The sequence below is a fragment of the Neobacillus niacini genome, from assembly GCF_031457145.1.
GTDB classification, from domain to species: Bacteria; Bacillota; Bacilli; order Bacillales; family Cytobacillaceae; genus Neobacillus; species Neobacillus niacini_J.
In genome coordinates, this window is sequence record NZ_JAVDVZ010000005.1 from 1 (window position 1) to 115,343 (window position 115,343).

A 115,343-nucleotide genomic window follows, 5' to 3' on the forward strand; every position below is an offset into this window, starting at 1 on the left:
GAACCCTGAAAGATGATCAGGTTGATAGGTCAGAGGTGGAAGCGTGGTAACATGTGGAGCTGACTGATACTAATCGTTCGAGGACTTAACCAATTTTTTAAAGCGAACTCGTTTTACAAACTTCTTCTGCATTATCTAGTTTTGAGGGAATGAATTTTTTTTCATAAAACCTCTTGAATTTTCTCGAAAAGACAGTATAATAGTAAATGTCGTTGAGAAAATAAGGTCTGGCAATAATGGCGAGAAGGTCACACCCGTTCCCATACCGAACACGGAAGTTAAGCTTCTCAGCGCCGATGGTAGTTGGGACTTTGTCCCTGTGAGAGTAGGACGTTGCCAGGCTGTATTATATGGAGGATTAGCTCAGCTGGGAGAGCATCTGCCTTACAAGCAGAGGGTCGGCGGTTCGATCCCGTCATCCTCCACCATAATTTTTTCACGTAGTGAAAATAATCTTAAATATGTGCCGGGGTAGCTCAATTGGTAGAGCAACTGACTTGTAATCAGTAGGTTGGGGGTTCAAGTCCTCTCGCCGGCACCATGCTTCTTACTTCGTTGATTTATATGAGCGGAAGCATGCTTGAAATCCCGAAGGGATTTTAAGCGAAATGCAAATCTTTAATTTAAGATTTAATTGTATGAGCCATTAGCTCAGTTGGTAGAGCATCTGACTTTTAATCAGAGGGTCGAAGGTTCGAATCCTTCATGGCTCACCAAAGTTTTTTGCAGTAGTAAACAAACTTTAAATTTGCGGGTGTGGCGGAATTGGCAGACGCACCAGACTTAGGATCTGGCGCCGCAAGGCGTGGGGGTTCGACTCCCTTCACCCGCACCAAAGTTTATCTTATATTAAAGTACTAAGGTTTTGCATTAGCAGAACAACTTAATTTATATGCGGAAGTAGTTCAGTGGTAGAACACCACCTTGCCAAGGTGGGGGTCGCGGGTTCGAATCCCGTCTTCCGCTCCATATGTGCCGGGGTGGCGGAACTGGCAGACGCACAGGACTTAAAATCCTGCGGTAGGTGACTACCGTACCGGTTCGATTCCGGTCCTCGGCACCAAAGTTTTTTGCTCAGTAAAATAACTGAAGTATTTGCACGATAGCGAAAATAACTTTCAATAACGTGCGCCCTTAGCTCAGCTGGATAGAGTGTTTGACTACGAATCAAAAGGTCGGGAGTTCGAATCTCTCAGGGCGCACCATTTTTACGGGAAGTAGCTCAGCTTGGTAGAGCACTTGGTTTGGGACCAAGGGGTCGCAGGTTCGAATCCTGTCTTCCCGACCATTCTTTTAGTCTAATAAATTTGGGGCCTTAGCTCAGCTGGGAGAGCGCCTGCTTTGCACGCAGGAGGTCAGCGGTTCGATCCCGCTAGGCTCCACCAAGGTTATTTCACGATAGAGAAAATAACCAAGGTTTTTTACGAAGCAAAATAGCTTTCAATTTAATTGTACATTTGGCGGTGTAGCTCAGCTGGCTAGAGCGTTCGGTTCATACCCGAAAGGTCGGGGGTTCGACTCCCTTCGCCGCTACCAAAGTTTTTTGCAAAGCAAAATAACTTAATATGAGGACCTTTAGCTCAGCTGGTTAGAGCAGACGGCTCATAACCGTCCGGTCGTAGGTTCGAGTCCTACAAGGTCCACCAGTAATTTTATGTTTTTTTTGGAGGAATACCCAAGTTCGGCTGAAGGGATCGGTCTTGAAAACCGACAGGCGGGTCAAACCGCGCGGGGGTTCGAATCCCTCTTCCTCCTCCATTTTATTACTTCAGCAAAATGAAATACTTTTAGTAAAGGTAATAATTTCTATTGTCGCGGGGTGGAGCAGTCTGGTAGCTCGTCGGGCTCATAACCCGAAGGTCGCAGGTTCAAATCCTGTCCCCGCAATTAGTTATTTTCAAGAAAAAAACTTGAAAAAACTTTGGTCTGGTAGTTCAGTTGGTTAGAATGCCTGCCTGTCACGCAGGAGGTCGCGGGTTCGAGTCCCGTCCAGACCGCCATTTTTTAAAAAATGGCCAGATTTATTAGAGTGTGGCTCAGTAGCTCAGTCGGTAGAGCAAAGGACTGAAAATCCTTGTGTCGGCGGTTCGATTCCGTCCTGAGCCACCATTTTTATTTTGATGTATATTAGAATAATGGCGATTGTGGCGAAGTGGTTAACGCACCTGATTGTGGTTCAGGCATTCGTGGGTTCGATTCCCATCAGTCGCCCCAAATAATGATTTTAATTTGCTGCGGGTGTAGTTTAGTGGTAAAACCTCAGCCTTCCAAGCTGATGTTGTGAGTTCGATTCTCATCACCCGCTCCAATTTATGGGCCTATAGCTCAGCTGGTTAGAGCGCACGCCTGATAAGCGTGAGGTCGATGGTTCGAGTCCATTTAGGCCCACCAGAATTTTTTGGTGAAACAAAATAATTATAGTTTTTTACGAAAGCAAAATAAGTTTCCATTGTTCCGCAGTAGCTCAGTGGTAGAGCTATCGGCTGTTAACCGATCGGTCGTAGGTTCGAGTCCTACCTGCGGAGCCATTTTATGGGGAAGTACTCAAGAGGCTGAAGAGGCGCCCCTGCTAAGGGTGTAGGTCGGGTAACCGGCGCGAGGGTTCAAATCCCTCCTTCTCCGCCATAAAATTTAAGGCCCCTTGGTCAAGTGGTTAAGACACCTCCCTTTCACGGAGGTAACACGGGTTCGAGTCCCGTAGGGGTCATACAAAAAGGCTGATGATATTATATCATCAGTTTTTTTGTGTTTATTTTTAGTCATTAATCAATAAAATGGAAAATACGTAATCTATTTTTAATAGCATAAACTAGAATCTAATGCATTTATATAAATTTAAGAGACGCTCATTAAAATGTTCTATGAATGGCCTATAGTGACCGAAGACTTAGGAGGAAACCGAATTTCGGTAACTATAAAGGTCTATAGTGACCGAACGGCAGAAGGAAACCGAATTTCGGTAACTATGAAAGGTCTATAGTGACTGAACGGCAGAAGGAAACCGAATTTCGGTAACTATGAAAAGTCTATAGTGACTGAACGGCAGAAGGAAACCGAATTTCGGTAACTATGAAAAGTCTATAGTGACCGAAACTGTAAAAATGTGCTTACTGGGTCATTCCAATGGTTCTGGAGTGACCAAAATGGATAAAGAAGAGGCTGCTCGGTCACTCCAATGGTTCTGGATTGACTAATGCACAAATGACCCCATTTCTTGTATAACTTCTCTAAATATATGTTGTTATATAAAAAAAACAAACATTCAAATCCTCAACAGAAGCCACTATGCCTGTCTGTACTCTAGACAGCATTATCTGACAAATATTATTATATTAATATAACTTATTTCCATCTTCCATTTAAAAGAATATATTTGATAACGCTTACAGATAAAGACTTTTTAATACTGTAATCCGTTAAAGTAACTCGAAAATCCAATAATATTATTTACCCACTAAACAAGAAAAACTTTATATATTTTTGTCTATTTTCGACGGAATAATTGTAGATTAGTGTCGTAATCACTCGAAACACCCCGGTATATGGCTATATATATCCTTTATTGTCAGAAAAGATAAAAAAGTTTTTGAGAATTATTAGTAAATAGCACTTATAATTAACCCTTGAAATACATTTTTACAAGGATGAGGTTATTAATGGCAGTGAATACTTTATATCCAACCGACTATCAGTTGCATTTATTTCATGAAGGAAACCTTTTTCAAAGTCATCAGTTATTTGGCGCACACTTATTCAAGGAATCTGAGAAAGTATATACACGATTTTGTGTGTGGGCTCCTAATGCAAAAGAGGTTCGACTAGTTGGCAATTTCAATAGCTGGAATGGTGAAGGTTACGATTTACATAGGGTAAACAATGAAGGTGTATGGATTATTGTCATGAATCAGGACCTGAATGATTGCCTCTATAAGTATGAAATAATCACATCTCAAAACGAAAGAATCTTAAAATCTGATCCATATGCCTTTTACTCTGAACTAAGACCAAATACTGCATCAGTCGTTTATTCTTTGAAAGATTACGATTGGCAGGATAACTATTGGATGCAGCGAAAAGAAAAAAGGAACTTCTTATCTGAGCCACAGGTAATCTATGAAGTTCATTTTGGATCTTGGAAAAAGCATGAAAATGGCGATTTTTTAACATATAGGGAAATGGCAGCAGAACTTATTCCTTATGTGCTTGAGCATGGTTTTACGCATATTGAAATATTACCCCTTATTGAACACCCCTTTGACGGTTCTTGGGGATACCAGGGAACTGGATACTTTTCAGCAACCTCGCGTTATGGCTCACCAAAGGACTTTATGTTCTTTGTAGATCAATGCCACCAGAATGGTATTGGCGTAATCCTTGATTGGGTGCCTGGTCACTTTTGTAAAGATTCACATGGTTTGTACCGTTTTGATGGTTCCCATATTTATTCCTATGAAACAGAGAGTGACAGGGAAAACCAAGTTTGGGGTACGGCAAACTTTGATCTTGGAAAAGGTGAAGTACAAAGCTTTCTCATCTCAAATGCATTTTTTTGGATAGATTATTTCCACATTGATGGGTTTAGGATGGACGCTGTTGCCAACATCATTTATTGGCCAAATTCATCTGAAAATCTTGAAAACCCATTTGGAATTGATTTTCTAAAAAAATTGAATATTGAAGTTCATGATTATGACCCAACCTTTGTCATGATTGGGGAGGATTCAACAGATTTTCCTAATGTAACTGCCCCTGTCCATTACGGTGGATTAGGCTTTGACTATAAATGGAATATGGGCTGGATGAATGACACTTTGGAATACATGGAAACTCCGCCATATTCACGCTCAGGTGTTCATTCTAAAGTGACTTTTTCACTTCTTTATACCTTCAGTGAAAACTTTATGCTCCCGTTTTCACATGATGAAGTCGTACATGGTAAAAAGTCATTATTAGATAAAATGCCGGGTGATTATTGGGAGAAATTCGCTCAGTTACGCCTTCTTCTAGGGTACATGTTTGCACACCCTGGGAAGAATTTATTGTTTATGGGATTTGAACTGGGACAGTTTTCAGAATGGAAATATAAAGAACAATTAGATTGGAATTTATTAGACTATGAAATGCATCAAAATGTAAATCAATATGTTAAACAATTAATAAAACTCTACAAACGATCAAAAGCGCTTTATGAGTTAGACCATATGCATGAAGGCTTTGAATGGATTGACTGTAATAACTCCAGCCAATCAATCTTTTCCTTTATCAGGAAAGGTAAAACTGAAAATGATTTTTTATTGGTCATTTGCAATTTTACAGGTGTTCATTATCCAGAATATAAAATTGGTGTACCAGTTCAAGTCGAGTTTCGTGAGATTTTAAATAGTGATCATACGGATTTTGGCGGCGCTGGATTTATTAATAAAAAAACATTTATGGCTTTAGAAGAGCCATTCCATGGAAAACCATATTCCGTTAATGTGACGATACCGCCTTTTGGCTTTCAGATCATACGACCAGTGAAAAAACGAAAGGAGAGAAAAGGTAATGGTAAAGAAGAAGTGCGTAGCCATGCTATTGGCAGGAGGGAAAGGAAGCAGACTTAACTCGCTAACGAAAGATTTGGCAAAGCCTGCTGTCCCTTTTGGTGGAAAGTACAGAATCATTGATTTTACATTAAGCAATTGTGCCAATTCAGGTATTGATACAGTGGGTGTGTTAACTCAGTATCAACCATTGCTATTAAACTCTTATATTGGAATTGGGAGTGCATGGGACCTTGACCGTAAGGATGGAGGGGTAACCGTGTTACCCCCATACGCTGAGTCTTCTGAGGTAAAATGGTATACCGGGACTGCAAGTGCGATTTATCAAAACCTAAATTATTTAAAGGAATATCAGCCTGAATATGTATTAATTCTTTCTGGTGACCATATTTACAAAATGAATTATGAGAGTATGCTCGAATACCACATCGAAAAAAGAGCAGATGCAACGATTTCTTTAATAGAAGTTCCTTGGGCAGAAGCAAGTCGTTTTGGGATTATGAATACAAACGAAGATTTAAGGATAACAGAATTCGAGGAAAAGCCTGCAGAGCCAAAAAATAATTTAGCATCAATGGGAATTTATATTTTTAGCTGGAAAATACTCAAAGAATATTTAGAAATGGACGCAAGAAATACTAAATCCTCCCACGATTTTGGTAAAGATATCATTCCGTTAATGTTAGAAGAAAACAAGAAGTTATTTGCCTATCCTTTTAAAGGCTATTGGAAGGATGTAGGTACAGTTAAGAGTCTTTGGGAAGCAAATATGGACCTATTAAATGATGAATGTGATTTAGACTTGTTTGATCATGATTGGAGGATTTATTCTGTAAACCCAAATCAGCCTCCACAGTATATATCTCCAGAAGCAATTGTTAAGGATTCATTAATTAATGAGGGCTGTACGATTGAAGGGGAAATTGATAATTCTGTTCTTTTTCAAGGGGTTACTGTTGGGAAAGGATCGATTATAAAAGAATCTGTCATCATGCCTGATGCGGTTATTGGGGAAAACGTTAAAATTGAAAAAGCAATTGTACCTAGTGAAGTGGTCGTTCCAGACGGAACAGTGATTCGCTCATTTGATGATGAAATTATCCTTGTTACTCAAGAAATGTTAAGTGGGTTATATCCTGCTTTTTAAAAATAGTGCTATCTAGCTCCGGGCGCCACCCGGCTCTATGGTCTACAGCAATCACTTCGGAAGGCAAAAACCACGCCTTCTGTCAGTGCTTGTCTTATGCATGTCGTCGGGTGAGCAGGCGCCCTACGCTTTTATTTTGGGAGGGACTAGTATTGAAGAGAAAGCTATTAGGAGTTATTGATGCAACAACTTATCATGAAGATTTAGAGGATCTTTTGACACATCGTTCACTAGCAGCCCTGCCTTTTGCAGGACGTTATCGTATCATTGATTTTGTACTTTCCAATATGGTGAATTCGGGAATAAAAAGTGTAGCAATCTTTCCTAAAATGACATATCGTTCATTAATGGATCACCTGGGTTCCGGAAAGAATTGGGATTTAAATCGCAAGCGTGATGGTCTTTTCTTTTTTCCAACTCCCGTTGTTGATTCAGATATCAATAAAATTGGCACATTTGAAAACTTTGCCGCCAATTTAGATTTCTTCTACCGCAGTACACAGGAGTATTCGGTTATTACAAATTGTTACACCGTTTTCAATATGAATTTCAAACCATTGTTAGAAGGGCATATTCACTCAGGGTGTGATATAACCGAAATCTACAATGAAAATGGGTCTCCCATGGAGATGTATTTAGTGAAAACCTCCTTACTGATTAAATTAATTGAATCAAGAAATGAAACTGGATATACATGCATGAAGGATGTCGTGTTAGATTCAGAACATCATTACTCCATATGCCGATATGATTATAATGGTTACGCGGTAATGATAGATTCTATCCAAAACTATTACTCTACTAGTCTAAATCTGTTGAAATCTGATGTTTGGAAGCAATTATTTATTAAAGAACAGCCTATTCTGACAAAGGTTAAAGATGAGCCGCCAACAAGATATTTAAAGGGATCTGTTGTTCAAAATGCAATGATTGCCAATGGCTGTTTAATTAATGGAACGGTTGAAAATAGTATTATTTCCAGGGGCGTCAAAATTGGAAAAGGTGCAGTTATTAAGAATTGCATCATCATGCAAAAATGCGTTATTGAAGATAATTGTTACCTAGATTCTGTTATTTTAGATAAAGATGTAAAGATTGAGGCTGGTGCAATTTTAGCAGGTACCGCCAAAGATCCTTTTGTCGTTCGGAAAGGTACAAAGCAAGGAGCGTTGATGAATTCGTGAAAGTATTATTCGCAGTTTCTGAATGTGGTCCATTTGCTAAATCAGGGGGGCTTGCAGACGTTGCAGGCTCCCTGCCTAAAGAACTGAAAAGTCTTGGGACAGATGTAAGGGTGATTCTTCCAAAGTATGGGACAATTGCTGATGATTTTAAAGCAGATATGAAAAAAATAAAAGAATTTACTGTGCCTGTCGGCTGGAGAAATCAATATTGTGGAATTGAGGAACTCAGTTATCAAGGCATAACTTATTACTTTGTTGATAATGAGTATTATTTTAAACGCGAAGGATTTTATGGATATTATGATGATGGCGAGAGATTCGCTTATTTTAATCGGGCTGTGCTAGAAGCATTAGCGCACTTAGATTTTTATCCAGATGTACTCCATTGTCATGACTGGCATACAGCTATGATTCCATTTTTATTAAGAATGGAGTATTACAAACGAAGAGGGTACGGGCTGATTCGAACTGTTTTTACGATTCATAATCTGCAATTCCAGGGGATTTTTCCTAGAGAAACACTTGGGGATTTGCTTGGATTAGATTGGGGGGCTTTTCACCCTGAGCATTTAGAGTTTTTTGGATGCATTAATTTTATGAAGGGTGCTCTTGTTGCGGCGGACGAAATTACAACAGTAAGCCCAACCTATAAACAGGAGATTCAAACACCTTCTTACGGAGAAAAATTGGATGGTCTTTTAAAAACAAGAGAAGAAGATCTTGTAGGAATCTTAAATGGAATTGATGAAAAATTCTATAATCCTGCCGATGATCCGCTAGTTTATAAAACCTATACTGCAAAGACTCTTGCAAATAAAGCACCAAACAAAAGCGAAATCCAAAAATATTTTGGGCTGCCACAAAGCCCGAATACACCATTAATGGTCATGATTACCCGATTGACGAAACAAAAGGGATTAGACCTCGTTAAGTGTGTTTTAAAAGATATTCTACATGAGGATATACAAATGATAGTTCTCGGTACTGGAGATTATGGATATGAAGAGTTTTTGCGTCAGGCAGGAAACACCTATCCAGATAAATTAAAAGTCCATATTGGCTTTAGTGAGGGGCTGGCACATAAACTATATGCAGCTGCTGACTTATTTTTAATGCCATCCTTGTTTGAACCATGCGGACTAGGTCAATTAATTGCCATGAAGTACGGTGCAGTGCCAATTGTACGTGAAACAGGCGGGCTGAATGACACGGTACAATCTTGGAATGAGACTACCAATGAGGGTAACGGCTTCTCTTTCAAAAATTTCAATGCTCATGATATGCTTTATACCATTAGAAGGGCATTACACTTTTATCATGACTCCGACTGGGAATCAATTGTTCAAAAAGCAATGGAAAAGGATAACAGCTGGGCCCAGTCTGCATTTAAGTATAATCAGCTTTATGCGGAGCTGATCTCGAGGAGTGAAACCCATGTTTTCTAATCCAACGGAATTCAAGAACACTTTTCTAAAAAGATTGAATATGGTTTGCGGAAAGAGCTTCACTGAAAGCTCTGACCGAGACCATTACCAGACACTTGGAATTATGATACGAGAATATGTAAGTCAAGACTGGATTAAAACGAATGAGCGATATTTAGCTGCAAAGGGGAAACAAGTCTATTATCTCTCGATAGAGTATTTGTTAGGAAAGTTATTACGACAAAACTTAATCAATTTAGGGATTGAAGAAACTGTACAAGCTGGTCTCAGGGACCTAGGTATAGATTTAGGTAACCTAGAAGAATTAGAAAGTGATGCAGGCTTAGGAAACGGCGGCTTAGGAAGATTAGCCGCTTGTTTTCTGGATTCCCTTGCTTCGTTAAATCTACCAGGACACGGTCATGGAATTCGTTACAAGCATGGTCTATTTGAACAAAAAATAGTGGATGGTTATCAAGTAGAGCTCCCAGAGCAATGGCTTAGGAGTGGCAATGTCTGGGAAGTTCGGAAAGCAGATTTAGCTGTTAAAATTCCTTTCTGGGGTAAAGTTGAAGGAAGAACAGAAAACGGACGCCTTGTGTTTCAGCATTTAAATGCTGAAACAGTGACAGCTGTACCACATGATATGCCGGTTATTGGTTATAATTCAGAAACGGTAAATTCTTTAAGATTGTGGAATGCTGAACCTTCTCCATTTCCTATCCATGAGGATATATTAAAATACAAACGTGAAACGGAATCTGTTTCAGAATTCCTCTATCCGGATGATACCCATGATGAAGGGAAAATCCTTAGACTGAAGCAACAATACTTTTTAGTTTCCGCAAGTATACAATCCATTATTAAAACCTATCGGAAAAAGCATGGGAATTTAAAAGAATTCCATCAAAATGTTTGTATTCATATTAATGATACCCACCCTGTTTTGGCAATTCCGGAATTAATGAGAATTCTAATTGATGAAGAAGGCTTAGAGTGGGACGCTGCATGGTATATTACAAGGCATACCATCTCCTATACAAATCATACAACCTTATCCGAGGCATTAGAAAAGTGGCCAATTCGTATTTTTGCACCGCTTTTACCACGAATTTACATGATTGTAGAAGAAATAAATGAACGGTTTTGCGGAGAATTATGGGACCAATACCCAGGGGATTGGGATAAAATTGCTGGGTTGGCAATCATTGCTGACGGGTTTGTAAAAATGGCTCCTTTAGCAATAGTAGGAAGTTTTAGTGTGAATGGTGTAGCTAAGCTGCATACAGAAATTTTAAAGACAAGGGAAATGAATAATTTTTATCAGCTATTTCCTGAAAAATTCAATAATAAAACAAATGGAATCGCCCACCGGCGCTGGCTATTAAAGGCAAATCCTGATTTATCAGCGTTAATTACAGATTCTATAGGTTCTTCATGGACTCAATCACCTACCGATTTGGTTCAATTACTTGAATATCAACATGACTCATCCTTTATGGAACAACTTTTGAAAATTAAAAAAGATAACAAACAGCAGCTTGCTGAAGTAATCCAGAGCAAGAACGGGATTGTTGTTGACTCCTCTGCTATTTTTGATGTCCAAGTAAAGCGTCTGCATGCCTATAAAAGGCAGCTTCTAAAGGTATTACATATCATGTATCTTTATAATCGAATAAAAGAGGATTCGAGTTTTTCAATGGTTCCAAGGGTATTCATTTTTGGCGCAAAGGCTTCTCCTGGGTATTATTATGCTAAGAAAATTATTAAACTCATTAATACCGTAGCTGATAAGGTGAATAATGATCCATTTATTGGGGAGAAAATGAAAGTTGTTTTCCTTGAAAACTATCGTGTTTCACTCGCGGAAAAAGTTTTTCCAGCAAGCGACTTAAGTGAACAAATATCTACCGCCAGTAAAGAGGCTTCGGGTACAGGTAACATGAAATTTATGATTAACGGCGCGCTAACGGTCGGAACAATGGATGGGGCTAATATTGAAATAAATGAATTGGTCGGAGATGATAATATCTTTACGTTTGGACTTTCTGCTGATGAAGTACTTCACTATTATCAGCATGGAGGCTATCAATCGATTGAATATTATCACCATGACAGCCGTATCCGCCAGGCAGTCGATCAGCTGGTTAATGGATTTTTTCCTGGGGTTTATAATGAGTTTGAACCGATTTTCGATTCCTTGCTAGAGGAAAATGACCAGTACTTTGTTTTAAAGGATTTTGCTTCCTATGCTGATACGCAGAAAACAATTGGTGAAACCTTTAGAAATCAGCAAATTTGGCAAAAGAAATGTCTAATTAACATCGCACATGCAGGATATTTCTCAAGTGATCGAACAATTAAAGAGTATGCAGATCAAATTTGGGGTATTCAATCTTTATAACATAAAAAAGGCTTCTGCTGATTAGCAGAAGCCTTTTACTACTATGAAACAATGTGTCCAATAAAAATTCCAATTGCAAGTAAGAATCCAAAAAAGGTATTTGTTTGTGCTGTTGCTTTCATTGCAGGTGCCATTTGAATTGGTGAAATCCCTGCTTTAAAAACCTTAATAGCTTGAATTGCTTTTGGTGCACTCAAGAGGACAATAACTGCCCAAATTGGAGCCCCATTCGTAATAATTAGACCTAAAACCCATAGATATGAGAAAGTGAACATGAAAGCCAAAAGAGTGACTGCTTTCTTTTTACCGGCCAGGATGGCTAATGTTTTCCGACCATTTTCCTTATCGCCTTCTAAATCACGAATGTTATTAGAGAAATTAATTGCACCGACCAAGACTAAAATAGGAATTGAAATTTGAATGCTTGTAGCGGTAACGGTCCCTGTTTGAATAAAAAATGTAATTAATATAATAAGCATCCCCATGAAGAATCCAGAAAATAATTCTCCAAAAGGTGTGTATGCGATAGGCAGTGGACCGCCAGTATATAAATAACCAACTGCCATGCAGATAAGTCCTACTAACGCTAACCACCAGCTGCTATTCATACAAATATAAACTCCAAGTAGTAAGGCCAGACCATATAGGCTTAAGGCGAGCTTCATGACGGTTTTCGGTTTAATTCCATCGCGGACGATGGTACCGCCTATTCCAATTGAATGTTCATTATCGAGCCCGCGTTTAAAATCATAATACTCATTAAACATATTGGTAGCTGCTTGTATTAATAAACTTGCGATTAACATGGCAATGAAAAGACCAATGTGTATATTCCCATGTTCAAGTGAAAGTATTGTACCAAGTAAAACTGGAACAAATGAGGCCGTTAAGGTATGTGGACGGGTCATTTGCCACCAAACTTGAAAACCACGATTCGATTCGACAGCGGGCTTTGAAGTGTGCTGTAAATTTGGCTGCATTCTCTTCTCTCCCTTTTAAAAATGATTATTTTATCTATATCGTACAGTTTATTTGTACTTGGAGTTTAGACATTCCAACCCTTAGTATATGAAATCTGACAACAAGGGTCAATATTTTTTATTAGGTAAATTAGTAGTTAATTCCTGTCTGATTATTAACAAGTAATTGGAGGGAAAATGAAGGTAACAGCAATTGAAATTCAAATAAAGCCCTGATCGATTTGTTTTAAGGTATAATGTAGTATTGAAGAGTATAGGTAGTGACAAGTATTACTGACTTCTTTACAATGAAAGTAGTATCTTTAAATTGGCATTATAATGAATGGATTGCAGTCATTTGACTGTTTTGGAGGGATTTTTTTGGTTACCATTCAGGAAACGGAATTAAAGGAAAGAGGTCTTCTGGCTGTTAGTAGTGCTCGAAGACTAGGCCGGCCCATTTTAATGAGTGAAGTTCATAAAATGGACACGATAGACCCTTTATCCTTTTTTAATAGTGGAAGTGAGCGCTATCTAGGGGAACGCTTCTATTGGAAAGACCCATCAGAAGAAGTTGTGATTATTGGTCTTGGGTTATCAAAACAAATTCAGTCGGATCAGGTTACTGACCGCTTTTTTCATGTTGAAGAGGAATGGAAAAAATTTTTACAGGATAGCCTTATCTTTAACCCATACAAAGAAAATGGTTTAGGACCCGTAATGTTCGGGGGATTCTCCTTTGATCCACTTAAAACAAAAACGACACTTTGGTCTAAGTACGCTGATTCTTTATTCCATATTCCAAAATATATGTTAACGATTGTTGAGAATCAAACGTTTTTAACTACCAATATTGTTTGTACACCAAATGATGATTTTACACTTTTCGAAAAGGTAATCAAGGAGCGAGTTCAGTTACTAACATCGCTCGAACAAGATTTTGATTGTAAACCAGCAAAACTCATTGCAACAAAAGAAATTTCACCGCTGCAATGGAAGCAGAGTGTAGATGAATTGGTAAAGGATTTAAAAGACGGATCTTTGAAAAAGGTTGTTCTTGCACGTGAATTAAGATTAATTTTTGATAATCAGGTTAAAGCAGAGGTTATTCTAGAAAATTTATACAATCAACAACGTGATAGCTTTCTTTTTGTTTTTGAATCCAATGGAGATTGTTTTATTGGTGCAACACCTGAAAGGCTTGTGAAGAAACAGGGGAACGATGTTTTCTCAACCTGTCTTGCAGGATCGATTAAACGGGGAAAAACCGAGTTCGAAGATGAGATATTAGGGCAAACATTACTAAATGATCAGAAAAACCTTATTGAGCATGGATTTGTGGTTGAAATGATAAAAGAAGCATTAGCCGAATCTTGTGAGGAAATAATCCTCCCGGAGAAGCCGCAATTAATGAAAATAAGGGATATACAACACCTTTATACACCTGTTATCGGTAAATGTCAGAAAGATGCCTCGTTGCTTTTACTAGTAGAAAGACTTCATCCCACTCCAGCTCTTGGTGGACTGCCTAAACAGGAAGCCGTTGAAAAAATTAGACAAATAGAGGAACTTGATCGTGGTTTTTACGCTGCACCACTTGGATGGGTAGATTATCGTGGAAACGGCGAATTCGCAGTTTCAATACGGTCTGGACTCATTCAAGGAATGGAAGCTTCCTTATTTGCTGGATGTGGTGTTGTTTCTAATTCTGATTCAGAAAGTGAATATATGGAAACAAGCTTAAAATTTAGTCCGATGCTTCGAGCCCTTGGAGGAAAATAATATGGATCATCAAGTTTCATTAACAGCGTATTTGGCTGCCTTTGTGGCAGAGTTAGTACAAACAGGCATAAAAGATGTAGTCGTCAGTCCAGGGTCTAGGTCAACACCAATGGCGATGGTGTTGGCTGAACATCCAGAAATAAACATTCATATCCATGTGGATGAACGCTCCGCTGCTTTTTTTGCGCTAGGGATAGCTAAAGCTACCAACAAGCCAGTTGCCATTTTATGTACATCTGGAACAGCTGCGGCGAACTATTTCCCCGCAATCGTTGAAGCCCGTTATTCACGTGTTCCGTTACTTGTTTTCACAGCTGACCGCCCTCATGAGCTTAGAGAAGTTGGTGCTCCCCAAGCGATTGACCAAATTCATTTATATGGTCAGCATGTAAAATGGTTTGCAGACATGGCTTTGCCAGAGAATAATAAAGAAATGATTCGTTATGCCCGGACTGTTTGTGCACGTGCGGCAGCTATAGCTATGCAGGCACCTGCTGGCCCAGTTCATTTGAATTTCCCTTTCCGGGAACCACTCATTCCAAAACTAGATGAAATAACCTTCCAATTAGAAGAACGGCCTAATGGATATGTCAAGGTTAGAAATGGTGAATTGACAATCCCTGAGGATGAAATCAGGGAAATTTCATTTAAACTAAATGAGTATAAGAAGGGAATTATTGTTTGCGGAAACATTGAAGACGAACAATTTGCTCAGGCTGTCACAGAATTATCGGATGCATTAAAATTCCCAATTTTAGCAGATCCGTTATCACAGCTTAGAAGTGGAAAACATCAACTAGAAAATATTGTGGAGTCATATGATACATTCTTACGGAATGAAGACGCAAAACCATATTTGCAACCAGATGTCATTCTCCGATTCGGGGCAATGCCAGTATCTAAGGCATTGACTATTTTCTTAAAGGAAAACCACCAAGCAGAACAATTTGTTATCGATGGTGCTGGAGGCTGGCGAGATCCGTCATCTTTATCAACAGAAATGATCTTCTGTAATGAAACGATTTTTTGTGAGAAGTTGTTAAGTTTATCAGAAACAAGGGAGTCAGTAGAATTTTTAGAAAAATGGCTGGATGTTAATAATCTTACAAAAGCAAACATGTCACTAATAAAAGATAGTTATAAGTTAAGTGAGGGTCGGTTATTCTACCAACTAGAAGAAATGCTTCCTGAGGGTGCAACATTGTTTGTTGGAAACTCCATGCCAATTAGAGACCTAGATAGTTTCTTTCTAAATAATAATAAATCCATCAAAGTAATGGCCAATAGAGGCGCAAATGGTATAGATGGAACAGTATCAACGGCATTAGGGGCTGCATTATACTCTAAACCTTTATATTTGGTTTTAGGTGATCTTACTTTTTTCCATGATTTAAATGGTTTGGTTGCAGCAAAATTATATGATATTGATATTAGAATTATTGTTGTTAACAATAATGGAGGCGGAATTTTTTCCTTTTTACCACAATCACAGCATCCAAAGTATTTTGAACTTTTATTCGGTACACCGTTAAATTTGGAATTTGAGCATGCTGTCCGGATGTTCGATGGGAAATTTACTAAAGTAAAAGATTGGGAGCATCTAGGTGAGCTTATGAACCAATCTACCGAAGTCAAGGGATTAAATGTATATGAGGTCGTAACAAACCGTGATAGCAATCTGACCGAACATCGCGAATTTTGGCGTATTGTTTCCCAGGAAATATCAAATTTTGTCAAAGGTGTTCATTAATGCAGGTAAATAGTAACGGTATTCGTTATCATGTCGAAGTGTGTGGGGAAGGATTTCCATTACTTTTATTACATGGTTTCACTGGGGATTCTTCCACCTGGACATCTTTTTGTTCGGTTTGGGGTAAGCATTCAAGATTAATCATCCCTGATATTATCGGCCATGGTCAAACAGAATTACCTGAAGATCTTAATCGTTATCAAATGGAAGCAGCTGCTGCAGACTTAATTTTTATCTTAGATCAACTGGGAATTGAAAAAGTCGATATGCTTGGATATTCTATGGGGGGAAGGTTAGCGCTGACTCTTGCGATTACATATCCAGAAAGAATTCGAAAGCTTATTTTAGAAAGTGCTTCACCAGGACTGAAAACAGAAGAAGAAAGAATGCAGCGCCGTATGAAAGACGGGGAACTAGCAAACTTTATAAATAAACATGGAATTCAATCATTTGTCGACTATTGGGAAGCTATCCCGCTTTTTTCAACAATGAACAATCTTTCAGCTCCAATCAAAGAATCGATTAGGATACAAAGGTTATTCAATAATGCCAGGGGACTAGCCAATAGTTTATTAGGGATGGGGACAGGATCTCAGCCATCTTGGTGGGAAAAGTTAAATCTGCTTAATTGTGAAGTGCTGCTAGTTACAGGGGAAAAGGATGAAAAATTCTGTATGATTGCTGAAAAAATGCAATCAGGTATAAAAAGAGCTACATGGATTGTAATAAATAATTGTGGACATGCAATTCATGTGGAACAAAAAGAAAAATTTGGTACAATAGTAAGTGACTTTTTATTAATACAAAACTAAGGAGGAGATCGTTTTGACAGTAGAATGGATAGCAGGTCGTAAATATGAAGAAATACTTTATGAAACACATAACGGAATTGCAAAAATCACGATTAATCGTCCCCATGTACATAATGCTTTTACACCAAGAACTGTTATGGAATTAATTGATGCCTTTGCTTATGCACGAGATGATTCAAGTGTAGGGGTTATCGTGTTAACAGGTGCAGGAGATAAGGCATTTTGTTCTGGTGGTGACCAAAAAGTACGCGGACATGGAGGTTATGTTGGTGATGACCAAATTCCTCGTTTAAATGTTCTAGATCTTCAACGTTTAATTCGTGTCATTCCAAAGCCAGTAATTGCGATGGTTAAAGGATATGCCATTGGCGGCGGGCACGTTTTACACATTGTTTGTGATTTAACGATAGCAGCTGATAATGCTGTTTTTGGTCAAACTGGTCCAAATGTTGGAAGCTTTGATGCTGGTTATGGCTCAGGATATCTTGCAAGAATTGTTGGGCATAAAAAGGCTCGCGAAATTTGGTTCTTATGCCGTCAATATAATGCACAGGAAGCTCTTGATATGGGCTTAGTCAATACGGTTGTTCCGCTTGAAAGAGTGGAAGAGGAAACCATTCAGTGGTGTAATGAAATTTTGGAGAAAAGCCCAACTGCACTTCGTTTCTTAAAGGCTGCAATGAATGCAGACACAGATGGCTTAGCAGGTCTACAGCAATTAGCTGGTGATGCAACACTCCTTTACTATACAACAGAAGAGGCTAAAGAAGGCCGTGACGCTTTTAAAGAAAAGCGTAAGCCTGATTTTGGTCAATTCCCTCGTTTCCCTTGATTTAAAAGTTATTAGTTGCAGCTTGATGGACTCCATCAGGCTGTTTTTATATCGGAAGGAATAGAAAGCAGGTGATAATGAATGCAATATGATACCATGCCTAACTTCTTGAAAAAGAGAGCATTTCTGACACCTGATAGAACGGCGGTTTTTTTTAATGAAATGGCAATAACATTTAAGGAACTTTATGAAGGGTCCTATCAAACCGCCGGAAAGCTTCAAAGGTTTGGCTTACAAAAAGATCAATACGTAGGGGTCTTATTGAAAAATCATATTGATAGTGTCGTTATTTTATTCTCCCTTCAGCTTCTAGGCGTCAAGGCAGTAATCCTAAATAACCGCTTATCTTCTAAAGAATTGGTTTGGCAAGTAAACGACTCCAGAGTCACTGCATTAATTATGGAAGCAGAATTTACTGAGATAAAACAGGAAATCAAAATCCCGGTTATTACAAAAGACCAGTTATTTGCGACTACACCAGAGGTTCCAGTCATACAGGAAGAAATTAATTTAGCTGATGTCTGTACCATTATGTATACATCGGGTACAACTGGAAATCCGAAAGGAGTGCTGCAAACCTATGGAAACCATTGGTGGAGTGCCGTAGGGTCAGCATTAAATTTGGGCTATATGGAAAGTGACCGTTGGCTTTGCACTGTACCTCTATTTCATATAAGTGGTTTTTCTATCTTAATGCGCAGTGTGATTTATGGCATGACTATTATTCTCCATGAAAACTTTGATGCGGAAAAAGCGATAACAGATATAAAAACTAAAGAGGTAACTATTATGTCAGTGGTAGGGACAATGCTATCGAGGATTGTGGATACACTTAAGGATTCCCAGCTTCCAATTCAATTTCGTTGTTTTCTTCTAGGGGGTGGTCCGGCACCATTACCACTGTTGGAGGCATGTTTGGCTAAAAACTTACCTGTTTTTCAATCTTATGGTATGACCGAGACAGCTTCACAAATTGTCACCCTAGCACCTGAATATAGCATCACAAGACTTGGATCCGCGGGTAAGCCATTGTTACCTTCGCAGCTTAAGATTCTTTTGGAGGATGGAGAAATTGCGCCGCCAAATGTGGCTGGTGAGATTGTTGTTAAGGGTCCCAATGTAACAATGGGTTATTTATATCGTCCAGATATCACAAGCGAAAAATTAAACGAAGGTTGGCTCCGCACAGGGGATATTGGCTATTTGGATGAAGAGGGCTTTTTATATGTACTCGACCGGCGTTCCGATCTCATTATTTCTGGGGGAGAAAATATTTATCCTGCTGAAATTGAATCTGTTTTATTAGCCCATCCAGATGTAGCGGATGCAGGTGTCACTGGTATTCAAGATGAAACATGGGGACAGGTTCCTGTTGCCTTTATTGTCCGAAAGGAAGGGGCTCTTGTTACTGAGCCACAACTTAAACAGTTTTGTTTAGAAAACTTGGCTAAATACAAACTGCCGAAATCAGTCCATTTTACTGACAGTCTTCCGAGGAACGCTGCTAAAAAACTGTTGCGCAGGAAGCTTGGCGAGTGGGTTAATGAGGGCAGGGTTAACGAATGAAGATTTCACGAATTAAACTAAGAGTAATAAGTATGCCGTTAAAATCACCTTTTTACACACACTTAGGTGTAGTTGTAGAACGGGAAGGGCTTATTATTGAGGTTTCCGATTCTAATGGAATATCAGGTTTTGGCGAAGGTGTAGCATTTTCAACTCCTTGGTACACAGAAGAGACCGTGAAGACCAGTTTACATATCTTAAGTGATGTTTTAATCCCTTTACTTATGGAGAACCCCATCAAACATCCAGAAGATTTGGCCATATTATTTAAGTCGGTTAGAAGAAACCATATGGCCAAGGCTGGTTTAGAGATGGCCATTTGGGATTTGTATGCAAAAACGAATTCTAAATCTCTTTCAGCTGTCATTGGTGGAACTAGAGGGGAAATTGCTTCAGGTGTAGTGGTTGCGGCTGATACCCTTTCAAGTTCTCTCAACCAAATAGAAAAGTACCTTGAAGAAGGATATCAGAGATTTAAAATCAAAATTAATCCTAGGCAGGATTACTCCTTACTTGCAGAAATTCGCCGTCATTATCCTGAACTTCCGGTTATGGCTGATGCCAATTCTGCTTATACCCTAAAAGACATTGATCGATTAAAAGCACTTGATGACTTTCATCTTTTAATGATTGAACAGCCGCTTGCAAGTGACGATATAATCGAGCACTCATTGCTTCAGCGAGAAATAAAAACACCAATTTGTTTAGACGAAAGTATTGTTAGCTTTGAGGATGCTAAAAATGCCATTGAGCTTGGGAGCTGTAAAATCATAAATATTAAAGCAGGTAGAGTGGGAGGACTTTATGAAGCAAAACGAATTCATGATTATTGCCTAGACAAGGGTATTGAAGTTTGGTGTGGGGGAATGATTGAATTCGGAATATCACGGGCGCATAATATTGCTCTTGCTTCCCTGCCAGGCTTTACGATTCCAGGGGATATTTCCGCTTCCAATCGGTTTTGGGAGGAAGATATCATTACTCCAGAAGTAACAGTGGAAAAAGGATATGTGACAGTCCCTGATGGTCCAGGTATCGGGTTTGGGATTAATGAAAAAAGGCTTCAAGAAACTACTTTATTTGAAAAATTATTTGCATTTTAATAAATATTGGTAATCGAGCGTCACTAGATGCCCCAATGGGCTATTCACTCGTGGTTTGGGTCAAGTAGAGCGTCTCTACATGCCCCAATTGGCTATTCACTCGTGGTTTGGGTTAAGTGGAGCGTCTCTACATGCCCCAATTGGCTATTCGCTCGTGGCTTGGGTCAAGTGGAGCATCCCCACATGCCCCAAATGATTGTTCACCGGTGATTTGGGGCAAGTAGGGCGTTTCAAATGGAGAGGGAAAAGTAACAGTTAAGTGAACACTGCCTAAAAATAAATAAACCAGACAAAATGTCTGGTTATTTATTTTCTATATATCCGACGCTTCAAAGGTTTTACAATCTGTTTCTTGACTGTTATCAGCTGTTTTTCCTTTGTGGCTGACAACATATATACTCTCAGCACTGCATTTGTTTCCCTTTGCCCAATATGAGCAGTTATTAACTTCACATAAAACATCCTGTGCCATTCGTATCACTCCTTCGTATAATTCGTAATACAGAAATAGCATTTGATTTTTTACCCTGTATCATCCCTGTAAGTAACAGGTAACGATTGCCTAATCGTTTAGGGCTGTCTTTAGTGATTCTAAGTTCTGCTTCATAAGGGAAAAGTATGTTTCGTTATCCTTAATATTTTCTTTTGTCAGAATCCCTAAATTATGGACCGGTAAAGCCCGTGCTCCAATTTCCTTTTGGACAATCTCTGCTAATTTTGATTGGACGTTTTGTTCAAATAGGATATAATGAAACCCTTGTTTATCAGCTAATGAAATAATTTTTTCTAATTCTCTTTGGGTTGGTTCATTGGCAGTAGAGAGTCCGGAAATACTGATTTCCTCTATGCCATATCTTTGCTCCCAATAACTGAAGGCAGCATGAGTGACAATGATATTTTTATATTTAGCATTTTGAATGGTCGTTTCAAATTCTGAATTTAATTCATCTAATTCATTTGCAAGCTGTTGATAATTTTGATCGAAATCCTCTTTATTCTGAGGCATTTTTTCAATTAAAGAATCTCTAATAACAGCCGCCATTTCCTTGGAATAGATTGGGTCGAGCCAGACATGGGGATTAAAATCTCCATGACCATGATCTTCTTCTTCATGGTCTCCATGTTCTTCAGCAGGATCTAAAATCAAATTCTCGGCAGTTGAAATCAGAGAGACATTTTCATTTTTTAATGTACCTTTTGCTTTTTCCACAAAGCCTTCTAATCCTAAACCAATGTAGAAAAATAAATCAGAATCGGCCAGTTTTATCATATCCTTCTGAGATGGTTCAAATGTATGCTCATCTGCACCTGGTGGATAAATTGTCTTTACACTAACGAATTTGCCACCAATTCGCTCAGTAAAATATTGAAGAGGGAATACTGTTGTATAGATGGATAACTGATCTTTTTCTTTTTGCGTTTGACCATTTTCTTTACTGCAAGCAGTCATTACCAAACTTACTAGTAAAATAAATATAGGAAAAAGTATAATTTTTTTCATAAGTGCTCCTTTAAATTTTTATAAACCGGAGTTATTACGATTTAAATTGGAAAAATTTTTAGTATTAAGAAAAAATGTATAATACGGAACGATTCCGATTTCCTTATGTATCTTACAAAAAAAATGTCTTAATTGCAAGCAAAATATTGATACATCCTGTACTTTTTATGTATTCTAAGTATAGACAAAAGAGAGGTGGGATAATTGTGAATGAAACTAGATTATTAAATGAAATCCTTGATTATAACCAAAAGTTTGTTGAAAGTCGTGAATATGAGAAGTATGAAACAACGAAATTCCCAAATAAACGTACAGTGATTCTAACTTGTATGGATACAAGATTATTGGAATTACTGCCAAAGGCTATGAACTTAGGAAATGGGGACGTAAAGACCATTAAAAATGCCGGGGCACTAGTGTCACATCCATTTGGAAGTATCATGAGAAGTATTCTTATCGCAGTTTACCAGCTGCAGGCAGAGGAAGTCCTCGTAGTCGCTCACTACGATTGTGGTATGAGCGGATTGAAGGCTGAACCGGTAATAGAAAGTATGAAGAACCGAGGGGTAACAGAAGAAACCATTGATACCCTTACATATTCCGGCATTAATATAAAAAAATGGCTTCATGGTTTCGATAATGTCACCGAAAGTGTAGAGCACAGTGTGGAGGTAATCAAAAATCATCCACTAATGCCAGCTGGTGTTCCTGTACACGGGCTCGTGATTGACCCTAAAACTGGAAAGCTTGATCTTGTTGTTGATGGTTATCAGCGTTAAATCTCTTTTTTTTCTGGGACCGGATCGATTCCACCTGGATGAAAGGGATGACATTTTAGAATTCTCTTAAGTGTTAACCAGCCTCCCTTTAATGCTCCAAACCGTTGGACGGCTTCTAACCCATAATGGGAACAGGTAGGATAAAACCGACAGCTTGGGGGTTTAATGGGAGAAATCACAACTTGATAAAAACGAATAATTGAGATAAAAATCTTTTTAAACATCGGGGCACTCCCTTGGTACAGATTACTTAAAAGATACCATATATAGAAAAAAACGTCTAAATTGCTAATTATACTTAGGCTATTTTTGTAAAGATTGTTGTTAAAATCTTAAAGCCGATTTTAACGTGGAAATAGCTATTTTGTGCTTTTGAATTTAGTTTGCAGGCTCTTTTCTTATTATATTTTGTTCCAAAAAGCAACTACGTTTTAGAAAAGAGCCTTACCTAAGTGGATGAAAAAACTCGGAATTTATAGTATGATAAATTTAGATGTTAAAAAGGAGTGGAGATTTATGCCTTCAGTAGAAAGCTTTGATTTAGATCATAATGCGGTTAAAGCCCCTTATGTGAGACATTGTGGTGTCCATAAGGTAGGAAGTGACGGTATTGTTAATAAGTATGATATCCGCTTTTGCCAGCCGAATAAACAGGCTATGAAGCCTGATGTCATTCATACATTAGAACATTTGCTTGCTTTCAATCTTCGAGCGCATGTTGAAAAATATAACCATTTTGATATTATCGATATTTCACCAATGGGATGCCAAACAGGCTACTATTTAGTTGTCAGTGGTGAGCCGACCGTTGAAGAAATCATTGACCTTCTAGAAGATACCATGAAGGAGGCAGTTGAAATTACTGAAATTCCAGCTGCAAACGAAAGACAATGCGGTCAAGCGAAGCTTCATGATTTAGAGGGAGCAAAACGTTTAATGCGTTTTTGGCTTGAGCAAAGTAAAGAAGACTTAAAACAGGTTTTTGCTTAATATAAAACAAAAGAAATTCCTATTCGTCATGAATAGGAATTTCTTTTATTGCTTTTTTTCTCCATTTTCTATTTTTTCGTTTTCTAAATAAGGATTATCATCAATAGGATCTACTGTATGTTTATAGGAATAAGCTTTTGATGTAGTCAGGACTGCAAGCAATAGAACAACGATGATGATAATAATGCTTACGACAAATATCGTATACATGTTTTTACCCTCCCTTTATCATCATATTTTAGCATGGTTTGATATTTTTTTAACTAAAAAAGAAACTGCAGTCAGCAGTTCCTTCATTCCTGTGGTATGTAAATATCAATGAATATTCCTTGGATAGTAAGTATGGGTGCGTTGGCCGTACTCTTCTTGCGCAAATTTTCCTTTTAAGCTCTCAATTAAATATAAACCCATTAAATCGTATAATTCTTGTTTATCCATTTCTTGAATCAAATGTAGAAGGTCTTCATGTGACATCTCTTCTAAGAAGGCGAATGCTAACATATCAATATCTTCTTCATCACCAGTCAGCTTGTCTCGATACATTTGAAATAATTCATCGACTAACCTCATCTTCGTTCACCTCCATAGAATTTTAAAAATTTTATCCTTACTTATTCAATTCCCCTTATGATGAAAAATATCCTCTATAGCTGTAGCAAAAGTTAGTAAGAAATGGTGAAAATCCATTTTCTTAATATTATGACAATTATACATCATTCAATGCTAAAAAATTAGTCGAAATTTGAAAAAGAATAAATTTTATTGGATTGTGGGAAATTTTAAATACTATCAGTAAGGGGATGACATAATGGATGAGCAAAAAAAGACTTATTATATAGATGTTGGGCATGGACAAATATCCCAAAGTTCAACAGCTTCAACTTGGAGCTTTAAAATTCAAGCAAATGATGAGGAAATCACGCAGTTAAGAGAGTTGTTTGATCAAAACTATTCAACAGAATGGAAAAACTTCTTTAGAGCCCACGTTCCTTATGTTCAATATCATTATGATCGTGAAAATGATGCGTATGACAATACGATTGAGCAGGTGTATGGAATGATTTACAAACTTGGTAATAATGAAGCAAAAAGTCATATTGAATCGATGAATATTTTACCTAATATGAGATGAGTAAAAAAGGGAAGTCCTGTTTATTATGGGGATTTTCCTTTTTTTCGATTATAATAAATGCAATATAGGCTGCAAGGGGAGAACAGAAATGAAAGAATTTTTAGATGAATTTGGGAACAAGGTAGAGTTAGCGCTTACGACCAATGCTTTTCAGCAGAAGGCAAAGCATGTGCTGGTCATTTGTCAGTTGAAGGAAGCTTGGTATTTAACCAATCATAAAGTTCGAGGTTTAGAATTTCCAGGGGGAAAGGTGGAACAAGGGGAATCATTAATAGAGGCTGCTCACCGTGAAGTTTATGAGGAAACAGGTGCGATAATCGACGAACTGTTGCAGATAGGGGAATATAGAGTAACAAACAAAAAAAATTCATTTGTGAAGGCGGTTTTTTGGGGCAAAATAAAAACCATCGATAACACAAATAACTATTACGAAACCAATGGACCTGTTGTAGTGAAAGGCGATATTTTACGGCTGCGGTTTGGTGGGGAATACAGTTTCATTATGAAGGATGAAGTGATTCAAGAGTGTATTAAACATATTTATAAGCTTCAAAATGAAAAAGAATAGCGACAAATCTAAATTAAGCCGCTATTCCTTGATAAGTTTTTTCTCTAATAGCTCAACAAGCTGATACATAATCGTGGCAACGACGGCAATCACCATCAATGATAAAAAGACTAGGGTAAAATTAAATACTTGGAAACCGTAAATAATGAAGTACCCTAGTCCCTTAGAGGAAACTAAGAATTCTCCAACAATAACGCCAACCCATGATAATCCAACATTTACCTTTAGAGTAGAAATGATCGTTGGAAAACTGGCAGGCAGGATGGCTTCCTTAAAACACTGAAAACGGGTCGCACCGAATGTTTGCAGTACCTTTAAATAGTTAGGGTCTACTTCTTTAAACGAGGTATAGACGACAATGGTGGTAATAATGATTGAGATGATTGCACCCATAGCAATAATCGAAGGATAACCAGGTCCAAGGGCAACGATTAAGATGGGTCCTAATGCCACCTTTGGCATTGCATTTAAGACGACAAGGTATGGGTCAATGATTTTTGAAAACATCGGTGACCACCATAGTAAAGCGGCTAATAGCGTTCCAAGCAAAGTACCTAGAATGAAACCAAAAATAGTTTCTGTTAAGGTCACACTAAGGTTGGATAATAAACTACCGTCTTGGATTTTTTTAAGAAATAAAACCCAAATCTTTGAGGGAGAACTGAAAAGTAAGGGATCTATCCACCTTTGTTGACTTGAAAATTCCCAGCCAGAAAAAAAGAGTAAAAATATTAGCAATTGATAAAAACGGACCCATCTTTTTTCAATCGTTCGTGAATGTAAAAAATTTTTATGGAGCAGGTTCACGTTATTCTTCCCTTGGTTCAAGTGAATCCAACTCCTTCCATATTGTCTGAAAGATACTAGAAAACGCCTCATGATTTCTAGCATTAAAAGGTGACAATTGCTTTAGTTCTCCTGGCATTTCAAATACCTTATGAATTCTGCCCGGACTTGGGGAAAAGAGCACAACCCGATCACTCATGGCAATAGCTTCGCCGATATCATGTGTGACCAGGATGGCTGTTTTTCCGAATGTATCCAATGTTTTTGAAACTAAATCTTCAAGCTTTAACTTAGTTTGATAGTCTAGAGCTGAAAAAGGTTCATCAAGCATTAGAAGCTTAGGTTCAGTTGCCAGCGTTCTTACTAGAGCAGCCCGCTGTCTCATGCCGCCTGATAGCTGCTTTGGCAGCTGCTTTTCAATTCCGCTTAACCCCATTTGCTTTAAAAGGTCTAGAGCAGCTAATTTGGTCGTATCATTCAATTGTTTCGATAATTTTAGGCCAAGGAGGATATTTTCTTCAATTGTTTTCCAAGGGAACAAGTAATCCTGCTGAAGCATGTAGCCGATTTGATTTTTTATACCTGAAAGTGGTTTGTTCTCAAGTAAAATAGTTCCTTGGGTTGGTTTTATCAACCCGGCAATGATGGAAAGTAAAGTTGTTTTCCCACAGCCGCTAGGGCCGAGGAAGGAAACAAACTCTCCTTCCTCAACTTGGATAGTAATTTCGGAGAGGGCCGTGGTTGCAGAGGCTTTAGTGAAATAAGTATGATGAACATCCTTGATGGCTAAGAAACTCATTTAGACGGCCTCCCAATTTAATTATTCTTCTTTAACTTTTTCAGCAATTTCTGTATTAACAAGTGTTTTATGTTCTACTTCTTGTGGTAGTTCACCAGCTTCGTCCATAATGTCCTGGAGATTGTTCCATTCATCCTTATCAAGGATTGGGTCTGTTGCGAAAGAACCTTGCTCTTTATAACGGTCAACCACTGTGCTGATCAATTCTATGTCAGTATCAGGGAAATAGGATTCAATCGCCTCAGCTACTTCGTCAGAATTATGTGTATCGACCCATTGCTGTGCCTTATAAATGGCTCTTGTGAATTTTTCTACGATATCTTGGTTTTCCTTCATATAACTATCTTTGGCCATGAAGGTTGTATATGGTACATGACCTGATTCAGTACCGAAGGAAGCAATAATATGTCCTTTTCCTTCTTTTTCAAAAATACTCGCTTGTGGTTCAAATAATTGAACGAAGTCGCCCGTTCCTGAGGCAAACGCACTAGGGATATTTGCGAAGTCAATATTTTGAATCAATGTTAAATCTTGATGTGGATCAATGCCATGTTTTTTAAGAACGAATTCTCCAACCATCTGCGGCATGCCGCCAGTACGCTGTCCTAAGAACGTCGATCCTTTTAATTGATCCCATGAGAAATTATCAATTTTTTCTCTGGAAACAAGGAAAGTGCCATCTGTTTGGGTAAGTTGTGCAAAGTTAATAACCGGATCATTGGAACCTTGAGCATAAACATAAATAGATGTCTCGGAGCCGACCAGGGCTATATCTGCGCCATTTGAAAGCAGGGCTGTCATGGTTTTGTCGCCACCAAAGGCTGTAGACAATTCAACATCTAAGCCCTCTTCTTTAAAAAATCCTTTGGCAATGGCAACATATTCAGGTGCATAGAAGATGGAGCGGGTAACTTCTACTAACCGAACCTTTTCAATTTTCTCCGTATCGGTCTTATCAGTAGTAGTACAAGCAGTTATCGAAAACATAAGAATCACAATTAGAAGAGTGGAGAGACTAAATTTCATCCATTTTTTCACACCAAAACCTCCTTTTTACATTAAAAAATCTGGGCTGTTGGCCTAATGTATCGTATGAAGGGGAACAAAATGTGTGAATGCCTAGTCGTATATTTTTATAAAATTTGAAAGGTGAAATGTAAAGATGAACAAACAAAATGGAGTGATTATCGAGGTTCATCGCTTCCCGTCACCCAATCCTAATGTGGAACTAAGGGTGATTACCTATCTTTCAAATGGATTGAGAGTTAAAGGGATGCTGGCGGAACCGAAAATAAAGGGGAACTATGATGGCTTTTTATATTTACGAGGGGGAATTAAAAACGTTGGAATGGTTAGACCAGCCAGAATCGCTCAGTTTGCTTCTGAAGGATTTATTGTATTTGCTCCTTACTATCGCGGGAATCAAGGCGGGGAAGGGAATGAGGATTTTGCTGGAGAGGATAGGGAGGACGCCTATGCAGCCTATCTGCTCTTAAAATCCTTGCCTGGGGTAGGAGCTATCCATATATTTGGTTTTTCCCGTGGCGGTGTAATGGCACTTATGACCGGACTTCAATTTCCTGAGGCAGCTTCGATTGTCACTTGGGGCGGGGTATCGGACATGTTCTTAACATACGAAGAGAGAAAAGACTTGAGGAAGATGCTGAAAAGAGTAATTGGCGGTACACCAGGAAAATATCCAGAAAGATATGAAGCACGTACCCCACTATATGAACTTGAAAATCTTACCCAACCTGTTTTGATCATTCATGGAGTAAATGACCAAAATGTATCAGTGGAGCATGCTTACAGACTTGAAAGAAGACTTAAAATGTTAAATAAGCCGGTGGAGGGCTGGTATTTTACTGATTTTACTCATTACTTTCCCCCCGTGACCAATAGAAAAATCGTGAGGGATTTATCGAAGTGGATGAAATCTCAAATCAAAAGATGATAAAATAAAGATAAGTCCAATGCAGAGGAGCGGGTCATATGGGTATGCCTTTTGAGTTAAATACGATGATTGTAACAAAAGGCCATGAAAAAAGGGTAGAAGAAAATCTTTTCGTATTAGAAAAAGAAGGCTATCGACTTTATCCAATTGATATCCCTATTGATGTTAGAAAAACAATTGAAAGTGATACGAATGGAACAGGAGTTATTAAAAAGGTTGAATGGCAAAATAACAGCACCTGGATCACCTATCAATTAATTTCATTAAATTCAACGAACTAATGAAAAGCCCTTATCACCAGATAAGGGCTTTCTTACATTTATGCAATTGGTCCGCCTTTATCTTCAATTTCAGCCTGGACATTGGTGAATTTTTTAAAGTTTTCACGGAATTTCGTAGCTAATTCTTTTGCTTTCTGATCATAAGCTTGTGGGTTTGCCCATGTTTTGCTTGGCTGCAATACCTCATCAGGAACTCCAGCAATGTGAAGCGGGATATTCAGGCCAAAAATGTCATCCGTAACTGTTTCTACATGGTTTAGTTCCCCTTCAAGTGCAGCCTGCACCATTGCTCTTGTATAGGAAAGCTTCATGCGGCTGCCGGCTCCATATTCTCCGCCAGTCCAGCCAGTATTCACTAGAAAGACCGTTGCATTATGCTCAAGAATTTTTTCACCTAGCATTTCTGCGTATCGTGTTGCAGGTAATGGAAGGAATGGCGCACCAAAGCAAGTGGAGAAGGTTGCCTCTGGAGACGTTACACCACGCTCTGTTCCTGCAAGCTTGGATGTATAACCGCTCAAGAAATGATACATCGCTTGCTCTCTTGATAATTTTGAGATTGGCGGCAATACACCAAATGCATCAGCTGTTAAAAAGACAATTGTATTAGGGTGACCAGCAATACTTGGCAGAATCACATTATCAATTGCATGAATGGGATAAGCAGCTCGAGTATTTTCAGTTAAGGATGAATCATCATAATCGGCTATTCTCGTTTCGGGATTAAGTGCAACATTTTCAAGTACAGAGCCAAAATGGATGGCATCAAAAATTTGTGGTTCTTTTTCCCTTGAAAGATTAATGGTTTTCGCATAACAGCCGCCTTCAATATTAAAGACACCAGTGGATGACCAACCGTGCTCATCATCGCCGATTAAGCGGCGATTTGGATCTGCCGATAAAGTAGTCTTACCTGTACCAGAAAGACCAAAGAACAGTGCGACATCACCTTCAACTCCCACGTTTGCAGAACAATGCATCGAGAAAATATTATTTTCAGGTAATAGGTAATTCATAATCGAAAAGATTGCCTTTTTCATTTCACCAGCATATTCAGTTCCACCTATTAATATTGTCCTTTGTTCAAAAGAAATGATAATAAAAGTTTCAGACTTTGTACCATCAACAATAGGATTTGCTTTGAAATTGGGAGCAGAAATAATCGTGAAACCAGCTGCGTGTGTCAGCAGCTCTTCTTCACTAGGTCGAATGAACAGTTGATGAGCAAATAAATTATGCCAAGCATATTCATTCACAATTTGAATCGGCAATTGTGTTTTTTTATCTGCTCCAGCAAATCCTTTAAAAACAAATAGTTCATTTTTTTGTTTTAAGTATTCCAAAACTTTATGATAGAGGTTATTAAAAACATCCTCTGAAATTGGCTGATTTAAATGACCCCAATCAATTTTATCCTTGATTGAATCTTCCATGACAATGAATTTGTCTAGTGGGGAACGGCCTGTATATTTACCTGTCGATACACTTATAGCACCAGTGGAGGTTAATTTGCCCTCATTCCTAGATAAGACCTTTTCCACTAATTGGGGTACAGACAATTGAATGTGCACATTACTTTCTTCCAACAATTGGCCTAACTCATTTGGGATATCAACAGAATTCATCTCAGGGACCCTTCCTTTTCAAGTTTTTAATATTCAAATTATTTGTAAATAGTATAACACATTAAAATTAATAGTCTATACTAATTGGTGAATTTAGGTTGTATTAATTCCAGTGATTTAATGGTGGGAAAATTTGATGCAATTATCCTTAATTTGCTAAAAAATTCATTGACTTTGTTCGATATATTCAAGTAAGATGATAATTTGAACGGATACTCTCTTATCCTGAGCTGGTGGAGGGACAGGCCCTATGAAACCCAGCAACCTGCTTTATGAGAAATGAACCTTTAATCAGTTCTATTCTCAAGTGCGAAGGTGCTAATCTGACGCAAGGCTTTGACCTTGAACGATAAGAGTGAAAGGACCGGAACAACCTTTACTCATGAGGTAAGGTTTTTTGCAATGTACGAGACCTTTTATCAAAAGAGTTGCTAATAAAAATCCTTTGTTTATTTCATACTAAGGGTATGAGTACCGTATCAATGTCAGTGGTTCAAAGAAGTATACCTGTAACCTTCATATGAACCCTTGATTTATCTCATAATAGAGGAGGAAATCAGATGTCAACAAAACGTCGTTTGTTTACTTCTGAATCAGTAACCGAAGGTCATCCAGATAAAATCTGTGATCAAATTTCTGATTCGATTTTAGATGCAATTTTAGCAAAGGATGCAAATGCTCGGGTTGCAGCTGAAACATCTGTTACCACTGGTTTAGTCTTAGTTGCAGGTGAAATTACTACATCTACATACGTTGATATTCCAAAAATTGTTCGTGAAACGGTTAAAGGTATCGGATACGATCGTGCTAAGTTTGGCTTTGATTCCGAGACCTGTGCAGTATTAACCTCCATTGGTGAACAAAGTCCTGACATCGCAATGGGTGTTGATAAGGCACTTGAGGCACGTGAAGGACTTATGTCTGATGAAGAAATTGAAGCAATTGGAGCAGGAGACCAAGGTTTAATGTTCGGGTTTGCTTGTAATGAAACAAAGGAGCTTATGCCTCTTCCGATTTCACTAGCACACAAGCTAGCTCGCAAATTAACAGAAGTACGTAAAGATAAAGTACTTGAATACCTTCGACCAGATGGTAAAACGCAAGTAACGGTTGAGTATGATGAAAATGACAAGCCTGTCCGTATTGATACGATTGTCATTTCAACCCAACATAATCCCGAAGTAACATTAGAGCAAATCCAACGTAACTTGAAGGAATATGTTATTAATCCAGTGGTACCTAAGGAATTAATCGATGAAAATACAAAATACTTTATAAACCCAACCGGTCGTTTCGTTATTGGCGGTCCTCAAGGGGATGCAGGTTTAACAGGACGCAAAATTATTGTAGATACCTATGGCGGTTATGCACGTCATGGTGGTGGGGCATTTTCTGGTAAGGATCCAACAAAAGTGGACCGTTCTGCGGCTTACGCAGCTCGTTATGTTGCGAAGAATATTGTTGCAGCAGGACTTGCTGATAAGGTTGAAGTACAGCTTGCCTATGCAATTGGTGTAGCTAGACCAGTTTCAATTGCTGTTGATACTTTTGATACTGGTAAAGTAAGTGAAGATGTTTTAGTGGACCTTGTAGGTAAAAACTTTGACCTCCGTCCAGCTGGAATCATTAAGATGCTAGACCTTCGTCGCCCAATTTATAAACAAACAGCTGCATATGGCCATTTTGGCCGTACAGATGTTGACCTTCCTTGGGAGCGTACAGATAAAGCAGACTCATTGCGTCAACAAGCTAAGGTTTAAAAAAGTAGGGGAGTTACATTTAATATGTAACTCCCTTTGCTATATTAACGTCTAAGTTTAAGCCAAACTAATTATGTGAAAACTGTTTGGTACCTGAATTTTCCTACCTTTCACACTGCCATTTTTAATTGAAAAGTGGTAGGATAGGAGAGTATGTTTTTAAGTTTGGATATTTAGATTGGAGTAGGTGAGGTACATAATGTGTGGTTTTATTGGTTGTGTACACGACAAGGAACAAAACTATCGTGATGATCAAAAACAACTATTCAAAAATATGAACGATATTATAACCCATCGTGGACCAGATGATGAAGGTTTTTTCTATGATGACCATATTCAATTTGGTTTTCGCCGCTTAAGTATTATTGATATTGAAAGTGGACACCAGCCATTAACGTATGAAAATGAACGGTATTGGATTATTTTTAATGGTGAGGTTTATAACTACGTAGAACTTCGTGAAGAATTGCTCAAAGAAGGCTTACAGTTCGCGACAAACTCTGATACAGAGGTTATTATTGCTCTTTATAGCCATTTGAAAGAAAAGGCTGTAGAAAGACTGCGGGGAATGTTTGCCTTTACGATTTGGGATAAACAAGAACAAACCCTATTTGGTGCAAGAGACCCATTCGGGATTAAACCGTACTTTTATTTTGTCGATGGAGAGAGAACGTTCTTTGCTTCCGAGAAAAAGAGTATCCTGTTAGCCCTTGAAAATGATGTTTTGGACTATGATTCACTTCAGCACTATCTAACCTATCAGTTTGTCCCAGAGCCTAGCACGATGTCTAAAGGCATTCATAAGTTAGAGCCAGGACATTATTATACGAAGAAGATAGGCTCTCCAATGGAAATCAAAAGGTATTGGAAAGCACATTTTAACCCAATACAAAAATCAGAGTCTAATTTTATTAAAGAAATACAAGATGTGTTAATTGATTCGGTTAAAATGCATATGAGAAGCGATGTGCCAGTTGGTTCTTTTCTTTCAGGCGGAATCGATTCTTCGATTATTGCATCGATTGCCAAACAATTTCACCCAGCGATTAAGACGTTTTCTGTTGGTTTCGAGCACCAGGGTTTTAGTGAAATCGATGTAGCAAAAGAAACAGCAGATAAGCTAGGGTTAGAAAACATTAGCTATGTGATTACACCGCAGGAATACATGAATGAACTGCCGAAAATCATCTGGCATATGGATGACCCGCTTGCAGATCCAGCTGCTATCCCTTTGTACTTTGTGGCTCGGGAGGCGAGAAAGCATGTTACCGTTGTTCTTTCAGGTGAAGGTGCAGATGAGTTATTCGGCGGCTACAATATTTATCGTGAACCGCAAGATTTAGAGGTGTTTAATAAAATCCCGCGAGTAGGTAAAGTCTTATTAAAAGGGATTGCCAACATGATGCCTGAGGGTATGAAAGGGAAGAGCTTTATTGAACGTGGAGTTACTCCTATGGAAGAACGTTATATTGGCAATGCCAAAATGTTCACGGAGACAGAAAAGAGACAACTGCTTTCTGTATACCGTGAAGGTTTAAACCACATGGATATCACCAAACCACTCTATGCAGAAACAAGAAGTTATGATCCTGTTGACCGGATGCAATACGTTGATATTCATACATGGATGCGCGGGGATATCTTATTGAAAGCAGATAGAGTGACCATGGCTCATTCCCTTGAGCTCCGTGTTCCATTTTTGGATAAAGAGGTTTTTGAAATAGCGTCGAAAATTCCAACCAGCTTAAAAACGGCTAATGGTACAACCAAATATATCTTGCGAAAAGCAGCGGAAGGAATCGTTCCGGATCATGTGCTAACCCGTAAGAAACTGGGCTTCCCTGTTCCAATTCGCCACTGGTTGAAAAATGAAATGAATGACTGGGCAAAAACGATAATTCGCGAAAGTTGCACGGATCATTTAATCAATAAGGCTTTTGTGTTAAACCTTCTAGAAGACCACTGCCAAGGTAAAACAGATAACAGCCGTAAAATCTGGACGGTTCTCATTTTCATGATTTGGCATCAGGTTTATGTAGAGGGGAAATACTCCTTTTTCGGACAAAAAGAATTACAGACAATGAAGAATTAATATTTTAGCACCCATAAAGAAAGATGTATGGGTGCTTTTTATATTTCTATTTTTGTAAGGATTTATAATACTGGGCTTTCTCTGCATATTCTGTATAAATTCTGTTCATTTCACTTATGTCATGTTCATTTAATTCTCTAATAACTTTTGCGGGTCTGCCAAATGCTAATGTATTAGGTGGAATCTTTTTGCCTTGTGGTACGAGGCTTCCTGCACCGATAAAAGCGCCTTCTCCGATTTCAGCTTGGTCTAGAATGATGGAACCCATGCCGATTAATGCCTTTTTACGAATAATACAGCTGTGAAGAATAACCTGATGACCAACGGTAACTTCATCCTCCAGAATCAATGGATTGTTCGGACTTTGGTGCAGAACGGAGTTGTCTTGGATATTAACCTTTTTGCCGATAATAGTTGGTGCAACATCTCCTCTAATGACGGAATTGAACCAAACGCTTGATTTATCGCCAATTTCAACATCACCTGTAATGGTGGTGAAGTCTGCAATAAATGCAGAGTCTGCAATTTTTGGATATTTTCCTTTGTATGGGTATATCACTTGAGTCTCTCCTTTTTGACTGAAATTCATATTCATTCTAATATTATACTAAATAGGATATTTTTCTAGGGGGAAAAACGATGTGGAAGTGGGAAGCAGAAGGGGAAGCAAAGGCTGTAATTGTGATGGTTCACGGTGCAATGGAACATCATCGTCGTTACGGCTGGCTCATCGAAATGTGGCGCAGGTCTGGATTTCATGTCATTATGGGTGACCTTCCTGGTCAGGGTATGACAACAAGATCCCGCAGGGGCCATATAGATTCCTTCGAAGAGTACTTAATAGAAGTGAAGGATTGGATTAAAGCAGCCTATCGTTATAAACTGCCAGTTTTTTTACTAGGCCATAGTATGGGAGGCTTAATAGCTATACGTCTGCTGCAGGAAGAACAATTGAACTTAGCAGGAGTCATTCTCTCCTCCCCATGCCTAGGTTTAGTTCATGCTCCACCAAAATTCTTGGATTTACTTTCACATGGACTTAATGTTGTTTTTCCATCACTAAAAATGAATTCAGGCTTAACCGTTGATATGGCAACGAGAAACCAGGATGTCATTGCTGCAGATGAAAATGATACTCTCTATATCACAAAAGTCTCAATTAGATGGTACCGTGAATTAGCAGGTGCTATGAAGGAGGCATTTCTATCGATTGAAGGTACAAAGGATGTGCCGATGCTTGTTATGCAAGCAGGTGATGAAAAGATTGTTAAAAAGGCTCCTGTTAAGAATTGGTTCAACCATGCACCTTTATCAGAAAAAAGATTTAAGGAATGGCCCAAGCTTTATCATGAAATTTTTAATGAACCAGAACGGGAAGATGTATTTGAGTACGCGAAGGATTTTGTCACCAGCCAATTAAAAGCAATAGGTTATATTGTTTAACTGGACTGTTTTTAAGAATAGCTGTTAAAATCTTAAAGCCGATTTTAACGTGAAATTAGTATTTATTAAGCTTTGAATTTAGTTTGCAGGCTCTTTTCTTATTATATATTTACTGGTTTCTGTGAAAACTTCATCACAAACATAAATTTTGTTTCAAAAAGAAACAAAGTATAAGAAAAGAGCCTTTAAGAAGGGATAGATAATTCTCCATGATGCCAATCAAACTCATGTCGAAGGTATATAGTAAAATTATTCCAGCTGTTCATCAAGAATTGGGTTATTGGAGGTCCCGAGCAGAAAGTATCCCTAATGAAGAGCTTAGAACGCAAGCTCTGGCGAGTATTGAGCATAAAACGTTTCACTGTGAAGGTGGAGCTATTTTAGCTCTTACTGCGAATGATGATTATAAAAAGGCGGTTAAATTTATTGTCGCCTATCAAACAATTAGTGATTACTTGGATAATTTGTGTGACCGGAGCACATCGCTTGATCCCAAGGATTTTGCTGCCCTCCATGAATCCATGCACGATGCACTTACTTTAGAGGCTAAGCCCAAAAATTATTACAGGTTTCGTGAAGATCAGAACGATGGGGATTATTTAAAAGATTTGGCCGCCACATGCAGATCAGTCTTAAGAGAATTGGAACATTACCATTTAATCAAAGACTACTTATTAGAACTCTGTGAATACTACTGTAGCCTGCAAATACACAAGCATGTTATTCAGGAAGAACGTGTACCTAGATTGGAAAAATGGTTCGAGAATTATCAAGACAATCTTCCTGAAATGGAATGGTACGAATTTTCTGCTTGCTCTGGCTCAACCTTGGGGATATTTTGTCTCGTTTCTTATGCGATGAGAGCGGATTTTCAAGCAAAGGATGCAGAAAATATCATGAAAGGATATTTTCCGTACATACAAGGTCTCCATATTTTGTTGGATTATTTTATCGATCAAGAAGAAGACCGAGAAGGCGGCGACTTGAATTTCTGCTTTTATTATGACAATCAAGAAACTCTTTTTAATCGTTTAAAGCACTTTGTCCATGAGGCAGACCGACATACTGAGTTCCTGCCACATAAAAAATTTCATCAGTTAATTAACCGTGGTTTGTTAGGAATTTATTTATCTGACGGGAAGGTTCGCAAGCAGAAGAAAATACGGAAATTAGCAAAAGAAATGATTAAGACAGGTGGTATTATCAGCTATTTCTTTTATATCAACTGTATTGCTTACAGATCCGTACAGAAATGGATTCCCACTCTTTTCACTAGACCTATCGTAAAATAAAACGGTCAGCCAGAAATATTTTCTGGCTGACCGTTTTTTAAGTGGGTCGTTCGTTGAAAATTATTTATCGTGCAGTCGGGAAGGTTCGTCTTACTATTGTATTAAATTCATCAAAAAATCCCGCAACTGGATGACCGTTTCGAATATCATTTGCATATGAAGTCGTTCTGGTATAGAAGTCAGGATTTACTGATACATATACATTGTTAATATTTCGATCCGTTGACTTTACGACATCAGCTATTTTTCTCTCGACATCTCTTTCAAGCCGATTCCCAGTATCATTTGCTAATCTGGCTGCTACATATGCATTATGATCTGTCACAAGGACATTTGCATGTTCCACTTCGCGCATAGAAACAATTTTTTCTGCAGCTTCATCAGCTACAGCGATCCGATTATTTTTGTTATTAACATTGGTAACATTCCGGTTTACGTTATAACGATCATAGTCACGATTTGTATTATAGTTTACGTTAGTTCGATTAAAATCACGATTTGTATTGTAATTTACGTTAGTTCGATCATAGCCGCGATTTGTATTGTAGTTTACGTTTTTAAAGTTATTATGATCCTGATTTCTCAATGCCGTTTTGTTTGCGTTATTATTAGTTGTTCCGCATGCGGTGAGTAGCAATGATGAAAATGCAGCAGAAACCATAAGAGTTTTCCATTTCATCTTTATAACCTCCTAAAATTATCGTACAATTTTAGTTTGTTAAAACGATTGATGCTTATTCTTAAAAATATATTCCAGATTATAAGTTGATTAATGAAGGACCTATTTAATAAAAATAAGTCTAATGAAATATAATAATAAGGATAAAGAATGAAGTAACTCTTATGTCCTTTTGAGGAGTGTATGATTTTGCGGAAAATTTGGATGTTAACCATTCTCTTATTCACTTGTTTATTCTACACAAGTGATGTATACGCTTTCACTGATAGTCGTGAAGCGTATGAAAAAACAGGAAAGGTAATTTGGGAAGTAAATACGAAGGAAAAAATGGTGTCCATCACCTTTGATGATGGACCTCATCCCCTTTTTACCCCTCAAATACTTGATATCTTAGCTAAATACCATGCAAAAGCAACCTTTTTTGTAGTAGGGAATAAAGTTGAATTATATCCTGATGTTTTACAAAGGATAAAAAAAGAGGGACACGAAATTGCTAATCATACGAATAAACATATATATAGTCGGAATTTAACATCTGCTACATTAACAGCCGAATTAGAGAAAACGGATAAAATTATTCAGCAAATCACTGGAGATAAACCTACACTTTATCGGCCAGTAGGCGGGTTGTATAATGATGTAATTATTAATACAGCTATAAAAAATGGGAAAATGGTGATTTTATGGTCTTGGCATCAAGATCCAGAAGATTGGAAAAAACCGGGAGCCAATAAAATCTCAAGACATATTACGAAGAGTGTTCAACCAGGTAATATCATTCTACTCCATGATTGGATAGGCAGTGGAGGTGGTAAAACATCTCAGACGGTTAAAGCATTAGAAAGCATTATGGAATTTTTGTCCCTGAATGGTTATAAATGTGTAACGGTATCTGAATTGCTTTATCAATCATCGACAATAACGCCATCCCCATTTGACCCGTTTCAACCAAAGAAGGATTAAGAAGTAAAGGGGTGATACATATTGAATAATATGTATCACCCCTTTATATTCAAGTTTATCTCTTTTCAATTGCAACAATAAAAGGTGGATTGTTTTGTTGATTCATAAATCGGTACTGCAGCACATGCGCTTTTTTTTGATCAATTTCCTGACAGTAGCTCAACAAAGCGTCACGTTCGAGTGCTCCCTCATCATGACCATGGTAAATCACAAGAATGATTACACCTTCAGGGGTCATAATCTCAAGTAATTGTTCAATGGCTGAGATGGTCGTCTTTGGTTTTGTAACAATGGATTTATCACTGCCTGGTAAATAACCTAAGTTAAAGATGGCCGCACTTATTTTTCCGTGTTGCTCAACAGGAATTAAGTTGGACAGCAATTCGTGACCAGCATGAAAGATGGTCACCCGGTCTGCAATTCCGTGCTGGGTTAGTCTTTCTCTACTGGTACGAATGGCGTCCTCTTGTACATCAAATCCATACACTTTGCCATTTTCACCAACAAGATTTGCGAGAAATAAAGTGTCATGACCATTCCCTACTGTAGCGTCAACAACTACATCACGACTGGTAACTGCGTTTTCAAGTAATTTCTTTGCAAAGGGGAGTATTCGATCAAGCTTCATTTCTAAGCCTCCACTGTGCTATTTTGATAAAATTTCCCTTGATAGCTGTCTCTTCTTTTTAGCTCTGCATCTATCGCATTTAGTACTTCCCACTTATTGACACTCCACATAGGTCCAACCATTAAGTCAATCGGTCCATCACCAGTAATGCGATGAACAATCATTTCCGGCGGTAAAATTTCTAATTGATCACATACTAAATTTACATAGTCCTCTTGGGAGAGAAAATCAAGCATTCCTTTTTCATACTGTTTCACCATAGGTGTACCTTTTAGTAAATGAAGCAAGTGAATTTTTATTCCTTGTACATCGAGTTTTGCCACTTCTCTAGCTGTTTCCATCATCATTTCATAGGATTCAAGCGGTAATCCATTAATAATATGCGAGCATATTCGAATTCCATGTTTTCTTAGCTTATTTACACCTTCTACATAACATTGAAAATCATGAGCACGATTAATTAATAATGCAGTACGTTCATGGACTGTCTGTAAGCCGAGCTCGACCCATAAATAAGTCCTTTGATTTAATTCAGCTAAGTATTCTACGACGTCATCAGGCAGGCAATCGGGACGAGTGGCAATCGATAATCCGACTACTCCTTCTTGTTTGAGCACCTTCTCAAATTTTTCACGGAGAACCTCAACAGGTGCATGGGTATTTGTATAGGCTTGGAAGTAGGCCATATACTTGCCATCTTTCCATTTCGTATGCATTTTTTCCTTTATTTCAAGGAATTGTGTCTCTAAATCGTCTGTCCGGTCGCCGGCAAAATCGCCAGAACCAGCAGCGCTGCAAAACGTACAACCTCCGTGTGCGACGGTACCATCACGGTTTGGGCAGTCGAAACCGCCATCTAAAGCAACTTTAAAAACTTTATGGCCAAATTCCTGGCGTAAATGATAATTCCAAGTATGATAACGTTTATCGTCAGTAGCATATGGAAAAGGGTTGGTCTGAGTCAATTCAGCAACCTCCTTTATATTTTCAAACATAAACTAAATTTTAACATGAAAATATAGGCTTATCCAACTGTATTGTTTACCAGTAATTATCTATCGTTCGTTGTAATAGGAAAAAGGAGAGAGAACAAAATAAGACATGAAGCACTTTGCTTCTATGAGGGAGTGTGTCACAAAAAAGAAGGGGGTCCTTAGATGGCTACACGTGCTTCAATGGACGCATTAATGCAGCAGTGTGAGGATACAATTCGCTATGCGAAAGAACAATTTGAAGAAAGCAGCCTTCAAGAGCAATATAATAATGATGATTATACGAAGGCCTTACAGGATCTTGAACAGACCTATCAAGATATAGCGAAGATGGCCCATAGTGCGAATTCCCAGCAGCGGGATCAACTCCATCGTATGAGACTGCAAATTCAGCAGCTTCAAAATACTTTGATTTTAGAAGGACAGACTTATACAGGAGGAAGCCTATCTTGAAAAAACGTTCAAAACAAAATAACCCAGAACAAAAAACAAGAAATGGTGTTAACAATCAAGATCTTGAGCTTGGTCAGGATGTTGATCTTGTTAAACAATCGAAAAAGAAATATGAAAAATCTGGCGGTCAGCCGGTGAAGTCGAAGTTTCACCAAGAATAAAATCAATCATCTTAATAAATCTCAGGAAACCTTCAACTTTGGTTGAAGGTTTTTTATATGAAAAACCCTAAAGACACGGTGAAAATAAGGTAAAATTGCAGTTCACAAATTAGAAATAACTATATAACTTTTTGTGATTTTGGTCACAGAATGAGCTTAGTTAACATGGGATAAATAAAGTATGAATTTCAGCTATCAATAATAAATAAAACACAAAGCCTGATAATAAATATATTTTTTTTGGAATTTATTGTGAATGAATTCACAATAAATTCACAACTTGAAAGGAAGGAAAAATGATGAAAAGATTATGTTTTATCTTTTGTTTACTGCTCCTATTAAACCCTGCCATTACGACAGCAGAAGAAAACGAAAACATCCTGAATATGCAGGAACTTTCAATAAAAGTCATGCCAGAATTTACTTACCATCCAAATGATGTCAACAAAGAACATCCCCCATTATTAATTGGTTACCAAGGAACAATGCTTAATCAATCGGACCAGCCGCAAAAAGGGCAAATAGAATTGCCGTTGCCTATGGGGGATAAGAACTTTCGAATTGGCTATGTTGCGGATTATTCCAGTGACTTATCGAAGGTGTATGAAATTGAATACATAATCGACCAAGAAAAAGGAACCATTTCCTGGACAACAAGCGAAGAAATCCAACCAAATGATGTTTATAAATTCGTTGTAGAATTTTATACAGATACGATAATCGTTGAAAAAGAAAAGAAATCAGTTGCATTTCAATTTAAGAGCTTCACGGATGTTGGCTTATTCAATGTTTCATTCATTCAGCCCCTCCAAGCGGAAAATATCGAACTTAATCCAGCACCTGAAGAGAAAAAAACGCACGCTGATGAAGAAGGGATTTACTCCTACAACTTTCAAGGATTGAAAGCTGGAGAAGAGAAAAGTTTCAAACTTTTTTATGACCGAACTGAAACAAAAACTACAGTTGAGCTAATGGAGAAGCAAGAACAACAGCCTGTTGAAAAAGTAGAAAATAATAAAGCATCTAGTGTTCTTTCCATCGCAGCAGTCAGTGGAGTAGGATTGCTTTTTGCAGGTGCCATTACTTTGTTTATAAAAAGAAACCGAAAAAAGAACTAACAATGCAAGACCATTCCTTGCGGCAATAGAGTGCAAATTGTGCTTTATTCAATAAATAGTAGAGAAAGATTGATCTAAATATTATGGGAGGTGAAAGGATGTTAAAGAAAGGATTTAAAAAATTGTGGGCAATCGATAAAAGGGTATTGCTTTTAGGGGCACTTATCGCTGGTGTACTCTTTTCATTGGGCACAGTTAAAACAATGGCTTACTTAGACTCACCAGGGTTTTGTCAAAACTGCCACACGATGAAGTCGGTGTATACCTCATTCGTCGATTCCACTCATGCTGAATTGCAGTGCAATGACTGTCATTTGCCGCATGAGAATGAGGTAGGAAAACTATTTTTTAAAGGCCGTGCTGGGATGACTCATATCTATTATAACACCTTAGGTACTGAAGACATTCCGGATAGAATTTATGCGACGTCGCGCACAATGAGGGTAATTAATCAAAACTGTGCTGATTGTCATAAGAGTACGATTGGTAATGTCTCACATGATGCGAAAGATAACTGTATGTCATGTCATAAGACAGTACCACATGGAAAAGACTTTAAGGATGATACCTATGACCAGGCACCAAAGTCTGGCGATTTATTAAAAAATAAGGGAGGATTTTAAGAATGAATAGGTTCCGTTATGGGGCATACCTCCTTCTACTAGTATTTGTGCTCGTCATTACTGGCTGCAGTAATTCCAGTGAGGAGAAAAGCGAAAAAACAGCAAGTGCTAAGGAAGTGAAGGGAACAACAGGCCTTTCTAAGGATGAAATAAGCAACGAAGCATTTAAAGAATTATTTCCGCTTCAATATAATAGCTACAAGAAAAATGAAAAAATGGAAGATACCAAATACAATGGTTCAGTAAAGCGCAGTAAGTATGACCCTGATAAGGAACCATTGCTGCCAGTTCTATTTAACGGCTATGGTTTTGCAACAGAGTATAATGAAGACCGCGGACACGTTTATGCACTTGAGGATATTAAAGATGTTAAACGGATTAACGATAAATCAGTTGGTTCATGTTATACATGTAAATCAACTGCTGTTCCGCAAATGATTGAAGAAATGGGCGACGACTATTGGGGAGCTAATTTCAGACAAGAAATTTGGCCAAAAGGGGAAGCAATGGGACACTCGCCAATCGGCTGTTCTGACTGTCATGATCCGGAAACAATGGATTTGCGCGTTACCCGCCCAAGCTTTTACAAAGCTTTAGAAGCAAAAGGTGTTGATTATTCAAACCCAACGAAAAACGATATGCGCAGCTATGTTTGTGGACAGTGCCATGTTGAGTATCACTTTGCAGCTAATAACAGCGAAGTAACCTTCCCATGGGATAATGGCTTCAAACCAGCTGATATGTATGAATATTATAATACAATTGCCAAAGAAAATGGCTTTGAAAAGGATTGGGTTCACAATATTTCAGGTGCACCAATGCTAAAAGCACAGCACCCAGAATTTGAAACACATGCTAGCGGCACACATGGTAAAGCAAATGTATCTTGTGCTGACTGTCATATGCCATATGAGCGTGTAGATGGAAAAAGAAAGATTACTTCACACTATTGGACTTCACCACTTAAAACAATGGACACAGCTTGTGGACAATGCCATGGTGACCGTGATTTAGACAAATTAAAAGATCGTGTTACTGAAATCCAAGATGCAACCGTAAATGCATTACATGAAGCACAGGACATCTCTACTTCAGCTCACTATTATATTAATAAGATGATTACTTCCGGAGTCAGCCCAGACAAAATCAAGCAGGCACAAGAATTTGTCCGTAAAGGTCAATGGTTCTGGGATATTATTGCTGCTGAAAACTCTTCAGGATTCCATAACCCACAAGGTTCAATGGATTCATTACGAGAATCAGTTGTACAATCTAACAATGCCATTCGCCTTGCAACTGAAGAGTTAGTGAAAAAAGGTGTGAGCATCGAAGAGCTTACTTCCGAGATTGAAAAAGCGAAAACAGCTGTACAAGCTGAATCTGTAAACGATAAGAAAAAGGATCATGCTATTAACAGCTACTTCCCTGCACAGCAGCCAGTAGCAAAAAAATAAACCCTTTCATCAATTTACTTAATCGTCCCGCTAAGAAGGATTAAGAAAGATTGAGAAAGAGTCTATAAAGGCCATAGAAAACACTGCTTTCACTGTGAGAGCGGTGTTTTCTTCTGTATATTTTGGCAAATGTAGAGCCGTGTGTCAATTTGTATGCGTGTAAGAGGAGCTTACGGGCGCCATGTGCTCCAAAAAATAAAAAAGAGAGTTTTCGGTCAAGTGGGGAGCGCCATGTGCACCAAAAAATAAAAAAGAGAGTTTTCGGTCAAGTGGGAAGCCGCCATGTGCTCCAAAAAATAAAAAGGAGAGTTTTCGGTCAAGTGGGGAGCCGCCATGTGCACCAAAAAATAAAAAAGAGAGTTTTCGGTCAAGTGGGGAGCCGCCATGTGCTCCAAAAAATAAAAAGGGGAGTTTTCGGTCAAGTGGGGAGCCGCCATGTGCACCAAAAAATAAAAAAGAGAGTTTTCGGTCAAGTGGGGAGCCGCCATGTGCACCAAAAAAATAAAAAGGAAAGTTTTCGGTCAAGTGGGGAGCCGCCATGTGCACCAAAAAAAAAAGGAAAGTTTTCGGTTAAGTGGGGAGCCGCCATGTGCACCAAAAAATAAAAAGGAGAGTTTTCGGTCAAGTGGGGAGCCGCCATGTGCACCAAAAAATAAAAAGGAGAGTTTTCGGTCAAGTGGGGGGCCGCCACTTACCCCAAAAAACAAAAAAGAAAATTTTCGGTCAAGTGGAATGGCACGAAAAAAATAATAGGGAGTTTTTCGGAATTTAACCGTCGCCCCTGGTCTAAAACCATGGATATTACAATATTTTATATTGAGATTCCAATCCATATGAATGGAGAGACCAAAATGTTTGTTGTCCATTTTCTTGAAAACAAAAATGTCCTTCTGAGTCAACTTCTTAACAAAGTTCCGATAGTAGGTGAAGATGTAGTAGTTAAAGGGCGCAAAGGGAAAGTGTCAAGTATTACACAAATAGATGAAAAACAAATTCAGGTACAACTCTTTTTTGAGAAAGTCAAAGTTAATAAAGGTAAATCTGTAGTTGATAATTCTAAAAAGAAAAAACGGTAACCATGAAGTGCTCATGATGACCGTAAACCAAGAAAAAACGAAAAAGTGGTAACTATGAAACTTTTACCTTATTAAAATAAACCACCAAAAGTCTCGTTATTTGAGACTTTTTTTTTAATTACAACAATTTAGAAAAGCATTGCATGGAAGAGGGAATGAGACTACAATATCTTTTGGAACTCGAAATAAGTTAATGTTAGGAGCGTTTTTCATGCCACGTGCCTTATGGCTGTTAATTATTGGGATGGCAGTGAATGTAACTGGCTCTTCTTTTTTATGGCCTTTAAATACCATCTATATTCACGATCATTTAGGGAAATCTTTAACAATAGCCGGAGTTGTTTTAATGTTAAATGCCGGTGCGACAGTTATTGGAAACTTATTCGGAGGCGCTCTTTTTGATAAAATCGGTGGCTATAAATCAATCCTTCTAGGAATCTGGGTTACGCTTTTAGCCCTTATTGGATTAACGATTTGGCATGGCTGGCCAGCTTATGTCATCTTTTTAACCATTACTGGTTTTGGAACAGGAATTGTTTTCCCAGCTATGTTTGCAATGGCAGGAACGGTTTGGAAAGAGGGAGGACGGAAAGCCTTTAATGCTATTTATGTAGCTCAAAACCTGGGAGTTGCAGTTGGGGCGTCCCTTGGTGGATTTGTTGCAGATTATTCATTCCAGTTCATTTTCCTCGCGAATACGATCATGTACGTCATCTTTTTCATTATTGCTGTTTTTGGCTATAGAAATATCTCAACAGGACCAACAAAGCAAGCAAAAGCAAAGGATCAGGTAATTATAAAAAATCGAAAAAATTTGCAGGCTTTGCTTATTTTATGTGCTGGCTATTCGCTGTGCTGGGTTGCCTATGTTCAATGGACAACAACCATTTCATCCTATACACAGGAAATCAACATTTCATTAACTCAATATAGTTTTTTGTGGACGATAAATGGGGCATTAATTGTCCTTGGACAGCCAATTTTAAATAGAGTGTTGAAGCATCTTTCTGCATCGCTTAAGGTTCAAATTCTTATTGGAATCGGTTTTTTTATCGTTTCGTTTTTGATTGTGGGAAAGGTAACTGTGTTTACAGGCTTCCTTGTAGCGATGATCATCTTAACTATTGGTGAAATGTTTATCTGGCCAGCAGTACCAACCGTCGCTTTTGAATTAGCACCGAAGGGAAGAGAGGGATTCTACCAAGGAATCGTCAACAGTACTGCTACTGGAGGAAGAATGGTAGGTCCATTACTAGGTGGAGTACTTGTCGATTTATACAGCATGTCGGCACTATTCCTTGTCTTAATTGGCTTATTCATTATCGCGATTGTAACAACCATATTATATGATCGTATTTTAAAATCAAGAAAAGAATTAGTAGATATAAATTTGCCGGTCTCATGATGAGGCCGGTTTTTATTTGTTTAAAAATAATTCCTATAGGACATACTGATTTGGGTGAATGTTTACTTGCATACTGAACTGAAATTTAATACAATAACCGTAATACTTTTATAATTAATAACATTGATTAGGAGTAGTAGTGATTCATTCCCGTTATAGAGAGTTGACGGCTGGTGGGAGTCAACCGGGTATATCATGAACTCGCCTATGAGTTGCAAACATGAAAAGGTCAGTAATGTTTGCCGTTTGCCGCGTTAAGGTGAATGAAGCGAGTGTTTACAACACTAATGTGGGTGGTACCGCGGGAAGATACATATATAATCCTCTCGTCCCTTTTGGGATGAGGGGTTTTTTTAATTTTTTTTAGGAGGCAACACTTATGAGTTTCGATCATCAGCATATTGAGAAAAAGTGGCAAAAGAAATGGGAAGAAGAAAAAACATTTAAAACAAGTGAAGAATTTGATAAACAAAAATTTTACGTATTAGATATGTTTCCATACCCATCTGGGGCTGGATTGCATGTAGGACACCCTGAAGGATATACCGCTACAGATATTCTTGCACGCTTAAAGAGAATGCAGGGGTACAATGTTCTACATCCGATTGGATGGGATGCATTCGGTCTACCTGCGGAGCAGTATGCATTAGATACTGGTAACGACCCAGCAGAGTTTACGGAAAAAAATATTAACACGTTCCGGAGACAAATCAAATCACTAGGATTCTCCTATGACTGGGATCGAGAAGTAAATACAACGGATCCAGAGTACTATAAATGGACGCAATGGATTTTCTTAAAGCTATGGGAAAAGGGTCTAGCCTATATAGATGAAGTGGCAGTGAACTGGTGTCCAGCGCTTGGAACGGTTTTAGCAAATGAAGAGGTTATTGATGGGAAGAGTGAACGTGGAGGTCATCCGGTTGAACGCCGTCCAATGAAGCAATGGATGTTAAGAATTACGGCTTACGGTGATCGTTTACTTGAGGACTTAGAAGAGCTTGACTGGCCAGAGAGCCTTAAAGAAATGCAGCGCAACTGGATTGGTCGTTCTGAGGGTGCAGAAGTTACCTTTAACATTGAAGGACATGATGAAACATTTACTGTATTCACAACTCGTCCCGATACGCTGTTTGGTGCCACCTATGCAGTGCTTGCTCCAGAGCATTCATTTGTGGATAAAATTACAACTGCTGAACAGCAAGCAGCTGTATACGCTTATTTAGACAAAGTAAAAACGAAGAGTGATCTTGAGCGAACTGACTTAGCGAAGGAAAAAACAGGCGTATTTACGGGTGCCTATGCAATTAATCCTGTTAACGGCGAAAAAATGCCAATCTGGATTGCTGATTATGTTTTAGTAAGCTATGGTACTGGTGCCATTATGGCTGTTCCTGCACATGATGAGCGCGACTATGAATTTGCAAAACAATTTGATCTTCCAATTATTCCTGTTGTTGCAGGTGGAGATATTGAAACGGAAGCCTTTACAGGTGACGGAGAACACATTAATTCAGATTTCTTAAATGGGTTAAATAAAGAGGAAGCAATCACGAAGATGATAGCTTGGTTGGAAGAGAAGGAAATTGGTACGAAAAAGGTAACGTTCCGTCTACGCGATTGGTTGTTCAGCCGCCAGCGTTATTGGGGTGAGCCGATTCCAATTATCCATTGGGAAGATGGTACAATGACAGCCGTACCGGAAGACCAGCTGCCATTAACCTTACCGAAGACAACCAATATCAAACCTTCGGGAACGGGAGAATCACCACTTGCGGTGATTGAGGACTGGGTACATGTAGTTGATCCGGAAACAGGTAAAAAGGGTCGTCGTGAAACGAATACAATGCCACAATGGGCAGGAAGCTGTTGGTATTATTTACGCTATATTGATCCTAAAAATGATCAAGCACTTGCTTCATCCGAAAAATTAAAGCACTGGCTTCCAGTTGATGTATACATTGGTGGTGCAGAGCATGCAGTTCTTCACTTACTATACGCACGCTTCTGGCATAAAGTCCTTTATGATATTGGAGTAGTACACACTAAAGAACCATTCCAAAAGCTTTTCAACCAAGGAATGATTCTAGGTGAAAACAATGAAAAAATGAGTAAATCAAAAGGCAACGTTGTAAATCCTGATGATATTGTTGACAGCCACGGTGCCGACACACTTCGTTTATATGAAATGTTTATGGGTCCATTAGACGCTTCCATTGCTTGGTCAGCAAATGGCCTTGACGGATCCCGTCGTTTCTTAGATCGTATCTGGCGTTTAATGGTTGAAGAAAACGGAGAGTTAAATCCAAAAATCCAGGCAGCTGAAGAGGCTTCTACCTTAGAAAAGGTTTATCATCAAACTGTGAAAAAAGTAACAGAGGACTATGAAGGATTACGATTTAATACCGCGATTTCACAAATGATGGTATTTATTAATGAAGCATACAAAGCAACTGTTCTTCCAAAGCATTTTATGGAAGGATTTGTGAAAATGCTCGCTCCTGTTGCGCCGCATGTTGCAGAGGAACTTTGGGAGAAGCTTGGCCATACAGGTACAACCATTTCTTATGAAACGTGGCCAGCCTATGATGAAGCTAAGTTAGTGGATAATGAAGTAGAAATTGTGATTCAAGTTAACGGGAAAGTGAAGACGAAGCTATTGGTTCCAACTGACGCGAGTAAAGAAGCTTTAGAAGGTATTGCAATGGATGATGAAAGAGTGAAGGAACAAATCGTAGGAAAAACGATTCGCAAAGTAATAACAGTTCCTGGTAAGCTAGTAAATATTGTTGCAAATTAATTAATACGAGGGAACCCCCTATAAAAAGGGGGGAATCCTTTCTCAAGGGGTGGGAAAGATGGAAGAAATTCAAATTATTACACCAGAAGAATTAAAGAAAAAGCTCGAAGAAGGGGAGAAACTCGAGCTTGTCGATGTTAGGGAGGATGAAGAGGTAGCACAAGGAATGATACAGGGTGCCAAACATATCCGGATGGGTGAAATTCCTGTTAATCTTGACTATTTTGATAAAGATAAAGAATATATCTTTATCTGCCGCTCGAGCGCTCGTAGCGGGAATGTCTGCTACTACTTACAAGAACAAGGCTATAAAGTCCGTAATATGGTTGGCGGCATGCTTGCATGGCCAGGTGAGACAGAATAAACGATTCCATAGTGGAATCGTTTTTTTTATAGAGTTGTTGATTGTGACCGAATGGAAGCGGAAACATTAATTTGGGTAAGAATCAGAGTGGAATTGTGCCCGAAAAGTCAAGCGGACATCAATTTGGGTAACAATCAAAATTTATTAACATTTATTTTAAAATTCTGAAAAAATGGGAATAAATGATAGTAAAAAGGAAAGTGAGATTTGTATGATCCAAGTAAAGTTGTTTGACCGTGAGCATGAAAAGGATTTAGAAAAGGAAATGAATCGTTTTTTAAAGGGCATCGATGAAAACGAATTAGTAGATATTAAATATAATGTTGCAGCAATGCCTGAGGAAGAAGAGGAAGAACAAATCTATTGCTTTTCCGCTATGATTATTTATCGGGCCTGATAAAATATATCAGGCCTGATATTGTTTTTTTGCTGAAAGGGCAGCATTGGTTCCGGCGAGTCTTCCCGTTACTAAAGCAGAAGTGATGTTATATCCACCAGTGTAACCATGAACATCAAGAATCTCACCACAAAAATAAAGACCTCCCATTAATTTTGAAGCCATTGTCTGAGGTTCAATTTCTTTAACGGAAACACCGCCACCGGTAACAAATGCTTTTTCAAGCGGTAAGGTACCATTTACCTTTATCAAAAATTGTTTACAGCTTTTTGCAAAGGTGCGGACTTTTTCATTTGATATCATTGCCCCTTGGTCCGAGGGATCAATTTCATTCTTTTCTAAAAGAAACAACAAATATCGTTCAGGCAAGAATCCTTTTAACGTGTTTTTTATGCTTTTCTTAGGCTCACTTTTTACTAACTTCACAATTTCTTGGAAAATTTCTTCCTCCTTTTTATCTGGCAGAGCATCTAAACTCATCGTAACATCATTTAACTTCCATTTTTTCAGCGCTTTGACAACGAATTGACTGCAGCGAAGGACTGCGGGCCCGCTGAGGCCAAAATGCGTAAAAATCATATCCATACGATGCGAAATAAGTGATTTCCCTTTCGGATTTAAAACATTTAGTTCAATATCTCTTAAAGAAAGTCCTTGAAGAGTTTTACTTTTGATAAATGGTTCATTTGAGGTGACAGGCACCTCTGTTGGAAACAGTTCAGTAATCGTGTGACCAGCTTTCTGTGCCCAAGCATAGCCATCTCCCGTTGAGCCAGTATGGGGAACAGATTTACCGCCGACTGCTATGACAATCGATTTTGCTTCAAATTCTGTACCGTTTTTTAATTTCACGGACGAAACATGACCGTCCCGGTAACTAATGTCTGCAACAGGGCTATTTGTGTATACCTTCACTTTAAGTTTTTCTAACTGATTCAAAAGTGCATCAACGACTGATTGTGCTTTATTGGATACAGGGAACATCCGCCCATGGTCCTCTTCCTTTAATTCAATCCCTAACTTTTCAAAGAACTTGATAATATCTTCATTACTAAAGATAGAAAAGGCACTGTATAAAAACTTTCCGTTGCCGGGTAAGTGCTTAATGATTTCCTCAACGGGTAAGCGATTCGTGACATTACAGCGGCCGCCGCCAGAAATCGCCAGCTTCCTTCCTAGCTTGTCTCCTTTATCAATCAACAGGACCTTTAAACCCTTCTCACCTGCTGCAATGGCAGCCATTAGACCGGAAGGACCGCCTCCAATAACAACAACATCGTACATCATACTTCCACCAACTTTATGAATATTCTTTTATATGGATAAACTTTTACTATTAATCATTACACATTAATCCATTATAAACACTCTCAACGAAAAGAAAACGAAAAAGGCAGCCAAATACATGAAATTTTAGCAGGGTTGTTAGTAGCATCCGTGCAAAAAGAGTTGTAAACTACTAATAGTGTGCAAAAAAGGCTACAAAAGGTTTGCTCATATGCGCACAAACTTTTTCTTCACTGGGAAGGGATCCTAATTTTATGTCGTCTAAGCTTATAAGAGGAACGTTTATTTTAACACTTGGTACCATCATATCCAAGGTTCTTGGCTTACTTTATGTTATACCCTTTTATCAAATTGTAGGTTCAGAAGGGACAGCGTTGTATCAATATTCTTACATTCCCTACACCATCTTTATTAGTATTGCCACAGCTGGGGTGCCTCTTGCTGTTTCAAAATTTATCTCGAAATATAATGCACTCGAAGAGTATGCGGTTGGTCGCAAATTATTTAAATCTGGACTAGTCATGATGCTATTGACTGGTATTGTTTCTTTCTTAATATTGTATTTTTCGGCACCGCTTATTGCTGACATGATTATCACAAAAAAAGAGGATGTCGGATCAAGAGCAATGGATATCATAACGGTTATCCGGGCTGTGAGTTTTGCACTGATAGTAATCCCGTTTATGAGTTTAATTAGAGGATTTTTTCAAGGACATCAATCGATGGGACCGTCCGCGGTTTCCCAAGTCGTGGAACAGATTGTCCGGATTGCCTTCACACTTGCAGGGGCCTTTATCGTCATAAACTTTTTAAATGGAAGTATTGTAACAGCTGTAAGTGTGGCAACCTTTGCCGCGTTTGTAGGGGCAATTGGGAGTCTGGTGGTTTTATTTTGGTATTGGTATAAACGGAAACCGCATTTAGACCAGCTGCTCCAACATGATAAAGGGACAGTGCAGGTTTCGTTAAGAGAAATTTATAAGGAAATCCTTGTCTATGCAGCTCCTTTTGTATTTGTTGGGATTGCTAATCCATTATTTCAAGCGATTGATCAGGTTACCTTTTCACGGGCTATGCAAGAAATTGGCTACAGTTTTAAGGCTGCCGATGCAGCATTCTCTATACTAAATTTCGAATCACATAAAATTGTAATCATCCCTGTTTCTCTTGCAACAGGTTTCTCGTTGGCTCTTGTTCCAAGTATCACGAAGGCATTTGTAGATAATGACCGGAAAGGGTTAAATCAACAGTTAAATCAAACCTTTCAAGTCTTAATGTTCTTAACATTGCCGGCTGCAATCGGGCTTTCTATATTATCAGAGCCTATCTACACTGTATTTTATGAGCATAAGGAGCTTGGATTCGAAGTACTAAGAGCCTATGCCCCAGTTGGAATTCTTTTTTCCTTATTTTTAGTGACTAGTTCTATATTACAAGGAATCAATGAACAGCGGTGGACGGTATTAAGCTTGTTAGTTGGATTACTCATTAAATTGTCGCTTAATATCCCACTAATTAATATGTTTGAAACAAAAGGCGCGGTGCTTGCAACAGCAATTGGGTACATTGGAGCTATAATAATTCAATTAATTGTTATTAAAAATTATGCAGGATACCCTTTCTTATTTGTTTGGAGACGGAGTTTGTTAATTGTTATCTTTGCTGGAATCATGTTGGCAGGGACAGAAATTGTTTACCAGTTACTTTTGTTATTCCTAACTCCAGAATCTAAGTTCCAATCACTTTTGATAATCATTGTTTGTGCAGCCGTAGGCGCTGTTATCTATTTTTACCTTGGATTGAAATCTGGACTTGTCAACAGACTATTTGGTGATAGGGTTGATCGTATTAAGAAGAAATTAAGAATGAATTAAACAGGAAGGAGGATTTACGATGAGAATTGATAAAATGCTGGCTAATTTAGGCTATGGCAGCCGGAAAGAAGTCAAACAGCTGCTAAAAAGTGGTGCAGTAAAGGTTGACGATGTTGTCGTCAAGGATGCGAAACAGCATATCGATACAAATAAACAAACCGTTACCCTAAATGGTGAAGTCATTGAATACAGAGAATATATTTATTTAATGATGAACAAACCCCAAGGGGTGTTGTCGGCAACAGAGGACAGTGTTAGCGAAACGGTCATTGATTTATTGGAACTCGGAGATCAGGTATATGAACCGTTTCCTGTTGGAAGATTGGACAAGGATACAGAAGGATTATTGCTGATTACCAATGATGGTCAATTAGCTCACAAGCTGTTGTCACCTAAAAAACATGTACCTAAGACCTATTTTGCGGTGATAGATGGTGAAGTAACCGAGGAAGACATCGAAGCATTTGCAGAGGGTGTAACTCTTGATGATGGTTACGAAACAAAACCAGGTGAGTTGAAAATAGTAAAGTCTGGCATTCGTTCCGACATTGAGTTAACGATAACCGAGGGAAAGTTTCATCAAGTAAAACGGATGTTTGAGGCGGTTGGAAAAAAAGTAGTTTATTTAAAGCGAATTTCCATGGGCCCATTACCATTAGATGAAACCCTTGAGCTTGGTGAATATCGGGAATTAACGGATGAGGAAGTAGAATTGCTTAAGGATTACCAAGTAGTGTAGAAACAGGTAAAGGACAAGGCAGCGGCCTTGTCCTTTTTTATGCTTGTAGGAAGGAAGTTAACATCCAATTATGTTTGCTTAACTTTTCAATTAACTCCGTAAACATATCACTCGTTACTTCATCATTTACCTGATCTGCAGCTTTTATTCCTTCCTTTAATTCGGAGATAAGCTGGGAGAAATCATTTACAACGTTTTGCACCATTTCTTCAGCTGTTAACACATCAGATGTTTCTTCAATCGATGCATATTGTAAGTATTCTTTTAATGTGGAGATTGGCTTTCCACCTGTCGTTAATAATCGTTCTGCTATTTCATCCATTGTTCCGGCCGCTTCTTCATAAAGTTCTTCAAATTTTTCATGTAAGGTAAAAAAGTGTGGTCCTTTTACATACCAGTGGAAACGATGTAGTTTGGTATATAATACATTCCAGTTTGCGAGTTGTTGATTCATCACTTGTTCAAGGGTTAATGTTTGTGTCATTTTCCATACCTCCTAATTTCTTATCTGATTTAATTATAACACATATTATTTAAAAGTAAATATTAAATAATAATTATTATAAATAAGAAATATATAAAGTAATTTTTTATAAGTAACAAATCTTAAAAATGGGTAATCTAAAAATATTTACAACACTGTCCCGCATTTTGAAAATCGAAAAGGGGGAAGCAGCATGAAACTCACACATAAAGAAACCATTGAATTACATGGCTTTAATAACCTGACAAAATCGCTGAGTTTTAATATGTATGATATTTGTTATACACGATCGAAGGAAGAACGCGAGGCCTATGTAAAGTATATTGATGAACAATATAGTGCTGAAAGATTACAGAAAATATTAACCCATGTATCAGACATTATTGGTGCACATGTATTAAATGTCGCAAGTCAGGATTTTGAACCAGCTGGAGCAAGTGTAACCCTTCTCATATCAGAGGAACCAGTCGAAAATGCTCCATCCGAGCATTTTGAGGAGTCACCTGGTCCGCTTCCAGAATCGGTGGTCATGCAGTTAGATAAGAGTCATATCACAGTTCATACATACCCTGAATATCATCCAGATGAAGGAATCAGTACTTTCAGGGCTGACATTGATGTATCAACTTGTGGAGAAATCTCACCGCTTAAAGCACTGCATTACCTTATTCGGTCGTTTGAAACAGACGTCATGACGATTGATTATCGAGTTCGCGGTTTTACAAGAGATAAGAAAGGTTTTAAATTATTTATTGACCATGAGATTAGCTCCATCCAGAATTATATTCCCGAGGACGTCGGAGAAATGTTCGATATGATTGATGTCAATGTGTATCAAGAAAATATCTTCCATACAAAATGTAAACTCCGTGAATTTGATTTAAATAACTATTTATTTGGCTATAAAAAAGAAACCTTACATCCAGAAGAGTTAATTGAAATAACTGAAAGAATTAAGCTGGAAATGGATGAAATTTTTTATGGCAAAAATATTGTACAATAAATGACCATCTTACTAATAGCGTTTATATGTCGAATTATAGCCAAAAAGAAAATGCGCAGCTTTACGAAAAAGTAAAGCTGCTTTTTTGCATCAATCGTGTAAAATGGATTACAAAGAAATGTTTTATTTAGGGAGACGGTTATGTTTTTAAAAAAAGTTACCTTATTAAAAGAAAAGATTCCAATTTTTAATGACTACCCTTTTTCCATCCCATCCATAGCGAGCCTCAATGAGATGAAGTTAGAAAGTAATGTTACCTTCTTTGTAGGTGAAAACGGATCCGGTAAATCAACTTTATTGGAAGCGATAGCGGATAAATGTGGTTTTAATACAGCAGGTGGTGGCAGAAATAATTCTTATGATGTATATGAAACGAATTCCGAGCTAAGTGAATACATAAGACTCTCATGGATGCCAAAAATCACTAATGGATTCTTTCTGCGTTCAGAATCGTTTTATCATTTTGCTACTCATATCGATAAAGTGGATGATAATGGATTTAAGGATTATGGTGGGAAATCTTTATTAAAGCAATCCCATGGGGAATCATTTATGTCTTTATTTATAAATCGATTTAACGGAGAAGCCATTTACCTATTGGATGAACCTGAAGCCGCATTATCGCCTGCAAGGCAATTAGCACTCTTGAAAGTCATCCATGACCTTGAAACACAAGGAGATGCACAGTTTATCATTGCCACTCATTCCCCAATCCTTTTGGGGTATCCAGAAGCTGAAATCTATAGCTTCGATCACGGTCAGATTGCAAAAATTGATTATGAAGATACAGACCATTATAGTATTACAAAATATTTTTTAGAGAATAGAAAAAGATTTCTTTATGAACTGTTTAAAGAGGAATAGAAATAGTTTTAAATTTTGGAACTGGTTGATTAGAGCGGAACGATCCGCATTCATCTGTTGGGGGATCAGGTTAAGCACCCAAGCTGATAAATAGGCGGAAAAATTCCGCTTAATTAGTAATTCGTATTTAAAAAGGCTTAAATAGACGGAGAGATTCCGCCTATTGACTCGAAAAATTCGAAAATGGGAGATTTTTCTTTGATTAAGCGGAAAACCTCCCCTTATTTACCCCGAAACGAGCTCCATTCTGCATATAACCGGAAAATCTCCGCTTATTTTACTTTTGCTGGTTACTCGATTAAGGACAAGACATCTTATCTCAAAAATCCAAGAGAACATTGCTTTGATGCATTACGGTGAGGTTTTATATAAATAAGGTTTTTGTATTCCTAATAAAGAAACTCGCCAATTTTTTTATGGCGAGTTTTACTTTTTTATATACCAATAACGATGCCAATACGACTGTCATTTCGGCACGTATTTTAAGAAAAGTACCTCAAAACGGAACCCTTTCCCCTCATCGGAGATCACTTCTTCTTTTTGCTATAAATGAAAGGGTAATTAGAATACCCACAATGACTAATGAAACGGTTGAGCCAATCAGATTGCTTGGGCTAAAAATAAATCCAATAAAAATCAAGCTTAATGCCAAAATAGCAATGATGGTCGTTAGTGGGAACCATTTTACTTGAAATGAAGGTTTAACTTTATATTGTGGCCGAAGCTTTAAATGGGCAGCACAGATTCCTATCCAAACCAACATAATCGTGAAACCAGGGATGGTCATAAGATAACTAATGATTTTACCTGGACTAATATAGGCTAAGAAAACACCAACTAAAAGAAAAACGGTTGTAATCATAAGTCCTGTAATTGGAATTCCACTGCTTGATGTTTTCATCAATCTTTTTGGAGCCACACCGCTTTTTGCCATAGAGAAAAGCGTTCTTGATGTTGCATAAATCCCTGAGTTTGCGGCTGACAATACAGCCGTTAATAGGATGAAATTCATCACATGTGCTGCACCTGGCAGTCCTGTAATATTGAAAACTTGAACGAATGGGCTGTCTTGTCCTGTTATTTGATCCCAAGGCATAATCCCGCAAATAATTAAGATTGGGAAGATATAAAAAATAATAACCCGCCAAACAGCACCCTTAATAATACTTGGCATGACGCGTTCAGCATCCTTTGTCTCGGTTACGGCCACTCCTATTAGCTCAGCTCCGCCATAAGAAAACATAACGACTAGAAAGGCACTAAGCATTCCGCTCACTCCATGAGGGAAAAATCCGCCATGGGCCGTATAATTTGCAAGAGGATCCTCAATATTACTTGGCAAAATACCAAATATAATGAAAGCACCTAATAGGATAAAAGCAACTAAAGCGACTATTTTTATCCCTGCGAACCAAAATTCAAGCTCACCATAATATTTTACAGGGAATAAATTGATACCGATGATGACCGCTGCACAGAACAGGCTGAGAAGCCATAAGGGCATAGAAGGATACCAAAATTGCAAAAAACTACCTGCTGCTAATAATTCAACTGTGATAACAATGGTCCAGTTAATCCAGTATAGCCAGCCAGTAATAAACGAAAGTTTAAAACCAAATGCTTTATAAAGTAGCAGCTGTACATTATGATTAGGAAAAGCAATGGCCATTTCCCCCAAAGCAGCCATCACAATAAATAATAATAGCCCGCCAATTAAATAGGTAAAGATAACACTCGGACCGGCTATACTTAACGTATCGGAGCTTCCTTTGAAAATTCCAGTTCCTATCATTCCTGCTAAGGCAATAAATTGAACATGCCTTGGCAGTAATCCTTTTTTTAAATCCTGATGATTATTTTCCATGTTGGTCCTACCTTTATTTATAAGTTATCACTCTCTTGCTTAAACGCTTTTAAGTACTAAAATATTATATTAATATACCATGTTACAATAGATATTCAACCCTATTTTTTATAAGGGGCTATCTTTATAAAAATTATTGTTAAAATCTTAAAGCCGATTTTAACGTGGAATAAACTGTTTTTGTGCTAGAAATTAAGTGTGCAAGCTCTTTTCTTACAATTGAAGCTATTTACTACATATCATAGCTCAATCAAGCGGTTTTAATCTCTCAAAGTAACAAAGTTTAAGAAAAGAGCCTTTAAATAAAAGCAAACAAGCACGCGAGTTTATCGCGTGCTTGTTTGTCATAGCTGTTTATTCATATTTTAAGAAGACATTTTTACTTTCTTTTGTGTTATGGTCCATTTTCCGCGGCTTGGGCTTATTACCAAGTCATTATAGGCTAAAACATTTAAATCTCGTTGTATGGTGCGAGGAGTGATACCAAATTCCTCTACAAGTTCTTGCGTCGTGACTGTGCCTTTATTACGAATAAACATGTAGATACATTTGATGCGGTTTAACATCCGGTTAGTCGAAGGTTTCAAAGAACCACTCCCTATCCTTTTTTCAAACCTATGGCAATATCCTGCTACCGACAGCCTCTTAGATTAGTATGTAATTTTCTTTCCGCAGACAACTCCTTTATTAATAAATAGTTGCAGTGGATATCCTTGATGACTTAGATATATTGTACCCACAATTTCTGAAAATTTCCACCATTAGCGTATAATTTACATAAAAAACATAACTACTTAACAATAATTGTTCGTTTTTTCTCCTCCCTTTCATGATTCTTACTATAGTCTATGGGTGTAAATGTTAAGATTATGACAAATTAGTTGAATTTTTCGTAAATTAATAATAGGACAAGAATTTGAAAATCATTTCGTTTTTAGTTGGAAAATTGATAAGATATTGGCAAAGGTATATTTAACCAATTCAAGTATTTAGGAGGAGTAAACCATTGTCAAAGATTAATTGGATGGGTGAAGTAGAAAAGAGAAAAGATGATCTCTTGAGAGATACACAGAAATTGTTACATATTAAAAGTCTTTTAGACGAGGAAAATACTTTTCCTGATGCCCCGCTTGGCAAAAGGGTGAAAGAAGCATTAGATTTCATGCTTACTCTTGGTGAAAAGGACGGGTTCACTCCCAAGAATGTTGGTAATTTAGCAGGTCATTTGGAATTTGGTGAAGGGGAAGAGTTGCTCGGTATCCTCTGCCATGTTGATGTTGTTCCAGAAGGTGACGGTTGGGCTAGTGATCCTTTTGCGGCTGAAATTCGCGATGGAAAAATATTTGCCCGTGGGGCGATTGATGATAAGGGTCCGACCATGGGAGCTTATTATGCAATGAAAATAGTAAAGGAACTTGGCCTGCCGATAAATAAACGGATCAGAATGATTATTGGTACGGATGAAGAAAGCGATTGGCGTTGTGTGGAGCATTATTTTAAAGAAGAAGAAATGCCAACCTTAGGCTTCGCACCTGACGCAGATTTTCCTATTATTAATGCTGAAAAAGGAATTGCTGATTTGGATATGACGCAGCAAAAGTCTATCACAGAAACGGGAACAGCGAATGTTGAAGTTCTTACTTTTACATCCGGTCAAAGATACAATATGGTTCCGGATTTTGCAACGGCAACCTTATGCATTAAAGGAAGTCAAACGGAAGTTGTCCAAAGATACACAGATTTTATGAAGCAAAATAAATTAGAACACAGCTCTTATGTTGAAAAAGGGGACCTCATACTTGAAGTGAAAGGCGTTTCTGCTCATGGGATGGAACCGAAAAACGGAATAAATGCGGGATTATTTCTAGCAGAATTCCTGTCAAAATTAGAACTAGACGATATGGCTGCACTTTATTTCAAATTTGTTTCCGGCTATTTCTTTAATGATTCCAGAGGTGTGAACCTAGGGGTAGCGTACTCAGATGATATTTCTGGTGAGTTAACGATCAACCCTGGGAAGCTTTCTTATTCTCCTGAATCTGGCGGCAGCATTGGGATGACTTGCAGATATCCAGTCACAAACAATATGGAGACTACAAAAGAAAAGCTCGATGAACTTTTGCTAAAAGAAGGATTTTCCATTTCAAAATTCAAAGATACAAAACCACATCACGTGGACGAGAATGAATTCTTGATCCAAGCCTTAAAAAAGGTTTATGAAGAACAAACTGGTGAAAAGGCTGAATTGATTGCAATTGGCGGAGGAACCTACGCAAGATCCTTAAAAGCTGGAGTGGCATTTGGTCCCTTATTTCCAGGGAGACCCGATATTGCCCATCAAAAAGATGAATATATCGAAATCGACGATTTATTGAAAGCAACGGCAATTTATGCACAGGCAATTTATGAATTAGCCAAGTAATAAAACCAAAGGGGAGTGTAAGAATGGAATTTGCTTTATTGAACGGGGAAATAATTGAACGGTCAGAAGCCAAGGTAGATGTAGAAGATCGTGGATATCAGTTTGGTGATGGAGTTTACGAAGTAATTCGTGTTTATAATGGAAAAATGTTTACGTTAGCTGAACATCTAAAAAGATTCGTTAAAAGTGCTGAAAGTATCGGAATTTCATTGAAATATACGAGTGAGCAATTAACTGACCTGTTAAGAAATCTTCTTATAAAAAATAATCTTGTAACAGGCAATATTTATATGCAGGTTACCCGAGGGATTGCACCTCGAAATCACGTTTTTCCAACTGGTAATGTCCCTCCTACACTTGTGGCCTATACGATTAAGGGAGTTAGACCGCTCGACAACTTGAAAACAGGAGTAAGGGCAATTTTGACGGAGGATATTCGCTGGCTTCGCTGTGATATTAAAAGTTTAAATTTATTAGGCAATCTATTGGCTAAACAAAAGGCAAGTGAGCAGGGATGTTTTGAAGCCATACAGCACCGTGGTCAAGATGTCACAGAAGGCAGTTCATCTAATATTTTTATCGTGAAAAATGGGACGGTCATAACACATGAATCGAACAACTTAATACTAAAGGGAATTACAAAAGATGTTATTTTGGACCTTTGTATAAAAAATAATATCCCTGTTATTGAGCGGACATTTTCTTTAGCAGAACTTGATGAAGCAGAAGAGGTATTCTTATCAAGTACAACAGCGGAAGTGACGCCGATTATTGGGATAAACGGTAAGAAGATTCGAGAAGGAGTTCCAGGCCCAATCACCAAAAAATTGCAGGAGCTATTTGAAAAAGAAATTGAGAAACAATGTGGTGTCCTGGTTAGATAAGTAATATAAAAATGTGCAGCAGATGAAAGGAGTCTGGTGCACATTTTTTTGTAAAAAAATGAAGCGATTTGCAGTCTTTAAAATACATACAAGTTGTAAAAAATAGTCTAAAATAAGAAAAGGAATGATAAGAATGAATCAGCAAACACATTATTTTTTCGCTATAAAAATTCCGGAAGAAACAAAATTAATCATGAAAAAAAATAGTGAGAAGTTAAAAGAACTTTTTCCATTTAATCGCTGGGTTCACCATGAGGATTTGCATATTACACTAGCATTCCTAGGCAATGCTCCTTCTGAAAAACTATCCAGTGCGATAGAAAATGTTCACGAAGCATTGCACGAATCAAAGGGAATTCCATTAGAAATTAACAAGCTTGGAATCTTCGGGAAAGTGGAATCACCTCGTATCTTTTGGGTGGATACGAAGGAAAGTAACGAATTACAGGTAGTTAGGAGCAAAGTGTTTAATGCATGCTTAGAAGCTGATTTCGAACTCGAAACCAGACCTTTTAAATCTCATATTACCCTTGCCCGAAAGTGGACAGGAGATCAACATTTTCATAAAAAACTTCTTGATGTTTGGAATGAACTTCAGCCAGAACCGATTATTTTTAAAGCATATGAAGTAGTTTTATACCAAACTCATCTAGATAAAACACCAAAATATGAGGTAAAAGAAATATACCACTTAGAATGAAAAGAGAATATAACGTTAAAGGTTGGTTGTATGAAACAAATTTATTTTATTATCAATCCAAAAGCTAGAAATGGATACTGTTTAAATGTCTGGAAAAAAGTCGAATCAAAACTAATAGATGACAATATCCCTTACCTGGCTTTCTTTTCTGAATACCATGGTCATGCAATCAAACTAGCTGCACAAATTGCCAAAAGTAATAATGAGCAAAAAGTCATTATTGCCGTTGGCGGCGACGGAACCATTAACGAAGTAATGAATGGAATTGTAAAATATAACAATATTACTCTTGGATTTGTGCCTGGTGGTTCAGGTAATGATTTTTCACGAGGCTTTCACATCCCCACAAATCCAGAAGAAGCTATAGAGGTTATTCTTCGTCATATGGAAATAGATGCACCTTTAATGGATATTGGTAAGGTTACCATGAAGGATGATTCGGAGCATTATTTTATTAATAATATGGGTGCAGGATTTGATGCTTTAGTCTCCTATGAAGTGAACCGTTCAAAAATGAAAGCTTGGCTAAATAAACTATCTTTAGGCCGGCTGGTTTATGTGTATTTTTTACTAAAAAAGCTTTTTTCTTATAAATGCTCAACAATTGATTTATCAATTGACGGGAGCAGGCATATACTTGAACAAACATGGTTTGTAACTGTTTCCAATCAACCCTTTTACGGAGGAGGCATGAAAATTGCTCCGGAGGCAGTGCCAGATGATGGTCTCTTAGATATTACAATCGTTCATAATTTATCAAGATTGAAGCTATTATTGGTTTTTATCAGTGTATTTTGGGGAAAGCATGTCCATTTCAAAGAAGTGAAATCATTCAGGGGAAAAATGGTTACGATTCAATCCTCAGACTCTTTATTTGTCCATGCGGATGGTGAAGATATTGGATTTACTCCCTTAAATATAAATGTTCAAACAAAAACGCTAAAAGTTTTAACGAGGGTGTGAAGTATGCGAGATACTGATTTGAAAGAGAGGAACTCGAATGTACTCCAATGAACGTTGTTTCCTAGCCTATTTAGATGAGATAGATATCATTACGATTCTTCTTCCACTTTCCTATCATCAGGGATTGTCTTCCACATTCTCGATTACAGATGAATCACACAAGCGAAGACCCATTCAAATTATCAAAAAACAACAAATTGAGGATAATAATAAATATATTTGCAGGCTGTCAGAGGAAATTTCTTTTGGTCATCCCTATTGGATTTTAGATGAGCATGGCGGAAAAACCGAACTTCAAATAGGGGCAGTCATTCGGACAAATTCATTTGATGAACGATTTTTCTATGATGGAAACGACCTAGGAGTAAGATCTGAGGATGATCAAACTCAATTTAAAATCTGGGCACCAACTGCAACACAAGTAAAACTAAAATTACGGAATCCAACTAGTACTTTTTCAGAAATTATTAAGATGAGACGTGAAGAAAAGGGTGTATGGTCAACGGTTGTACACTCTGATTTAGAACTTTATCAATACACATTTTTAGTCCTAGTAAATCAGGAATGGCGAGAATCTGTTGATCCTTATACGAGAGCAGTCACTGCGAATGGAGAGCTTGGGGTTATTGTAAAGTTAGAGAAAACACGTAGAGAGAAACTACCGTTACCTCCTTTTGAACATCCGGTCGATGCAATCATTTACGAAACGCATATCAGAGATTTCACCATTCATCCTAGTAGCGGTGTGAAACATAAAGGACTCTATCTTGGTGCCGGTGAGTTAAATACAAAAGGCAAGGACGGTGAACCCACAGGACTCTCCTATGTAAAGGATTTAGGTATCACTCATATTGAGTTCCTGCCTTTCAATGATTTTGCAGGAGTCGATGAATTAGACCCTGCTAAGGAATATAACTGGGGGTATAACCCGATTCACTTCAATGTACCAGAGGGCTCATATTCAACTAATCCTTCCGATCCCTATGCAAGAATTATTGAACTCAAGCAAGTAATCGATTCTATTCATAGTCAAGGAATAAGAGTGATCATGGACGTTGTTTATAATCATGTTTATTTTCGGGAAACTTCTTCCTTTGAAAAAGTAGTGCCGGGTTATTACTTCCGCCATAATGAGCTTGGGTTTCCCTCAAATGGAACGGGAGTCGGAAATGATATTGCCTCTGAAAGGAAAATGGTAAAAAAATTTATCCTAGATTCCATTCGTTTTTGGATGGAGGAATATCATGTTGATGGATTTCGGTTTGATTTGATGGGGATTTTAGATATAGATACCATGATGGAGGTTAGAAAAACCTGTGACAGCATTCAAAAAGGAACTTTAATTATTGGTGAGGGCTGGAATCTGAATACCCCGCTGCCAATAGAGAAGAAGGCAATCCTTCGGAATCAGTCAAAGCTTCCTGATATTGGTCAATTTAATGATAAATTTCGCGATACAATCAAGGGGAATACCTTTAATTTGTATGATAAAGGGTATGTACTTGGAAATGAGCATTACCATGAAAGGGCAATCGAAACCATTGCAGGCAGCATTGGTTTTGATGAGAAAGATAGCGGTCTCTTAAACGAACCTTCACAATCAGTGAATTATGTTGAATGCCATGATAATCACACCATGTGGGATAAACTCGGTTCTTGTCTTCCTGATTTAGATCATCTATTCCATATCAAATATCACCGGCTTGCAACGGGTCTTGTTTTATTATCACAGGGAATACCTTTTCTACACAGCGGACAGGAGTTCTTCCGAACAAAACGAGGCGATGGAAATAGTTATAAATCACCAGATCATATTAACCACCTCGATTGGGACCTGAAGCACCTCTATATAGACAATGTTTATTATGTAAAAGGATTGATTCAAATCCGGAAAGCGTTACCTTGTTTCCGAATGAAAAGTGCTGATGATATTCGAGCTAATACTGATATTTTACCACTGCCAGCGCCACTAATAGGATTGTCCCTTAAGAATCAAGGTAAGGATTTCAGTGAAGTACTATTACTGATTAACCCTCAAAGGACTAAACAAACAATCGAAATTCCTGATGGGAGCTGGACGGTAATCGCCAATGATAAGAAAGCGGAAATTTATTCCAAACAAAGGGTCCAAGGAAATGAAATCGTGCTAGAACCGGTTTGTCTAACTATTTTGGCGAAAAAATAGTTTGTTCAGTTGTACTTGACTACTAAAGGCAATTGGAGATAAAATTTATAAGATGGCTATTGTGTGCTATTATCCAATAGCTTTTTTTATTTTTCAAAATAATATTTTCTACTATAACTACTAAATGGGTGTTTTTTGACCCATTTTTAGAACGGCATACATTGAAGGTGAACAATATTGGAACATATATTAGGACAAGAATGGGAAATTGTCCCTGCGGGGGGTAAAACGGGAGAGGCCTTTTTTGCTTGCTATAAAGATCAAAGGCTTTTTTTAAAACGCAATTCCTCTCCATTTTTAGCAGTTTTATCTGCAGAAGGAATCGTCCCAAAGCTTGTTTGGACAAGACGATTGGAAAATGGAGATGTGATTACAGCACAGCAATGGCTGCCTGGACGTGAATTAAAGCCTTCTGATATGAATCATGAACATGTTGCAAGGATGCTTAGAAAGATTCACCGCTCAGAACCAATGGTAGCTATGTTAAGCAGGCTTGAAATGGAGCCATTACAGCCAGACACCATCTTTCAATCAGTAATAGGAGAATTGGATGAAGAGGTATTATCGTTACCTGTTGTAGAGAAAACATTGAGTTTTCTATTAAACGAGGTAAAAAATGTCTTCTGTAATGAAAAGGTGGTCTGTCATGGTGATGTCAATCATAACAACTGGCTGTTAACAGAAGACAACCAGTTGTATTTAATTGACTGGGATGGTGCGATGATTGCTGACCCGGCAATTGACCTCGGTATGCTGCTTTATTGGTATATCCCTGAAGATAACTGGAATAGTTGGTTAGCCATGTATGGGAAACCATTAACAGACAACTTAAAGCTCAGAATGAGATGGTATGTGGCACTTCAAACCCTATCTTCGATCCAATGGTACAAAAACAAAGATAGGATTCAGGAAATGGACAATTGGATTACATTTTTAAATGATTTTTTGTAATTTAAGAAAACGAGTCGATATTTGATACCCATTGTGACAAATTTCCTTGATTAGAAAGAATGTGTTCATCCAAATCAGCTGTTTGGGCTCCGTGCTGACTGTAATTATAAACCTCCTGCAAAACGCTTTTAACATTTTGATCAATCTGTGTATTAACCATCAGAGATTTCACTAATCGTTCCAATTGTTCACATTCGGAAACAGATCCACAGCAATCGGTTTGATGATTATTTAAAATGTCTTTTAGTAATGAAACTTGGTCCTGATGACTTAATGGCATGTTGGTACACCCTTTCAAGTGAAAATAAAAAAGAATTCACAGTTAGGTTGTGAATTCTTTTTTTGTTTATACATTAATGGGACACCCCATTATTACCAATAATAAAATCAATATAATTTATAGGAGTGGCAAAATGAGACTTAGGAATAAACCTTGGGCGAGGGAATATATAGAGGCACATCCTCAATATATTGTCGCAAACCCGGAAAACTATAAGGGAAAGTGGCATGAAGTTTTTACTAATCAACAGCCTCTTCATATCGAAGTAGGGACTGGTAAGGGACGCTTTATCACTGAAATGGCAAAGGCACACCCTGAGATTAATTATATGGGAATCGAAATTTATGACTCCGTTATTGTTGCGGCGTTAGATCGATTAATTGAAGCAGATTTACCAAACTTAAGGCTTCTCAATGTCGATGCAAGTGATTTAAATAAATATTTTGAGAAAAATGACGTTGACAGGGTTTATTTGAATTTTTCCGATCCTTGGCCAAAGACTCGTCATGAAAAAAGAAGATTGACCTATAAGGATTATTTAAAGCTTTATGAAAACATATTGGTCAATAAAGGAGAGATTCATTTTAAAACGGATAATCAAGGTTTATTTGAATATTCATTAAAGAGTTTTTCTGAATATGGTCTATTATTAACTTTCCTCAGCCTTGATCTTCACAAAAGTGAATATGAAGGAAACATTATGACAGAATATGAGCAAAAGTTCTCTGAAATGGGAAATCGTATTTATCGCTGTGAAGTAAAATATCAAAATTAACATGGAGGGCAGTCTATTTCAAAGACTGCCCTTTTTATATATGGTAAAATTAGAAACAAAAGGACAAAGGGGGCAGGAGATGGAAACGTTAAAAATCGGCAATGTTCAGCTTACTTGGTTGTCTGGTGGTGTAACAAATCTAGATGGTGGAACCATGTTTGGGGTTGTTCCCAAACCATTATGGTCGAGAAGGTATCCACCTAACGAGAATAATCAGATTGAACTTCCAACAGACCCGATCTTGGTTCAAGTTGATGGCAAGAATATATTAATAGAAGCTGGACTTGGCAGGGGAAAATTATCGGAGAAACAGCTTCGTAATTTCGGTGTTACAGCAGAGTCTAACGTAGATGGTTCTTTACATCAACTAGGGTTAGCTCCGGAGGATATTGATTATGTATTAATGACGCATATGCACAATGACCATGCTGGCGGGCTGACGAAGTTGGAGGATGGAGTTTATAAATCGACCTTCCCTAAAGCCAAAATTATTACTTCCGAAATTGAATGGGATGAGATGAGAAATCCGAATATCCGCTCAAAAAGTACATATTGGAAGGAAAATTGGGAAGAAATTGAAACTCAAGTGTTTCCTTTTGAGGAAGAGTGGCGTTTAGGACCCATTCGTATGTTCCATACTGGCGGTCACAGTAATGGACATTCTATATTGATTATTGAGGATGAAGGCGAGATGGCCATCCATATGGCAGACTTAATGCCGACACATGCTCATAAAAATCCATTATGGGTGATGGCTTTTGACGATTACCCAATGGACTCTATTGCTGCAAAGGAAAAATGGGGTGCATATGCTTTGGATAAGAATGTATGGTTTACATTTTATCATGATGCTTTTTACCGAGCGGTTAAATGGGGAGCAGATGGGGAAATTATAGACAGTATAAAGAGGGAAATATAAGGTGAACATATAGAATAAAACAGCCGTTCCCTTAAGGATACGGCTTTTGTCTTTTATAGGGCTGGATTTGTTGAAGATTTTACGTCTAAAAGGGTGCCGGTCGAAGCGTCTGCAATAAATTCAAATTGCTCATTAACTCCCTTATTGCTCTTTGAGATGCCACCCTTATAAACCTGATACTTGATTTGATGCTTTTCAAAAGGCTCAGTGACCATATGTATCCAAGAGCCGCTAATGGGTCCATTTTGGTTAAATTGTTTTTTTACGTTCTCCAATACTTTTTCAGGTGAAACATATGTTTTTTGTGAAATGATTTCCTTAACGGCATAGCCGCTAATGACTCCGACCGCGGCCCCAAGGATAAATGATTTCCAGTTCATAAGGCACCTCCAAAAAAAATTTGCTCTTATTTCCAGTATATCTCATTTAGAAAGAAGAACATAATAAATCCTTCAGACAAATTAATTGTTGGTATGCGATGCAAAATTTCAGTAATATAAAAATATACATATACACATATATACATAGTTGAGGGGGATATATACATTGAATGAACAAACATTGAATCTTTTTAAAACGTTAACAGAGCTGCCAGGAGCATCCGGCAATGAGCATTTAGTTAGAAATTTCATGAGAGAACAGTTAACACAATACGCAGATGAAATTGTCCAAGATAAATTAGGTAGTATTTTTGGTGTCAAAAAAGGCAATCAAAATGGACCAACAATCATGGTTGCAGGCCACATGGATGAAGTAGGATTCATGGTTACGCAGATTACGGATAATGGGATGTTAAGGTTCCAACCGCTTGGAGGCTGGTGGAGCCAGGTCTTATTAGCTCAGCGTGTTCAGGTAATGACGAATAATGGACCTGTAATTGGAGTCATAGGATCGATTCCACCTCATTTATTAGATGAATCGAAGAAAAGCAAACCGATGGATATCAAAAATATGCTGATTGATATCGGTGCGGATGATCGTGCAGATGCGGAAGCAATCGGAATTAGACCTGGCCAATCAATCCTGCCAATTTGTCCGTTTACACCAATGGCGAATGCAAAGAAAATTCTTGCAAAAGCATGGGATAATCGATACGGCTGTGGTCTTGCCATTGAACTGCTGCAAGAAGTAAAAGATGAAACCTTACCGAACATTTTATTCTCTGGGGCAACGGTTCAGGAGGAAGTGGGTCTCCGTGGTGCACAAACGGCAGCTAATATGATTAATCCTGATATCTTTTTTGCACTCGACGCGAGCCCTGCGAACGATATGTCAGGAAGTAAATCAGAATTTGGTCAGTTAGGTAAGGGAGCATTACTCCGTATTCTGGACAAATCAATGGTGACGCACCGTGGAATGAGAGAGTTCATTCTTGATACAGCAGAAACAAACAATATTCCCTACCAATACTTTGTCTCACAAGGTGGAACCGACGCAGGACGCGTTCACCAATCCAACGAAGGTGTTCCAAGTGGTGTAATTGGTATTTGTTCACGCTACATTCATACACATGCTTCTATGATTCATATTGATGACTATGCTGCTGCGAAGGAATTAATTGTTAAGCTTGTAAAGGCTTGTGACCAAACAACAGTAGATACAATTAAGGCGAACAGTTAATATTTTTCAGGAGGAGGCATTGATTATGCCTTCTTTTTATGTGCAAAAGGAGACGGAAATATGAAAATAATTATTGGATCAAATAATCCTGCAAAAATTGCGGCAGTCAAAAATGCTTTTCATTATCAGCAAACGGCGTTTCTTTCGTTAGATATCCCCTCAGGAGTAAGTGAACAGCCATTTTCAGACGAAGAGACCATAAAGGGAGCAATCAATCGGGCAGTTGGTGCATTGAAAATGGGGAATGGAGATATTGGAATCGGACTGGAAGGTGGGGTGCAAGAATCCGCTCACGGTTTATTATTATGTAATTGGGGTGCACTAGCGTCGAAAAATATGGAGCCGATTATTGCCGGTGGAGCAAGGTTTCCCCTTCCTTATGAGATTGCAGACAGATTAAGAGCAGGAGAAGAACTTGGACCGGTTATGGATGACTATGCTAAAAAGGAAAATGTGCGTAAAAATCAAGGGGCTGTTGGAATCTTTACCAATGGGCTAATTAATCGGTCAGAGATGTTTTCACATATAATAAATCTCTTAGTGGGACAATTTTACTATCAGAAAACCTTGAAGAAATAGAAGATTCGTCAATATTAGTGAGGTTCTTCCTGTTTTGTCGCTAATTATCGACAAATAACTTGTCTTTCCTACATTATGGAATGTATGATATAGATAGGACATTAGTCGTATTTAGGAGGCGAAGAAAGATGAAGTTCTTTAAAGCCATTTTAATCATATTTATAGCTGTTTTCTTACTTAGTGCCTGTGGAAAATCAAATTTTAAAGTAGAAAGTAAAGAAACGATTAAAGCAGTAAAAGATGCACTTAATGAAAAGGGAAAAAAAGCAAATAAAAAAAGTGGAGATATTAACTTTTATTTGCCCTTTGGTTACGAAATTGAAGATGAATCTCCGAATAATATACTTTTAAAAAATGGATCAAAAAAATATATTCTTTTTAATAATCCCCAAGAAAATAAAGTTAGTGATGTAGTTTATCAATCAACAGTTGCACAAAATAAAGACCTTGAGATTAATGAGCAATTTAAGAAAAGCGACCAGTTTGGATATTTAATCATCAAACAACTAGAAGAAGATATGAACGAAATGACCATTGGTATTGGTGGAACAAAAATTACTACCCTGATTAAAACAAGCAGCTTGAAAAATGAAGCAGCAACAATGACCCAAATCGTTAAATCAGTAGTAAATGGAAAATAACGAGAATTTTTTTAAATAGGAGCTGTTATAGTATGAATAATTTAGCGTCAATGGAACAATTTGAACACCTCCGTGATGGAGGAAAAACGATATTTATGTTCTCAGCAAACTGGTGTTCAGATTGTCGATTTATCGAACCTTTTCTACCAGAAATTGAAACAAAGTTCAGTGACTTTACTTTTATTCACGTTGATAGGGATCAGTTTATTGACTTATGCCAACAGTTAGACGTTTACGGCATCCCCAGCTTTATCGCATTTGAAAATGGAAAAGAGCTTGGCCGTTTTGTAAGTAAAGATCGGAAAACCCAAGAGGAAATAGAAGAATTTATTACTAATCTGAAATAATTCAGGTTTACCCCTCCATCTTTTTTTGAGATGGAGGTTTTTTCATGTACAATGGAGGAGTGTTATGGAGGGATTAAAATGAAAATGGATAGCATAAAAATGAAAAGAGAATTAGAATCACGTCTAGCTAGTGATGATCGGCTAATCACATATGATCGCGAAAAGGATCAACTGCGGATTGAGAATAAAACGATTGGAAAAGGAATCACCATCTCACTAGGCGGAATTGTTGCAAAGTGGCATTCAGAGAAAGAAAAGGCCATTGATGAAGTGGTTTATTATGTAGAAGAAGGTCTAAGGGCCATGACGGACACAGTCCAGTTAACAGACCATGAGAAAAAGATTTTTCCAGTTATTCGCTCCACATCTTTTCCACTTGAAGCCGAAGAAGGTATAGCTTTTTTAACGGATGAGCACACCGCAGAAACTAAAATATATTACGCTTATGATATGGGGACAACTTACCGTTTAATTGATTCACGAATCATGGAAAAGGAAGGTTGGCAGGCTAGCCGGATTAAAGAAATTGCCTTATTTAATGTCAGGTCCTTGAAGACAACATTGAAAGAGGACCAAGTAGCAGGAAATACATTTTACTTTCTAAATTCAAATGATGGGTATGACGCGAGTAGAATATTAAATAAAGGTTTTTTAAATGATATGAAGAAAAAAATCATGGGGACTATGGTCCTTGCTGTTCCGCATCAAGACGTATTAATTATTGCCGATATTCAAAACACCTCGGGTTATGATATATTAGCACAAATGGCAATGAGTTTCTTTGCGAGTGGACGCGTTCCAATAACGGCATTATCTTTCTTGTATGAGGATGGAGAACTAGAACCGATTTTTATCTTAGGGAAGACACGAAATACGGATGGAAAAGGATCACGGTAAGTGGTCTTTTTTGATTGCTTTTTTAGTAATGATTTCCAATCGTAGAATATATCGGCTTATTCTATGATTTTTTGTCGAAAATTTACTAATACCTGTTAAAATAGAGTGATAGAAATAGTAGAAAGAGTGATAGTTTTGAGCTGGATCCAAAACTTTTTTCAAAAGTTTATAAAGGACAATGATAATGAATATGATGAATATGACATACATAACAAGCAACAGATTCGGTCATTGCCACATAAGATAATAGAGGGGAGTCATCATCTAAATACAAAAATTTCTTATCAATATCCTAAAGGAAACCTGAAACTCCAATTGAAATCTGAGACTCCTTTAGAAAAGTCTGAAAAAGCAAATCGTCGAAAAATGCAAGAGCAAGCTCCTGAAATGAAACGTTCTGAGTCGAAGAGTTTGCCTGAAAATAAAAAAATTCTACCTCCGGTTCAGAAAAAACCGTTCCAGCTGACAGAAATTCCTTCACCTATATTTGGGTTTAACAGACCTTCTACGACAAAAGAGAAAAAAGTTGTTGAGCATGAGTTAAGCCATTTCTTTGATGATGAAATAGAATATCAATTGGGTTCAGATAACCATTCAGTAGAGCCAGAGTCTAATACTGAAACGGAAATAGCTGCTTCTGAGACAGCAGTTGGGCTATCTGAAGTGATTGAGACTGTTATAGATTCACCAGTAAATGAGACGAAGGTTGAAGAAAAGACTATAGAATCTAAAAATCTAAACATCCCAAAACGCTCGCCTCTTCCATTCAATGTCATGATGTTAAAACAGGATAGGTTAAAATGGGAAGAACGCAAAAGAACAAGAACAGTACCTGCCGAAGAATTACAACATGAAACAATAACGAAAGAAAATTTAGAGGTAAAACTCGATTCAGAGGATTTGGTAACAAAAGTAGAAGTCCAAGCAGGTAAATTAAACGATGTTGCTCTGATGGATAAACCGAAAGAAATTCAAAGTGAAATTACGGCTCTTGTGGATAAACCGAAAGAGTTGCAAAGAGAAATTACAGCTCCTGTGGATAAACCAAATGAGATTCAACAGGAAACCAATGTTTCAGCAGTTCATAAAGAAGAAATGCTAGTAGAGGAAACACCTATAGAACTAGGGTCAAATGTATACGAGTTTCCTAAAATGAACTTGTTAAACCCGCCGGTTTTGGTAGAAGACGATACGGCATGGCTGTTATATCAAGAAGAACTTTTAAACCAAACCTTACAAAACTTTAATGTCGGTGCAAGTGTTGTCAATGTCACACAAGGTCCAGCCGTTACGCGGTTTGAAGTCCAACCCGAGCCAGGGGTAAAGGTAAATAAGATTACAAATTTAAGTGATGATATTAAGTTAAGCCTCGCAGCCAAAGATATTCGAATTGAAGCACCGATTCCTGGTAAACATACGATTGGAATTGAGGTACCAAACCAAAAATCACGACCTGTGTTCATCAATGAGATTATTCAAAGTCCAGTTTTTCTAGAGTCTGAATCGCCATTAACTGCTATATTAGGTCTAGATATTTCTGGAAAACCGATTGTAACAGATCTAAATAAAATGCCCCATGGGTTAATTGCTGGGGCAACAGGTTCAGGAAAGAGTGTATGTATTAACACAATTTTAGTGAGTTTATTATTTAAAGCTAGTCCAGATGATTTAAAGCTGCTATTGATTGATCCTAAAATGGTAGAGTTGGCTCCCTATAATCGAATTCCACATTTAGTTAGTCCTGTTATTACAGATGTAAAAGCAGCAACGGCAGCCTTAAAATGGGCGGTAGACGAAATGGAAAGACGCTATGAGCTATTTGCGCATACAGGAGTGCGCGACATAAAAAAATTTAATGAACTTGCGATGAAGCATAAACAATACTCTGATAAACTTCCGTTTATTGTGATTATCATTGATGAATTAGCAGATTTAATGATGATGTCACCTGCAGATGTGGAAGAAGCTATATCTAGAATCGCTCAAAAAGCAAGAGCGTGTGGTATTCATTTAATTGTAGCCACGCAAAGACCATCGGTGGATGTCATAACTGGTTTAATTAAAGCAAACATCCCAACACGGATTGCCTTTTCTGTTTCTTCACAGGTGGATTCTCGGACTATCATCGATATAAGTGGTGCCGAGAAACTACTTGGTCGAGGTGATATGCTCTTTTTAGAAAATGGCTCTTCAAAACCTGTACGTCTCCAAGGAACCTATGTGTCAGATGAGGAAATAGACCTTGTTGTTGGACACGTCAGAGAGCAGAGAGAGCCTGATTATTTATTTGTACAAGAGGAACTATTAAAAAAGGCACAGATAACAGAGGACGAAGACGAGCTCTTTTATGAATCTTGTGAATTTATTATTGAACAGGGTTTGGCGTCAACCTCAAGCTTACAAAGGAGATTTAAAATCGGCTATAACCGTGCAGCAAGACTAATGGATATGCTAGAATCCAATGGTTATATTACAAGTGCTAACGGCAGTAAGCCGCGAGAAGTATTGATTACAGAGTCAGACTTAGAGTCACTGCATGATACCGGCACAATAAATTAATCTTCGTATTTTTTGATAACAAGAACAAAAAATAAAAAGTGAAGAGGTATCAAATAGTTTTTATTGATAAACAATGTTATAATACTTAAATGTGATTATCGTATTGATTTTTGTCCGTTAGCAAGTTAAAGCGCCAAGGCGTTTAGTATTAAAAATTAGCATTTCAAGATAGATGTCATATACTGTTTTACAGATAGACGTTGGTTGGAGGTTCTTTATATGACTATTTACCATTTTGTGGGTATAAAGGGGTCAGGAATGAGTGCATTAGCACAAGTTCTCTATGATTTGAATTTCGATGTACAAGGCTCCGATGTCGAAAAGCGCTTTTTTACTCAACTAGCCCTTGAACAATCAGGAATAAAGATTCTCCCCTTTCAAAAGGAAAATATTAAACCGGGGATGACTATTATTGCTGGTAATGCATTTCCTGATACACATGAGGAAATTCAAGAGGCTATGAAGCTCGGGTTACCGATTATTCGTTATCACCGTTTTTTAGGCGATTTTATGCAAAACTTTACGAGTGTGGCTATAACTGGTGCACACGGTAAAACGTCTACAACGGGACTGCTTGCCCATGTCATTAAAGGTGCAAAGCCAACTTCGTTTTTAATTGGTGATGGTACGGGTAAAGGCGAAGATGGCTCAAAATATTTTGTTTTCGAAGCATGTGAATACAGAAGACACTTTTTGTCCTATTTCCCTGATTATGCGATCATGACAAACATTGATTTCGATCACCCTGATTATTTTGCCAATATTGACGATGTTTTCTCTGCATTTCAAGAAATGGCCGTTCAAGTGAAGAAGGGGATATTCGCATACGGGGATGATGATCAGCTTCAAAAAATTCAAGCAAAAGTTCCAGTTTTATTTTATGGCTTTGATGAGGAAAATGATTACCAAGCCAAAAATCTTGTGAAAACTACTAGTGGAACGACCTTTGATGTATTTATTCGTAATACATTCTATGATACATTTACAATCCCTACTTTTGGCGAGCATAGTGTTTTAAATGCACTAGCTGTCATTGGTGTCTGTCACTATGAAGAAATTGATGTTTCAATTGTAAAGGAACAATTGATCACCTTCGAAGGTGTGAAAAGAAGATTTACCGAAAAAAGAATTGGGTCACAAATTTTGATTGATGATTATGCCCATCATCCAACAGAAATTAAAGCTACCATAGATGCAGCCAATCAAAAATACCCAGATCGGGAAATCGTAGCCGTATTTCAACCACATACCTTTTCGAGAACGCAAGCTTTTCTCGAGGATTTTGCGAAAAGCTTAAGACTTGCCGATAAGACGTATTTATGTGAAATTTTCGGCTCTGCCCGTGAAAACCATGGAAAACTGACAATAAACGACCTGCAAACAAAAATTGAAGGTGCTGAAATTTTGTCAGAAGAAAATACTTCTGTTCTAGAGAAACATCAAAATAGTGTGATCATATTTATGGGTGCAGGAGATATTCAAAAATTCCAAGAATCCTATGAAAACCAGTTAACTCTATAACAAGATGAAAGGCGTGAATTCTAATGGGAATTCACGCCTTGATTTTTTTAAATAAAGGAACTGGCCATCGAGGATGAAGACCAAAGCTTGCTTTAATTACATAAGAACAGGTCATCATAACGCGGCTGAAGACCAAAACTTAATTAATTGCATGAGAACAGGTCATCATAACGTGGATGAAGACCAAAGCTTACTTTAATTTCACGAGAACAGGTCATCATAACGTGGATGAAGACCAAAGCTTACTTTAATTGCATGAGAACAGGTCATCACTAGCTGCCCATTATTTTAGGTTTTCAGGATTTAATCCTTCTAGCTCAGGAATAACGAAAAGACCGTCTTTCCGAATTAACACATCATCGAAATAGATTTCTCCGCCGCCGTATTCTGGACGCTGAATGTTCACCATATCCCAGTGAATATTTGAATTGTTTCCGTTAAAGGCCTCGTCATAACATTGACCTGGTGTAAAGTGGAAGCTACCGGCGATTTTTTCATCAAATAAAATATCCTGCATTGGGTTTAAGATGTATGGATTAACGCCGATGGCAAACTCTCCAACATAACGTGCCCCTTCATCCGTATCAAATATTTTATTGATGCGCTCAGTATCATTTGCAACAGCCTCAATGATTTTGCCATCCTTAAAGGTCAGTTTTACATTTTCAAACGTAAACCCTTGGTATGGGGATGGGGTGTTATAGGTAATGACACCATTTACGGAATCACGTACTGGAGCAGTATAAACCTCTCCATCAGGAATATTTGCGAGACCAGCACACTTAATAGCAGGGATATCCTTAATTGAGAAGCTAAGGTCCGTTCCAGGGCCTGTGAGACGAACTTTGTCTGTACGGTTCATCAATTCGGTAAGGCTGACCATTGCTTTATCCATCTTTCCATAATCTAAATTACAAACATCAAAATAGAAGTCCTCAAAAGCCTCAGTACTCATTTTTGCTAACTGTGCCATGTTGGAGGTAGGGTAGCGAAGGACGACCCATTTGGTTTTCGGAACACGAATATCCCGATGGACCTTTTTACCAATCGTGCTTCCGTGAATCTTTACCTTTTCGTCTGGCACATCCGCTTGTTCGTTAATGTTATCACCAGAACGAAGACCTATGTATGCATCCATATTGCTCATCACATTTGCTTCAAAATCAGCTATCATGTTGAATTGTTCTTCTTGTGCGCCAAGTAGTAGAGCTCGATCTACTTGTTGATCCTTTAGAAGAACAAATGGATATCCGCCAGCAAGATAGGCTTCCTTCACCAATGCTGTAACTAACTCACGCTGCAGGCCAAAGTTTTCGATTAAGACTTTTTCGCCCTTTTGTAAGTCTACAGAGTAAGTAATTAAATTCTTCGCTAGTTTCTCAATACGTGGGTCTTTCATATTATCACGACTCCTACAAAAAAATGTAAATATACATCTTCTATTGTAACTGATTCCTTTACAAAGTGATAAATATTCAACTTTAGTGTAAAAACCATTGTAAACCTTTGCAGGAAAATGAGACAATCATCTTGAAGTAGTATATGATGCCTATTTACGTTTAACGAATGATTTGATAGGTAATACATAAAGGTATAAAAGCGGAGGTAAATAAGAATGGAAATTATTTTATACTTAAGTGTCGCGTTGATCGCGATTGCGTTTTTAGTGCTTGTGATTTATTTAGCAAAAACACTAAACTCTCTCCAAGAGACCCTTTCAAGTGTTGCGAAAACACTAACTGGATTAGAAAAACAGCTGGACGGAGTCACACAAGAAACAACCGAACTTTTACAGAAAACAAATGCACTTGCGGATGATATTCAGGAGAAATCACAGAATTTAAATAGTGTTGTCACTGCCGTAAAAGATGTTGGAGCAACAGTAAATAAATTCAATGGTTCTTTAAAAAAATTAACAGATTCATTTGAAATTCAAGTAGAAGAAAACAAAGAAAAGGTTTCCCAAATCGTGCAATGGAGTAACGTTTTCCTTGAACTAAAAGATAAATGGAATGCCAAAAAGGAAGCAAAACAAGTGAGTAATGCCGAGGAAATGAAAAGAATGAGATCAAGATAGTTTATTTATAAAAGGGAGGAATTCATTATGGGTAAGGATTACGAAATGCGAGAAACAAACCAAAACAAAAGGGAAGACTCATCGAGCAGTTTTTTACTTGGAGCACTAATCGGCGGATTAGTCGGTGCCGCTGCAGCAATCTTCTTAGCCCCGAAATCAGGGAAGGATCTCCGTAGCACACTTAACAATCAAGCTGGCACACTAAAAGAAAAAACGGTTCAACTAATCAATAAAACAAAGCCATCCGATGATATAGTGGAAGATGATTATTATATTCCCATCGGTGAAGCGCCTAAAGCTAGCCGAGAAGGTTCTGTAGATGAATTAGCGATAAGAAAAAAATTAGAAGAAGCAAAAAAAGCATTTGAAGAGGAAGAATACAAGGTAACACATTAAGAAATCTAAATATTTGTAACCAAAATGGTGGAGTGATAGAATGACTTCACCGTTTATTTTTTGGAGGGAAGAAAATGTTAAAAAAACTTGATACATTCGAACAATTTGAAGATGTACTAAAACAAGAAGACCAATTTTTCCTTTTAAAGCATAGCTTAACATGTCCTATTAGTGATGCGGCTTATAAGGAGTATCAAAAATACGCAGGGGAAGATCAAAGTGTACCCACCTATTATTTAGCTGTTCAAGACGCACGTCCCTTATCAAATGAGATTGCCGAGAAATTTGAAATTAAACACGAATCACCTCAAGTACTTCTTTTTAATAAGGGTGAGGCTATCTGGAATGCTTCACACTGGAAAATTACCAATCGTTCCTTGAAAACGGCAAAAGGTGAAAATTTATAGGCAACATTTTAACATCACTGCATAGAATGACTTAGTATAATACATTTCACTTTAGCGCTTAAAAGCGTTTAACCATTAAAGGAAAAAGCGTGACAACTATGTTCTTTTCAGATATAATAAGCCTAATTATTAAATTGTCAAAAAATTTACTATTAAGGGAGCTAGCTGGCAGAATACAGTATCATTTAATGATGAATCTGTCATGCTATTGAAAGGACGGGGACAATATATGAGCAAAAGTAATTTGGAACTATTAAGGACACGTGTCGATGATCTTAACTTAGAATTGTTGAAGCTGATTAATGAAAGAGCTCAACTCGTCCAAGAGATTGCGAAAGCAAAAGAAACTCAAGGGGTCTATAAATACGATCCTGTTCGTGAAAGAAAAATGCTTGATACTATAAAAGAGCATAATGATGGGCCTTTTGATAATGCTACCATTGATCATTTGTTCAAGGAAATTTTCAAGGCTGGTCTAGATTTGCAAAAAGACGACCATCAAAAAGCACTTCTTGTCTCTAGAAAAAAGAAGCCTGAAAATACCATTGTTAATATAAAAGGTGAAACAATCGGTGACGGAAAGCAGCATTTTGTTTTTGGTCCATGTGCTGTCGAATCGTATGAACAAGTCGCAACTGTTGCAAAAGCAATGAAAGAAAAAGGATTAAAACTTCTCCGTGGTGGTGCCTATAAGCCTAGAACTTCTCCATATGATTTCCAAGGACTTGGCGTTGAAGGTTTGAAAATCTTAAAACGCGTGGCAGATGAATACGATATGGCTGTCATTAGTGAGATTGTAAACCCTGCTGACATTGAGATGGCTATTGATTATATTGATGTTATCCAAATCGGTGCTCGTAACATGCAAAACTTTGAATTGTTAAAAGCTGCAGGTGCAGTAAATAAGCCTGTTCTTTTAAAGCGTGGTATTGCGGCTACGATTGAAGAATTTATTAATGCGGCAGAATATATTATGGCACAAGGTAATGGGCAAATTATTCTTTGTGAGCGTGGAATTCGAACTTACGAACGGGCAACGAGAAATACGCTTGATATTTCCGCTGTACCAATTCTAAAGCAAGAAACACATTTACCGGTTATGGTCGATGTAACTCACTCAACGGGAAGAAGAGATTTACTCCTACCATGTGCAAAAGCAGCACTTGCAATTGGTGCAGATGGTGTTATGGCAGAAGTTCATCCAGACCCAGCTGTAGCACTTTCTGATGCACAGCAGCAGATGAACCTTGACCAGTTTGATACTTTTTATAGTGACCTGCTTGCTTCTAACTTCGTTCGAATTTAAATAAGTGTAAAAGACCCTCTGTTGTCTAAGCAGAGGTCTTTTTTATTAAAAAATGAAAATATAGTGAAAATGAGAACAAATTTCATTGCGGCTTTATTGTTCTTATCGTATGATTAAATACATAAAAGATTGTATACTATATCACAATGACTAAATCATTGAAAAATGTTGTAAAATAAAGAAAAATACGTATCGTGTTTAAGGAGAGTGTTAAACGTGAATATTACAATTTATGATGTTGCCAGAGAAGCAAATGTTTCAATGGCTACCGTTTCACGTGTTGTTAATGGAAACCCAAATGTAAAACCCGTTACTCGAAAGAAAGTATTAGAAGTAATTGAAAGACTTGGCTATCGTCCTAATGCTGTTGCCAGGGGATTGGCTAGTAAGAAAACAACAACGGTTGGGGTAGTTATTCCCGATATTTCAAATATCTTTTTTGCAGAACTGGCCCGTGGTATTGAAGATATCGCAACCATGTATAAGTACAACATTATTTTAAGCAATTCCGATCAGAACTTAGAGAAAGAATTACACTTATTAAATACAATGCTAGGAAAACAGGTTGATGGTATTGTTTTTATGAGCGGAAATATAACTGGAAAACTTGTGGAAGAATTCGGTAAATCTCCAGTACCAATTGTTTTAGCAGGGTCCATTGAGGAATCAAAACAGATTCCTTCTGTGAATATAGATTATGAGCAAGCAGTATATGACTCAGTGAAAGAATTTATTGACAAAGGTCATAAAAAAATTGCATTCGTAATTGGACCATTACAAGAACCAAGAAATATCCATAAAAAACTTAAGGGTTATCAACGAGCATTAGGAGAAGCAGGAATTGATTTTAATGAGGCATTGCTTGTAGAAGGTGATTATACCTATGATTCTGGAATAGAAGCGTTCGAAAAATTATTAGAAGCTCCTGATAAACCAACTGCTATACTCGTTGGATCAGATGAAATGGCACTGGGTGTCGTTCACGGTGCCCAGGATAAAGGGTATAAAATTCCTGAGGATTTTGAAGTAATCACATCAGACAATACCAGACTATCTCTTATGGTACGCCCGCAGCTAACCACACTCGTTCAGCCTTTATACGATATTGGTGCTGTCGCAATGCGATTGCTCACTAAACTTATGAATAAAGAAGAAGTAGAAGAGCAAACCGTCATTCTTCCACATCGCATCGAGCACCGTCAGTCTACTAATTAACAATAACGCTCCAGCGCAGTAGGCGCTGGAGCGTTATTTTAGTCTTCCATAGTTGAAAGGTCACCAGTTGGTAAGTTCAGTTCCCATGCCTTTAAGACACGTCTCATAATCTTACCACTTCTGGTTTTCGGAAGCTTATCGCGGAAATCAATTTCTCTAGGGGCTGCATGTGCTGCAAGTCCTTTTTTGACAAAAACCCGAATTTCTTCCTTAAGCTCATCTGATGGTTCATATCCTTCTCTTAGCGAAATGAAAGCCTTAATGATTTCCCCGCGTACTGGGTCAGGCTTCCCAATTACTCCAGCCTCTGCAATAGCCGGATGCTCAATAAGCTTACTTTCTACCTCAAATGGTCCAACGCGTTCACCAGATGTCATAATTACATCATCCACACGTCCTTGGAACCAAAAGTATCCATCTTCATCCATATAGGCCGAGTCACCAGAAAAATACCAGCCGCTTGGCATAAAATAGGACTCATATTTTTCAGGATTATTCCAGATCAAATGCATCATGGATGGCCAACCCTTCTTAATCGCAAGATTCCCCATACGGTATGGAGGAAGTTCATTGCCTTGGTCGTCAACGATTGCAGCAACGACACCTGGAATCGGTTTACCCATTGAGCCTGGTTTAATCTCCATACATGGGTAGTTACTAATAAGCTGTGCACCTGTTTCAGTCATCCACCAGTTATCATGAATTCTTTTGTTAAAGACCTTCACACCCCATTTAACAACCTCAGGGTTTAATGGCTCTCCAACACTTAAGACATGACGAAGGCTGCTTAAATCATAATTCTTAACTATTTCATCTCCTGCTCCCATCAACATCCGGAAAGCAGTTGGGGCACTATACCAAACTGTTACACCGAAGTCTTCAATCATTTTATACCAAGTATCGGGACTAAAGCGTCCGCCAACAATGATGTTTGATGTTCCCGTTAACCATGGTCCAAAAATACCGTATGAAGTTCCGGTAACCCAGCCTGGGTCAGCTGTACACCAGTAAACATCCTCTTCCTTCAAATCCAATACCCATTTGGCTGTTTGATACTGTTGAATCATTGCATTATGTACGTGCAATACGCCTTTAGGTTTACCTGTTGAACCAGATGTATAATGAAGAATCAGACCATCTGTACGGTCCACCCATTCAATTCGTAATTTGTTGCTGGCAGCCTCGAATTTATTCAGAAAGTCAATGTATGGGCCATTTTCTTCAATATTTTGACCAACAAGGAATATGTGTTTTAATGCTGGCAGCTCATCAACAGGTACACGTTCTAATAGTTCAGGGGTAGTAACCAGTACTTTCGCTTCACTATCTTGTAAACGATCCCTAATGGCACCCTCCATGAAAGCTTCAAATAATGGACCAATAATGGCTCCAAGCTTAATCGCACCCAAAACTGTAAAATATAGTTCTGGTGACCGGGGCATAAAAATAAAAACGCGGTCTCCTTTTTCTACATCACCATATGTTTTTAAGACATTACCAGCCTTATTTGAAAACTCTTTCATTTCTTTGAAGGTATATTTTTCATTACGAGAATGATCGCGATAATAAAGGGCTACCTTGTTTTTTCGGAAGGTCTCAGCGTGACGGTCAATGGCCTCATATGCCATATTAACAAGACCTGTTTCATGCCATGAGAATTCCTTTTCAGTCTCCTCCCAACTAAAGCTCTTATACTTATCTTCATAATTTGTTAAATTATGCTCCCCTTGCATGACCGGCAGCTTTTCCACTTTCATTCCATTTTCCCCCTTATGCTAGTATGAGATAATTATAGTACAAATAGAAACTATTCTCAATTTTTAAAATAATTTTATCTTTTTGTGAATTTATCACGAAAATTTTAATAGTCTGGTTTCGTAAAGAGTGTTGTTAAAATCTTAAAGCCGATTTTAACGTGGAAATAGTTATTTTGCGCTTTAGAATTTAGTTTGCTGGCTCTTTTCTTATTGTAAATTATTCTGTTTTTCTGTGGAATCTTAACATAATCATTAAATTTTGTTCCATAAAGCAATAAAGTTTAAGAAAAGAGCCTTTTAATAAGACAGAAAATTATGTAAAGAGGCTAAAAAAAGATTTAAATTATGTATAATAGAGTTGATACGCGAATGATTTTTCAGGTGGTGTAGGGATGGAACACAAAAAAACGTATAATGCCAAGGAATTGAAAACTCCCCATGGAAACTTAATCATTGAGGGTCCTATTTCCTCAGATAAACTTGCTGGATATGAATTTCACGAACATCTTACCGCATTTCGTCCGCCAGAACAGCAGCATCAAGCTTTAGTAGGGATTGCACAACTTGAAGAAGGCAGAATTATTATCGCAAGACATCACCATACCATCGTTGGTTATGTGACATACCTTTTTCCAGACCCTCTTGAACGATGGTCTGAAGACAAAATGGATAATTTTATTGAATTGGGGGCGATTGAAGTGATTCCCCAATTTAGGGGCTGCTCTGTCGGAAAAAATCTCCTCACAGTGTCGATGATGGACGACGCAATGGAGGATTACTTAATTATTACAACGGAATATTATTGGCATTGGGATTTAAAAGGAACAGGGCTAAATGTTTGGGAGTATCGAAAAATCATGGAGAAAATGATGAATGCTGGCGGTCTGGAGTGGTATGCCACCGATGACCCTGAGATTTGTTCACACCCTGCAAACTGTCTTATGGCGAAAATTGGTAAAAGGGTGGATGTGGAGACAATCCAAAGATTTGATCGTCTCCGTTTTATGAACCGAGGGGGGTATCTGGGATGATTGTTGAAGAGATTATGAAAACGAAAGTTTATACAGTTACTCCAACTGTATCAATTGCTGACACTATGAGATTAATGGAAGAAAAAAAAATTCGGCATATACCTGTAATAAATGGTGAGCAAGAATTGGTTGGCATTGTAACTTTAACAGATATTCGCGAAGCAGCTCCTTCTATATTCCGTGCAAACGAACATGTAGAGGACCTGCAAAGACCTGTTGACTCTATTATGAAAAAAAATGTTATCACAGGTCATCCTCTTGATTTTGTGGAGGAAATAGCTGCAGTATTTTATGAACATAAAATCGGTTGTCTTCCGATTACGAATGATCAGAAACTTGTTGGAATTGTAACCGAAACAGATTTATTAAGAACTCTTGTGGAGTTAACAGGTGCGCATCAACCTGGTTCTCAAATTGAAATAAGGGTACCTAATCTTGCAGGAAAGCTTAGTGATATTACAAGTATCATAAAGGGACGGAAAGCAAATATTCTGAGTGTTCTTGTTTATCCCGACAAAAAGAATGACCAATATAAGATACTTGTTATTAGATTACAAACCATGAATCCTACTGCTCTCATCGAGGATTTAAAACAATCAGGTCATGATGTTTTATGGCCAAATCTGCCAGGTGTATCTTTATGACCGATCAGTGTTCATTTATTTTCTCAGAAGAATTGTTGAATTATAAATTTAACAGTAATCACCCTTTTAATCAGTTTCGTCTCAAACTTACTGTAGATTTGCTACATAAATTAAATGCTCTAGACAATAAGCTGGTTATTCCTCCAAGAATGGCAACAGAGGAGGAACTCAGTCTTGTTCATGACCCGAGCTATATTGCAGCAGTAAAAATGGCTGGGCATGGACAGTTGCCGCAACAAGTGGCTGAAAACTATGGGTTAGGCACAGAAGATACACCCATTTTTCCTAATATGCACGAAGCCAGCGCCCTTCTAGTTGGTGGAACATTAACAGCGGTTGATCAAGTCATGACCGGTCAAGCTCTCCATGCCCTTCACCTTGGAGGGGGATTACATCATGGCTTTCGAGGTAAAGCTTCTGGATTTTGCGTTTATAATGATAGTTCAGTAGCTATTAAATATATGCAAGATAAATACAATGCTAGGGTTCTTTATGTTGATACCGACGCCCATCATGGGGATGGTGTTCAATGGTCCTTTTATGATGATCCCAATGTTTGTACCTTATCTATTCATGAAACAGGAAGATACTTGTTTCCAGGTACTGGGAATGTAAATGAAAGAGGTCAAGGAAGAGGTTACGGTTATTCTTTTAATATTCCCGTGGATGCATTTACAGAAGATGAATCATGGCTTCAGGTTTATACTCAATCTTTGAAGGAAGTAGCTGAATTTTTTAAGCCAGATGTTATTTTGACACAAAATGGAGCTGATTCGCATTATTATGATCCGCTTACTCATTTATCGGCTACCATGAACATCTATCGTGAAATTCCAAAGCTTGCTCATGAAATTGCCCATCAATATTGTGGGGGTAAATGGATTGCCGTTGGCGGAGGAGGCTATGATATCTGGAGGGTGGTTCCGAGAGCATGGGCACTTATATGGATGGAGATGACTGAAAACTCAAACTGTTATGGAAACTTACCGCAAGATTGGCTAGATTTCTGGCAAGCGAAAGCACCAGTTACTCTTCCTCTAAAGTGGGATGATCCCAATGATATGTACAAGCCAATTCCTAGGAAAGCTGAAATAACAGAAAAGAATTTCCTCACACTTGAAAAAGCGCTCTATCCAATTAGAAATTATCAAAAAAGTGAATCGTCTTAGATAAGCAAACACTGATAACAAAAAAAGAGCTTGGGAATCCAAGCTCCTTTTTTTGTTACCTTTATTGAGTAGGTATAATTCCAACATCCACTTTATTAGAGGCTGGTGATTCCTTTCCTGCGATATCTACGGCAGTAACATAGTAGGAACCCATTGTTGCTGTGAAAGAAAGACTGGAACCGCTAATGATACTCGCGACCTTTGAATCGTTTTGATATACACGATAACCGACAATATCATTATCAGCAGGTGCAGACCAAATAAGATTATTTCCGGATAGGGATAAGGACACTCCGTCTGGTTGTTTTCCGTTATCCACTATTTTATCATTTGGAACAAGAATTTTACCCCAGCGTTCCATTTTTGGTATGAGCTGACTCGGATTACTAAAATTCCTTCCAACCATTTGAGCAATGAAATCTGGATTTAGGATGACGCCTTGTTGGGCAAATTCCGCAGGTGTAGAATCTAAAGCTAGATACTTTTTATCACCAATTTGCACATAGTTTCCTGCAATCAAACTATTATCTTGTTTGGTTGGAACATTATCGGCGTTAAAGTAGTCACTTTCAACTAATCCAGCCTTAGAACAGGCATCCGAAGGCAATAATCCTGAAACAGCGCAGAATGAGCGCTTTACAATCCCAGTTGGTACAGGGAACGATTCTGCTGGACTAATCAACTCAGGTTTAATATCATAGGCTGCATTAATTAATGCTGCCCATAAATTGTTCGTTCTTTGTGAATAGGACATTCCGCCCGTCTTTAATGACTTTGGCGTATCATAGCCATTCCAGATTCCAAAGGTTACATTAGGGTTGGTAGCCACAAACCAATTGTCATGATAATCATGTCCAGTCCCTGTTTTGCCTGCCCAATCTGCACTAAACTTCAATTTACTCGTGATACCTTGAGCTGTACCGCTTTTGATTACATCACGCATCATATCAAGCGTTAAAAATGCTGTCTGTGGTTTAAAAACATCGACTGGCTTTACTTCATGCTGGTAGATAATTTTGCCGTCTTTATCGACTATTTTTTCAATCATGTACGCATCAATAAATTTACCCTCATTTGCAAAGGTGCCAAAGGCATTGGTGTTTTCTTCGACTGTTACTCCATTTTTCATTGATCCAATAGAAGTTGAGAGGTTAGTATAATCCTCACTTCTTAGAGAGGTAAAGCCCATTTTTTCAAGATATTTTGCAGGCTGCTGATCAAGTATATCTTTATATAGCTTAACAGCTGGAACGTTATAAGATTTTTTTAGCGCATGTCTTGCTGAAGTAAGACCACTGTATCGCCTGTCATAGTTGTTTGGCCAAGGTCTCGAAATGGAGGGCTCAAGTCTTAAGGCTACATCCGGTAACGGCGTACCTGGTGATGCTTTCCCCAATTCAATAGCCGGTCCATAAACAAGTAGAGGCTTCATAGTAGAACCATTTTGCCTGATAGCATTTGTCGCATGATTCAGTTCTTGTTTATTGTGATCTCGTCCACCAACAAAACTGATGATTTTCCCTGTTTTATTTTCAATAAGCATAGCGCCTACTTCAACAGGTTCTTTGACGATTATCGTTTCACCTGTTTCTGGGTCCTGCTTCTCTTGGTCCTTATCAGGTCCATAATTCGGGTAGTTATTCTTTACCTCTTGGAATACATCATATATTTCTTTGTTTATGGTTGTATGGATTTCATATCCATTTTGTCTTAAATTCTGATTGGCTAATGTTCGGTATTTGTAATAAAGGTTTTCATCTTCTTTTAAAGCTGTTTCCTCATAGCCGTCGTTTTTTGCCAATACATTGGTTAATACTTCAACAGCTCGCTCTTCAACTTCAAAGGTTAAGTATGGGTATTTTTCAAGCGGATTTTCTCCTGCAGGGATAAAATCCTTTGTAATATCATAAGCTGCCGCCTCTGCATACTGTGTATCATTGATGTGACCGCCATCATACATTCTTTTTAGAACGGTTTTCATTCGGGTAAGACCTGGTTCTAAATTGTTTTTTACCGTACCTTCTCTTGTAAAAGGTGTATAGCCAAAGGGACTTTGTGGTAAACCAGCAATAAAGGCTGCTTGTGGAAGAGTCAATTCACTGGCATTTTTTCCGAATATACCTTTTGCAGCTGCTTGAACACCGCCGATATTTTTACCAGATGAATTTCTTCCAAATGTTGAAACGTTTAAATATGCTTCTAGGATTTCTTTTTTAGTGAAAAATTTCTCTAAACGTAGAGCAAGTAAGATTTCATTTGCTTTTCTTTCGAAAGAGACTTCATTCGTTAAAATTTGGTTTTTGATTAATTGTTGTGTTAATGTACTACCGCCTGTTTGAACAGCAGAATTCGTCACTTCCTGGAAAAGTGCACGAAAAACTGCTTTTGGCACGACTCCTTTGTGTGTATAAAAATACTCATCTTCTGTTGCAATTACTGCTTTTACTAGAAAATCAGATACTTGATCAATTTTTACTTCTTCACGTTCAAGATCTGTCCTCAGCTTTCCAAGAAAGACATTATCAGAAAAATATAAGTCCGATGTTTCTGTAAAATTATAAATATCTTTTTTCATACTGTCATAAGACCGGACAGGTTCGTCCTTTACAAGCGAGGCAAAATAGCCAGCACCAACACCACCTGCAAATGCTCCCCCAAGGATGACCACAGTCATTACTAGCAGCAAAAGATTCCAAAATACTTGGTAGGTAATTCGTGCGCTTTTTACTGTTTTTTTATGGGTAAACAAGTTGGGTATGGACTTTAATTTCTCTAACCACACTTGAAATTTATCATTCATAGAATCACCTCTTTTAAAATCACATATATTATAGCATAATGATATATGTAAAAATGACAAACTTCTACATTTTTCTAATATTCCCAGTTCATGTTTGACAGCAGCTATAAATTATGGTAAAAATTCTATAAGTTATAATTTTAATAATCAAGCTATGAAGGGAATCTACTGTAGTTCTTCTATCCCTGTTTTTAGAGAGTCAGCGGCTGGTGGAAGCTGACACATATAGAAGAGTGAATTACGTCCCAGAGCTTTCTCCGTGAAAAAAGAAGTAGTGGAGAACGGTCAAAACCGTTAATTTTTGTGAGTTGGAGGAATCTATTCCTCAAGCCGGGTGGTACCGCGCGTATATGCGTCCCTGCATTTTTGCAGGGGCGCTTTTTGTTTTGGCTGCAAAGCTAATGAAGACTTTTGGAAAAAACATCGGGAAAGAGTCATCATAACGCTGATGAAGACAAAAACTGCGATGAAAAGTTGGGGAAAGTGTCATCATAACACCGATGAAGACAAAAAAGCGATAAAAAGTTGGGGAAAGTGTCATCATAACGCCGATGAAGACAAAAACAGCGATGAAGAGTTGGGGAAAGTGTCATCATCGAAACTGGTGTTGATGAAACAAAGAAAATCAACAATCAAGTTTAATACAGCGTTAATTTTTTAAAAAATGGAGGTAGTACAAAATGGATTTATTACAGGATTTAGCTTGGCGGGGACTCATCTACCAGCAGACAGATGAAGAAAGCCTTAAGGATTTGATTAGTAAGGAGAAAATCTCTCTATATTGTGGAGTAGACCCAACAGCAGACAGCATGCATATCGGACATATGGTGCCGTTTTTAACACTTAGAAGATTTCAGCAGCATGGACACCGTCCTGTTGTTTTAGTGGGCGGTGCGACAGGGCTTATCGGAGACCCGAGTGGTAAAAGTGAAGAACGTAACCTGCAAACATTGGAGGCTGTACAGAAAAATGTTGAAGGGATTCAAAAGCAGTTAGCAGCCATTTTTAACTTCGATGGTGAAAATGGTGCTGTCTTGGTGAATAACTATGATTGGGCTGGGTCGATGGATATTGTTACGTTCTTACGTGACATTGGTAAGCATATTGGCGTCAATTACATGCTGGCGAAGGATACAATTGCTTCACGACTTGATTCCGGGATATCGTTTACAGAATTCACGTATACGATTCTTCAGGCAATGGATTTCAATCACCTTTATGAGAACTTCAACTGTAAAATGCAAGTGGGAGGAAGTGACCAATGGGGTAATATCACTTCTGGACTAGAACTAATTCGTAAAATGCAGCCAGAAGGTTCGAAAGCTTATGGATTAACGATCCCACTTGTGACAAAAGCGGACGGGACAAAATTCGGAAAAACAGAAGGTGGAGCGGTTTGGCTTGACGCTAAGAAGACGACTCCTTATGAATTCTACCAATTCTGGATTAACGCAGCGGATGCAGATGTTGTTAAATACTTGAAATACTTTACTTTCTTGTCCCACGAAGAAATCGAAGGACTAGAAAAGTCTGTTCAAGAAGAACCGCATTTACGCAAGGCACAAAGGGCGTTGGCTGAGGAAATGACACGTTTGATTCATGGTGAAGAATCTTTGCAGCAGGCGATAAAAATAACAGAAGCATTATTCAGTGGGGATGTTCGGAGTCTATCAGCAGCAGAAATCGAGCAAGGATTCAAAGACGTCCCATCATTTAATGCGGCGGATTTAGATGGTAACTTAGTTGACTTATTAGTTGCTGCGGAAATTTCACCTTCAAAGCGCCAGGCGAGAGAAGATATCGCAAATGGTGCGGTTACAGTGAATGGAGAAAGAATTACAGATAATGCCTATGTATTACAGGACTCTGATCGAATTGAAGGACAATTTACCATCATTAGAAGAGGTAAAAAGAAATACACCTTGATTAAATACTAATTTTAGTAAAACCGGCCTTAGATTTTGAGGTCGGTTTTGTTCTATCTTTAGTTACTTAATGCCCGAAACAGGTGTGATTATGCTGGAGTGCCAAAGCTTGTTAAAAAGACAATTTGGGTCAATGCAGGTATGCATGCTGGTGTGATCGTCCACCCAAAAAAACATGTCCAACGGTTACTCAAACCTTAATAATTTCAAAAAGCACGATAAATAATGCAATTGTAACAATGATCAACTTAAAAACGTCTTCTAATAGATAAGAAGTACCCGCGGAGGTGATGTTTTGAAAGTTTTAATCCATGCTATTTTTATCATTCTCTTCCTACTAGTTACCTTCTTTGGATTAGGTCCTGTTTTGTATGCGGATGGTGTGATCCTCGAACGAATGTGGACCGCAGCAATTGTAGTTGTACTATACGTATTACTTGCGTTCCTTTATTCAAGAGCGATAAGGTGGTTAAAGAAATAGAAAAACCGTGCCACTGCTGCTGGCACGGTTTTTCTGAGAGGTTGCTCAAATAACAAAATATTTCGAAAATCATTCACATATTCAACATAAACAATCATCGGCTTTATGGTATTTTTATTATATGATGATGCTCCAATTGCCAAATGACCTTAATACCAGTTTTAAAACGGTTTTTTCCTTCACCATTCTTCTAGATACCCCACTGTTGAATTTACTTTAGAATCGCTTCATGTTTTGCTTTTTCAATTAACTTTGTTCTTTTTTAAAAGCCCTTGAGCCAGTAGGGCTTAGTTTTATGAAATTTATTCCCTAGAAAAAATTAAAATTAGAGTATTTCATTGGTGGGATCACTTCTGAAATATTTTAATCTATAAATTAAGAAAACATAAGGAGGAGTAAATTAATGGCTATCATGCGTCTAGGAAGAGTTGAAGTACGTTGTCCAAACTGGGAGAAATCAATTGATTACTACAAAAGAGTTATCGGTTTAATTGAAACTGCCCGTGAAGAGGACAGGGTTTATCTGAAAGCATGGGATGAGCATGATCATCATAGTGTAATTTTGAAAAAAGCCGACAGTGCTGGTTTGGAGCATTTAGCTTTCAAATGTGAATTTTCTTCAGATTTAGACCTTTATGAACAAAAATTAAACAATTATGGGATAGATACAGAACGTGTTCCAGCTGGAACTCGAATAGCAGAAGGAGAAGCAGTTCGATTCACTTTACCTACTGGACAAATCGTTGAACTATACAACCAAGTTGAAGTTGTTGGTAATGGATTAGCGCTTGTCAATCCTGACCCATGGCCAGACGGATTACTGGGAATGCATCCGACACGTCTTGATCATCTTTTAATTTCTGGGGAAGACGTTGATGGTGCAATAAAAATATTTACAGACATTTTTGGCTTCCACGTAAGTGAGCAATTAGTCGCTGGGGAAAAGAATGATCAAACGATTGCGAAATGGTTATTCAAGACAAATACTGCCCACGATATCGCTATTATTAAAGGACCACAAAACAAACTTCATCATTTTGCATTCTGGTTAGATGAGTGGGTAGAACTTCGAAATGCTGCCGATATCATGGCAAAAAATGATGTCATGATTGACGCGGGTCCAACTCGTCATGGAGTTACAAGAGGGACAACCATATACTTCTTCGACCCATCTGGAAACCGTAATGAAGTGTTCTGTGGCGGCTATATCACATACCCTGATTCACCTACCATTACATGGACAGAGGATACAATCGGTAAAGCAGTCTTCTATTTTGAAAGAGAATTAAATGAAAGATTTATTACTGTAGTTTCCTAATACAACAAGTAATCATCAAGGAAGTTTCTCTCATCCGCTTTTTTGTAAGCGATTACATATCATTAGAGAAGCTTCCTTTTAATTAAGTAAGCCACATGAAAATTTAAGGAGTGTTAACCATGGAGACATTTAAAATCGAGGTTAACGGAAAAGAAATTTTAGTTAAGGAAAATGAAACGATCTTAAATGCCTCTATACGTCAAGCTGGTAACATTTTTGTTGGCTGTAAAGGCGGCGCATGTGGGATGTGCAAGATTAAAATTACGACTGGTGAAACGGTAGATGGGATTTATTCAAAATCTGCTTTACCTGTGGAGGAATATGCTACTGGATATCGACTAGCTTGTCAAAGTAAGCCAACAACAGACATGAGTATTATACCTATTAGGGAAAGAAATAAAGTATTGAGATAAGTAACATAGCATCAGGGGCATTTACCCAACTGATGCTATGTTATTTAAAGCTTTTTTTATCCACAGTATCACTATTTTTAATGAGAATGTGACCAGGAGTGGAAATCATGAAATATTTAGAAAAGTACGCCATAACGAATGAACTTGCCAAAAAAATGATTAATGCCGCTGAACAAAAAGCAAAAGAATTAGGGATTGCTGTCAATATAACCGTTGTTGATGATGGTGGAAATGTAGTTAGCTTTTCGAGAATGGATCATGCTCCATTGTTGAGTGTTGGCATTTCCCAAAATAAAGCATACACAGCAATTGCGTTTGGAAAACCGACCTCAGAGTGGTATCCAATGATAAAAGATGAACCTGCATTACTAAATGGAATTGTACATACTCCTAAGTTAGTCATTTTTGGTGGTGGGTTTCCTATTAAAGTAGATGGAAAAATAATCGGTGGAATTGGGGTTAGTGGCGGCAGTGCAGAACAGGATGAATTGTGCTGTGAAGCTGCCCTTAAACGAATAGAATAAACGTATGCAGAGTGCTTGAATGGAGGAGATTTATATGTCAGTTGAAGCAGGAAAGTACATTGATGTAAAGGGAGTTAAAACACATTATCATGAGGATGGGCAAGGGGAAGTGATTTTACTTATCCATGGTTCTGGTCCTGGCGTTTCAGCCTGGGCTAACTGGCGGTTAGTTTTCCCAATTCTTTCACAGCATTTTCATCTTTATGCACCAGATGTCGTTGGATTTGGCTACACAGATCGACCAGAGAGAATTAAATATTCAATCGATGTTTGGGCAGATCAAATGATTGATTTCGTTGAAACCATCGGTGAAACAAAAATTTCAATAATTGGTAACTCATTCGGTGGAGCAATTGCACTAAACATTGCTAAAAAACGCCCTGACCTTATCAAGCGACTTATCTTAATGGGTAGTATGGGAATTGACCACCAAATTTACGAAGGATTAGATCGAGTTTGGGGATATACACCAAGCTTTGAAAATATGAAAGATTTAATCAAACTATTTACTTTCAACCAATCGATAGCCGAAAATGATGACTTAGTAGAAATGCGTTATAGATCAAGTATGCAAGAAGGCTTCCAAGAATCATTTTCATCGATGTTTCCTCGACCAAGACAACAATATGTTAGTGCTATGGCACTATCTATCGAGCAGCTTGGAAAAATTAACTTCCCTGTATTATTAATCCATGGAAGAGATGATCGTGTCATCCCATTACAAGACACAAGCTACAAATTAGCGCTTGCATTACCAAATGCAGAGCTTCATGTCTTCCCAGAGTGCGGCCATTGGGTTCAAATTGAAAAAACAAAAGAATTTGCCGGTCAAGTGATTGAATTTTTAAAAAGGGAAGAAATGGCTTTACTAAATGCAACTCGCTAGTTAAAATCAAAAACCTGCATTCCTAAAAAGTAAAAAAAACTAGAAGCGTTGATATAACTCGATTTCTAGGGTTTTTATGTTTGCTCATGGAATTTACAAAAAAGCCCATGGACCGAAGGGCTTTTTATAATGGACATTTTATGTGCTATTAACCAATTAAAATGGAATCCTGAAGTTCTGTTCGGTTACTAAACTAAATGAAATTCGACTTCATTTTGGACAGATCAAAAGGATCTAGTCAAATAAAGGCATGGAATGATAATCATTCCATGCCTTTGAGCTAGAGTTTAAAATCTTCTAAAGCAACTTCTTCGTCGATTACCAAACATTAAATCATCCCAGTTCCGAAAACATCGACGACGGCTAGTGACGCGACGACGGCTAGTGCGACGACGGCTGGTGCACCGACGACGGCTAGTGCGACGATGGCTAGTGCGACGACGGCTAGTGAAGCGGCGATGGCTAGTGAAGCGGCGACGGCTAGTGAAGCGACGACGGCTAGTGCGACGACGGCTAGTGCGACGACGATTATCACATGTATTTCTGCTTCTAGAACGGCAGCTTGATGGACTCTGGAACATAAAGTCATTTAAACCCATTGAATTAGCACTGTCTACAGCTCTTTGTATATCATTATTGAAAAAATCCGACATACTCATTACCTCCATTTCATAGTTATTGAAACGAAACATATAAATGAAATACGTTACTTTTCCCTAATAATCTATGTGGCTTGTACGAGATTGGTAATAGACAATCGCCTCCGAACCAAAAAAAAAAACCAGACAACCCCTTTTTGCATATGAGTATAGGAAAAAGAAAGGGGAAGGATACCTGTGGATCATTCTAAGAAACTACCTGAATATAAGTTTTTTATTCATCCTTTGGATTTTTCCGAGCTACGCAGGGATATTTGGGTTGATGATCCAATTACTGCAAAGCTGACCGTAAACAAAAAAAGTTATAACATCGATCTAGCTTACCGTGGCTCTCATATTCGTGGTTTTAGGAAAAAGTCGTATCATATAGCTTTTCACAAACCCATTACTTTTCGAAACGCAAAAGAATGGCATTTAAATGCAGAATATAAGGATCCATCATTCATAAGAAATAAATTATCTTTAGACTTTTTTAAGGAAATTGGATGTTTATCCCCGAAATCCCAGTTTGTTTTCCTAATGATAAATGGGAAAAATGAGGGACTTTATCTAGAATTAGAATCTGTTGATGAGTATTTTTTAGAGAATCAAAAACTGCCAAAAGGATCAATATTTTATGCTGTGGATGGTGACGCTAACTTCTCGTTAATGAGTGAACTTGATCAAGATATAAAGAAATCACTTGAGTTTGGATATGAGAGAAAATGTGGGACAGCTGAGGATGAGAATGCTTTACATGAATTAATCATAAAAATCAATACGATCCCAAGAGTAGACTTTGAAAAGGAGATTGTAAAATATATAAACGTTGAAAAGTATCTTTGCTGGCTCGCAGGTGTTATTTTCACACAGAATTACGATGGATTCGTTCATAACTATGCGTTATATCGGAACGGAGAAACGGGACTTTTTGAAGTCATTCCCTGGGATTATGACGCTACATGGGGAAGGGATATAAATGGAGAAGTCATGGAAGAATACTATGTGAGAATTGAAGGATATAACACATTGACGGCACGGATTCTTGATGTGAAAACATTTCGAAACCAATACAAAAAACGATTAGAAGATATCTTAAGTAACCAGTTTACTTTAGAATGTATGAAACCTAAAATCCAAGAAACTTTTGAGCTCATAAGGCCCTATGTTTTAAAAGACCCATATGTAAAGGAACAGATCCACCTATTTGATAAAGAACCGGATTTTATTTGCCAATATATTGAAGCAAGGGCAAAGTATATAAGTAACAAATTATATATATTGGATTAATTATACAATAGGCGACACCCCACCACAGAGTAAAATAAAAAACCCTAGAAACTGCGTTATAATAACGCTTCTAGGGTTTTTGTGATTGCTATTTAAAAAGCAAATCAATTACCGTGAGTAGAACTCAACAATAAGTGTTTCGTTAATTTCAGCTGGTAATTCAGAACGCTCTGGTAAGCGAGTGAAAGTACCTTCAAGCTTGTCTGCATCAAATGTTAAATAGTCAGGTACGAAGTTATTTACTTCGATAGCTTCTTTAACAACATCAAGATTACGTGATTTTTCACGTAGGCTGATAGTTTGACCAGCAGCTAAACGGTATGATGGGATATCTACGCGAGATCCATCAACCAAGATGTGACCGTGGTTAACTAATTGACGAGCTGCACGACGAGTACGAGCTAAACCTAAACGGTAAACTACGTTGTCAAGACGTGATTCAAGTAGGATCATGAAGTTTTCACCGTGAACCCCACCGATGTTGCCTGCTTTATCAAATAAGTTACGGAATTGACGCTCAGTTACTCCATACATATGACGAAGTTTTTGCTTTTCTTGTAATTGTAATCCGTATTCAGAAAGTTTCTTACGTTGGTTAGGACCATGTTGTCCTGGAGCGTAAGGACGCTTTTCTAATTCTTTACCTGTGCCGCTTAGAGAGATTCCAAGACGACGAGAAATTTTCCAGCTAGAGCCAGTATAACGAGCCATGAATGACTCCTCCTTAGTGTTTTTATTTTGGTAAAATAAAAACCGTTATGAAACATCAATGATAGCCATTCTGTTTTCATGCACCTTCGCCCTAGCAGCAGAGGGTTACAAGATACACCATCATAAGTAAAAATGACTCATGAGGAACAAAATGAATCCATTCACGTGTTCACATAGGCTGCAGTTATTTTACACAAAGAATATTATATAATTTTATTCACCCATGTGTCAAGTTAATTTCAGGAAACTATGAATAACCATTCGTAAATCTAATGAAAATAAAAAAACATACAAAAATCTCTATCACTATCACCTGTTTATTTACTATAATGATGATGATGTATAAAATTGGAAATAAGCAATAAAAGGTGATAAGAATATGGATGCAAAAGAGTTGCAAGAAGAGTTAACGAAATATAAAGAGATATTTCATGCAATTAACACGATTACTTTACTAGCAAATGCAACAGGCAGAGCAATAGAAGATGCAAAACTTTATCATCAGTTTAAACAAGTCATTTCGGAATTACAAACCATGAATGAAACCTCTCAAGAATTAAACGCAAATTTCCGTTTATTTAATATAATGGAATTTATGTCAAAGCAAATTACTCAAACATTTCATGCCCAGGAAGTGGGATTCTTCCTCTTTTCCAAAGATCACAGTAAACTGAGAGTACTTCCAGGTACAACCCCATTTTTTTTGACAAAACAGTCAAAGATTTATACTAACCTCCTAGAAGCTAAAATACATACAGAAAAAGAATCTATATTTATTGGAGACTTTAACCTTCCACTCCTAAATGACAGTAAAAAATACCATTCCGTAATGGCTGTACCAATCCTTCAAAGTAAGAGCATAAAAGGATTCACGATTGTTATGCACCAAAAACCTAATTATTTCTCATTAGAGACATTTAATCTCTTGCAGTCGCTCCTTTTACACTCATCACTAGCTTTGTCGAATTCAATGCTCAGGGAAGAACTAGAACATATGATCATAACGGACCATTTAACAAAGCTTCATTCCCGGAATTTTTTAGACGAAAATATACAGTATTCCATGAAGGATGATCCAGAAGGGGTCTTTATTTTAATTGATATTGATAATTTCAAGGAAATTAATGACACATTTGGTCATCAGGTAGGTGACGATGTACTAATTCAGGTAGCAAAATTAATTAAAAAGAATATTCGCGAAAATGATGTTGGTGCTCGTTGGGGAGGGGAGGAGTTAGCCATATATCTTCCTAGAGTTTCAATAGAGGAGGGATTAGAGATAGCCGATAGACTTGTAAAAACGATAGCAGAATGTACCTTCCCAAAAATAACGGTATCCTGTGGTGTTTCCTATTGGCATAAAGATAAACACGATACATACAAATATTTATTCAAAAGAGCAGACGAGGCATTATACCTTGCCAAGGGTACAGGTAAAAATAAGGTGGTTGCACAGAAAACTGCATAATAACTTGGCGGGGCACTTGAATGAAGTTCATTTGTGTGCCTTTATTATCGCAAATGTACTGACAGCGTTAACCAAAACAGGGGACCATATCTTGTGTTCTCAAGGTGTATATGGTTGTACATTTGGTTTATTGCAGTTGTTAAAGAGTAAATACAACATTTACAAACAGCCTATATAAAAAACTCGCCAAGGCGAGTTTTTTATGTTAGAGGTGCTCCACTAGTATAGTAGCAATCCCTTCTAATTGTTCTTGGTCTAACTCATCGAAGCGATTTTTCTCTGGCGAGTCAATATCCAATACACCCAGTAATCTTCCATCCTTAATAAGGGGGATGACGATTTCAGAATTAGATGCAGCATCGCAGGCGATATGGCCCGGAAATTGATGAACGTCTTCCACTCGGATAGTTTCCATATTCTTAGCGGATGTTCCACACACACCTTTGCCGAGGGGGATGCGAACACATGCGGGCAGTCCTTGAAAGGGTCCCAATACTAGTTCATTGTTTTCATCCATTAAATAGAAACCAACCCAATTAATACGATCAAGAAATTGGTTTAATAATGAAGCGGTATTACTAAGATTAGCGATTTGATTTTTCTCACCATGGAGAAGGGCCTGTAATTGTTTTGTTACCAAGTCATAATTTTCTTGGCGGGTCCCTTTGTACATTTCGACATTAAACATGTTTTTTCACCCATCCCTTCATAAAGTTCTTATCTATTTTATCAAACTTACAAGAAAAAGAGCATACTTTGTCGATAAGTTTATAAAGGAAAACACTATGATAAAAAGAATTGTTATAGTAAGGATAAAAAGGCCGCGAGTATACTGGAGGTGTACGATGAAAAAGGATTCTAAAGAAGTTATAGTAAAGGCAGCAATATCGCTTTTTAATTCAAACGGTTATGCGGGAACATCGATGCGTGATATTGCAGCTATAGCAAAAGTTAACTCAGCAACAATTGCCTATCATTTTGAGAATAAGCTTGGATTATTAGAATATTGCTTTACTTACTTTTTCGAGCAGTATCTTAGCATTATTGAGGAAAGGTTTTCAACGATGGATGCGGGTGTAAAGAATTGTTTAAAAAGGATTACAGCTGACTTACTCCACTATCAATGTGAAAATATTGATCTTACAAGCTTCGTGTACCGAGAAATGTCAATGGATTCTCAGGTAGTTAGAGAAGTTATGTCCACATATGCAGTCAAAGAAAAGTATTATTTTCAAAAGATTTTTGAAAAAGGGTTTGAAAGGAAAGAATTCCGTCCACATTCGATTGCTTACTTGATTATCCAATACAAGGGATTACTAATGATGCCATTTATTAATGCCCATTATTTACGAGAGGTACTTTATATTTTTCCGAATGAAAGGTTCTTTGAACAAAAGTACTTAAAGGAAATTAATAGTTGGATCGAAAACACACTGGGAACAAAAATCATTGAAAAGAAAGAGGCAATATTGTAATTGAAAAAAGTATCCAAATGTTTATATGATGAGCACTAGCTTGGAAATTAAATTTCCTACAAGCATGTGCTTTTTAATTTGGACTTTAGCCAAAATTTCAGACATAAAATATTAAATTCATATTTCTTTTTCAAAAAAAATGAAAATAATAGTCAAAAAACGTCGTTTACATGGTATCATAGAAGCATTGAACTTAACCGAGATTTAAAGGTTTTTATAGATTAGTATCTAGCGCTTTGGAGAATTTTGAAGTGTCTGAAACAGGGGGCTCGAACGTGAAGTATTTTATTGGATTCATTATCCTGCTGCTAGCCTTATTCGTAATAGGATATTTTATAAAGAAAAAGTATTTTAAAGAGATGGATAGGTTAGAGGCCTGGAAAATTGATTTATTTAACCGGCCAATATTGGATGAAATGTCAAAAGTAAAACAATTGAATATGACTGGGCAAACCGAAGAGTTATTCGAGGGCTGGCGCAATCAATGGGATGATATCGTCACGGTTAAATTACCCGATTTGGAAGAGATGCTGTTTGACGCTGAAGAGTTCATCGACCGTTATCGCTTTAATAAAGCGAAAGGAATTCAACAGGAAATCAATAATAAGCTGCAAGCAACTGAAAATGAGATTAATAAAATTGTCGAAGAACTTCATGAGCTTGTCGGAAGCGAAGAAAAGAACAGAACGGAAATTGAGCAGTTAAAGGAATTATACCGTGAGACGAAAAAAACCCTGCTTGCTCATCGACATAATTTTGGAAAATCTGAAAAATATCTAGAAGCCCAACTGGATGACGTAACGAAAAAGTTCCACGACTTTGACGAGAAAACGGAACATGGTAATTATCTTGAAGCACGCGAACTAGTTTTATCCATAAATGACCAATTAGTAAGAATTAAGCATAATATGGATCTAATTCCACAGCTACTGATTGAATGTCAATCACTTATACCTTCCCAGTTGACAGATATTCAGGACGGATATCGTGAAATGACTGAAAAAGGATATTATCTAAACCATATTCAGGTGGAAGATGAAATCGATGGTTTGCGAGAGAATTTAACTAATTATCTGAGCATGATTGAGGAGACGAAAATAGAAGAAGCTCAGGAAGGAATAAGTGAAGTTAAAGAACGAATCGACATTCTCTTTGACCTTCTCGAAAAAGAAGTTAACGCTAAACATTTTATTCTCCAAAATGAAAAAGGAATGAGCGGACTTTTAACTTCAGTATTAGAAGAGCATGATCATCTTTCTGATGAAGTCAAGCATGTTCAAGAAAGCTACCATTTAACTGATAGTGACTTTGAAATTCAAAGGCACTTGGAAAAGCAGCTTTCCTCTGTTACCAAGCATTATGAAATTTTAATAGAAAAAATTAATATTAATGAAACGGCATTAACGATTCTTTGTGAAGAACTTAAAGAAATAAAAACCCATATTGAAATAATTCAAGAAGAGCAGGAGAATTTTGGGCTCAAGCTTCAAGCATTACGAAAAGATGAGTTTGAAGCAAGAGAAACACTAAGGGAATTAACTAAAAAAGTGGGCGAAACGATTCGTTTAGTTTCTAAAAGTAATATTCCTGGTTTACCAGAGGATTATAAGTACTTATTTGATGATACAAATGAAAGCATTCAAAATGTAAAGCTTCAGCTTCAAGAAAAACCACTTAATGTTTCGGCACTAAACCAATATCTGGAGATTGCAGTTTTAACAGTCGATAAATTATCAAGTTCAACAATTGAACTGATAGAAAATGTTATGCTTGCCGAAAAAGCGATTCAATATGGAAACAGGTATCGGAGTCAGCATCCTTCTGTTGCCAAGGGACTAAGCGAGGCAGAACATGCATTTAGACATTTTGAGTACCAGGAAGCTTTAGAACAGGCAGCCACTTCTCTTGATTCAATTGACCCGGGTGCCTTGAAGAAAATAAAAGCCGCAATTGGAAAGTAATAGAGTAAACTCATTAACCGATTCAGTCAAATTTGGCGAATCGGTTTTTGATTTTTCAAAAATCATTAACCTTTTTCAATTGATTAAGTTTGTGGTAATATTTATTTTGCGCAAAGGTGAGGTGTTTTTTTTAATGATTTATTTTGATAATAGTGCAACAACAAGACCTTATAAAGAAGTGATTGACTCCTTCGTTAAGGTTTCAAGCGAATACTTTGGTAATCCATCTTCCCTGCATGGCTTAGGGGTGCAGGCTGAAAAACTTCTCACACAGGCGCGTGCACAAATGGCAAACCTCCTAGCAGTAAAACCGACAGAAATCTACTTTACCTCTGGTGGGACAGAAAGTAATAATTTAGCCATTAAAGGGACAGCGTTAGTCCATAAAAATAAAGGAAGACATTTGATTTTATCAAGTGTTGAGCACCCTTCAGTTCGAGGTGCGATGGAACAGTTGAAAAGTGCGGATTTTGAAATTACCTATCTCACAGTTGACTCGTATGGAAGAGTGAGCGTGGAGGATGTTAAAGCTTCTATACGTAAAGATACGATTCTTGTTTCTGTTATGCATGTAAACAATGAAGTTGGGACCATTCAGCCAATTAAGGAAATTGGCAAACTCCTTAAACAGTATCCAACTATCCTTTTCCATGTTGATGGTGTGCAAGCAATTGGAAAAGTTCCATTGAACTTAGTGAAAAACAATGTTGATTTATGCTCAGTTTCTGCGCATAAGTTTCATGGATTAAAGGGTACAGGTGCGCTTTTTATAAAAGAGGGTGTTAGATTGGACCCGCTATTGTCGGGCGGCAACCAGGAATGGCAAGTAAGAAGCGGAACAGAAAATGTAGCCGGTACTGTAGCAATGGCGAAGGCATTAAGAATGACTATGGGAAAAAGTGAATCGGGATTAAAAAAAATGGAAAGAGTAAAATCTGTGCTGCGAACAGAGTTAGAAAAAATGGATGGGCTTACCATCAATACTCCGTTGGAACATTCGGCACCACATATCTTAAACTTTTCAATCAAAGGAATTAAATCAGAGGTTTTAATTCATGCTCTAGAGCAAAAAGGAATCTTCTTATCGACGACCAGTGCCTGTTCTTCTAAGAAACAATTACCAAGTCAGACACTATTAGCAATGGGGGTTCCTGACGAATTGGCTGACAGTGCATTTCGAATTAGCTTATCGTATGATAATACCGAAGAGGAAGCACGAACCGTGGCAGGTGCAATCGAAGATGCTGCAAGACAGCTAAGAAAGGTTATGAAATTAGATGAATTATGATCATATATTGATTCGCTATGGTGAAATCTCCACCAAAGGCAGGAATCGAAATAAATTTGTAGACAAGTTACGAAAGAGTGTTCGAATTGCGCTGGCTCCCTTTCCGAAGGTTAAGATACGGGCTGAGCGAGATAGGATGTATGTTAAAGTAAATGGTGAAGACGCCCAAGAAATAAACAAGGCATTAAAAAATATATTTGGTATTCAATCCTTTAGTCCTGCGATAAAAGTGAAACGGGATATTGAACAAATGAAGGTGGCTGCCCTTGCGTTAGTAAAAAGCTTTTATAAAGAGGGAAAAACCTTTAAAATAACCCCTAAACGCTCGGATAAAACCTTTGAACTAGATACAGAGGGGATCAATCACACTTTTGGCGGTCATATTTTGGAGAATATAGCTGGAATTAAGGTTAATGTTAAAAATCCAGATATCAATTTGAAAATTGAGGTTCGAAGTGACGCCATTTACATGTCCTGTGAGAACATTTTGGGCGCTGGCGGATTACCAGTTGGTTCAAGTGGAAAAGCGATGTTAATGCTCTCTGGAGGAATTGATAGCCCGGTAGCCGGCTATTTCACCATGAAACGCGGGGTAGAAATAGAAGCTGTTCATTTTTTTAGTCCTCCATATACAAGTGAAAGATCGAAGGAGAAAGTGATTGATTTAGCTAAAAAGCTTGCTGAAATTTTTGGCTCAATGAAACTTCATATTGTCCCATTTACTACAATTCAGCAAACGATAAAAGAACAAATCCCAGAAAATTATTCGATGACATCAACAAGAAGATTTATGCTTCGAATTACTGATGAAATTAGAAAAAAACAAGAAGCGCTTGCGATTATTACCGGAGATAATCTTGGACAGGTTGCCAGTCAAACATTGGAAAGCATGTATGCAATTAATGAAGTAACCAATACGCCAATCTTAAGGCCTTTGTTGACAATGGACAAAAATGATATTATAAAAATAGCCAAAGATATCGATACCTATGATATTTCCATAAGACCTTTTGAGGATTGCTGTACGATTTTTGTTCCTTCTTCACCAAAAACAAAGCCGAAAAGAGAAAAAGTCCAGCACTACGAAAGTTTCTTCGACTTTGAACATTTGATTCAAGAAGCTGTTCAAAAAACAGAAACACTCACAATTAAGCCCGACAGCAAACAAGACTCAGAATTTGATGATTTATTTTAATACATGAAAATTGTTAAATATTTGTGAACAATTACCAATTGTAAAAAAGAATACAGCCATGTGATTCTACACATTCTATACTCACAAGGAGGTGAATATCACATGGCTAGTAACAACTCAAATCAATTAGTAGTTCCTGGTGTAGAGCAAGCTCTTTCTCAAATGAAATACGAAATTGCTTCTGAATTTGGTGTACAACTTGGTGGGGATACAACTTCACGTGCTAACGGTTCTGTTGGTGGTGAAATCACTAAGCGTTTAGTCGCAATGGCTGAGTCTCAATTAGGCGGCGGATTTTCACGATAACAAATGAATAAGATGGCTACAGAGAGTGGGGTTTTCCCACTCTCTTTTATTGCACTTTTCTTGTGACCAGATACTATAGGTTGGTTTAAATTTTTCAAATAATTTTGTATAATAATGTTTGTAGAGAGTTTTATGTGAGGAGGAGAAACATGAACCGTGAAGAATTAATTGCACCTGAAAAGTATAATTTAGTGTCTGAAATTGAACGATTTGCAAAAGATTCACAAAGATTAGCGTTAAGATGGGAAAATGAAGCAGGGGAAACAAAACAGGTTACATATGAAGATTTAATAAGAAAGGTAAATCAAGCGGGAAATGTTTTCACACAAAATGGCTTGAAAAAAGGTGATGTGGTTCTAGTTGTCATACCAAGACTAATAGAAGCCTATGTGGTTTACTTGGCTGCTTTAAAAGCTGGGCTGGTTGTTATTCCAAGTTCAGAAATGCTCCGTGAAAAGGACCTTCAGTATCGTGTTACACATGGGGATGTAAAAGCTGTTGTCAGCTATTACCCATTTGTGGATCAATTCGAAAATATTATTAGTAAACAACCACTTCTAAAGGTTTCAGTTGGAGAAAAGCAAGAGGGCTGGGTCCATTTAGAAGAAGAAATGACAGCTGCCTCAGAAGACTTTGTGTTTGCTGATACCCTTCGTTATGACATGGCTTTTCTATCCTATACATCTGGAACTACCGGTAACCCAAAGGGTGTTGTACATACTCATGGGTGGGCATTTGCGCATTTAAAAACAGCTGCACCAAAATGGCTTTGTATTGAGGATGGTGATACCGTTTGGGCAACGGCCGCACCTGGATGGCAGAAGTGGATTTGGAGTCCATTTTTATCTGTATTAGGTTCAGGAGGAACGGGCTTTGTGTATAACGGGAAGTTTGAGCCGCAAAAGTATTTGAGCCTTTTGGAGAAATATTCGGTTAATGTTCTTTGCTGTACTCCAACAGAATATCGGTTAATGGCAAAAGTAGAAAACCTCGATGAGTATAAATTACCCAATCTTCATAGTGCTGTTTCCGCAGGGGAACCGCTCAATCGTGAGGTTATTGATACTTTTAGGAGTCATTTTAATGTGGATGTTCGGGACGGCTATGGACAGACAGAAAATACCTTGTTAGTCGGGGTAACCAAAGGAATGGAGTTAAAACCTGGTTCAATGGGTAAACCAACTCCTGGAAATAGGGTAGAAATCATTAGCGAAGAAGGGGAAATCTGTCCTGTCGGTGAAGTTGGGGACATTGCAGTACATGTAGAGACACCGGCTTTATTTAAAAATTATTATAAAGATCCTGAACGAACAGCGATGCAGTTCCGTGGAGATTACTATATAACTGGCGATAAAGCCAAAAAGGATGAGGATGGATATTTCTGGTTTGAAGGCCGCAGTGATGATATCATTATCAGCTCCGGCTATACCATTGGACCGTTCGAGGTAGAGGATGCGCTCGTTAAACATCCATTTGTAAAAGAATGTGCGGTTGTGGCTAGCCCTGATGAAATTCGCGGCTTTATTGTTAAGGCATTTGTAGTGTTACAAGAGGGTGTCGATTCAAATGACCCTCAATTAACCCAAAATCTGCAAGAACATGTTAAAACAATTACAGCACCTTACAAATATCCAAGAAAAATCGAATATTTGTCAGAGCTTCCGAAAACAACTTCAGGAAAAATTCGCCGGGTTGAACTTCGTCAGCAAGAATTAAAATCCATTAAACAATAAGGTGCAAAAAAGGCTGTCGAAAACTTTCGGCAGCCATTGTGATTAAAGAAAGGTTCTTTTTACTTTTTCCCAGAATGAGTTATCTTTTAACTTCAAGGTTTTGATCTTTTTTTCACTGAGTTTAATCTGGATTTTTTCTACATGCCGGATACTCAAAGCCTCATTGTCTAAACCTATAGTAGGATGCTCATTTCCTTCAGCAGAAATTATTTTAAGCGTAAGTGTGCGTTCTCCCCCAATTACAAAAGGAGAACCTAATGTGCGGTACTTGTTATTATTAATTGATGCTACTTCACTTATTTGCATACAGGAAATTAACGGATCAACAACAGCACCATTAACAGATTTATTATAAGCCGTACTTCCAGTTGGAGTAGCAACGATTAAGCCATCTCCACGAAAAGTTTCAAAATGCAGGTCATTAATAAATACATCTAATTCAAGTGTTTTAATGAGGGACGAACGAATACTTAATTCATTAAGGCATAGAAATTTCCCTTGACCATCGACCGTTACTTCGATGATAGGATAACGCCGTACCTTCAGATCCTCATTCGTAACAGCCTCCACCTTAGAAACAGCCTCAACCATTTTTGAGGAATCATTTATTTTGAAATCACAATACATACTTAAACTATCCTTTGTTGTGATTCCACAATAAAGGACATCATCACGAAACCCGGTTTTCCTTACAGCCTGAAGAAAAGTACCATCATCACCGATGCTTGCAATAATATTGGCATTGCGATGGTCATTTACAATCGTTAATCCATACTGCTTTGCAGACTCATCTAAATTACTGACTTTTGCCAGCATTTCTTTATCTAAGTGATGATAAAAGTAAATATTACGTCTATTCCCCATTTTGCCCTCCAACTTTTATTAATAATTTGTAAAAACACCTTATTTACGTTTTAATTTTTGTTAAACTGAGATAGTCTTCTTTTATTTTAGCATTATTTTGAAAGAATATTAAATTATGTAAGAAAAATTATTATGTTTGGATCGGGGAGGTTTTCAACATGAATGGAAAACGCTGGGCAGCCCTTGGAATTGCTGCAGCATTATTTTTTGTATCAGTCATGGTAAATTTTTTATCAGCATTTGCTTTTAAAGGTGTAGAAACAGATTTAAGTGAGCTTTTTGCGGCAACAGAGCTTCCTTTCACGGAGGAAATAATTCAAGAAGGAAATGAACTGAAAAAAATTGTTGTCCTCGACGTTAATGGTGTCATTCAGGACACAAATGACGCAGAGTCTTTATTTCAGTCTGTTGGATACAATCATCAAGGATTTATGAAACAATTAGATTACATAAAAGAAGATGATACCGTAAAAGGAGTTATTCTTAAGGTAAACTCGCCAGGCGGCGGAGTTGTTGAGAGTGCTGAAATCCATGATAAGCTAGGAGAAATACAAAAGGAAACAAAGAAACCAGTGTATATTTCGATGGGCTCTATGGCTGCTTCTGGGGGCTATTATATATCTGCAGGCGCCAAGAAAATCTTTGCCAGTGAAGAAACGCTAACAGGATCCCTTGGGGTTATCATGCAAGGAGTCAATTATGAAGGATTGGCTGAGAAATATGGTGTGGATTTCGTAACCATCAAAAGCGGTCAATATAAAGACATTATGAGCCCAACTCGACAAATGACAGAAGAAGAACGGCAAATCCTCCAAACAATGATTGATAATTCATATGAGGGTTTTGTAAAGGTAATTTCTGAAGGCAGAAATATGACCACAGAGCAGGTAAAAAAGATTGCTGATGGAAGAATCTACGATGGCAGACAGGCAAAAGAGTTAAACTTAATTGATGACTTTGGATATTTAGAAGATGTAATTGAGAAAATGATAGACCAAGAGAACATAAAGGGTGCAAAGGTGGTCCGCTATACTGACGCAATTGGATTTGGTTCATTGTTTAATTTAAAGGTTCAAAAATTATTCGGTGCGGATAGTGAGATGACTGGGCTTATGGAAATCTTATCAAAACCAAATTCTCCCCGTCTAATGTATTTGTATGCAGAGTAGGGGGGATATCTGATGGAAAATGAAACTCAAAAAACCTTGAATTTACCTGAAGAAAATGTAAGTATACCCACATCTCATGATCATTTGGCACAAAACGATGAGCAATTTCCTAAAACTATAACAACCGATAAATTAGAGAATGTCTCCATTCGTTATGCTGGATTTTGGATGCGGTTTTGGGCCTATCTTCTAGATTTGATTGTGGTAGGAAGTATCGAGCGCTTAATCATCAAACCTATTTTTAGAAGCTTCGAGATTCCTTTAGGAGAATTTAATATGTTTGCACCGATTTCGATAGCTTCCGCAATCATATTTTATTTATATTTCGTGTTAATGACAAAGTACTTTCAGCAAACTCTTGGAAAAATGGTATTTGGGATTAAAGTAATTGATTTAAAAAGTGAGAATATATCATGGGGAACCATTCTTTTTCGTGAATGGATTGGACGGTTTATCTCTGCAACAGTTGTTGTAGGATATATCATTGTCGCTTTTCTCCCAAAAAAGCAAGGACTCCACGATTTATTTACCGACACCACGGTCATCCATGTAGAACGATAATTTTAGGCCCGCTAACTACACGTTAGCGGGTTTATTTTTTCCTATTAAGGTGATACTAATAAGCTGAAAGGGTGTGAAAAAATTGGTTTGGCTGTATATAGCCCTCATCGCTATTATTTTTTTATTTCTACTAATCATTTTTTCAAAATTAACCATTCATCTTAATTATTTTCATCATAATGACAATGATGATCTGAAAGTAGAGTTTAGAATCTGGTTTGGTCTTATTAAATACAAAATAAATATTCCCCTAGTAAAAATTGATGATAATTCACCAAGTGTTGTCGTAAAGGGGAATTCAGGAATGGGGAATCCAAGTGAAAATGACTCCCCAACAAAAGTAGACCAAATTAAGAAAGATGATATTATGACTTATTTGAGAAACACAAAAGAAATCCTCCAGCATGTTATTAATATGAATGTCATCTTAAGGAAATTCATAAAAAGAATAGTAATCAAGCACTTTGAATGGCATTCATTAGTTGGGCTAGGGGATGCCGCCCATACCGGCATTTTAACGGGAGCACTCTGGACGATTAAAGGTAGCTTTATTGGTATGCTCAGCCACTTTTTAAGGCTGAAGAAAATGCCAGTATTATCGGTTACACCCCATTTTCAATTGGCGATCATCCAAACTCGAATCACATGTATTTTTCAGTTTCGTATCGGGTATGCTATTTTAGCAGGATTAAAACTAATTAAATTCTGGAAGGGCGGACGCCCGAATCTCAAAATGAATACTGCCAATTCGAAGGAAAAAACTAATACGGTTTAAAAGAGGAGGAAACAGCCATGTCTGAACATCCAATTCAAGGTTTAATGACAACTGCAATGGAAAGTTTAAAAGAAATGATTGACGTTAATACGATTATTGGTGATCCTGTTGAAACTCCTGACGGCAGCGTCATTCTTACTGTTTCAAAAGTAGGTTTTGGCTTTGCAGCAGGTGGAAGTGAGTTTAAACTTGATGGGTCACAATCGAAAGGTCAAGACCAGGGTCAAGGTCAAGGGCAAGGGCAAGGGCAAGGCAAATCAATCCTTCCATTCGGTGGAGGAAGCGGTGGAGGTGTCTCAATTACTCCAATTGCTTTCTTAATCGTGAATTCTCATGGAGTAAAAATGCTTCATTTAGATGAGAGCACCCATCTTTATGAGAAGATTTTAGAAATGGCACCACAAGCAGTAGATAAAATTCAGCAAATGTTTTCGAAAAAGAATGAGCAGCAAGGCGGCTCGGGGCAACAACAAGGGTCGCAGCAGTCCAAACAAAACGAATCTCCTAAGCAAGAATTTGATATATAAGTGTAAAAGGTTAATCTTCCAAATAAAAAAGGGAGATTAACTTTTTTCGTGAAAACTAGGAGTGTAAATGATTGCAAAAAAAATTCTGAAAAGATATATTTACACTGTACATAATTGTGATGAAAGCGTAATTTATTTCGCTTTTGTACGTACGAAAAAGGAGGATGTATAAATGGCAAACGTAACTTTTAAGGGGAACTCAGTAACATTGCTAGGAAACGAAGTAAAGGTGGGAGACAAAGCTCCTAATTTCAGCGTATTGGCTAATGATTTATCACCTGTAACGTTAGAAAATACAAAAGGACAGGTTCGTTTACTTAGTGCCGTTCCTTCTTTGGATACTGGCGTGTGTGATGCGGAAACTCGCCGTTTTAATGAAGAGGCGAATAGCTTAGGGGATGTTAAAATCTTAACTGTCAGCGTTGACTTACCATTTGCGCAAAAACGCTGGTGTGGAGCTGCAGGAATTGAAAAAGTTCAAACATTATCAGACCACCGTGATCTTTCTTTTGGTGAAGCATACGGTGTTGCAATTCAAGAACTACGTTTATTGACTCGTGCCGTATTTGTTGTCGATTCTAGTGATACTGTTACTTATGTGGAATATGTTAGTGAGGCAACAAATCATCCGAACTATGAAGCAGCACTTGAAGCAGCTAGAAATGCAAAGTAATTTTTAATGACGATTAAGGCCTCGTCACACAGATGAGGTCTTTTTCTTTGTTTAGGAGGTATAATAGTATGAAAATTGCTCCAGTAGAACAGCTTTTCACAATATTCAATGAAACAGCACTTGTTTTACAGGAAGAACTATCTTGTACATATTTAGAGGCCTTAGCTGAAACAGGTGAAAATCTATTTCACGACTCCATTCTTCAGGATGAAGTGAGTGAACTTACTGAGAAAAGACTTAAAAAACAATACTCAGAAGTTAATTTAGGTAGTTTTACAAAAGAAGAAATCCGAAAAGCCTATCAGCTCGTAATCTTAAAGGGTATGAAAGAAAGTGTTCAGCCTAACCATCAAATGACGCCTGATAGTGTCGGAATGTTGATCAGCTATTTAGTGGATAAATTTATCCAGCAGCCTTCCTTCCGCTTGCTAGACCCTGCAATAGGAACAGGAAATTTAGTAACAGCTGTATTAAATCAATTGCAAAAAAATGTCCAATCGATTGGTATTGATATTGATGACATATTAATTAAACTTGCCTATGTGAATGCAAATTTACAAGAGCATCCGATAGAGTTTTTTAATCAAGATAGTCTTGAGCCATTATTTATTGATCCAGTCGATGCAGTAATCGCGGATTTGCCAGTCGGATTTTATCCCAATGATGTTCGTGCAGCAGATTACCAATTAAAAGCAATTGAAGGGCACTCTTATGCTCATCATTTATTTATAGAGCAAAGTGTCCGTCACACGAAGCAGGGTGGATATTTATTTTTTATCATACCAAATGGTCTTTTTGAAAGTGACCAAGCAGGTCAGCTTCGTGAATTCTTTAAAGAAGAAGTTATTATTCAAGGAGTCCTTCAACTGCCAATCAGTATGTTCAAGAATAAAAATGCTGCCAAAAGTATTTTAGTTCTGCAAAAAAAGGGTGAAGCTGTCGCAGCACCAAAACAGGCTTTACTTGTGAATTTACCGAATTTATCTAATGCTGTTGAGATGGACAGTATTTTGAAGAAAATTGAAAAGTGGTTCCAATATAATAAGCGGTAAAACCGGTACAACAATCGGTTTTATCGCTTTTTTATTGTTAGGAACAATTAGAATACTATGAATAGATTTACATTTAAGAGGTAACCGTTTACATCCAAAATACTCCTTGAATTGTAATATATACAGTGATAATAATTAGTGTGGAGAGCAATATTCGATGTCGGTTTGCGCAAAATAACCATGTACGGAAAATGGACCTTCATGAACCGATGTTGTTTTATTTAGGCTGTTTTCATAATGTTGTGGTTAAAATCCTAAAGCCGATATTAACGTGGAAATAGTTATTTTGAGCTTTAGAATTTAGTGTAGGCTCTTTTCTTATTAATTTTTTTATTTTCTGCAGTAACTAGCATAAAAATAAATTTTATTTCAAAAATCAACAAAGTTTAAGAAAAGAGCCTTTATAAAAGGAGCGGTTAAACGAAATGTCTAAAATTATAGCAATTAATGCCGGTAGTTCTTCACTGAAGTTTCAATTATTTGAAATGCCAAGAGAAGATGTAATCACAAAAGGAGTTATTGAAAGAATAGGTTTAAATGATTCCGTTTTTACCATTTCAGTGAATGGTGAAAAAGTTACGGAAACTTCCGATATTCCTGATCATGAAGTAGCGGTTAAAATGCTGTTAGATAAATTAACTACGTTAGGTATTATTCAATCTCTTGATGAAATTGAAGGAATTGGTCACCGTGTTGTTCATGGTGGAGAAGCCTTTAATGACTCTGTTCTCATTACAGATGAGGTGCTTACTAAAATTGTTGAACTTTCCGAATTAGCACCACTTCATAATCCGGCAAATATTACTGGAATAAAGGCCTTCAAAGGTGTTCTTCCCAACGTTCCTGCGGTAGCGGTATTTGATACAGCCTTTCATCAAACTATGCCTGAAAGTTCATACCTTTACAGCCTTCCATATGAATACTATGAAAAATATGGAATTCGTAAATATGGCTTCCATGGTACGAGCCATAAATATGTTTCACAGCGCGCAGCTGAACTTTTGGGTCGTCCGGTTGAACAACTTCGCCTCCTTTCTTGTCATTTAGGTAATGGAGCAAGTATTGCGGCGATTGAGGGCGGAAAATCAATTGATACATCAATGGGCTTTACACCTCTTGCTGGAGTAGCAATGGGAACCCGTTCAGGGAATATTGACCCTGCATTAATTCCATATATTATGGAAAAAACCAATAAAACAGCTGAAGAAGTGCTCGATGTATTAAACAAAGAGAGTGGGATGTTAGGTGTTTCTGGTTTCTCCAGTGACTTAAGAGACCTCGAAATTGAAGCCCGAAAAGGAAATGACCGCGCTCAGCTTGCATTAGACGTCTTTGCTAATCGTATTCACAAATATATTGGCTCTTACGCTTCACGTATGTATGGTGTCGATGCCATTATTTTTACTGCTGGTATTGGTGAAAATAGCGATGTAGTACGTGAAAAGGTCTTAAAGGGATTAGAATTTATGGGTGTTTATTGGGATCCTGCTTTAAATAAAATTAGAGGTGAGGAAAGGTTTATTAACTATCCGCACTCACCAGTAAAAGTTATCGTTATACCGACAAATGAAGAAGTAATGATTGCACGTGATGTTATCCGTTTAGCAAAATAAACCGTGAAAAAGGCAGATTGTCCATATAAGGACATTTGCCTTTTTTCATTTTTTAAGATATTCCTTTATGATATACTGGAAAGAAATAGTGGAAGTGAGGCGGGATTGCCTATGCCATTAACTGATAGGGAAACAAAGGTATTGAATGATATTAGGGAATGGGAAAAGCAGTTATTAAGTTACGAGGTAAATGATTTACAGCTTACATATGAAAAATATTTAGAACGTTCTTTCTCCTTATTACCTGAAAAAGTTCAAAGCCAGTTTTTTTTAGTCATTGATAGCTGGTTGTTCCATTTACACGGGATGATTCAAAGCTCTCAGATTCAAATGGACGCAAAAGAAAGAATCCTTTCTTCAGGCCGGGTATTTAATAAGGACTTACATATAATTGAGGATTTACGAAAATTAGATATTGATCAGTTACAGTACATAGCCATGCAGCAAATGGCACGACATCGACTTTATTCATTTGCCCAGGGTGGTTTAGCTGGAACGGGAGGACCGCTTCTTTTAGGTACAGATATACCAGCAATGGCCGTCATTAATTTACGGGCGGTTCAATTAATTGCCATGACATATGGTTTTGAGGTTAATACTCCTTACGAGATGATGAGTTCTTTAAGGGTCTTTCATACAGCGACATTACCGCCGCGTTTACAAAAAGAAGGCTGGTCTATCTTGATGAATGAATTGGACTCAAGCGGTGACCGTTA

At 37.7% G+C, this 115,343-nt stretch carries 110 protein-coding genes, 21 tRNA genes, 2 rRNA genes, 1 riboswitch and 2 other annotated features (1 of these 136 running past the window's edge); of the genes, 106 read left to right on the plus strand and 27 right to left on the minus strand.

The annotated features are described in order from the left end of the window. The 28 genes from J2Y03_RS13435 to J2Y03_RS13570 all read left to right on the plus strand — a co-directional run. Positions 1–93: ribosomal RNA gene (locus J2Y03_RS13435) — 23S ribosomal RNA — on the plus strand; the annotation flags it as partial. Between the two features lie 133 nt (positions 94–226). Next, positions 227–342 (plus strand): 5S ribosomal RNA (gene rrf, locus J2Y03_RS13440). Positions 343–352: 10 nt separating this feature from the next. Next, positions 353–428, plus strand: a tRNA-Val gene (locus tag J2Y03_RS13445). 37 nt (positions 429–465) lie between these two features. Next, positions 466–541 (plus strand) — tRNA-Thr (locus J2Y03_RS13450). Positions 542–640: 99 nt separating this feature from the next. After that, positions 641–716, plus strand: a tRNA-Lys gene (locus tag J2Y03_RS13455). Between the two features lie 34 nt (positions 717–750). Further along, positions 751–835, plus strand: a tRNA-Leu gene (locus tag J2Y03_RS13460). 59 nt (positions 836–894) lie between these two features. Beyond that, a tRNA-Gly gene (locus tag J2Y03_RS13465) sits at positions 895–969 on the plus strand. 5 nt (positions 970–974) lie between these two features. Then, a tRNA-Leu gene (locus J2Y03_RS13470) sits at positions 975–1,063 on the plus strand. A 65-nt stretch (positions 1,064–1,128) separates the two neighbouring features. Beyond that, positions 1,129–1,205: transfer RNA gene (locus J2Y03_RS13475), tRNA-Arg, on the plus strand. 6 nt (positions 1,206–1,211) lie between these two features. Then, positions 1,212–1,288, plus strand: a tRNA-Pro gene (locus tag J2Y03_RS13480). 21 nt (positions 1,289–1,309) lie between these two features. Then, positions 1,310–1,385 (plus strand) — tRNA-Ala (locus tag J2Y03_RS13485). 74 nt (positions 1,386–1,459) lie between these two features. Then, positions 1,460–1,536 (plus strand) — tRNA-Met (locus J2Y03_RS13490). Between the two features lie 33 nt (positions 1,537–1,569). After that, positions 1,570–1,646 (plus strand) — tRNA-Ile (locus J2Y03_RS13495). Positions 1,647–1,665: 19 nt separating this feature from the next. Further along, positions 1,666–1,758: transfer RNA gene (locus tag J2Y03_RS13500), tRNA-Ser, on the plus strand. Positions 1,759–1,813: 55 nt separating this feature from the next. Then, positions 1,814–1,887, plus strand: a tRNA-Met gene (locus J2Y03_RS13505). 36 nt (positions 1,888–1,923) lie between these two features. After that, a tRNA-Asp gene (locus tag J2Y03_RS13510) sits at positions 1,924–2,000 on the plus strand. A gap of 33 nt (positions 2,001–2,033) precedes the next feature. Next, a tRNA-Phe gene (locus J2Y03_RS13515) sits at positions 2,034–2,109 on the plus strand. Positions 2,110–2,138: 29 nt separating this feature from the next. Further along, positions 2,139–2,214 (plus strand) — tRNA-His (locus J2Y03_RS13520). A 20-nt stretch (positions 2,215–2,234) separates the two neighbouring features. Continuing rightward, positions 2,235–2,308 (plus strand) — tRNA-Gly (locus J2Y03_RS13525). A 6-nt stretch (positions 2,309–2,314) separates the two neighbouring features. Continuing rightward, positions 2,315–2,391: transfer RNA gene (locus J2Y03_RS13530), tRNA-Ile, on the plus strand. A 62-nt stretch (positions 2,392–2,453) separates the two neighbouring features. Next, positions 2,454–2,528 (plus strand) — tRNA-Asn (locus J2Y03_RS13535). A 6-nt stretch (positions 2,529–2,534) separates the two neighbouring features. Further along, positions 2,535–2,625: transfer RNA gene (locus J2Y03_RS13540), tRNA-Ser, on the plus strand. Between the two features lie 10 nt (positions 2,626–2,635). After that, positions 2,636–2,707 (plus strand) — tRNA-Glu (locus tag J2Y03_RS13545). 949 nt (positions 2,708–3,656) lie between these two features. Next, entirely contained in the window at positions 3,657–5,603 is a 1,947-nt protein-coding gene (gene glgB / locus J2Y03_RS13550; RefSeq protein WP_310194961.1) for a 1,4-alpha-glucan branching protein GlgB, read from the plus strand. Then, the gene (locus J2Y03_RS13555) at positions 5,545–6,690 is read left to right on the plus strand and encodes a glucose-1-phosphate adenylyltransferase (RefSeq protein ID WP_132093465.1); all 1,146 of its coding nucleotides are present in this window, start codon (positions 5,545–5,547) and stop codon (positions 6,688–6,690) included. Before glgB ends, J2Y03_RS13555 begins: the two co-directional genes overlap by 59 nt. 152 nt (positions 6,691–6,842) lie before the next feature. Further along, entirely contained in the window at positions 6,843–7,874 is a 1,032-nt protein-coding gene (locus J2Y03_RS13560) for a GlgC family sugar phosphate nucleotidyltransferase (protein WP_310194963.1), read from the plus strand. Then, positions 7,871–9,319: a glycogen synthase GlgA gene (gene glgA, locus J2Y03_RS13565; protein ID WP_310194964.1), complete on the plus strand. Its 1,449-nt coding sequence runs from the start codon at positions 7,871–7,873 to the stop codon at positions 9,317–9,319. The genes J2Y03_RS13560 and glgA overlap by 4 nt, the downstream gene beginning before the upstream one ends. After that, positions 9,309–11,702 (plus strand): glycogen/starch/alpha-glucan phosphorylase, encoded by a 2,394-nt coding sequence (locus J2Y03_RS13570; RefSeq protein WP_310194965.1) that lies wholly within the window; start codon positions 9,309–9,311, stop codon positions 11,700–11,702. Before glgA ends, J2Y03_RS13570 begins: the two co-directional genes overlap by 11 nt. Positions 11,703–11,743: 41 nt before the next feature. Here J2Y03_RS13570 and J2Y03_RS13575 read toward each other — a convergent pair whose 3' ends face one another. Next, the gene (locus J2Y03_RS13575) at positions 11,744–12,682 is read right to left on the minus strand and encodes a 1,4-dihydroxy-2-naphthoate polyprenyltransferase (protein ID WP_132093453.1); all 939 of its coding nucleotides are present in this window, start codon (positions 12,680–12,682) and stop codon (positions 11,744–11,746) included. A gap of 360 nt (positions 12,683–13,042) precedes the next feature. On the opposite strand from J2Y03_RS13575, the gene J2Y03_RS13580 reads away from it, so the two are divergent. The 6 genes from J2Y03_RS13580 to menC all read left to right on the plus strand — a co-directional run bounded on the left by J2Y03_RS13580 (position 13,043) and on the right by menC (position 20,506). After that, positions 13,043–14,443, plus strand: a complete 1,401-nt coding sequence (locus tag J2Y03_RS13580; protein WP_310194966.1) for an isochorismate synthase — start codon at positions 13,043–13,045, stop codon at positions 14,441–14,443. Between the two features lies 1 nt (position 14,444). Beyond that, the gene (menD, locus tag J2Y03_RS13585) at positions 14,445–16,193 is read left to right on the plus strand and encodes a 2-succinyl-5-enolpyruvyl-6-hydroxy-3-cyclohexene-1-carboxylic-acid synthase (protein WP_310194969.1); all 1,749 of its coding nucleotides are present in this window, start codon (positions 14,445–14,447) and stop codon (positions 16,191–16,193) included. Next, the gene (menH, locus tag J2Y03_RS13590) at positions 16,193–17,005 is read left to right on the plus strand and encodes a 2-succinyl-6-hydroxy-2,4-cyclohexadiene-1-carboxylate synthase (RefSeq protein WP_310194971.1); all 813 of its coding nucleotides are present in this window, start codon (positions 16,193–16,195) and stop codon (positions 17,003–17,005) included. Before menD ends, menH begins: the two co-directional genes overlap by 1 nt. A gap of 13 nt (positions 17,006–17,018) precedes the next feature. Beyond that, positions 17,019–17,837: a 1,4-dihydroxy-2-naphthoyl-CoA synthase gene (gene menB / locus J2Y03_RS13595; protein ID WP_310194972.1), complete on the plus strand. Its 819-nt coding sequence runs from the start codon at positions 17,019–17,021 to the stop codon at positions 17,835–17,837. 81 nt (positions 17,838–17,918) lie between these two features. Beyond that, positions 17,919–19,403, plus strand: coding sequence for an o-succinylbenzoate--CoA ligase (locus J2Y03_RS13600; RefSeq protein WP_310194974.1), 1,485 nt, complete (start codon positions 17,919–17,921; stop codon positions 19,401–19,403). Then, a complete protein-coding gene (gene menC / locus J2Y03_RS13605; protein ID WP_310194977.1) occupies positions 19,400–20,506 on the plus strand; it encodes an o-succinylbenzoate synthase in 1,107 nt (368 codons plus the stop codon). The genes J2Y03_RS13600 and menC overlap by 4 nt, the downstream gene beginning before the upstream one ends. A gap of 313 nt (positions 20,507–20,819) precedes the next feature. Here menC and J2Y03_RS13610 read toward each other — a convergent pair whose 3' ends face one another. Both J2Y03_RS13610 and J2Y03_RS13615 read right to left on the minus strand, forming a co-directional pair. Next, positions 20,820–20,978 (minus strand): DUF1540 domain-containing protein, encoded by a 159-nt coding sequence (locus tag J2Y03_RS13610; protein ID WP_132093432.1) that lies wholly within the window; start codon positions 20,976–20,978, stop codon positions 20,820–20,822. Positions 20,979–21,068: 90 nt separating this feature from the next. Then, positions 21,069–22,007 (minus strand): metal ABC transporter solute-binding protein, Zn/Mn family, encoded by a 939-nt coding sequence (locus tag J2Y03_RS13615; protein ID WP_310194979.1) that lies wholly within the window; start codon positions 22,005–22,007, stop codon positions 21,069–21,071. Between the two features lie 206 nt (positions 22,008–22,213). On the opposite strand from J2Y03_RS13615, the gene J2Y03_RS13620 reads away from it, so the two are divergent. Next, positions 22,214–22,786 (plus strand): beta-class carbonic anhydrase, encoded by a 573-nt coding sequence (locus J2Y03_RS13620; RefSeq protein WP_310194981.1) that lies wholly within the window; start codon positions 22,214–22,216, stop codon positions 22,784–22,786. On the opposite strand, the gene yidD is transcribed toward J2Y03_RS13620, so the two are convergent. Beyond that, on the minus strand, positions 22,783–23,010 hold the full coding sequence (gene yidD, locus J2Y03_RS13625; protein ID WP_310194984.1) for a membrane protein insertion efficiency factor YidD: 228 nt from the start codon (positions 23,008–23,010) through the stop codon (positions 22,783–22,785). The genes J2Y03_RS13620 and yidD overlap by 4 nt on opposite strands. Positions 23,011–23,302: 292 nt before the next feature. Here yidD and J2Y03_RS13630 point away from each other — a divergent pair, with 292 nt between their 5' ends. After that, positions 23,303–23,776: an S-ribosylhomocysteine lyase gene (locus tag J2Y03_RS13630; RefSeq protein ID WP_132093422.1), complete on the plus strand. Its 474-nt coding sequence runs from the start codon at positions 23,303–23,305 to the stop codon at positions 23,774–23,776. Between the two features lie 45 nt (positions 23,777–23,821). On the opposite strand, the gene ytzI is transcribed toward J2Y03_RS13630, so the two are convergent. Both ytzI and J2Y03_RS13640 read right to left on the minus strand, forming a co-directional pair. Continuing rightward, positions 23,822–23,986, minus strand: a complete 165-nt coding sequence (gene ytzI / locus J2Y03_RS13635; RefSeq protein ID WP_310194988.1) for a YtzI protein — start codon at positions 23,984–23,986, stop codon at positions 23,822–23,824. A gap of 105 nt (positions 23,987–24,091) precedes the next feature. Next, a complete protein-coding gene (locus tag J2Y03_RS13640; protein WP_132093418.1) occupies positions 24,092–24,346 on the minus strand; it encodes a DUF6154 family protein in 255 nt (84 codons plus the stop codon). A gap of 238 nt (positions 24,347–24,584) precedes the next feature. On the opposite strand from J2Y03_RS13640, the gene J2Y03_RS13645 reads away from it, so the two are divergent. Both J2Y03_RS13645 and ytkD read left to right on the plus strand, forming a co-directional pair. Further along, entirely contained in the window at positions 24,585–24,908 is a 324-nt protein-coding gene (locus J2Y03_RS13645; protein WP_310194991.1) for a hydrolase, read from the plus strand. 88 nt (positions 24,909–24,996) lie between these two features. After that, complete coding sequence (gene ytkD, locus J2Y03_RS13650; protein WP_310194993.1) at positions 24,997–25,476, plus strand: RNA deprotection pyrophosphohydrolase; 480 nt, start codon at positions 24,997–24,999, stop codon at positions 25,474–25,476. A gap of 21 nt (positions 25,477–25,497) precedes the next feature. Here the strand turns inward: ytkD and J2Y03_RS13655 are convergent, their stop codons facing one another. The 3 genes from J2Y03_RS13655 to J2Y03_RS13665 are packed head-to-tail and all read right to left on the minus strand — an operon-like array spanning position 25,498 to position 28,099. Further along, the gene (locus J2Y03_RS13655; RefSeq protein WP_310194994.1) at positions 25,498–26,304 is read right to left on the minus strand and encodes an ABC transporter permease; all 807 of its coding nucleotides are present in this window, start codon (positions 26,302–26,304) and stop codon (positions 25,498–25,500) included. Then, positions 26,285–27,061: an ABC transporter ATP-binding protein gene (locus J2Y03_RS13660; protein WP_310194996.1), complete on the minus strand. Its 777-nt coding sequence runs from the start codon at positions 27,059–27,061 to the stop codon at positions 26,285–26,287. The genes J2Y03_RS13655 and J2Y03_RS13660 overlap by 20 nt, the downstream gene beginning before the upstream one ends. A 21-nt stretch (positions 27,062–27,082) precedes the next feature. Then, positions 27,083–28,099 (minus strand): ABC transporter substrate-binding protein, encoded by a 1,017-nt coding sequence (locus tag J2Y03_RS13665; RefSeq protein ID WP_310194997.1) that lies wholly within the window; start codon positions 28,097–28,099, stop codon positions 27,083–27,085. 124 nt (positions 28,100–28,223) lie between these two features. Between J2Y03_RS13665 and J2Y03_RS13670 the strand changes: the two genes are divergently transcribed. Both J2Y03_RS13670 and J2Y03_RS13675 read left to right on the plus strand, forming a co-directional pair. Next, positions 28,224–29,015: an alpha/beta hydrolase family protein gene (locus J2Y03_RS13670; protein ID WP_310194999.1), complete on the plus strand. Its 792-nt coding sequence runs from the start codon at positions 28,224–28,226 to the stop codon at positions 29,013–29,015. 38 nt (positions 29,016–29,053) lie between these two features. Continuing rightward, positions 29,054–29,296, plus strand: coding sequence for a DUF2584 domain-containing protein (locus tag J2Y03_RS13675; RefSeq protein ID WP_132093400.1), 243 nt, complete (start codon positions 29,054–29,056; stop codon positions 29,294–29,296). A 38-nt stretch (positions 29,297–29,334) separates the two neighbouring features. On the opposite strand, the gene pckA is transcribed toward J2Y03_RS13675, so the two are convergent. Next, complete coding sequence (gene pckA / locus J2Y03_RS13680; protein ID WP_310195002.1) at positions 29,335–30,921, minus strand: phosphoenolpyruvate carboxykinase (ATP); 1,587 nt, start codon at positions 30,919–30,921, stop codon at positions 29,335–29,337. Positions 30,922–31,138: 217 nt separating this feature from the next. Continuing rightward, positions 31,139–31,277: riboswitch (SAM riboswitch) on the plus strand. Between the two features lie 204 nt (positions 31,278–31,481). On the opposite strand from pckA, the gene metK reads away from it, so the two are divergent. Both metK and asnB read left to right on the plus strand, forming a co-directional pair. After that, positions 31,482–32,681, plus strand: a complete 1,200-nt coding sequence (gene metK, locus J2Y03_RS13685; protein ID WP_310195004.1) for a methionine adenosyltransferase — start codon at positions 31,482–31,484, stop codon at positions 32,679–32,681. Between the two features lie 199 nt (positions 32,682–32,880). Further along, complete coding sequence (asnB, locus tag J2Y03_RS13690; protein WP_310195005.1) at positions 32,881–34,773, plus strand: asparagine synthase (glutamine-hydrolyzing); 1,893 nt, start codon at positions 32,881–32,883, stop codon at positions 34,771–34,773. Between the two features lie 46 nt (positions 34,774–34,819). On the opposite strand, the gene J2Y03_RS13695 is transcribed toward asnB, so the two are convergent. After that, positions 34,820–35,332 carry a gamma carbonic anhydrase gene (locus J2Y03_RS13695; RefSeq protein WP_310195006.1) on the minus strand — a complete coding sequence of 171 codons (513 nt, stop codon included), beginning with the start codon at positions 35,330–35,332 and terminating at the stop codon, positions 34,820–34,822. A gap of 80 nt (positions 35,333–35,412) precedes the next feature. Here J2Y03_RS13695 and J2Y03_RS13700 point away from each other — a divergent pair, with 80 nt between their 5' ends. Next, positions 35,413–36,216, plus strand: a complete 804-nt coding sequence (locus tag J2Y03_RS13700; RefSeq protein ID WP_310195008.1) for an alpha/beta hydrolase — start codon at positions 35,413–35,415, stop codon at positions 36,214–36,216. A 209-nt stretch (positions 36,217–36,425) separates the two neighbouring features. Next, positions 36,426–37,508, plus strand: a complete 1,083-nt coding sequence (locus J2Y03_RS13705) for a tetraprenyl-beta-curcumene synthase family protein (protein ID WP_310195010.1) — start codon at positions 36,426–36,428, stop codon at positions 37,506–37,508. A 64-nt stretch (positions 37,509–37,572) separates the two neighbouring features. Here J2Y03_RS13705 and J2Y03_RS13710 read toward each other — a convergent pair whose 3' ends face one another. Further along, positions 37,573–38,187, minus strand: a complete 615-nt coding sequence (locus J2Y03_RS13710) for a YhcN/YlaJ family sporulation lipoprotein (protein WP_310195014.1) — start codon at positions 38,185–38,187, stop codon at positions 37,573–37,575. A 189-nt stretch (positions 38,188–38,376) separates the two neighbouring features. On the opposite strand from J2Y03_RS13710, the gene J2Y03_RS13715 reads away from it, so the two are divergent. Beyond that, complete coding sequence (locus J2Y03_RS13715) at positions 38,377–39,150, plus strand: polysaccharide deacetylase family protein (RefSeq protein ID WP_396954210.1); 774 nt, start codon at positions 38,377–38,379, stop codon at positions 39,148–39,150. Between the two features lie 55 nt (positions 39,151–39,205). Here J2Y03_RS13715 and mnmM read toward each other — a convergent pair whose 3' ends face one another. Next, positions 39,206–39,778, minus strand: a complete 573-nt coding sequence (gene mnmM, locus J2Y03_RS13720) for a tRNA 5-(aminomethyl)-2-thiouridylate-methyltransferase MnmM (RefSeq protein WP_310195017.1) — start codon at positions 39,776–39,778, stop codon at positions 39,206–39,208. Between the two features lie 2 nt (positions 39,779–39,780). Then, positions 39,781–40,743, minus strand: coding sequence for a tRNA modification radical SAM protein MnmL/YtqA (gene mnmL, locus J2Y03_RS13725; protein ID WP_132093373.1), 963 nt, complete (start codon positions 40,741–40,743; stop codon positions 39,781–39,783). Between the two features lie 192 nt (positions 40,744–40,935). Between mnmL and J2Y03_RS13730 the strand changes: the two genes are divergently transcribed. The 5 genes from J2Y03_RS13730 (at position 40,936) to J2Y03_RS13750 (ending at position 44,579) form a co-directional block, all read left to right on the plus strand. Continuing rightward, positions 40,936–41,223: a YtzC family protein gene (locus J2Y03_RS13730; protein ID WP_090759364.1), complete on the plus strand. Its 288-nt coding sequence runs from the start codon at positions 40,936–40,938 to the stop codon at positions 41,221–41,223. Continuing rightward, the gene (locus J2Y03_RS13735) at positions 41,220–41,384 is read left to right on the plus strand and encodes a glycogen biosynthesis protein GlgD (RefSeq protein ID WP_132093370.1); all 165 of its coding nucleotides are present in this window, start codon (positions 41,220–41,222) and stop codon (positions 41,382–41,384) included. Before J2Y03_RS13730 ends, J2Y03_RS13735 begins: the two co-directional genes overlap by 4 nt. Positions 41,385–41,683: 299 nt before the next feature. After that, positions 41,684–42,502: a hypothetical protein gene (locus tag J2Y03_RS13740; RefSeq protein WP_310195022.1), complete on the plus strand. Its 819-nt coding sequence runs from the start codon at positions 41,684–41,686 to the stop codon at positions 42,500–42,502. Positions 42,503–42,600: 98 nt separating this feature from the next. Then, a complete protein-coding gene (locus J2Y03_RS13745) occupies positions 42,601–43,125 on the plus strand; it encodes a NapC/NirT family cytochrome c (protein WP_132093364.1) in 525 nt (174 codons plus the stop codon). 2 nt (positions 43,126–43,127) lie between these two features. Next, entirely contained in the window at positions 43,128–44,579 is a 1,452-nt protein-coding gene (locus J2Y03_RS13750; protein ID WP_310195026.1) for an ammonia-forming cytochrome c nitrite reductase subunit c552, read from the plus strand. Between the two features lie 144 nt (positions 44,580–44,723). Here J2Y03_RS13750 and J2Y03_RS13755 read toward each other — a convergent pair whose 3' ends face one another. Further along, a complete protein-coding gene (locus J2Y03_RS13755) occupies positions 44,724–45,104 on the minus strand; it encodes a hypothetical protein (RefSeq protein ID WP_310195028.1) in 381 nt (126 codons plus the stop codon). A gap of 326 nt (positions 45,105–45,430) precedes the next feature. Here J2Y03_RS13755 and J2Y03_RS13760 point away from each other — a divergent pair, with 326 nt between their 5' ends. From J2Y03_RS13760 to J2Y03_RS13780, 5 genes are all read left to right on the plus strand, one after another. Beyond that, positions 45,431–45,655, plus strand: coding sequence for a hypothetical protein (locus J2Y03_RS13760; protein WP_310195029.1), 225 nt, complete (start codon positions 45,431–45,433; stop codon positions 45,653–45,655). A 211-nt stretch (positions 45,656–45,866) separates the two neighbouring features. Beyond that, the gene (locus tag J2Y03_RS13765; RefSeq protein WP_310195031.1) at positions 45,867–47,060 is read left to right on the plus strand and encodes an MDR family MFS transporter; all 1,194 of its coding nucleotides are present in this window, start codon (positions 45,867–45,869) and stop codon (positions 47,058–47,060) included. 114 nt (positions 47,061–47,174) lie between these two features. Continuing rightward, positions 47,175–47,397: a binding site (T-box leader), on the plus strand. A 42-nt stretch (positions 47,398–47,439) separates the two neighbouring features. Then, positions 47,440–49,860, plus strand: a complete 2,421-nt coding sequence (leuS, locus tag J2Y03_RS13770) for a leucine--tRNA ligase (RefSeq protein ID WP_310195034.1) — start codon at positions 47,440–47,442, stop codon at positions 49,858–49,860. A gap of 58 nt (positions 49,861–49,918) precedes the next feature. After that, positions 49,919–50,224 (plus strand): rhodanese-like domain-containing protein, encoded by a 306-nt coding sequence (locus J2Y03_RS13775; RefSeq protein ID WP_310195037.1) that lies wholly within the window; start codon positions 49,919–49,921, stop codon positions 50,222–50,224. 211 nt (positions 50,225–50,435) lie between these two features. Further along, positions 50,436–50,621, plus strand: a complete 186-nt coding sequence (locus J2Y03_RS13780) for a sporulation protein Cse60 (protein ID WP_132093343.1) — start codon at positions 50,436–50,438, stop codon at positions 50,619–50,621. Positions 50,622–50,630: 9 nt separating this feature from the next. Here the strand turns inward: J2Y03_RS13780 and J2Y03_RS13785 are convergent, their stop codons facing one another. Then, positions 50,631–51,908 (minus strand): BaiN/RdsA family NAD(P)/FAD-dependent oxidoreductase, encoded by a 1,278-nt coding sequence (locus J2Y03_RS13785; RefSeq protein WP_310195041.1) that lies wholly within the window; start codon positions 51,906–51,908, stop codon positions 50,631–50,633. Positions 51,909–52,162: 254 nt separating this feature from the next. On the opposite strand from J2Y03_RS13785, the gene J2Y03_RS13790 reads away from it, so the two are divergent. Together J2Y03_RS13790 and J2Y03_RS13795 are read left to right on the plus strand one after the other, a co-directional pair. Beyond that, positions 52,163–53,782: a putative polysaccharide biosynthesis protein gene (locus J2Y03_RS13790; protein ID WP_310195045.1), complete on the plus strand. Its 1,620-nt coding sequence runs from the start codon at positions 52,163–52,165 to the stop codon at positions 53,780–53,782. A 19-nt stretch (positions 53,783–53,801) separates the two neighbouring features. Continuing rightward, entirely contained in the window at positions 53,802–54,521 is a 720-nt protein-coding gene (locus J2Y03_RS13795) for a pseudouridine synthase (RefSeq protein ID WP_310195048.1), read from the plus strand. Positions 54,522–54,558: 37 nt separating this feature from the next. Here J2Y03_RS13795 and J2Y03_RS13800 read toward each other — a convergent pair whose 3' ends face one another. Then, the gene (locus tag J2Y03_RS13800) at positions 54,559–55,005 is read right to left on the minus strand and encodes a Dps family protein (protein WP_310195050.1); all 447 of its coding nucleotides are present in this window, start codon (positions 55,003–55,005) and stop codon (positions 54,559–54,561) included. Positions 55,006–55,198: 193 nt separating this feature from the next. On the opposite strand from J2Y03_RS13800, the gene speD reads away from it, so the two are divergent. Both speD and J2Y03_RS13810 read left to right on the plus strand, forming a co-directional pair. Continuing rightward, on the plus strand, positions 55,199–56,008 hold the full coding sequence (speD, locus tag J2Y03_RS13805) for an adenosylmethionine decarboxylase (RefSeq protein ID WP_310195053.1): 810 nt from the start codon (positions 55,199–55,201) through the stop codon (positions 56,006–56,008). A gap of 141 nt (positions 56,009–56,149) precedes the next feature. Next, a complete protein-coding gene (locus J2Y03_RS13810; protein ID WP_310195056.1) occupies positions 56,150–56,872 on the plus strand; it encodes an AAA family ATPase in 723 nt (240 codons plus the stop codon). 517 nt (positions 56,873–57,389) lie between these two features. Here the strand turns inward: J2Y03_RS13810 and J2Y03_RS13815 are convergent. Further along, entirely contained in the window at positions 57,390–58,736 is a 1,347-nt protein-coding gene (locus J2Y03_RS13815) for an amino acid permease (RefSeq protein ID WP_310195059.1), read from the minus strand. Positions 58,737–59,101: 365 nt separating this feature from the next. Beyond that, positions 59,102–59,323 carry a DeoR family transcriptional regulator gene (locus J2Y03_RS13820; protein WP_081954676.1) on the minus strand — a complete coding sequence of 74 codons (222 nt, stop codon included), beginning with the start codon at positions 59,321–59,323 and terminating at the stop codon, positions 59,102–59,104. Positions 59,324–59,742: 419 nt separating this feature from the next. Between J2Y03_RS13820 and pepV the strand changes: the two genes are divergently transcribed. From pepV to J2Y03_RS13850, 6 genes are all read left to right on the plus strand, one after another. Further along, on the plus strand, positions 59,743–61,158 hold the full coding sequence (pepV, locus tag J2Y03_RS13825; protein ID WP_310195062.1) for a dipeptidase PepV: 1,416 nt from the start codon (positions 59,743–59,745) through the stop codon (positions 61,156–61,158). 23 nt (positions 61,159–61,181) lie between these two features. After that, a complete protein-coding gene (dat, locus tag J2Y03_RS13830) occupies positions 61,182–62,042 on the plus strand; it encodes a D-amino-acid transaminase (RefSeq protein WP_310195064.1) in 861 nt (286 codons plus the stop codon). A 133-nt stretch (positions 62,043–62,175) separates the two neighbouring features. Beyond that, complete coding sequence (thpR, locus tag J2Y03_RS13835) at positions 62,176–62,742, plus strand: RNA 2',3'-cyclic phosphodiesterase (protein ID WP_310195067.1); 567 nt, start codon at positions 62,176–62,178, stop codon at positions 62,740–62,742. Positions 62,743–62,772: 30 nt separating this feature from the next. After that, positions 62,773–63,705, plus strand: coding sequence for a diacylglycerol/lipid kinase family protein (locus J2Y03_RS13840; RefSeq protein WP_310195069.1), 933 nt, complete (start codon positions 62,773–62,775; stop codon positions 63,703–63,705). Positions 63,706–63,742: 37 nt separating this feature from the next. Then, positions 63,743–65,890 carry a type I pullulanase gene (gene pulA / locus J2Y03_RS13845; RefSeq protein WP_310195070.1) on the plus strand — a complete coding sequence of 716 codons (2,148 nt, stop codon included), beginning with the start codon at positions 63,743–63,745 and terminating at the stop codon, positions 65,888–65,890. Positions 65,891–66,067: 177 nt separating this feature from the next. Then, positions 66,068–66,841, plus strand: a complete 774-nt coding sequence (locus J2Y03_RS13850) for a phosphotransferase family protein (protein ID WP_310195073.1) — start codon at positions 66,068–66,070, stop codon at positions 66,839–66,841. A gap of 1 nt (position 66,842) precedes the next feature. On the opposite strand, the gene J2Y03_RS13855 is transcribed toward J2Y03_RS13850, so the two are convergent. Further along, positions 66,843–67,121, minus strand: coding sequence for a YtzH-like family protein (locus J2Y03_RS13855; RefSeq protein WP_132093300.1), 279 nt, complete (start codon positions 67,119–67,121; stop codon positions 66,843–66,845). Between the two features lie 133 nt (positions 67,122–67,254). Between J2Y03_RS13855 and trmB the strand changes: the two genes are divergently transcribed. Both trmB and J2Y03_RS13865 read left to right on the plus strand, forming a co-directional pair. Next, positions 67,255–67,896, plus strand: a complete 642-nt coding sequence (trmB, locus tag J2Y03_RS13860; RefSeq protein WP_310195075.1) for a tRNA (guanosine(46)-N7)-methyltransferase TrmB — start codon at positions 67,255–67,257, stop codon at positions 67,894–67,896. Positions 67,897–67,975: 79 nt separating this feature from the next. Then, on the plus strand, positions 67,976–68,815 hold the full coding sequence (locus J2Y03_RS13865) for a YtnP family quorum-quenching lactonase (RefSeq protein WP_310195508.1): 840 nt from the start codon (positions 67,976–67,978) through the stop codon (positions 68,813–68,815). Positions 68,816–68,868: 53 nt separating this feature from the next. Here the strand turns inward: J2Y03_RS13865 and J2Y03_RS13870 are convergent, their stop codons facing one another. Beyond that, on the minus strand, positions 68,869–69,195 hold the full coding sequence (locus J2Y03_RS13870) for a PepSY domain-containing protein (protein WP_132093291.1): 327 nt from the start codon (positions 69,193–69,195) through the stop codon (positions 68,869–68,871). Between the two features lie 166 nt (positions 69,196–69,361). Between J2Y03_RS13870 and J2Y03_RS13875 the strand changes: the two genes are divergently transcribed. From J2Y03_RS13875 to murC, 7 genes are all read left to right on the plus strand, one after another. Then, the gene (locus tag J2Y03_RS13875; protein WP_132093288.1) at positions 69,362–70,435 is read left to right on the plus strand and encodes a M42 family metallopeptidase; all 1,074 of its coding nucleotides are present in this window, start codon (positions 69,362–69,364) and stop codon (positions 70,433–70,435) included. Positions 70,436–70,495: 60 nt separating this feature from the next. Then, complete coding sequence (locus tag J2Y03_RS13880) at positions 70,496–71,014, plus strand: DUF84 family protein (RefSeq protein ID WP_132093285.1); 519 nt, start codon at positions 70,496–70,498, stop codon at positions 71,012–71,014. A gap of 128 nt (positions 71,015–71,142) precedes the next feature. Further along, entirely contained in the window at positions 71,143–71,655 is a 513-nt protein-coding gene (locus J2Y03_RS13885; protein ID WP_132093282.1) for a hypothetical protein, read from the plus strand. Between the two features lie 32 nt (positions 71,656–71,687). Continuing rightward, positions 71,688–72,002 (plus strand): thioredoxin family protein, encoded by a 315-nt coding sequence (locus J2Y03_RS13890; RefSeq protein ID WP_132093279.1) that lies wholly within the window; start codon positions 71,688–71,690, stop codon positions 72,000–72,002. Positions 72,003–72,080: 78 nt separating this feature from the next. Then, positions 72,081–72,899, plus strand: coding sequence for a DUF1444 domain-containing protein (locus tag J2Y03_RS13895; RefSeq protein WP_165903143.1), 819 nt, complete (start codon positions 72,081–72,083; stop codon positions 72,897–72,899). A 135-nt stretch (positions 72,900–73,034) separates the two neighbouring features. Continuing rightward, positions 73,035–75,458, plus strand: coding sequence for a DNA translocase FtsK (locus J2Y03_RS13900; RefSeq protein ID WP_310195082.1), 2,424 nt, complete (start codon positions 73,035–73,037; stop codon positions 75,456–75,458). A 219-nt stretch (positions 75,459–75,677) separates the two neighbouring features. Next, positions 75,678–76,979, plus strand: a complete 1,302-nt coding sequence (murC, locus tag J2Y03_RS13905; RefSeq protein ID WP_310195085.1) for a UDP-N-acetylmuramate--L-alanine ligase — start codon at positions 75,678–75,680, stop codon at positions 76,977–76,979. Positions 76,980–77,262: 283 nt separating this feature from the next. Here murC and J2Y03_RS13910 read toward each other — a convergent pair whose 3' ends face one another. Next, on the minus strand, positions 77,263–78,378 hold the full coding sequence (locus J2Y03_RS13910) for an aminopeptidase (RefSeq protein ID WP_310195088.1): 1,116 nt from the start codon (positions 78,376–78,378) through the stop codon (positions 77,263–77,265). 216 nt (positions 78,379–78,594) lie between these two features. Here J2Y03_RS13910 and J2Y03_RS13915 point away from each other — a divergent pair, with 216 nt between their 5' ends. The 5 genes from J2Y03_RS13915 to ccpA all read left to right on the plus strand — a co-directional run bounded on the left by J2Y03_RS13915 (position 78,595) and on the right by ccpA (position 82,380). Continuing rightward, positions 78,595–79,056 carry a DUF948 domain-containing protein gene (locus J2Y03_RS13915; RefSeq protein WP_132093267.1) on the plus strand — a complete coding sequence of 154 codons (462 nt, stop codon included), beginning with the start codon at positions 78,595–78,597 and terminating at the stop codon, positions 79,054–79,056. A gap of 27 nt (positions 79,057–79,083) precedes the next feature. Further along, complete coding sequence (locus J2Y03_RS13920; RefSeq protein WP_396954211.1) at positions 79,084–79,452, plus strand: YtxH domain-containing protein; 369 nt, start codon at positions 79,084–79,086, stop codon at positions 79,450–79,452. 74 nt (positions 79,453–79,526) lie between these two features. Beyond that, the gene (gene ytxJ / locus J2Y03_RS13925) at positions 79,527–79,859 is read left to right on the plus strand and encodes a bacillithiol system redox-active protein YtxJ (protein ID WP_132093264.1); all 333 of its coding nucleotides are present in this window, start codon (positions 79,527–79,529) and stop codon (positions 79,857–79,859) included. Positions 79,860–80,088: 229 nt separating this feature from the next. Continuing rightward, positions 80,089–81,165, plus strand: coding sequence for a bifunctional 3-deoxy-7-phosphoheptulonate synthase/chorismate mutase (locus tag J2Y03_RS13930; protein ID WP_132093261.1), 1,077 nt, complete (start codon positions 80,089–80,091; stop codon positions 81,163–81,165). A gap of 216 nt (positions 81,166–81,381) precedes the next feature. Beyond that, positions 81,382–82,380: a catabolite control protein A gene (gene ccpA, locus J2Y03_RS13935; RefSeq protein WP_310195092.1), complete on the plus strand. Its 999-nt coding sequence runs from the start codon at positions 81,382–81,384 to the stop codon at positions 82,378–82,380. Between the two features lie 38 nt (positions 82,381–82,418). On the opposite strand, the gene acsA is transcribed toward ccpA, so the two are convergent. Then, positions 82,419–84,137, minus strand: coding sequence for an acetate--CoA ligase (gene acsA, locus J2Y03_RS13940; RefSeq protein ID WP_310195095.1), 1,719 nt, complete (start codon positions 84,135–84,137; stop codon positions 82,419–82,421). 392 nt (positions 84,138–84,529) lie between these two features. Here acsA and J2Y03_RS13945 point away from each other — a divergent pair, with 392 nt between their 5' ends. The 3 genes from J2Y03_RS13945 to J2Y03_RS13955 are packed head-to-tail and all read left to right on the plus strand — an operon-like array spanning position 84,530 to position 86,981. Next, positions 84,530–85,168, plus strand: coding sequence for a GNAT family N-acetyltransferase (locus J2Y03_RS13945; RefSeq protein WP_132093252.1), 639 nt, complete (start codon positions 84,530–84,532; stop codon positions 85,166–85,168). After that, positions 85,165–85,812, plus strand: a complete 648-nt coding sequence (locus J2Y03_RS13950; protein WP_310195099.1) for an acetoin utilization AcuB family protein — start codon at positions 85,165–85,167, stop codon at positions 85,810–85,812. Before J2Y03_RS13945 ends, J2Y03_RS13950 begins: the two co-directional genes overlap by 4 nt. Then, on the plus strand, positions 85,809–86,981 hold the full coding sequence (locus J2Y03_RS13955) for an acetoin utilization protein AcuC (RefSeq protein ID WP_310195100.1): 1,173 nt from the start codon (positions 85,809–85,811) through the stop codon (positions 86,979–86,981). Before J2Y03_RS13950 ends, J2Y03_RS13955 begins: the two co-directional genes overlap by 4 nt. Positions 86,982–87,042: 61 nt before the next feature. Here J2Y03_RS13955 and J2Y03_RS13960 read toward each other — a convergent pair whose 3' ends face one another. Then, positions 87,043–89,781 carry a transglycosylase domain-containing protein gene (locus tag J2Y03_RS13960; RefSeq protein WP_310195101.1) on the minus strand — a complete coding sequence of 913 codons (2,739 nt, stop codon included), beginning with the start codon at positions 89,779–89,781 and terminating at the stop codon, positions 87,043–87,045. A gap of 145 nt (positions 89,782–89,926) precedes the next feature. Next, positions 89,927–90,144, plus strand: a binding site (T-box leader). A gap of 85 nt (positions 90,145–90,229) precedes the next feature. Here J2Y03_RS13960 and J2Y03_RS13965 point away from each other — a divergent pair. The 9 genes from J2Y03_RS13965 (at position 90,230) to J2Y03_RS14005 (ending at position 97,256) form a co-directional block, all read left to right on the plus strand. Beyond that, on the plus strand, positions 90,230–90,442 hold the full coding sequence (locus J2Y03_RS13965) for a hypothetical protein (protein ID WP_310195103.1): 213 nt from the start codon (positions 90,230–90,232) through the stop codon (positions 90,440–90,442). Positions 90,443–90,461: 19 nt separating this feature from the next. Continuing rightward, positions 90,462–91,718, plus strand: coding sequence for a tyrosine--tRNA ligase (tyrS, locus tag J2Y03_RS13970; RefSeq protein ID WP_310195106.1), 1,257 nt, complete (start codon positions 90,462–90,464; stop codon positions 91,716–91,718). Positions 91,719–92,001: 283 nt separating this feature from the next. Further along, positions 92,002–92,187, plus strand: coding sequence for a DUF6954 family protein (locus J2Y03_RS13975; protein WP_132093237.1), 186 nt, complete (start codon positions 92,002–92,004; stop codon positions 92,185–92,187). A gap of 403 nt (positions 92,188–92,590) precedes the next feature. Then, positions 92,591–93,505 (plus strand): catechol 2,3-dioxygenase, encoded by a 915-nt coding sequence (locus tag J2Y03_RS13980; RefSeq protein WP_132093234.1) that lies wholly within the window; start codon positions 92,591–92,593, stop codon positions 93,503–93,505. 119 nt (positions 93,506–93,624) lie between these two features. After that, on the plus strand, positions 93,625–93,918 hold the full coding sequence (locus J2Y03_RS13985) for a 2Fe-2S iron-sulfur cluster binding domain-containing protein (protein ID WP_132093231.1): 294 nt from the start codon (positions 93,625–93,627) through the stop codon (positions 93,916–93,918). A 107-nt stretch (positions 93,919–94,025) separates the two neighbouring features. After that, the gene (locus J2Y03_RS13990) at positions 94,026–94,442 is read left to right on the plus strand and encodes a GlcG/HbpS family heme-binding protein (protein WP_310195111.1); all 417 of its coding nucleotides are present in this window, start codon (positions 94,026–94,028) and stop codon (positions 94,440–94,442) included. Between the two features lie 34 nt (positions 94,443–94,476). Continuing rightward, a complete protein-coding gene (locus tag J2Y03_RS13995) occupies positions 94,477–95,328 on the plus strand; it encodes an alpha/beta fold hydrolase (protein ID WP_310195114.1) in 852 nt (283 codons plus the stop codon). 425 nt (positions 95,329–95,753) lie between these two features. Beyond that, positions 95,754–95,894, plus strand: coding sequence for a hypothetical protein (locus J2Y03_RS14000; protein WP_310195115.1), 141 nt, complete (start codon positions 95,754–95,756; stop codon positions 95,892–95,894). A gap of 270 nt (positions 95,895–96,164) precedes the next feature. Then, on the plus strand, positions 96,165–97,256 hold the full coding sequence (locus J2Y03_RS14005; RefSeq protein WP_310195118.1) for a CotH kinase family protein: 1,092 nt from the start codon (positions 96,165–96,167) through the stop codon (positions 97,254–97,256). A 108-nt stretch (positions 97,257–97,364) separates the two neighbouring features. On the opposite strand, the gene rpsD is transcribed toward J2Y03_RS14005, so the two are convergent. After that, the gene (gene rpsD / locus J2Y03_RS14010) at positions 97,365–97,967 is read right to left on the minus strand and encodes a 30S ribosomal protein S4 (protein WP_132093217.1); all 603 of its coding nucleotides are present in this window, start codon (positions 97,965–97,967) and stop codon (positions 97,365–97,367) included. A gap of 379 nt (positions 97,968–98,346) precedes the next feature. On the opposite strand from rpsD, the gene J2Y03_RS14015 reads away from it, so the two are divergent. Continuing rightward, positions 98,347–99,435: a sensor domain-containing diguanylate cyclase gene (locus J2Y03_RS14015; protein ID WP_132093214.1), complete on the plus strand. Its 1,089-nt coding sequence runs from the start codon at positions 98,347–98,349 to the stop codon at positions 99,433–99,435. Positions 99,436–99,640: 205 nt separating this feature from the next. Here J2Y03_RS14015 and J2Y03_RS14020 read toward each other — a convergent pair whose 3' ends face one another. Then, positions 99,641–100,123 (minus strand): GAF domain-containing protein, encoded by a 483-nt coding sequence (locus tag J2Y03_RS14020; RefSeq protein WP_132093211.1) that lies wholly within the window; start codon positions 100,121–100,123, stop codon positions 99,641–99,643. A 157-nt stretch (positions 100,124–100,280) separates the two neighbouring features. On the opposite strand from J2Y03_RS14020, the gene refZ reads away from it, so the two are divergent. From refZ to mbcS, 6 genes are all read left to right on the plus strand, one after another. Beyond that, positions 100,281–100,910: a forespore capture DNA-binding protein RefZ gene (gene refZ, locus J2Y03_RS14025; protein ID WP_132093208.1), complete on the plus strand. Its 630-nt coding sequence runs from the start codon at positions 100,281–100,283 to the stop codon at positions 100,908–100,910. 251 nt (positions 100,911–101,161) lie between these two features. Then, positions 101,162–102,871, plus strand: coding sequence for a septation ring formation regulator EzrA (gene ezrA / locus J2Y03_RS14030; RefSeq protein ID WP_310195124.1), 1,710 nt, complete (start codon positions 101,162–101,164; stop codon positions 102,869–102,871). Between the two features lie 133 nt (positions 102,872–103,004). Continuing rightward, positions 103,005–104,159: a cysteine desulfurase family protein gene (locus J2Y03_RS14035; protein WP_310195126.1), complete on the plus strand. Its 1,155-nt coding sequence runs from the start codon at positions 103,005–103,007 to the stop codon at positions 104,157–104,159. Continuing rightward, the gene (thiI, locus tag J2Y03_RS14040) at positions 104,149–105,354 is read left to right on the plus strand and encodes a tRNA uracil 4-sulfurtransferase ThiI (protein ID WP_310195129.1); all 1,206 of its coding nucleotides are present in this window, start codon (positions 104,149–104,151) and stop codon (positions 105,352–105,354) included. The genes J2Y03_RS14035 and thiI overlap by 11 nt, the downstream gene beginning before the upstream one ends. Positions 105,355–105,456: 102 nt before the next feature. Next, positions 105,457–105,660 carry an alpha/beta-type small acid-soluble spore protein gene (locus J2Y03_RS14045; protein WP_132093196.1) on the plus strand — a complete coding sequence of 68 codons (204 nt, stop codon included), beginning with the start codon at positions 105,457–105,459 and terminating at the stop codon, positions 105,658–105,660. Between the two features lie 149 nt (positions 105,661–105,809). Next, a complete protein-coding gene (mbcS, locus tag J2Y03_RS14050; protein ID WP_310195131.1) occupies positions 105,810–107,393 on the plus strand; it encodes an acyl-CoA synthetase MbcS in 1,584 nt (527 codons plus the stop codon). A gap of 42 nt (positions 107,394–107,435) precedes the next feature. Here mbcS and J2Y03_RS14055 read toward each other — a convergent pair whose 3' ends face one another. After that, the gene (locus tag J2Y03_RS14055; RefSeq protein ID WP_132093190.1) at positions 107,436–108,257 is read right to left on the minus strand and encodes an NAD kinase; all 822 of its coding nucleotides are present in this window, start codon (positions 108,255–108,257) and stop codon (positions 107,436–107,438) included. A gap of 158 nt (positions 108,258–108,415) precedes the next feature. Between J2Y03_RS14055 and sppA the strand changes: the two genes are divergently transcribed. The 8 genes from sppA to J2Y03_RS14095 form a co-directional block, all read left to right on the plus strand. After that, entirely contained in the window at positions 108,416–109,426 is a 1,011-nt protein-coding gene (gene sppA / locus J2Y03_RS14060) for a signal peptide peptidase SppA (RefSeq protein WP_310195134.1), read from the plus strand. A gap of 12 nt (positions 109,427–109,438) precedes the next feature. Beyond that, complete coding sequence (locus tag J2Y03_RS14065; protein ID WP_310195137.1) at positions 109,439–109,987, plus strand: RDD family protein; 549 nt, start codon at positions 109,439–109,441, stop codon at positions 109,985–109,987. A gap of 73 nt (positions 109,988–110,060) precedes the next feature. After that, positions 110,061–110,762: a DUF2953 domain-containing protein gene (locus tag J2Y03_RS14070; RefSeq protein ID WP_310195139.1), complete on the plus strand. Its 702-nt coding sequence runs from the start codon at positions 110,061–110,063 to the stop codon at positions 110,760–110,762. A 17-nt stretch (positions 110,763–110,779) separates the two neighbouring features. Then, positions 110,780–111,289: a GerW family sporulation protein gene (gene ytfJ, locus J2Y03_RS14075; RefSeq protein ID WP_310195140.1), complete on the plus strand. Its 510-nt coding sequence runs from the start codon at positions 110,780–110,782 to the stop codon at positions 111,287–111,289. Between the two features lie 172 nt (positions 111,290–111,461). Beyond that, positions 111,462–111,962, plus strand: coding sequence for a thiol peroxidase (tpx, locus tag J2Y03_RS14080; RefSeq protein ID WP_310195141.1), 501 nt, complete (start codon positions 111,462–111,464; stop codon positions 111,960–111,962). 68 nt (positions 111,963–112,030) lie between these two features. Beyond that, positions 112,031–113,014: a class I SAM-dependent methyltransferase gene (locus J2Y03_RS14085; protein ID WP_310195144.1), complete on the plus strand. Its 984-nt coding sequence runs from the start codon at positions 112,031–112,033 to the stop codon at positions 113,012–113,014. A 425-nt stretch (positions 113,015–113,439) separates the two neighbouring features. Further along, positions 113,440–114,627: an acetate kinase gene (locus J2Y03_RS14090; RefSeq protein ID WP_310195147.1), complete on the plus strand. Its 1,188-nt coding sequence runs from the start codon at positions 113,440–113,442 to the stop codon at positions 114,625–114,627. 111 nt (positions 114,628–114,738) lie between these two features. Next, positions 114,739–115,343 carry the 5' portion of an EcsC family protein gene (locus J2Y03_RS14095; protein WP_310195150.1) on the plus strand. Its footprint extends 232 nt past the window's final position, so the window shows 605 of its 837 coding nt (coding positions 1–605); its start codon is at positions 114,739–114,741; its stop codon lies off the right edge, out of view.

Bases quoted from the DNA above. Each gene is read 5' to 3' on its own strand.
- J2Y03_RS13960 (WP_310195101.1), bottom strand. From the start codon at position 89,781: ATGAATGATAAATTTCAAGTGTGGTTAGAGAAATTAAAGTCCATACCC.
- ytkD (WP_310194993.1), top strand. From the start codon at position 24,997: ATGAAAGAATTTTTAGATGAATTTGGGAACAAGGTAGAGTTAGCGCTT.
- J2Y03_RS13785 (WP_310195041.1), bottom strand. From the start codon at position 51,908: ATGATGTACGATGTTGTTGTTATTGGAGGCGGTCCTTCCGGTCTAATG.
- J2Y03_RS13575 (WP_132093453.1), bottom strand. From the start codon at position 12,682: ATGCAGCCAAATTTACAGCACACTTCAAAGCCCGCTGTCGAATCGAAT.
- J2Y03_RS13740 (WP_310195022.1), top strand. From the start codon at position 41,684: ATGAAAAGATTATGTTTTATCTTTTGTTTACTGCTCCTATTAAACCCT.
- J2Y03_RS13895 (WP_165903143.1), top strand. From the start codon at position 72,081: ATGAAAATGGATAGCATAAAAATGAAAAGAGAATTAGAATCACGTCTA.
- J2Y03_RS13795 (WP_310195048.1), top strand. From the start codon at position 53,802: ATGAGAATTGATAAAATGCTGGCTAATTTAGGCTATGGCAGCCGGAAA.
- asnB (WP_310195005.1), top strand. From the start codon at position 32,881: ATGTGTGGTTTTATTGGTTGTGTACACGACAAGGAACAAAACTATCGT.
- J2Y03_RS13995 (WP_310195114.1), top strand. From the start codon at position 94,477: ATGTCAGTTGAAGCAGGAAAGTACATTGATGTAAAGGGAGTTAAAACA.
- J2Y03_RS13945 (WP_132093252.1), top strand. From the start codon at position 84,530: ATGGAACACAAAAAAACGTATAATGCCAAGGAATTGAAAACTCCCCAT.
- J2Y03_RS13915 (WP_132093267.1), top strand. From the start codon at position 78,595: ATGGAAATTATTTTATACTTAAGTGTCGCGTTGATCGCGATTGCGTTT.
- J2Y03_RS13980 (WP_132093234.1), top strand. From the start codon at position 92,591: ATGGCTATCATGCGTCTAGGAAGAGTTGAAGTACGTTGTCCAAACTGG.
- J2Y03_RS13640 (WP_132093418.1), bottom strand. From the start codon at position 24,346: ATGAGGTTAGTCGATGAATTATTTCAAATGTATCGAGACAAGCTGACT.
- refZ (WP_132093208.1), top strand. From the start codon at position 100,281: ATGAAAAAGGATTCTAAAGAAGTTATAGTAAAGGCAGCAATATCGCTT.
- J2Y03_RS13710 (WP_310195014.1), bottom strand. From the start codon at position 38,187: ATGAAATGGAAAACTCTTATGGTTTCTGCTGCATTTTCATCATTGCTA.
- J2Y03_RS13615 (WP_310194979.1), bottom strand. From the start codon at position 22,007: ATGAAAAAAATTATACTTTTTCCTATATTTATTTTACTAGTAAGTTTG.
- acsA (WP_310195095.1), bottom strand. From the start codon at position 84,137: ATGAAAGTGGAAAAGCTGCCGGTCATGCAAGGGGAGCATAATTTAACA.
- J2Y03_RS13675 (WP_132093400.1), top strand. From the start codon at position 29,054: ATGGGTATGCCTTTTGAGTTAAATACGATGATTGTAACAAAAGGCCAT.
- sppA (WP_310195134.1), top strand. From the start codon at position 108,416: ATGAATGGAAAACGCTGGGCAGCCCTTGGAATTGCTGCAGCATTATTT.
- J2Y03_RS14090 (WP_310195147.1), top strand. From the start codon at position 113,440: ATGTCTAAAATTATAGCAATTAATGCCGGTAGTTCTTCACTGAAGTTT.
- J2Y03_RS13920 (WP_396954211.1), top strand. From the start codon at position 79,084: ATGGGTAAGGATTACGAAATGCGAGAAACAAACCAAAACAAAAGGGAA.
- J2Y03_RS13570 (WP_310194965.1), top strand. From the start codon at position 9,309: ATGTTTTCTAATCCAACGGAATTCAAGAACACTTTTCTAAAAAGATTG.
- J2Y03_RS13800 (WP_310195050.1), bottom strand. From the start codon at position 55,005: ATGACACAAACATTAACCCTTGAACAAGTGATGAATCAACAACTCGCA.
- ytfJ (WP_310195140.1), top strand. From the start codon at position 110,780: ATGTCTGAACATCCAATTCAAGGTTTAATGACAACTGCAATGGAAAGT.
- J2Y03_RS13780 (WP_132093343.1), top strand. From the start codon at position 50,436: ATGATCCAAGTAAAGTTGTTTGACCGTGAGCATGAAAAGGATTTAGAA.
- metK (WP_310195004.1), top strand. From the start codon at position 31,482: ATGTCAACAAAACGTCGTTTGTTTACTTCTGAATCAGTAACCGAAGGT.
- mnmM (WP_310195017.1), bottom strand. From the start codon at position 39,778: ATGAAGCTTGATCGAATACTCCCCTTTGCAAAGAAATTACTTGAAAAC.
- J2Y03_RS13985 (WP_132093231.1), top strand. From the start codon at position 93,625: ATGGAGACATTTAAAATCGAGGTTAACGGAAAAGAAATTTTAGTTAAG.
- tpx (WP_310195141.1), top strand. From the start codon at position 111,462: ATGGCAAACGTAACTTTTAAGGGGAACTCAGTAACATTGCTAGGAAAC.
- thiI (WP_310195129.1), top strand. From the start codon at position 104,149: ATGAATTATGATCATATATTGATTCGCTATGGTGAAATCTCCACCAAA.
- J2Y03_RS13760 (WP_310195029.1), top strand. From the start codon at position 45,431: ATGTTTGTTGTCCATTTTCTTGAAAACAAAAATGTCCTTCTGAGTCAA.
- pulA (WP_310195070.1), top strand. From the start codon at position 63,743: ATGTACTCCAATGAACGTTGTTTCCTAGCCTATTTAGATGAGATAGAT.
- J2Y03_RS13880 (WP_132093285.1), top strand. From the start codon at position 70,496: ATGAAAATAATTATTGGATCAAATAATCCTGCAAAAATTGCGGCAGTC.
- dat (WP_310195064.1), top strand. From the start codon at position 61,182: ATGGAATTTGCTTTATTGAACGGGGAAATAATTGAACGGTCAGAAGCC.
- J2Y03_RS13630 (WP_132093422.1), top strand. From the start codon at position 23,303: ATGCCTTCAGTAGAAAGCTTTGATTTAGATCATAATGCGGTTAAAGCC.
- J2Y03_RS13810 (WP_310195056.1), top strand. From the start codon at position 56,150: ATGTTTTTAAAAAAAGTTACCTTATTAAAAGAAAAGATTCCAATTTTT.
- thpR (WP_310195067.1), top strand. From the start codon at position 62,176: ATGAATCAGCAAACACATTATTTTTTCGCTATAAAAATTCCGGAAGAA.
- yidD (WP_310194984.1), bottom strand. From the start codon at position 23,010: ATGTTTAAAAAGATTTTTATCTCAATTATTCGTTTTTATCAAGTTGTG.
- menD (WP_310194969.1), top strand. From the start codon at position 14,445: ATGGATCATCAAGTTTCATTAACAGCGTATTTGGCTGCCTTTGTGGCA.
- J2Y03_RS14055 (WP_132093190.1), bottom strand. From the start codon at position 108,257: ATGGGGAATAGACGTAATATTTACTTTTATCATCACTTAGATAAAGAA.
- mbcS (WP_310195131.1), top strand. From the start codon at position 105,810: ATGAACCGTGAAGAATTAATTGCACCTGAAAAGTATAATTTAGTGTCT.
- J2Y03_RS14000 (WP_310195115.1), top strand. From the start codon at position 95,754: ATGGCTAGTGCGACGACGGCTAGTGAAGCGGCGATGGCTAGTGAAGCG.
- J2Y03_RS13600 (WP_310194974.1), top strand. From the start codon at position 17,919: ATGCAATATGATACCATGCCTAACTTCTTGAAAAAGAGAGCATTTCTG.
- menC (WP_310194977.1), top strand. From the start codon at position 19,400: ATGAAGATTTCACGAATTAAACTAAGAGTAATAAGTATGCCGTTAAAA.
- murC (WP_310195085.1), top strand. From the start codon at position 75,678: ATGACTATTTACCATTTTGTGGGTATAAAGGGGTCAGGAATGAGTGCA.
- J2Y03_RS13910 (WP_310195088.1), bottom strand. From the start codon at position 78,378: ATGAAAGACCCACGTATTGAGAAACTAGCGAAGAATTTAATTACTTAC.
- J2Y03_RS14020 (WP_132093211.1), bottom strand. From the start codon at position 100,123: ATGTTTAATGTCGAAATGTACAAAGGGACCCGCCAAGAAAATTATGAC.
- J2Y03_RS13645 (WP_310194991.1), top strand. From the start codon at position 24,585: ATGGATGAGCAAAAAAAGACTTATTATATAGATGTTGGGCATGGACAA.
- J2Y03_RS13855 (WP_132093300.1), bottom strand. From the start codon at position 67,121: ATGCCATTAAGTCATCAGGACCAAGTTTCATTACTAAAAGACATTTTA.
- leuS (WP_310195034.1), top strand. From the start codon at position 47,440: ATGAGTTTCGATCATCAGCATATTGAGAAAAAGTGGCAAAAGAAATGG.
- J2Y03_RS14065 (WP_310195137.1), top strand. From the start codon at position 109,439: ATGGAAAATGAAACTCAAAAAACCTTGAATTTACCTGAAGAAAATGTA.
- J2Y03_RS14035 (WP_310195126.1), top strand. From the start codon at position 103,005: ATGATTTATTTTGATAATAGTGCAACAACAAGACCTTATAAAGAAGTG.
- J2Y03_RS13930 (WP_132093261.1), top strand. From the start codon at position 80,089: ATGAGCAAAAGTAATTTGGAACTATTAAGGACACGTGTCGATGATCTT.
- J2Y03_RS14085 (WP_310195144.1), top strand. From the start codon at position 112,031: ATGAAAATTGCTCCAGTAGAACAGCTTTTCACAATATTCAATGAAACA.
- pckA (WP_310195002.1), bottom strand. From the start codon at position 30,921: ATGAATTCTGTTGATATCCCAAATGAGTTAGGCCAATTGTTGGAAGAA.
- glgB (WP_310194961.1), top strand. From the start codon at position 3,657: ATGGCAGTGAATACTTTATATCCAACCGACTATCAGTTGCATTTATTT.
- J2Y03_RS13705 (WP_310195010.1), top strand. From the start codon at position 36,426: ATGATGCCAATCAAACTCATGTCGAAGGTATATAGTAAAATTATTCCA.
- J2Y03_RS13555 (WP_132093465.1), top strand. From the start codon at position 5,545: ATGGTAAAGAAGAAGTGCGTAGCCATGCTATTGGCAGGAGGGAAAGGA.
- J2Y03_RS13815 (WP_310195059.1), bottom strand. From the start codon at position 58,736: ATGGAAAATAATCATCAGGATTTAAAAAAAGGATTACTGCCAAGGCAT.
- J2Y03_RS13950 (WP_310195099.1), top strand. From the start codon at position 85,165: ATGATTGTTGAAGAGATTATGAAAACGAAAGTTTATACAGTTACTCCA.
- ytzI (WP_310194988.1), bottom strand. From the start codon at position 23,986: ATGTATACGATATTTGTCGTAAGCATTATTATCATCATCGTTGTTCTA.
- J2Y03_RS13885 (WP_132093282.1), top strand. From the start codon at position 71,143: ATGAAGTTCTTTAAAGCCATTTTAATCATATTTATAGCTGTTTTCTTA.
- J2Y03_RS13840 (WP_310195069.1), top strand. From the start codon at position 62,773: ATGAAACAAATTTATTTTATTATCAATCCAAAAGCTAGAAATGGATAC.
- J2Y03_RS13700 (WP_310195008.1), top strand. From the start codon at position 35,413: ATGTGGAAGTGGGAAGCAGAAGGGGAAGCAAAGGCTGTAATTGTGATG.
- J2Y03_RS13610 (WP_132093432.1), bottom strand. From the start codon at position 20,978: ATGGCACAGGATGTTTTATGTGAAGTTAATAACTGCTCATATTGGGCA.
- J2Y03_RS13790 (WP_310195045.1), top strand. From the start codon at position 52,163: ATGTCGTCTAAGCTTATAAGAGGAACGTTTATTTTAACACTTGGTACC.
- J2Y03_RS13765 (WP_310195031.1), top strand. From the start codon at position 45,867: ATGCCACGTGCCTTATGGCTGTTAATTATTGGGATGGCAGTGAATGTA.
- J2Y03_RS13890 (WP_132093279.1), top strand. From the start codon at position 71,688: ATGAATAATTTAGCGTCAATGGAACAATTTGAACACCTCCGTGATGGA.
- J2Y03_RS13990 (WP_310195111.1), top strand. From the start codon at position 94,026: ATGAAATATTTAGAAAAGTACGCCATAACGAATGAACTTGCCAAAAAA.
- J2Y03_RS14015 (WP_132093214.1), top strand. From the start codon at position 98,347: ATGGATGCAAAAGAGTTGCAAGAAGAGTTAACGAAATATAAAGAGATA.
- J2Y03_RS13865 (WP_310195508.1), top strand. From the start codon at position 67,976: ATGGAAACGTTAAAAATCGGCAATGTTCAGCTTACTTGGTTGTCTGGT.
- J2Y03_RS13730 (WP_090759364.1), top strand. From the start codon at position 40,936: ATGGCTACACGTGCTTCAATGGACGCATTAATGCAGCAGTGTGAGGAT.
- J2Y03_RS13775 (WP_310195037.1), top strand. From the start codon at position 49,919: ATGGAAGAAATTCAAATTATTACACCAGAAGAATTAAAGAAAAAGCTC.
- tyrS (WP_310195106.1), top strand. From the start codon at position 90,462: ATGGATTTATTACAGGATTTAGCTTGGCGGGGACTCATCTACCAGCAG.
- J2Y03_RS13750 (WP_310195026.1), top strand. From the start codon at position 43,128: ATGAATAGGTTCCGTTATGGGGCATACCTCCTTCTACTAGTATTTGTG.
- menH (WP_310194971.1), top strand. From the start codon at position 16,193: ATGCAGGTAAATAGTAACGGTATTCGTTATCATGTCGAAGTGTGTGGG.
- J2Y03_RS13660 (WP_310194996.1), bottom strand. From the start codon at position 27,061: ATGAGTTTCTTAGCCATCAAGGATGTTCATCATACTTATTTCACTAAA.
- speD (WP_310195053.1), top strand. From the start codon at position 55,199: ATGAAACTCACACATAAAGAAACCATTGAATTACATGGCTTTAATAAC.
- J2Y03_RS13745 (WP_132093364.1), top strand. From the start codon at position 42,601: ATGTTAAAGAAAGGATTTAAAAAATTGTGGGCAATCGATAAAAGGGTA.
- ytxJ (WP_132093264.1), top strand. From the start codon at position 79,527: ATGTTAAAAAAACTTGATACATTCGAACAATTTGAAGATGTACTAAAA.
- J2Y03_RS13670 (WP_310194999.1), top strand. From the start codon at position 28,224: ATGAACAAACAAAATGGAGTGATTATCGAGGTTCATCGCTTCCCGTCA.
- J2Y03_RS14045 (WP_132093196.1), top strand. From the start codon at position 105,457: ATGGCTAGTAACAACTCAAATCAATTAGTAGTTCCTGGTGTAGAGCAA.
- trmB (WP_310195075.1), top strand. From the start codon at position 67,255: ATGAGACTTAGGAATAAACCTTGGGCGAGGGAATATATAGAGGCACAT.
- J2Y03_RS13965 (WP_310195103.1), top strand. From the start codon at position 90,230: ATGAAGACAAAAACTGCGATGAAAAGTTGGGGAAAGTGTCATCATAAC.
- J2Y03_RS13955 (WP_310195100.1), top strand. From the start codon at position 85,809: ATGACCGATCAGTGTTCATTTATTTTCTCAGAAGAATTGTTGAATTAT.
- J2Y03_RS13870 (WP_132093291.1), bottom strand. From the start codon at position 69,195: ATGAACTGGAAATCATTTATCCTTGGGGCCGCGGTCGGAGTCATTAGC.
- rpsD (WP_132093217.1), bottom strand. From the start codon at position 97,967: ATGGCTCGTTATACTGGCTCTAGCTGGAAAATTTCTCGTCGTCTTGGA.